97 protein-coding genes (1 of these 97 running past the window's edge) are annotated in these 115,094 nt (G+C 66.8%); 34 read left to right on the top strand and 63 right to left on the bottom strand.

Annotation, left to right across the window (positions count from 1 at the left end; genetic code table 11):
* Both CR919_RS07470 and ttcA read right to left on the bottom strand, forming a co-directional pair.
* Nucleotides 1-548: the 5' portion of a recombination-associated protein RdgC gene (locus CR919_RS07470; protein ID WP_089241793.1), read on the bottom strand. The gene continues 358 nt to the left of window position 1, outside the view; the window shows 548 of its 906 coding nt (coding positions 1-548); the start codon lies at nt 546-548; its stop codon lies off the left edge, out of view.
* A 36-nt stretch (nt 549-584) separates the two neighbouring features.
* Nucleotides 585-1,481, bottom strand: a complete 897-nt coding sequence (gene ttcA / locus CR919_RS07465) for a tRNA 2-thiocytidine(32) synthetase TtcA (protein ID WP_099819473.1) — start codon at nt 1,479-1,481, stop codon at nt 585-587.
* Between the two features lie 90 nt (nt 1,482-1,571).
* Between ttcA and CR919_RS07460 the strand changes: the two genes are divergently transcribed.
* Nucleotides 1,572-1,775, top strand: coding sequence for a YdcH family protein (locus tag CR919_RS07460; protein ID WP_032978412.1), 204 nt, complete (start codon nt 1,572-1,574; stop codon nt 1,773-1,775).
* A 293-nt stretch (nt 1,776-2,068) separates the two neighbouring features.
* Here CR919_RS07460 and CR919_RS07455 read toward each other — a convergent pair whose 3' ends face one another.
* The 6 genes from CR919_RS07455 to CR919_RS07430 form a co-directional block, all read right to left on the bottom strand.
* Nucleotides 2,069-2,428, bottom strand: coding sequence for a hypothetical protein (locus tag CR919_RS07455; RefSeq protein ID WP_099819472.1), 360 nt, complete (start codon nt 2,426-2,428; stop codon nt 2,069-2,071).
* Nucleotides 2,425-5,061: a glycerol-3-phosphate 1-O-acyltransferase PlsB gene (gene plsB / locus CR919_RS07450; protein WP_099819471.1), complete on the bottom strand. Its 2,637-nt coding sequence runs from the start codon at nt 5,059-5,061 to the stop codon at nt 2,425-2,427. The genes CR919_RS07455 and plsB overlap by 4 nt, the downstream gene beginning before the upstream one ends.
* Entirely contained in the window at nt 5,061-6,014 is a 954-nt protein-coding gene (locus tag CR919_RS07445) for a hypothetical protein (RefSeq protein ID WP_099819470.1), read from the bottom strand. Before CR919_RS07445 ends, plsB begins: the two co-directional genes overlap by 1 nt.
* 317 nt (nt 6,015-6,331) lie before the next feature.
* The gene (locus CR919_RS07440; RefSeq protein WP_099819469.1) at nt 6,332-7,156 is read right to left on the bottom strand and encodes a serine protease; all 825 of its coding nucleotides are present in this window, start codon (nt 7,154-7,156) and stop codon (nt 6,332-6,334) included.
* Between the two features lie 219 nt (nt 7,157-7,375).
* On the bottom strand, nt 7,376-8,101 hold the full coding sequence (gene pyrF, locus CR919_RS07435; RefSeq protein WP_099819468.1) for an orotidine-5'-phosphate decarboxylase: 726 nt from the start codon (nt 8,099-8,101) through the stop codon (nt 7,376-7,378).
* Nucleotides 8,098-9,018 carry a 5'-nucleotidase, lipoprotein e(P4) family gene (locus CR919_RS07430; RefSeq protein ID WP_089241807.1) on the bottom strand — a complete coding sequence of 307 codons (921 nt, stop codon included), beginning with the start codon at nt 9,016-9,018 and terminating at the stop codon, nt 8,098-8,100. The genes pyrF and CR919_RS07430 overlap by 4 nt, the downstream gene beginning before the upstream one ends.
* Nucleotides 9,019-9,118: 100 nt before the next feature.
* Between CR919_RS07430 and CR919_RS07425 the strand changes: the two genes are divergently transcribed.
* On the top strand, nt 9,119-9,772 hold the full coding sequence (locus tag CR919_RS07425) for a DUF480 domain-containing protein (protein WP_099819467.1): 654 nt from the start codon (nt 9,119-9,121) through the stop codon (nt 9,770-9,772).
* A gap of 73 nt (nt 9,773-9,845) precedes the next feature.
* On the opposite strand, the gene CR919_RS07420 is transcribed toward CR919_RS07425, so the two are convergent.
* Together CR919_RS07420 and CR919_RS07415 are read right to left on the bottom strand one after the other, a co-directional pair.
* Entirely contained in the window at nt 9,846-10,370 is a 525-nt protein-coding gene (locus CR919_RS07420; RefSeq protein WP_099819466.1) for a GNAT family N-acetyltransferase, read from the bottom strand.
* Nucleotides 10,371-10,632: 262 nt separating this feature from the next.
* On the bottom strand, nt 10,633-12,609 hold the full coding sequence (locus CR919_RS07415; RefSeq protein ID WP_099819465.1) for a UvrD-helicase domain-containing protein: 1,977 nt from the start codon (nt 12,607-12,609) through the stop codon (nt 10,633-10,635).
* A 102-nt stretch (nt 12,610-12,711) separates the two neighbouring features.
* Between CR919_RS07415 and CR919_RS07410 the strand changes: the two genes are divergently transcribed.
* On the top strand, nt 12,712-13,332 hold the full coding sequence (locus CR919_RS07410; protein WP_099819678.1) for a thymidine kinase: 621 nt from the start codon (nt 12,712-12,714) through the stop codon (nt 13,330-13,332).
* A gap of 3 nt (nt 13,333-13,335) precedes the next feature.
* Nucleotides 13,336-14,133: a sel1 repeat family protein gene (locus tag CR919_RS07405; RefSeq protein WP_243379974.1), complete on the top strand. Its 798-nt coding sequence runs from the start codon at nt 13,336-13,338 to the stop codon at nt 14,131-14,133.
* Between the two features lie 39 nt (nt 14,134-14,172).
* Here CR919_RS07405 and CR919_RS07400 read toward each other — a convergent pair whose 3' ends face one another.
* The 6 genes from CR919_RS07400 to CR919_RS07375 form a co-directional block, all read right to left on the bottom strand.
* Entirely contained in the window at nt 14,173-15,777 is a 1,605-nt protein-coding gene (locus CR919_RS07400) for a glucan biosynthesis protein D (RefSeq protein WP_099819463.1), read from the bottom strand.
* A gap of 48 nt (nt 15,778-15,825) precedes the next feature.
* On the bottom strand, nt 15,826-18,291 hold the full coding sequence (locus CR919_RS07395; RefSeq protein WP_099819462.1) for a serine/threonine-protein kinase: 2,466 nt from the start codon (nt 18,289-18,291) through the stop codon (nt 15,826-15,828).
* An 18-nt stretch (nt 18,292-18,309) separates the two neighbouring features.
* Nucleotides 18,310-18,876 carry an ECF-type sigma factor gene (locus tag CR919_RS07390; protein ID WP_099819461.1) on the bottom strand — a complete coding sequence of 189 codons (567 nt, stop codon included), beginning with the start codon at nt 18,874-18,876 and terminating at the stop codon, nt 18,310-18,312.
* A gap of 69 nt (nt 18,877-18,945) precedes the next feature.
* Nucleotides 18,946-19,758 carry a bifunctional DNA-formamidopyrimidine glycosylase/DNA-(apurinic or apyrimidinic site) lyase gene (gene mutM / locus CR919_RS07385; RefSeq protein WP_099819460.1) on the bottom strand — a complete coding sequence of 271 codons (813 nt, stop codon included), beginning with the start codon at nt 19,756-19,758 and terminating at the stop codon, nt 18,946-18,948.
* A gap of 19 nt (nt 19,759-19,777) precedes the next feature.
* Nucleotides 19,778-20,113 (bottom strand): EF-hand domain-containing protein, encoded by a 336-nt coding sequence (locus CR919_RS07380; protein ID WP_099819459.1) that lies wholly within the window; start codon nt 20,111-20,113, stop codon nt 19,778-19,780.
* Nucleotides 20,110-21,312 carry a fatty acid desaturase gene (locus tag CR919_RS07375; RefSeq protein WP_099819458.1) on the bottom strand — a complete coding sequence of 401 codons (1,203 nt, stop codon included), beginning with the start codon at nt 21,310-21,312 and terminating at the stop codon, nt 20,110-20,112. Before CR919_RS07375 ends, CR919_RS07380 begins: the two co-directional genes overlap by 4 nt.
* Nucleotides 21,313-21,527: 215 nt before the next feature.
* Here CR919_RS07375 and CR919_RS07370 point away from each other — a divergent pair, with 215 nt between their 5' ends.
* Nucleotides 21,528-22,286, top strand: coding sequence for an ATP-binding cassette domain-containing protein (locus CR919_RS07370; protein WP_243379997.1), 759 nt, complete (start codon nt 21,528-21,530; stop codon nt 22,284-22,286).
* A gap of 129 nt (nt 22,287-22,415) precedes the next feature.
* On the opposite strand, the gene CR919_RS07365 is transcribed toward CR919_RS07370, so the two are convergent.
* Nucleotides 22,416-23,615: a DUF4785 domain-containing protein gene (locus CR919_RS07365; RefSeq protein ID WP_099819677.1), complete on the bottom strand. Its 1,200-nt coding sequence runs from the start codon at nt 23,613-23,615 to the stop codon at nt 22,416-22,418.
* A gap of 11 nt (nt 23,616-23,626) precedes the next feature.
* Nucleotides 23,627-24,505: a hypothetical protein gene (locus CR919_RS07360; protein WP_099819456.1), complete on the bottom strand. Its 879-nt coding sequence runs from the start codon at nt 24,503-24,505 to the stop codon at nt 23,627-23,629.
* Nucleotides 24,506-24,738: 233 nt separating this feature from the next.
* On the opposite strand from CR919_RS07360, the gene CR919_RS07355 reads away from it, so the two are divergent.
* Nucleotides 24,739-25,578, top strand: coding sequence for a phosphatase PAP2 family protein (locus tag CR919_RS07355; RefSeq protein ID WP_099819455.1), 840 nt, complete (start codon nt 24,739-24,741; stop codon nt 25,576-25,578).
* A gap of 132 nt (nt 25,579-25,710) precedes the next feature.
* Here CR919_RS07355 and CR919_RS07350 read toward each other — a convergent pair whose 3' ends face one another.
* Nucleotides 25,711-27,981, bottom strand: a complete 2,271-nt coding sequence (locus CR919_RS07350) for a TonB-dependent receptor (RefSeq protein ID WP_099819454.1) — start codon at nt 27,979-27,981, stop codon at nt 25,711-25,713.
* Between the two features lie 159 nt (nt 27,982-28,140).
* Here CR919_RS07350 and CR919_RS07345 point away from each other — a divergent pair, with 159 nt between their 5' ends.
* Both CR919_RS07345 and CR919_RS07340 read left to right on the top strand, forming a co-directional pair.
* A complete protein-coding gene (locus CR919_RS07345; RefSeq protein WP_099819453.1) occupies nt 28,141-29,145 on the top strand; it encodes a TIGR00266 family protein in 1,005 nt (334 codons plus the stop codon).
* Nucleotides 29,146-29,356: 211 nt separating this feature from the next.
* Nucleotides 29,357-30,349 (top strand): patatin-like phospholipase family protein, encoded by a 993-nt coding sequence (locus tag CR919_RS07340; RefSeq protein ID WP_099819676.1) that lies wholly within the window; start codon nt 29,357-29,359, stop codon nt 30,347-30,349.
* 27 nt (nt 30,350-30,376) lie between these two features.
* On the opposite strand, the gene CR919_RS07335 is transcribed toward CR919_RS07340, so the two are convergent.
* Nucleotides 30,377-32,380 (bottom strand): hypothetical protein, encoded by a 2,004-nt coding sequence (locus tag CR919_RS07335; protein ID WP_099819452.1) that lies wholly within the window; start codon nt 32,378-32,380, stop codon nt 30,377-30,379.
* A 103-nt stretch (nt 32,381-32,483) separates the two neighbouring features.
* Entirely contained in the window at nt 32,484-32,966 is a 483-nt protein-coding gene (locus CR919_RS07330; protein WP_025875473.1) for an Lrp/AsnC family transcriptional regulator, read from the bottom strand.
* A gap of 125 nt (nt 32,967-33,091) precedes the next feature.
* Here CR919_RS07330 and phhA point away from each other — a divergent pair, with 125 nt between their 5' ends.
* Entirely contained in the window at nt 33,092-33,985 is an 894-nt protein-coding gene (phhA, locus tag CR919_RS07325) for a phenylalanine 4-monooxygenase (RefSeq protein ID WP_059063088.1), read from the top strand.
* Between the two features lie 12 nt (nt 33,986-33,997).
* Here the strand turns inward: phhA and CR919_RS07320 are convergent, their stop codons facing one another.
* Nucleotides 33,998-35,173 carry a Fic/DOC family N-terminal domain-containing protein gene (locus CR919_RS07320; RefSeq protein WP_165787248.1) on the bottom strand — a complete coding sequence of 392 codons (1,176 nt, stop codon included), beginning with the start codon at nt 35,171-35,173 and terminating at the stop codon, nt 33,998-34,000.
* A 163-nt stretch (nt 35,174-35,336) separates the two neighbouring features.
* Here CR919_RS07320 and CR919_RS07315 point away from each other — a divergent pair, with 163 nt between their 5' ends.
* Nucleotides 35,337-35,987 carry a DUF4375 domain-containing protein gene (locus CR919_RS07315; RefSeq protein WP_099819450.1) on the top strand — a complete coding sequence of 217 codons (651 nt, stop codon included), beginning with the start codon at nt 35,337-35,339 and terminating at the stop codon, nt 35,985-35,987.
* Nucleotides 35,988-36,118: 131 nt separating this feature from the next.
* On the opposite strand, the gene CR919_RS07310 is transcribed toward CR919_RS07315, so the two are convergent.
* The 9 genes from CR919_RS07310 to CR919_RS07270 all read right to left on the bottom strand — a co-directional run bounded on the left by CR919_RS07310 (nt 36,119) and on the right by CR919_RS07270 (nt 45,613).
* On the bottom strand, nt 36,119-37,216 hold the full coding sequence (locus tag CR919_RS07310) for a GDSL-type esterase/lipase family protein (protein ID WP_099819449.1): 1,098 nt from the start codon (nt 37,214-37,216) through the stop codon (nt 36,119-36,121).
* Nucleotides 37,217-37,309: 93 nt separating this feature from the next.
* Nucleotides 37,310-38,065, bottom strand: coding sequence for a 2-dehydro-3-deoxy-D-gluconate 5-dehydrogenase KduD (gene kduD / locus CR919_RS07305; RefSeq protein WP_099819448.1), 756 nt, complete (start codon nt 38,063-38,065; stop codon nt 37,310-37,312).
* Between the two features lie 80 nt (nt 38,066-38,145).
* Nucleotides 38,146-38,994, bottom strand: a complete 849-nt coding sequence (gene kduI / locus CR919_RS07300) for a 5-dehydro-4-deoxy-D-glucuronate isomerase (RefSeq protein WP_089241851.1) — start codon at nt 38,992-38,994, stop codon at nt 38,146-38,148.
* Between the two features lie 230 nt (nt 38,995-39,224).
* Nucleotides 39,225-40,283, bottom strand: coding sequence for a LacI family DNA-binding transcriptional regulator (locus CR919_RS07295; protein WP_025875485.1), 1,059 nt, complete (start codon nt 40,281-40,283; stop codon nt 39,225-39,227).
* 38 nt (nt 40,284-40,321) lie between these two features.
* The gene (locus CR919_RS07290) at nt 40,322-41,911 is read right to left on the bottom strand and encodes a family 43 glycosylhydrolase (RefSeq protein ID WP_099819447.1); all 1,590 of its coding nucleotides are present in this window, start codon (nt 41,909-41,911) and stop codon (nt 40,322-40,324) included.
* A 17-nt stretch (nt 41,912-41,928) separates the two neighbouring features.
* Nucleotides 41,929-43,212 (bottom strand): TRAP transporter large permease, encoded by a 1,284-nt coding sequence (locus CR919_RS07285; RefSeq protein WP_099819446.1) that lies wholly within the window; start codon nt 43,210-43,212, stop codon nt 41,929-41,931.
* 3 nt (nt 43,213-43,215) lie between these two features.
* A complete protein-coding gene (locus CR919_RS07280; protein ID WP_099819445.1) occupies nt 43,216-43,749 on the bottom strand; it encodes a TRAP transporter small permease in 534 nt (177 codons plus the stop codon).
* 10 nt (nt 43,750-43,759) lie between these two features.
* A complete protein-coding gene (locus CR919_RS07275) occupies nt 43,760-44,764 on the bottom strand; it encodes a TRAP transporter substrate-binding protein (RefSeq protein WP_099819444.1) in 1,005 nt (334 codons plus the stop codon).
* Nucleotides 44,765-44,803: 39 nt separating this feature from the next.
* Complete coding sequence (locus CR919_RS07270) at nt 44,804-45,613, bottom strand: 2-keto-4-pentenoate hydratase (protein WP_207761025.1); 810 nt, start codon at nt 45,611-45,613, stop codon at nt 44,804-44,806.
* Between the two features lie 175 nt (nt 45,614-45,788).
* Between CR919_RS07270 and CR919_RS07265 the strand changes: the two genes are divergently transcribed.
* Genes CR919_RS07265 through CR919_RS07255 form a run of 3 tightly spaced genes read left to right on the top strand, consistent with a single transcriptional unit; the run spans nt 45,789 to nt 49,030 of the window.
* Complete coding sequence (locus CR919_RS07265) at nt 45,789-46,772, top strand: alpha/beta hydrolase (protein ID WP_099819442.1); 984 nt, start codon at nt 45,789-45,791, stop codon at nt 46,770-46,772.
* Nucleotides 46,769-48,391 carry a carboxylesterase family protein gene (locus tag CR919_RS07260; RefSeq protein WP_099819441.1) on the top strand — a complete coding sequence of 541 codons (1,623 nt, stop codon included), beginning with the start codon at nt 46,769-46,771 and terminating at the stop codon, nt 48,389-48,391. Before CR919_RS07265 ends, CR919_RS07260 begins: the two co-directional genes overlap by 4 nt.
* A gap of 51 nt (nt 48,392-48,442) precedes the next feature.
* Entirely contained in the window at nt 48,443-49,030 is a 588-nt protein-coding gene (locus tag CR919_RS07255; RefSeq protein ID WP_099819440.1) for a cysteine dioxygenase family protein, read from the top strand.
* Between the two features lie 92 nt (nt 49,031-49,122).
* On the opposite strand, the gene CR919_RS07250 is transcribed toward CR919_RS07255, so the two are convergent.
* Nucleotides 49,123-52,926 (bottom strand): LamG-like jellyroll fold domain-containing protein, encoded by a 3,804-nt coding sequence (locus tag CR919_RS07250; protein WP_099819439.1) that lies wholly within the window; start codon nt 52,924-52,926, stop codon nt 49,123-49,125.
* Nucleotides 52,927-53,062: 136 nt separating this feature from the next.
* Entirely contained in the window at nt 53,063-55,825 is a 2,763-nt protein-coding gene (locus tag CR919_RS07245) for a TonB-dependent receptor (protein ID WP_099819438.1), read from the bottom strand.
* Nucleotides 55,826-56,110: 285 nt separating this feature from the next.
* On the opposite strand from CR919_RS07245, the gene CR919_RS07240 reads away from it, so the two are divergent.
* Both CR919_RS07240 and eda read left to right on the top strand, forming a co-directional pair.
* The gene (locus tag CR919_RS07240) at nt 56,111-57,130 is read left to right on the top strand and encodes a sugar kinase (RefSeq protein ID WP_099819437.1); all 1,020 of its coding nucleotides are present in this window, start codon (nt 56,111-56,113) and stop codon (nt 57,128-57,130) included.
* On the top strand, nt 57,117-57,755 hold the full coding sequence (gene eda / locus CR919_RS07235) for a bifunctional 4-hydroxy-2-oxoglutarate aldolase/2-dehydro-3-deoxy-phosphogluconate aldolase (RefSeq protein WP_099819436.1): 639 nt from the start codon (nt 57,117-57,119) through the stop codon (nt 57,753-57,755). Before CR919_RS07240 ends, eda begins: the two co-directional genes overlap by 14 nt.
* Before the next feature lie 51 nt (nt 57,756-57,806).
* On the opposite strand, the gene CR919_RS07230 is transcribed toward eda, so the two are convergent.
* Entirely contained in the window at nt 57,807-59,657 is a 1,851-nt protein-coding gene (locus CR919_RS07230; RefSeq protein ID WP_243379971.1) for a sigma-54-dependent Fis family transcriptional regulator, read from the bottom strand.
* 222 nt (nt 59,658-59,879) lie between these two features.
* Between CR919_RS07230 and adh the strand changes: the two genes are divergently transcribed.
* From adh to CR919_RS07215, 3 genes are all read left to right on the top strand, one after another.
* A complete protein-coding gene (gene adh, locus CR919_RS07225) occupies nt 59,880-61,409 on the top strand; it encodes an aldehyde dehydrogenase (RefSeq protein WP_099819434.1) in 1,530 nt (509 codons plus the stop codon).
* 80 nt (nt 61,410-61,489) lie between these two features.
* Nucleotides 61,490-62,518 (top strand): alcohol dehydrogenase AdhP, encoded by a 1,029-nt coding sequence (gene adhP, locus CR919_RS07220; RefSeq protein WP_099819433.1) that lies wholly within the window; start codon nt 61,490-61,492, stop codon nt 62,516-62,518.
* Between the two features lie 104 nt (nt 62,519-62,622).
* The gene (locus CR919_RS07215; protein ID WP_099819675.1) at nt 62,623-63,012 is read left to right on the top strand and encodes a hypothetical protein; all 390 of its coding nucleotides are present in this window, start codon (nt 62,623-62,625) and stop codon (nt 63,010-63,012) included.
* A gap of 71 nt (nt 63,013-63,083) precedes the next feature.
* Here the strand turns inward: CR919_RS07215 and ligD are convergent, their stop codons facing one another.
* The 3 genes from ligD to CR919_RS07200 all read right to left on the bottom strand — a co-directional run bounded on the left by ligD (nt 63,084) and on the right by CR919_RS07200 (nt 67,035).
* Nucleotides 63,084-65,561 carry a DNA ligase D gene (gene ligD, locus CR919_RS07210; protein ID WP_099819432.1) on the bottom strand — a complete coding sequence of 826 codons (2,478 nt, stop codon included), beginning with the start codon at nt 65,559-65,561 and terminating at the stop codon, nt 63,084-63,086.
* A 3-nt stretch (nt 65,562-65,564) separates the two neighbouring features.
* Complete coding sequence (locus CR919_RS07205; RefSeq protein ID WP_099819674.1) at nt 65,565-66,494, bottom strand: Ku protein; 930 nt, start codon at nt 66,492-66,494, stop codon at nt 65,565-65,567.
* A gap of 142 nt (nt 66,495-66,636) precedes the next feature.
* On the bottom strand, nt 66,637-67,035 hold the full coding sequence (locus tag CR919_RS07200) for a hypothetical protein (protein WP_025875521.1): 399 nt from the start codon (nt 67,033-67,035) through the stop codon (nt 66,637-66,639).
* 141 nt (nt 67,036-67,176) lie between these two features.
* Here CR919_RS07200 and CR919_RS07195 point away from each other — a divergent pair, with 141 nt between their 5' ends.
* Nucleotides 67,177-67,503 (top strand): hypothetical protein, encoded by a 327-nt coding sequence (locus tag CR919_RS07195; protein WP_025875523.1) that lies wholly within the window; start codon nt 67,177-67,179, stop codon nt 67,501-67,503.
* Nucleotides 67,504-67,581: 78 nt separating this feature from the next.
* Here CR919_RS07195 and CR919_RS07190 read toward each other — a convergent pair whose 3' ends face one another.
* Complete coding sequence (locus CR919_RS07190; RefSeq protein WP_099819431.1) at nt 67,582-69,696, bottom strand: TonB-dependent receptor; 2,115 nt, start codon at nt 69,694-69,696, stop codon at nt 67,582-67,584.
* Between the two features lie 170 nt (nt 69,697-69,866).
* Between CR919_RS07190 and CR919_RS07185 the strand changes: the two genes are divergently transcribed.
* The 3 genes from CR919_RS07185 to CR919_RS07175 all read left to right on the top strand — a co-directional run bounded on the left by CR919_RS07185 (nt 69,867) and on the right by CR919_RS07175 (nt 73,181).
* A complete protein-coding gene (locus tag CR919_RS07185) occupies nt 69,867-71,069 on the top strand; it encodes an amino acid aminotransferase (RefSeq protein WP_099819430.1) in 1,203 nt (400 codons plus the stop codon).
* Nucleotides 71,070-71,345: 276 nt separating this feature from the next.
* Entirely contained in the window at nt 71,346-72,362 is a 1,017-nt protein-coding gene (locus tag CR919_RS07180; RefSeq protein WP_099819429.1) for a class 1 fructose-bisphosphatase, read from the top strand.
* A 108-nt stretch (nt 72,363-72,470) separates the two neighbouring features.
* The gene (locus tag CR919_RS07175; RefSeq protein ID WP_099819428.1) at nt 72,471-73,181 is read left to right on the top strand and encodes a 2OG-Fe(II) oxygenase; all 711 of its coding nucleotides are present in this window, start codon (nt 72,471-72,473) and stop codon (nt 73,179-73,181) included.
* Between the two features lie 30 nt (nt 73,182-73,211).
* Here CR919_RS07175 and CR919_RS07170 read toward each other — a convergent pair whose 3' ends face one another.
* The 15 genes from CR919_RS07170 to dnaA all read right to left on the bottom strand — a co-directional run bounded on the left by CR919_RS07170 (nt 73,212) and on the right by dnaA (nt 90,346).
* Nucleotides 73,212-74,324: a PA0069 family radical SAM protein gene (locus CR919_RS07170; protein WP_099819427.1), complete on the bottom strand. Its 1,113-nt coding sequence runs from the start codon at nt 74,322-74,324 to the stop codon at nt 73,212-73,214.
* A 302-nt stretch (nt 74,325-74,626) separates the two neighbouring features.
* On the bottom strand, nt 74,627-75,370 hold the full coding sequence (locus CR919_RS07165) for a pyridoxine 5'-phosphate synthase (RefSeq protein ID WP_099819426.1): 744 nt from the start codon (nt 75,368-75,370) through the stop codon (nt 74,627-74,629).
* A 9-nt stretch (nt 75,371-75,379) separates the two neighbouring features.
* A complete protein-coding gene (locus CR919_RS07160; protein ID WP_099819425.1) occupies nt 75,380-75,640 on the bottom strand; it encodes a hypothetical protein in 261 nt (86 codons plus the stop codon).
* 40 nt (nt 75,641-75,680) lie between these two features.
* Complete coding sequence (gene cls, locus CR919_RS07155; RefSeq protein WP_099819424.1) at nt 75,681-77,141, bottom strand: cardiolipin synthase; 1,461 nt, start codon at nt 77,139-77,141, stop codon at nt 75,681-75,683.
* Nucleotides 77,142-77,369: 228 nt separating this feature from the next.
* A complete protein-coding gene (locus CR919_RS07150; protein ID WP_004132666.1) occupies nt 77,370-77,783 on the bottom strand; it encodes a biopolymer transporter ExbD in 414 nt (137 codons plus the stop codon).
* A gap of 3 nt (nt 77,784-77,786) precedes the next feature.
* Nucleotides 77,787-78,212 (bottom strand): biopolymer transporter ExbD, encoded by a 426-nt coding sequence (locus CR919_RS07145; protein WP_012509603.1) that lies wholly within the window; start codon nt 78,210-78,212, stop codon nt 77,787-77,789.
* Nucleotides 78,213-78,268: 56 nt separating this feature from the next.
* Nucleotides 78,269-79,030, bottom strand: a complete 762-nt coding sequence (gene exbB / locus CR919_RS07140; RefSeq protein WP_025875552.1) for a TonB-system energizer ExbB — start codon at nt 79,028-79,030, stop codon at nt 78,269-78,271.
* A 94-nt stretch (nt 79,031-79,124) separates the two neighbouring features.
* Nucleotides 79,125-79,682 carry an energy transducer TonB gene (locus CR919_RS07135; protein WP_207761024.1) on the bottom strand — a complete coding sequence of 186 codons (558 nt, stop codon included), beginning with the start codon at nt 79,680-79,682 and terminating at the stop codon, nt 79,125-79,127.
* A gap of 254 nt (nt 79,683-79,936) precedes the next feature.
* Nucleotides 79,937-81,124, bottom strand: a complete 1,188-nt coding sequence (locus CR919_RS07130) for a tetratricopeptide repeat protein (protein WP_099819422.1) — start codon at nt 81,122-81,124, stop codon at nt 79,937-79,939.
* Between the two features lie 131 nt (nt 81,125-81,255).
* On the bottom strand, nt 81,256-82,062 hold the full coding sequence (locus CR919_RS07125) for a M48 family metallopeptidase (RefSeq protein WP_025875555.1): 807 nt from the start codon (nt 82,060-82,062) through the stop codon (nt 81,256-81,258).
* 71 nt (nt 82,063-82,133) lie between these two features.
* Nucleotides 82,134-82,979, bottom strand: coding sequence for a CPBP family intramembrane glutamic endopeptidase (locus tag CR919_RS07120; RefSeq protein WP_099819421.1), 846 nt, complete (start codon nt 82,977-82,979; stop codon nt 82,134-82,136).
* Nucleotides 82,980-83,046: 67 nt separating this feature from the next.
* Nucleotides 83,047-85,506: a DNA topoisomerase (ATP-hydrolyzing) subunit B gene (gene gyrB / locus CR919_RS07115; RefSeq protein WP_099819420.1), complete on the bottom strand. Its 2,460-nt coding sequence runs from the start codon at nt 85,504-85,506 to the stop codon at nt 83,047-83,049.
* 112 nt (nt 85,507-85,618) lie between these two features.
* Entirely contained in the window at nt 85,619-86,713 is a 1,095-nt protein-coding gene (gene recF / locus CR919_RS07110) for a DNA replication/repair protein RecF (RefSeq protein WP_099819419.1), read from the bottom strand.
* A gap of 924 nt (nt 86,714-87,637) precedes the next feature.
* Entirely contained in the window at nt 87,638-88,738 is a 1,101-nt protein-coding gene (gene dnaN, locus CR919_RS07105; protein ID WP_005411731.1) for a DNA polymerase III subunit beta, read from the bottom strand.
* Nucleotides 88,739-89,014: 276 nt separating this feature from the next.
* Nucleotides 89,015-90,346, bottom strand: coding sequence for a chromosomal replication initiator protein DnaA (dnaA, locus tag CR919_RS07100; protein WP_089241915.1), 1,332 nt, complete (start codon nt 90,344-90,346; stop codon nt 89,015-89,017).
* Nucleotides 90,347-90,599: 253 nt separating this feature from the next.
* Here dnaA and rpmH point away from each other — a divergent pair, with 253 nt between their 5' ends.
* The 6 genes from rpmH to CR919_RS07070 all read left to right on the top strand — a co-directional run bounded on the left by rpmH (nt 90,600) and on the right by CR919_RS07070 (nt 98,502).
* A complete protein-coding gene (gene rpmH, locus CR919_RS07095; RefSeq protein WP_006404565.1) occupies nt 90,600-90,740 on the top strand; it encodes a 50S ribosomal protein L34 in 141 nt (46 codons plus the stop codon).
* Nucleotides 90,741-90,745: 5 nt separating this feature from the next.
* The gene (gene rnpA, locus CR919_RS07090) at nt 90,746-91,240 is read left to right on the top strand and encodes a ribonuclease P protein component (protein ID WP_025875580.1); all 495 of its coding nucleotides are present in this window, start codon (nt 90,746-90,748) and stop codon (nt 91,238-91,240) included.
* The gene (gene yidC, locus CR919_RS07085; protein ID WP_099819418.1) at nt 91,240-92,955 is read left to right on the top strand and encodes a membrane protein insertase YidC; all 1,716 of its coding nucleotides are present in this window, start codon (nt 91,240-91,242) and stop codon (nt 92,953-92,955) included. The genes rnpA and yidC overlap by 1 nt, the downstream gene beginning before the upstream one ends.
* Nucleotides 92,956-93,085: 130 nt before the next feature.
* Complete coding sequence (locus CR919_RS07080; RefSeq protein ID WP_099819673.1) at nt 93,086-95,755, top strand: polysaccharide deacetylase family protein; 2,670 nt, start codon at nt 93,086-93,088, stop codon at nt 95,753-95,755.
* Nucleotides 95,756-95,758: 3 nt separating this feature from the next.
* Nucleotides 95,759-97,108 (top strand): tRNA uridine-5-carboxymethylaminomethyl(34) synthesis GTPase MnmE, encoded by a 1,350-nt coding sequence (mnmE, locus tag CR919_RS07075; RefSeq protein ID WP_099819417.1) that lies wholly within the window; start codon nt 95,759-95,761, stop codon nt 97,106-97,108.
* 278 nt (nt 97,109-97,386) lie between these two features.
* On the top strand, nt 97,387-98,502 hold the full coding sequence (locus tag CR919_RS07070) for a glycerophosphodiester phosphodiesterase (RefSeq protein ID WP_099819416.1): 1,116 nt from the start codon (nt 97,387-97,389) through the stop codon (nt 98,500-98,502).
* A 163-nt stretch (nt 98,503-98,665) separates the two neighbouring features.
* On the opposite strand, the gene CR919_RS07065 is transcribed toward CR919_RS07070, so the two are convergent.
* Nucleotides 98,666-99,436 (bottom strand): rhomboid family intramembrane serine protease, encoded by a 771-nt coding sequence (locus CR919_RS07065; protein WP_099819415.1) that lies wholly within the window; start codon nt 99,434-99,436, stop codon nt 98,666-98,668.
* 106 nt (nt 99,437-99,542) lie between these two features.
* Entirely contained in the window at nt 99,543-100,499 is a 957-nt protein-coding gene (locus CR919_RS07060; RefSeq protein ID WP_025875596.1) for a TerC family protein, read from the bottom strand.
* A gap of 350 nt (nt 100,500-100,849) precedes the next feature.
* Between CR919_RS07060 and CR919_RS07055 the strand changes: the two genes are divergently transcribed.
* A complete protein-coding gene (locus CR919_RS07055; protein ID WP_089241927.1) occupies nt 100,850-102,019 on the top strand; it encodes a class I SAM-dependent rRNA methyltransferase in 1,170 nt (389 codons plus the stop codon).
* A 72-nt stretch (nt 102,020-102,091) separates the two neighbouring features.
* Here the strand turns inward: CR919_RS07055 and CR919_RS07050 are convergent, their stop codons facing one another.
* Complete coding sequence (locus tag CR919_RS07050; RefSeq protein ID WP_099819414.1) at nt 102,092-102,958, bottom strand: hypothetical protein; 867 nt, start codon at nt 102,956-102,958, stop codon at nt 102,092-102,094.
* Nucleotides 102,955-103,773 (bottom strand): protein klaA, encoded by an 819-nt coding sequence (locus CR919_RS07045; protein ID WP_099819413.1) that lies wholly within the window; start codon nt 103,771-103,773, stop codon nt 102,955-102,957. Before CR919_RS07045 ends, CR919_RS07050 begins: the two co-directional genes overlap by 4 nt.
* A gap of 157 nt (nt 103,774-103,930) precedes the next feature.
* On the opposite strand from CR919_RS07045, the gene CR919_RS07040 reads away from it, so the two are divergent.
* Nucleotides 103,931-105,172 (top strand): dipeptidase, encoded by a 1,242-nt coding sequence (locus tag CR919_RS07040; protein WP_099819412.1) that lies wholly within the window; start codon nt 103,931-103,933, stop codon nt 105,170-105,172.
* Between the two features lie 70 nt (nt 105,173-105,242).
* Here the strand turns inward: CR919_RS07040 and CR919_RS07035 are convergent, their stop codons facing one another.
* The 3 genes from CR919_RS07035 to CR919_RS07025 form a co-directional block, all read right to left on the bottom strand.
* Nucleotides 105,243-106,670: an amino acid permease gene (locus tag CR919_RS07035; RefSeq protein ID WP_099819411.1), complete on the bottom strand. Its 1,428-nt coding sequence runs from the start codon at nt 106,668-106,670 to the stop codon at nt 105,243-105,245.
* 154 nt (nt 106,671-106,824) lie between these two features.
* Entirely contained in the window at nt 106,825-107,238 is a 414-nt protein-coding gene (locus tag CR919_RS07030) for a hypothetical protein (RefSeq protein ID WP_099819410.1), read from the bottom strand.
* Nucleotides 107,239-107,284: 46 nt separating this feature from the next.
* Nucleotides 107,285-108,373, bottom strand: a complete 1,089-nt coding sequence (locus CR919_RS07025; RefSeq protein ID WP_207761017.1) for an aldo/keto reductase — start codon at nt 108,371-108,373, stop codon at nt 107,285-107,287.
* Between the two features lie 99 nt (nt 108,374-108,472).
* On the opposite strand from CR919_RS07025, the gene CR919_RS07020 reads away from it, so the two are divergent.
* Nucleotides 108,473-109,441 (top strand): LysR family transcriptional regulator, encoded by a 969-nt coding sequence (locus CR919_RS07020; RefSeq protein ID WP_099819408.1) that lies wholly within the window; start codon nt 108,473-108,475, stop codon nt 109,439-109,441.
* On the opposite strand, the gene leuE is transcribed toward CR919_RS07020, so the two are convergent.
* The gene (leuE, locus tag CR919_RS07015) at nt 109,379-110,008 is read right to left on the bottom strand and encodes a leucine efflux protein LeuE (protein WP_099819407.1); all 630 of its coding nucleotides are present in this window, start codon (nt 110,006-110,008) and stop codon (nt 109,379-109,381) included. The two genes, CR919_RS07020 and leuE, sit on opposite strands and share 63 nt — an antisense overlap.
* Before the next feature lie 12 nt (nt 110,009-110,020).
* On the bottom strand, nt 110,021-110,995 hold the full coding sequence (locus tag CR919_RS07010) for a LysR family transcriptional regulator (protein WP_099819406.1): 975 nt from the start codon (nt 110,993-110,995) through the stop codon (nt 110,021-110,023).
* Between the two features lie 90 nt (nt 110,996-111,085).
* On the opposite strand from CR919_RS07010, the gene CR919_RS07005 reads away from it, so the two are divergent.
* The gene (locus CR919_RS07005) at nt 111,086-112,093 is read left to right on the top strand and encodes a zinc-binding alcohol dehydrogenase family protein (protein ID WP_099819405.1); all 1,008 of its coding nucleotides are present in this window, start codon (nt 111,086-111,088) and stop codon (nt 112,091-112,093) included.
* A 145-nt stretch (nt 112,094-112,238) separates the two neighbouring features.
* Here the strand turns inward: CR919_RS07005 and CR919_RS07000 are convergent, their stop codons facing one another.
* Nucleotides 112,239-112,844 (bottom strand): glutathione S-transferase N-terminal domain-containing protein, encoded by a 606-nt coding sequence (locus CR919_RS07000; RefSeq protein WP_099819404.1) that lies wholly within the window; start codon nt 112,842-112,844, stop codon nt 112,239-112,241.
* Between the two features lie 45 nt (nt 112,845-112,889).
* Here CR919_RS07000 and rmuC point away from each other — a divergent pair, with 45 nt between their 5' ends.
* Both rmuC and CR919_RS06990 read left to right on the top strand, forming a co-directional pair.
* Nucleotides 112,890-114,440: a DNA recombination protein RmuC gene (gene rmuC, locus CR919_RS06995; protein ID WP_099819403.1), complete on the top strand. Its 1,551-nt coding sequence runs from the start codon at nt 112,890-112,892 to the stop codon at nt 114,438-114,440.
* A 70-nt stretch (nt 114,441-114,510) separates the two neighbouring features.
* A complete protein-coding gene (locus CR919_RS06990; protein ID WP_099819402.1) occupies nt 114,511-114,912 on the top strand; it encodes a hypothetical protein in 402 nt (133 codons plus the stop codon).
* The last annotated feature ends 182 nt before the right edge of the window (nt 114,913-115,094 follow it).

Below are 115,094 nucleotides of genomic sequence, written 5' to 3'. Positions count from 1 at the left end.
AGGGGCTCGCCGGCGATCCAGCCGGTCAGGATCGAGCGCGGCGCGACTTCGGCGTTCAGCGGCATTGCCGGGAAGCTGCCGAGCAGGCCACGAATGTCGGACATGAAGTACTCGCCGGTCTTGCGGCTGGAGGTGTCCACCACCACGTAGCCGTGCAACTGGTCGATGAAGGCGTCGTTGCGCGAGGACTTCACGAAGGCGCGCGGCAGCAGTTCATGCAGCAGGTCGTCCTTCATGCGCTTGCGCTCGCGGCCACCGGGGCGGCGGCCTTCCTTCTCCTCGATCTCTTCCAGCTTGCGCTCGAGCAGGTCGTTGACCACCGCGCCGGGCAGGATCTTGTCCTCGCCACCGACGGTCAGCCACAGGTGTTCGGCAATGCGGTGCGAGAGCGCTTCCTTCTCTTCGCGGCCGAACGGCGAGATGAAACCACGCGAGTTCATTTCCAGCGCGCCGACCGGCTTCAGCAGGGCGTGCGGCAGCAGGGTATCGACTTCGGAAAAATCAGTGGAGGTCGGGAAGCGGAAGAACGTCAGGTTGCGAAAGAACATGGAATTCCGGTGTCTGAAGAAGAAGGGCGCCCGACCTTAAACGGCAGGCGTCTCGGGAACTGCGTCGGCCAGCCAGGCATCGGCATGTGCCGCATCGCCACGGCGGCCCAGGGCCATGAAATCAAACAGGGCGGCATCGGCCAGCTGCGCAGGTCGCACGTCGGCCATCGCGCGTGCGATCTGTTCGATGCGCCCGGGATGGTCCTGGTCCCACTGCTTGAGCATCAGGCCGACCTGCCGGCGCTGCAGGTTTTCCTGGCTGCCGCACAGGGTGCAGGGAATGATCGGAAAACGGCGGGCCTGCGCGTACTGCGCGATGTCGTGCTCGCGCACGTACGCCAGCGGGCGGATCACCACGTGCTGGCCATCGTCGCTGAGCAGCTTCGGTGGCATGGCGGCCAGCTTGGCATGGTGGAACAGATTCAGGAAAAACGTCGCCACCACGTCATCGCAATGATGGCCCAGCGCGATCTTGCTGAAGCCATGCACCTTGGCGTGGTTGTACAGCGCGCCACGGCGCAGGCGCGAGCACAGCGAACACATCGTCCGGCCTTCCGGGATGACCCGGCTGACCACCGAATACGTGTCCTGTTCGATGATCTGGTACGGCACGCCCAGCCCGGCCAGGTACTCCGGCAGGACATGCTCGGGGAAACCGGGCTGTTTCTGGTCCAGGTTCACCGCTACCAGTTCGAACGGCACCGGCGCCTTTTTCTGCAGCTGCAGCAGCAGGTCCAGCAGGGTGTAGCTGTCCTTGCCGCCGGACAGGCAGACCATGACCTTGTCGCCCGCTTCGATCATGCCGAAGTCGGCGATGGCCTGGCCGACCTGGCGGCGCAGGTGCTTGCCCAGCTTGTCCGCCCGGTGCCCGGCCACGCGCGGATCGCGCGAAGCGCGCTGCGGGGGATCGGGCAGGGAGATCACGGCGGACATGGCGCCATTCTACCGGCTTGCGGCAGCCTGGACCCGGGGTCGGGATTCCCCTCTCCCGGCAGTCATCGTCGCTGTGTATGCTCGGAGACCGTGGACACCTACAACCCCGCCGAAATCGTCGAACACCTCGTCGCCCTGCGTGCCGAGCACCGGTCGCTGGATGAACAGATCGCGCGCATGGCCGCCAACGGCGAGGATGAGCTGGAGTTCAAGCGCCTGAAGCGGCGCAAGCTGCAATTGAAGGACTGCATCACCAAGCTGGAAAGCCTGCAGATTCCGGACGAGCCGGCGTAACCGGTGGCCCATCCACGCATGGCGTGGATCTACTGCAGGCCCACGCCGCCCCGAAAGCAGATGGCCCGGCCCTGCCCGGCCCGGCAATCCATGGATCCACACCATGCCGGGACATCCCAGTAGATCCACGCCATGCGTGGATGACGCGATCCGGCAATCCATGGATCCACGCCATGCCGGGACATCCCGGTAGATCCACGCCATGCGTGGATGACGCGACCCGGCAACACCTGGATCCACGCCACGCCGGGACATCCCGGTAGATCCACGCCATGCGTGGATGGGGCCGTGCATCAACGCGGCAGCACCAGCTCCGCATTCCAGGCCGCTTCGCCGTCCACGGTCAGGTCGCAGCGACGCACGTTGCTAGCACCGGTACAGCGCAGCCCCAGCGGATGGCCGTACCAGTCCCCGGCAAGACCCTGCCGAGCAGCCGGTTCATCACCGCTGATACGCACCTCGCCAGCCAGCCACAGACGGTAGCGCGCCGGTTGCCCGGCCTTTGCCTCGACACACAGCCGCACCGGCGCATCGGCTAGTCGCCCCGGCAGGGTATCGTCCACACAGGCCTCTGCAGCCTGCACTGAAGCAACAACCGCAAGGCCTCCGACCGCGATCAACGCGGCCAGGCCCGACAGGCGCCGCAGGTTCAATCCTGCGGTGCCGGTTCGTCCGGGCGCGCCGCTTCCGGGCTGACCCGTTCGATGGTGTGGCGCAGTTCGCGGCCGAGGATGAACTTGGCATCCTTGGCCCAGGCATCCAGGCGCTCGTCGAACAGCAGCTTGCTGTTCTCGTCCGGCCACACCAGGCGCAGCTCGCGCAGCTTCTGGATGAAGCCGCGGAACAGCGACTTGTCGAAGAACTCCGGCGCGGCCGGCGCGTAGAGCAGGCTCAGGCGCTGCGCGGCCTGCTGGCACAGGCTTTCCAGCTCGGCGGCGCCGAGCGTGCCCGGGCCATTCTTCACCAGCACCGAAATGGCGATGTAATACCGCTCGAACGCCTGCTGCAGCGAATGCCCGATCGCCCGCAGGCGGAACACTTCGTCGGTCTGCCCGGTGTTGCGCGCGAGGATGCCGCCGTCGTCTTCGTTGACGTTCTGCAGCAGGCCCTCACGCACGAACACGTCGATGGTCTGGTCGATGCGCTGGGCGAACTCGTCCTCGGTCCACGGCAGGAACAGTTCGGCCTGCAGGAACGGGTACACCGTGCGGCCGAGCTGGACCAGGCCGGTGCGGCTCATGCGGCGGTTGTTCTGGAAGCAGCAGGCCACCCACGACGACGCGGTGAACAGGTGCACCACGTTGTTGCGGAAGTAGCTCAGCAGCACCGCGGTATCGCCGCTGACGCTGAGCACGTCGCCCAGCGGGTGCTTGATGCGGGTGAGGACGTTGATCTCTTCGGCGTGGGCGATGATCCGCTCCGGCGAGTGCGGGGTCACCGTCACCCGGCCCGAATACGGCATCTCCACCAGCAAGGTCTTGCACAGCTCGATCTGCGCGATCAGGTCGGCCTCGCCCATCGCATGCTTGGGCGTGGACAGCAGGGCCAGCGCCAGCAGGTTGATCGGATTGACGTCGGCGGCACCGTTGATGCGCACCTGGATGCGCTCGGCCAGGGTGTCGACGGTGGTCGACAGCCACGAGGGCTTCTCGTCCTCGGACACCGCCTCGCCACCCCACTCCGGGGCCTTCTCGGCCAGCACGTCGTTCAACGCGATCGGTTCGCCGAAGTTCACCACCACCTGGCCGTAATTCTGCTTGAGCACCTTGGGGATGCCCCACAGCAGCTGCCAGATCGATTCCTTTTCCTTCGGCCGCCCGGACAGTTCATCCAGGTAGCTGCCACCTTCCATCAGCTTCTCGTAGCCGATGTAGATGGGCTGGAACAGCACCGGCTTGCGCGGCTGGCGCAGGAACGCGCGCAGGGTCATCGAGATCATGCCGCCCTTGGGCTGCAGCAGACGGCCGGTACGCGAGCGCCCGCCCTCGACGAAGTACTCGATGGAATAGCCGCCTGCGACCAGCTGCGCGACGTACTCGCTGAGCACCGCCGAGTACAGCGCGTTGCCACGGATCGAGCGGCGGATGAAGAACGCACCGCCCTTGCGCAGCAGGGTGCCGACCACCGGCAGGTTCAGGTTGATGCCGGCCACGATGTGCGGCGGCACGATGCCGCGGTCGTACAGCAGGTAGGACAGCAGCAGGTAGTCCATGTGGCTGCGGTGGCTGGGCACGTAGACCACTTCGTGGCCCGGCGCGGCGGCCTTGAACTTGTCCAGGTGGTGCACCAGCACGCCGGCGTAGATGCGGTTCCACACGTGGCTGAGCATGAAGCTGGCCGAGCGCACCACCGGGCTGGAATAGTCTGCGGCGATTTCCCAGGCGTAGGCGTGCGCCTTCTTCCAGGCATCGCTGGTTTTGCTGTTGTCGCGCTTGGCCTGGGAGGCGATCGCCTCACGCACCGTCTCGGCGGCCAGCACCTGGTCCACCAGCAGGCGCCGGGTCGACAGGTCAGGACCGATCACCGACTCGCGGATGCGGCGGAAATGGGTACGCAGCACGCGCTGCAGCTTGCGCACCGTACGCTCGGGCTCCAGGCCCTCGTCGATGGTCGAGCGCAGCGAGATCGGTGGTGCGAAGCGGACGATGGTGTTGCGGCCGTTCAGCAGCAGGCCGAGCAGGCGGCGGAAACGGCCGACCAGCGCCCAGTTTTCCGAGAACAGCACGGCGAACCAGCCGCTCTGCTTGTCCGGGGCGCGACCGACGAAGATCGATACCGGCACCAGGTGCACGTCCAGATCGTCGCGCACGCGATGGGCCTGCAGGACCTTGGCCAGCGAATCGGAATGGGTCTTGGCGCCGCGCTGCTCGGGAATCAGCGAGTTGCTGGAGCTGCGGCGCGACAGGGCCAGGTAGGCGCGCTTGCGGCCGGTGGGGTCACCGGCCAGCGGCACCAGCGGCGACGGCAGGCCGGCCTGGCGGCAGGCCTTGTCCAGGATCAGCGCGTTGGACAGGCCGTAGTCTTCCAGCACGTACATGACCGGGCGGCCATCGTTGTACTGGCCCGGGTCTTCCGGCTCGATCTTCAGCGACAGCCAGGGCTCCACCAGACGCCCGAGCAGGCGCGCCCACAGCGGGCGGCGGCCGGCAGGACGCGCGTGCACGGGCGTCGCCGCTGGCGGCGTGCCGGCGTCGGTCGAGGGGGACGCCGGCGCCGTGTCGGCGGGCGTCGGCTGGGATTCTTCGCCGGGGAACGGCAGCGGGTTCTGTTTCGACATCGACGTCATTATGGCTTAGCCGATGGCGTTGCCGCTTCCCCATCGGTTGCGGGGGCGGGCACAGGGTCCGGAGCAGCGGCGGCGCGGGCGGCATCGGCCTGGCGCAACAGGGCGTCGGTATCGGCCAGGGTGCGGGTCAGGTACCAGTGGCCCTCGCGCCGGCTCAGCGGCACCTGCACGGTCATCGCGCGGCCGGCAAGCTCGTACTGCAGGCGCACCAGGGCGTTGTCCCCTTCCACCGACAACAGCTCGCCGCGCACGCTGCGCAGCGCCTCGTCCACGCCCAGCCCGTAGCTGGCCAGCACAGCCTTGACCGTGTGGATGAACGGCGCCAGCTGCTGCAGGCTGCCTTCCATCCCCGCGGCCTGCAGGCCTGCGTCGTCCTGGAAGCCGACCTGGGCCGCGGCACCGACGAGCGCGGCGATGCTGCTGCGGGCCCTGGCGCGGTCGCTGATCGGCGCGTCCTGGGCCCACGCCGCCAGGGTCTGCACCAGCTGGATGTAATGCGCCTGCTGGCCAGGCGTGTAGCCCTTCTGGTGCCGCAGGTACTGCACACCGAAGTTGCCCATCGACTGCGCGGCCTGGCGCACGGCGCGGGCCTGTCCGGCCAGCTGGCGGTCGAAACTGCGCTGCAGCTGCACGCTGGCGCCGGGCTCGCGCAGCGCCGCCAGCATCGGCAGCAGCTGGTCGCCGAGCGGCAGTCCGGTCAGTGGCCACTGGCTGTGACCATCGGCCCAGGCCTGCTGCAGGCGCTGGTACTGGCTGGGGGGCACCGACAGTTTTGCGTAGCCGACCAGGTCGTCCTCGGCCAGCCGTTGCGCCATCGCCTGTACCGCGGCGACAGGCTCGGCCGGCGCGGCGGCCGGATCGCTGCCGGATTCACGGCACGCGGCGATGGCCAGCAGCAGCATGGCCGCCAGCCCCCATCCCCGCGCAGACCTTCCTCGCACTACCACGCTCATGCAATCGGACTCCCCGCACCGGTCCGCATCTTGCGGCCTGCGACATGACAGCGGCAAGCCGGGGCGTCACGGTTTCCGCCATGGCCTGCGCTGCGTGGTGGATTCACGACATGCGTCGACGGGTCCTGCCCGCACCGGACGGACAAAAAAAAGAGCCCGGATCACAGGGATCGCAGACTCTTCAAACCGGCGCAAGGCCGGTGGACAGTGTTGTGGCGCATGTCCGGCCCGAAGACCGGATGGCGGCGATCCTACGCTGCCCGCAAAGTTAACGCAACACATGACAAAACATCATTCAACTCATTGATTTCATTGAATCAATCGCGTTGCCAGACCGCTTCTATGAAATCTACGGCATGTTTTTCGGCGATTCGGGCATAAACGCCGGGATACCCGGCCAGCGCGCAGCCTTCGCCCCAGCTGACGACACCGAACTGGGTCCAGCCCTCGCGCAGGCGCAGCAGCAGCGGACCGCCGGAATCGCCCTGGCAGCTGTCGACCCCCTCGCGGCCGGCGCAGATGACCTTGCCGCGTGACAGCTCTCCTGCATACGCCTGCTGGCACTCGGTGAAGGGCACAAACGGGGTCTGCACCGTCTGCAGCTGGGTGGGATAGAGCCGCCCGTCGGTGATATCGGTGTCGCCCCAGCCGATCACCGTGAACTGCCTGCCGGGCTTCAGATAGCTGGCATCGGGCCGCAACCGCAGCGCCACTGGCTGCGCATCGGCCAACGGCGTACCCAGATGGATCAGGGCGACGTCATGCTCCAGCGAATTGCCGCTGTTGAACGCCGGATGCATGTGGATGGCCGTGACGTTGGATGCGCGTGCCGACGGTTCGGTCGACAGCGCAGTGACGCCACCCAGCACAGCCAGATCACCGGGGCGATCGCCGTCCACGCAGTGCGAGGCCGTCAGCACCCATGAGGGGGAAATCAGCGTGCCGCCACACCAGTGGCGACCGTGGTCACTGTCACCGAACGACAGGCGCTGGATGCTGACCATGAACGGGTAGTCGCCGGGCCTGGCAGCCTCGCCGCCGATGATGCGCGGCGCTTCGCGGGGCTGGGGTGCCGCCGCAGCGGGAAAGACGATGGCGGCGGCCAACAGGCTGCCGAACAGCAAAGAGGGGCTGCGATACATATCCGTGTATTCCTCTGTCGATGGTTGGAACCGGCACGGCCGCGGTCCGTGCTGGTGCATCGAGTGATAGAGGCCGCTCCAACCGCGCAGCGCGATGTGGCGCACAGTTTCCCGGGCTGGGGTCGGGTGCGTCAGGGCAACAGGCACAAATGCGAACGCCATCCCGCATTCGGCGGGATGGCGTTCGTGGTACCGGCGTGACCGCCGTCGGAGCGGGGCTCAGCGCGCGGCCAGAGCCGTCGCGATTTCCTGCTGGATCGCCCGTGCTGCGGCCTGCGGATCGGTCGCCAGGCGGATCGGACGACCGACCACGATGGCATCGGCGCCATCGGCAAAGGCCTGCGCCACCCCCACGGTGCGCTTCTGGTCATCGCCGACCGGACCACCGGGGCGGATGCCCGGGCAGACGATCGAGAAACCGGCGCCGGTCGCGGCACGGATCGGACCCGCTTCCTGGCCGGAAGCGATCACGCCGTCGATGCCCGCAGCCTGTGCGGCCAGCGCGCGCTCGACCACGACCTCCACCGGCTCGCGGTCGATGCCCATCTGCGCCAGGTCCGGGCGGCCCATCGAGGTCAGCACGGTCACCGCCAGCAAGCGCATGTCGCCGCTGTTGGCGGCCGCGCAGGCCTCCATCATGGCCGGGTGCCAGCCGTGGATGGTGGCGTAGCTGACCGGCCACTGCGCCAGGCGCTTGATCACCGCCGCGGCGGTGGCGGGGATATCGAAGAACTTCAGGTCGACAAACACGCGCTTGTCGCGGCGTGCCAGTTCGTCCAGTACCTGGAAGTACTCACCGGAGGCGAGCAGTTCCATGCCGATCTTGTAGAACGCCACGCTGTCACCAAGGCGGTCGACCCACTCCAGCGCCTGCACGCGGTCAGGCACGTCCAGCGCGAAGATCAGACGCTCGTCGTCACGCAGCGGCAGTGGGGCGCGGCTCACGGCGCGTAGTCCAGCGCGGCACGCTTGGCGTCATGGCGGGCCTGGCGCGACTGCGCGTAATCGTTGTTGAACTGCGCCGGCTCGAAGCCGCCGTAGGTCGGGTTCGGCAGCATCCACCAGCGCTCGCCGAACCAGTCGTGGTACTGCTGCAGCAGCGCGTCGCGGCCATCATTGGTGTTGGCGGTCACTTCCACGAAGTCACCCAGCTGGTCGCCGAACTGCATCAGCACACGGTACTTCTGGCCGGCCAGGCGGCGGCGGCAGTTCTTCTCGCTGCCGGCCTGCTCGCAGCCTTCGACCACGGTGCCCAGGCCGAGGAACACGCTGTCATCGGCCACCGGCAGGCCCTGCTCGCGCAGGTTGGCCAGGGTCGCGTCCTTCAGGTGCACGGCGCGGTTGGAGATGTACAGCAGGGTCACGCCCTTGGCGTTGGCCGCCTTGGCGAAATCGACCACGCCGGGAATGGCCTTGGCCTTCTTTTCGGCAACCCACTGGTCCCAGCTGAGTTCGTCGTATTCCTTGCCGTCACGCACCAGGCGCGCCTGGTAAGGCGAGTTGTCCAGCACGGTCTCATCCACGTCCAGCACCACGGCCGGCTTCAGGCCCTTGGCCTCGTTGCCGCGCTCTTCCGGCACCAGCGCATCCCAGTGGGCTTCCTTCAGCGCGACGTCCAGGTGGTCGGCGGCCGCGCGGTAGGTCTGCTCGGTGATCGCCTTGTATTCCTGCGCGCGCTGCATCCACAGCACGGCATTGAGGTTGTCGTTGGCGGTCGCGTCAAGCGCGCCGTCGGCCTTGGCGGCAGCGGCCGGCGCTTGCGGGGTGGCGGCTTCGGCAGGCGCTTCCACGCGCTTGCAGGCGGACAGGCCCAGCGCCGCGGTGGCGAGCAGGGTCAAAGACAGGGACACAGGACGACGCATGGATTCACCGGCAATCAGATATACCGGCCCATTTTACCGGCAAAGGCGCCGCCGGGACGGCTATGCTTGGTGGTTGACCTGTTGTCTTCCGGAAGCCGCCATGACCGATCCTGCCCAGACCCCCGACGTTCCGCTGCTGGATGCCGTACAGGCCCGCCTGCTGGGCTGCCTGGTGGAGAAGGAAGCCACCACCCCGGACACCTACCCACTGACGGTCAACGCCGCGCAATCGGCCGCCAACCAGAAGACCGCCCGCGAGCCGGTGATGAACGTGAGCGCCGGCAGCGTGGAGCATGCGCTGCGCCAGCTGGAGACCCTGGGCCTGGCCCGCCAGCACTTCTCCTCGCGCGCCGACCGCTACGAGCACCGCCTGCAGAGCGCGCTGGACCTGACCCGGCAGCAGACCGTGCTGCTGGCCCTGCTGCTGCTGCGCGGGCCGCAGACCCTGGGCGAACTGGTCACCCGTGCCGAGCGCCTGCATCGCTTCGCCGATACCGACGAAGCCCGCCACGCGATCGAACGCCTGCAGCAGCGTGCCCTGCTGGTGGTGCTGCCGCGCGTCAGCGGCCAGCGCGAGGACCGCTACATGCACCTGCTGTGCGGTGAAGTGGACGGCGCGGCGTTGGCAGCGAAGTACGCCAGCAGTGGCGGCAGTGCCGAGTCGGCCGAGCCCGGCCTGGCCGAACGCGTGGCCCAGCTGGAAGCGGCCGTGGCCGAGCTGCAGGCCCAGCTGGCGGAACTGCGCGGCGGCTGAGGCGGTGGGTGCCGACCGTTGGTCGGCACGGTGGCACTCTGTCGTGCCGAACAACGGTCGGCACCCACCACGATCAAACCTCGGCCGCGCCGAGCGTGGCGTATAGGCGGCTGGGGCTGTCGATGCCCGGCAGCTGGATGACCCCGCGCTCGTGCATGCCCAGGCCCAGCAGCACCTTTGCCGAGGCGACGTTGTCCAGATCGGTGATGCCGTAGAGATCCTGCAGGCCCAGCACCGTGCGCGCGTGATTGAACACCGCCCGCGCCGCCTCGCTGGCATAGCCCTGCCCGACGAATTCCGACAGCACCGCGTAGCCGATATCCGGCGCCGGCAACCCATCCCGCCGCACCAGCCCGGCGTTGCCCAGCCACGCACCATCGGACAGCCGCTCGATCGCATACATGCCGAAGCCATTCAACGCATAGCTGTGCAGCACCCGCAGGGCGATGTACTCGCGCGCCTGCGCTTCGTCGCGCACATTGCGGTCACCGATGAACCGCACGAAGCCCGGATCATTGAGCAGGGCCAGCATCGGTGCCGCATCACGGTCCGGTTCAATGGCCCGCAGACGCAGGCGCTCGCTTTCAATCGGGTGCACGGACAAACCTCCAGCCAGAAGCTCCGATTGTGCCTCAGCCCCCGGCTGTTGCCGTGGCCTTTGATCTTCTTTTTCTTTTCCGTGGCTGACGCGCACGGAACCTGTCCAAGGCCGGGTAGATGGGTTGCGCAGGGGCGTGAGCCGCATGGATGCGGCGACCGAGCTTACAGGGACGTACTTGCAGCGTCCCCTGCGCAGCCCATCTACCCGGCCAAGCACACATGCACCGCGAACGGCCACGAGGGGCTGCGCCGTTCGCCGGTCAATCGAACAACGCCTCGATCGCCGCCAACCCCGCCGTCGCCCGTTCCTTCTTCCGCGCCGCATCCGCCACCGGATCCGCGCCATCGCGCTGGATCTCCTCGGCCGGAATCTCGTCGAAGAAGCGGCTCGGCTTCAACCGCACGTGCTCGCCGAACTTGCGGGTCAGCTTGCTGTAGCTCATCCACAGCTGGATCTTGGCGCGGGTGATGCCCACGTACAGCAGGCGCCGCTCTTCCTGCAGATTGCCCTCGTCCAGGCTGACCTGGTGCGGCAGCACGCCATCCTCGCAGCCGACGATGAACACGTACGGGAATTCAAGGCCCTTGGAGGCGTGCATGGTCATCATCCGCACCTGGTTGCCACCCTCGTCCTTGTCACTGCGCGACAACAGCGCCAGCTGGCCGGCCAGATCGGCAGCAGTGGCGCCACGCGGGCCACCCTCGAACCACTGCGCCAGCTCTTCGATGTTGTTGGCACGACGCTGGTAGCTGGCTTCTTCCTTGGCCTGCTGGCGCAGCTCGCTGAGCAGGCCCGATTCCTTGGCCACCTTGCGGATCATGTCGCCGGAGCTGATCTGTCGCGTCTGCGCACGCAGGTCACGCAGGATGTCGGTGAAGCGCGCCAGGCTGTTGGCCGCGCGCGGTGGCAGCTGCTGCAGCGCGCCGATCGCTTCGGCGGCCTGCGCCATCGGCATGTCCTTTTCCGAGGCCAGTTCGGCCAGCTTGGCCAGGGTGCCGGCGCCGACCTCGCGCTTGGGCGACTGCACCGCACGCAGGAAGGCGGTGTCATCGTCCGGGTTCACCAGCAGCCGCAGCCACGCCAGCGTGTCCTTCACTTCCTGGCGCTCCAGGAACATCGTGCCGCCGGTCAGGTGGTAGGGGATACGCAGCAGCTGCATCGCCTTTTCCAGCGGACGCGACTGGAAGTTGCCGCGGAACAGGATGCAGAAATCGCTCCACGGCACGTTGCGCGTCTGCGCCACGAACGCAATCTCGGCGGCGACTTTCTCGGCCTCGTGTTCGCTGTTGCGGCACTCCCACACGCGGATGCGCTCGCCATCGGCCTGGTCGCTCCACAGCTTCTTCAGGTGTTCGTGCGGATTGTTGGCGATCAGCGCATTGGCCGCGCGCAGGACGCGGTTGGAACACCGGTAGTTCTGCTCCAGCTTGATGATTTCCAGGGCCGGGTAATCGCGCCCCATCTGCTGCAGGTTTTCCGGGTTGGCGCCACGCCAGGCGTAGATCGACTGGTCGTCATCGCCCACGCAGGTGAAGTTGCCCTTGTCACCGGCCAGCTGCTTGAGCAGGCGGTACTGGGCATCGTTGGTGTCCTGGCATTCGTCGACCAGCAGGTAGCCGATGCGTTCGCGCCAGGCCAGCGCGATGTCCGGGTTCTCTTCCAGGATCTGCACCGGCAGCCGGATCAGGTCATCGAAATCGACGGCGTTGAACGCGCTCAGGCGCAACTGGTAGCGCTCGTAGATGCCGGCCGCTTCCTTTTCACGATTGCTGCGCGCAGCGGCCATCGCCTGCTCCGGCGACAGTCCGGCGTTCTTGGCGCGCGACACCAGGTTCTTCATGTCCTCGATGTCGTCGGGCTTGGCGCCGTACATCAGGTCCTTGATCTGCGCGGCCGCGTCATCGGCATCGAAGATCGAGAAACCGCGCTTGAGCCCGACCGCGGCATGCTCGATCTGCAGGAATTTCAGGCCCAGCGCATGGAAGGTGCAGATGGTCACTTCATCGGCATCCTGCTCGCGCAGGCGTTTGGCCACGCGCTCGCGCATTTCCTTGGCCGACTTGTTGGTGAAGGTGATCGCGGCGATGCGCTTGGCCGGGTAGCGGCCACAGCCGATCAGGTGGGCGATCTTCTCCACGATCACGCGCGTCTTGCCACTGCCGGCGCCGGCGAGCACCAGCAGCGGTCCTTCGATGTGGAGGACGGCGGCAGCTTGGGGGGGATTGAGACCGTGCATTGGGTGGGGATTGTAGCGGGCGTTGATGGCAGCCACAGCCGCCGGCCGGTGGGCTTGCTGAACGGCTTCGGCCGGTGCCGGGTGGCGTCGTACAATCGGCCGATGGCCAAGCTCTATTTCTACTATTCGGCGATGAACGCCGGCAAGACCACCACCCTGCTGCAGAGCGCGCACAACTACCGCGAGCGCGGCATGCGCGTGGCGATCCTGACCCCGCGCCTGGACGACCGTGCCGGCGCGGGCGTGGTCGCCTCGCGGATCGGCCTGCGCGCCGACGGCATGGCCTTCGAACGCGACACCGACCTGCAGCAGTGGGTCACGCAGGATCTGCAGGCCAACGGGCCGCTGGGCTGCGTGCTGGTGGACGAGGCACAGTTCCTCAGCCGCAGTCAGGTCTGGCAGCTCAGCGAGGTGGTCGACCAGTTGCGCATCCCGGTGCTGTGCTATGGCCTGCGCACCGATTTCCGCGGCGAGTTGTTCGAGGGCAGCCAGTACCTGCTGGCCTGGGCCGACGAGATGCAGGAGATCAAGACGATCTGCCACAGCGGCAAGAAGGCGACCATGACCGTGCGCGTGGACGAGCACGGCCATGCCGTGCAGGACGGCCCGCAGGTGGAGATCGGCGGCAACGAGCGCTACGTCTCGGTCAGCCGCGCCGAGTTCAAGAAGATCACCCGGGGCGAGGGCCGTATCGATCCGGCGCAGGCACCGCTGCCGCTGTAGGGCGTGACGTCCAGCCGTTTACAAGTAGACGGCTACGTGCCTAGGCTGCGGCAACGTCTGCTGCCGAACTGGATGTCCGCCATGCGTTCCGCCCTGCTGTTGATGCCGCTGTTGTTGCTGCCTGTACTTGCCGTCGCCTCCGGCCAGGCGCCCGCCGCTCCGCTGGATGATGCCGCACTGCTGGGCGCCGGATTTCTGGACGGACATCCAGACATGAAATTCCGGCAGTGGGGCATGGATGCGCTGCACCGCGGCGATGCCGAAGCGGCGATGGACAACTTCCGCAAGGCGGCCCGCTATGCCGACAAGCCTGCGCAGGGCCTGCTGGGCGAGATGTACTGGTACGGTGTCAAACGTGCTGCCGACCCGGTCATGGCCTTTGCGTGGATGGATGTCGCAGCCGAGCGCGGATACCCGTTGATGCTCGAGCTGCGCGACAAGTACTGGGCAGCGCTGCCGTTGGAGCAGCACGATATCGCGCGTGCGCAGGCGCTGCGGCTGCGCGATGAGTACGGCGATGCGGCGGCTCGCCCACGCCTGGCCGCGGAACTGCAGCGGGGCAAGCGTGCGATGACGGGGAGCCGGACCGGCTCGTTGTCCAACAACGTGGACATCGTCTACATGGATGGAGGCGTAAGCCGAACCATCAAAGCCGATCGCCTCTACGATCCCACGTACTGGGATCCAGACCGGTATCAGCGGTGGCAAGACGAGAACTGGATGAAGATCCGTCGCGGCACCGTGGAAGTCGGCCTGCCGACCCAGACGCCACCTCCAGCGCCCATCGACGGCAAGCCGTGACCCAGCGGTGCCGGCGGCCAGCCGGCACCCTGCATCCACTCAGTACAGCGTGCGCTCCGGCGCACCGGCCGGCGGCGGGGTGTACTGGTACAGCCAGGTTTCGGTGAGGGTCTTGCCGCCACTGCGCAGGTACAGGCGGATGTCGATCTGATCGGTGCTGCCCTCCGGCGGCACCAGGTCGAACATCGCGCGGTAGCCCTTGATCTCGCGCAACGGCCGCGCCGAGACGATCTCCACCCGGCCACGGCTGGTTTCGACAACCGCTTCGACGTCGGCCTTGTCGATCAGGCCGGCCAGTTCGCCGCCTTCGAAGTCCACCGCGAAACGCCACGAGAAATACTCCCGCTTCTTGCCGATCACTCCGCCCAGACCGGTTCGGCTGGCCACGCAGTGGGCCAGCGGCGTATGCGCCGGCGGCTGTGCGCCCCAGTACAGCCGGTAGCCGACCAGCAGTTCCTGGCCCGGCTGCGGCTTTTCCTTCGGGTTCCAGAAGGCCACGATGTTGTCGAAGGTTTCATCGACAGTGGGAATCTCCACCAGCTGCACCGAGCCCTCGCCCCAGTCGCCCTTCGGCTCCACCCACAGGCACGGGCGCTTCTCGTAGAACACGCCGTCGTCCTGGTAGTGATCGAAGTTGCGGTCACGCTGCAGCAGGCCGAAGCCACGCGGATTGCGGTCGACGAACATGTTGAAGCGCAGGTTGCGCGGGTTCAGCAGCGGCCGCCAGATCCATTCGCCAGCGCCGGTCCACAACGACAGGCCGTCGGTATCGTGGATCTCCGGGCGCCAGTCCCAGCCCATGCGGCGGTCGTTCTCGCCTACCTGGTACATGCTGGTGCAGGGCGCGATGCCGAGGCGTTCGATCGCCTTGCGCGGGTACAGCGCGCTGTCGATGTCCATCAGCAGCACGTCGCCGTTGGTGACGGCGAAGCGGTAGGCACCGGCCACGCTGGGCGAATCCAGCAGCGCGTAGACGATGATGGTGTCCGAGTCGGCCGCAGGTTGTTCCAGGTAATAGGCGATGAAGTCCGGGAATTCCTCCGGCTTGCCCATGCCGGTGTCGATGGCCAGGCCGCGCGCGGACTGGCCGTACTGGCCTTCCTTGCCCACGGCGCGGAAGTAGCTGGCCCCCAGGAACGCGGCGAAATCTCGGTCGGTGTCCTTGCGCGTGTTCAGTCGGAACCCGGCAAAGCCGAGGTCGGCCGGCAGCTCGCCGTTCTTCAACCCGCTCTTGCCGTAGTTGAACGCGGCGCCGTCATAGGCCAGTTCCTGCGCCTTGCCGTCGACCACGTCGTACATGCGCACGGGCGAATGGAAGTACAGGCCCAGATGGAAGAACTTGGCCTGGAATTTTCCCGGCTGGTCGGCCCACAGGGCATGGTCCTGGCGGTAGCCGATCGACTGGTACTGATCCCAGTCCAGCGCCTCCAGCTTGCCCGGCAGCACCCGCTTGTGGCTCTGGTACGGCGCCTGTGCCAGCGCGCGCGCCTGCCCCTTCAGGGCGGCGAAATCGAACGGCTGCGGCTGGCCAAGCCGGCGCAGCCCAAGCTGGCCACTCCTGCTGGCCGCGCAGGCCGGCAGTGACGGCAGGCCGAAGGCGGCCAGGGCCAGGGAGGCATTGCGGATGAAGTCGCGTCGTTGCATGCAGGCGCGGGAGCAAAGGGAAGGTCGGCCATCATAGGCAGACAAACGTTAACGGGCAGCGGTGGAATCGATGCGCTGTTCAGCCTGTGCCAATGCCGCGATGCGCGCATCGAGCTCCTGCAGGGCCGGCGCCTGTGGCCCGCGCTGGGCCAGCAGCAGCTGTCGTGCCTCGGCCAGCACGCTGCGGGCCTGTGCGGTCTGGCCGGCCTCCTGCAGGGCCTGCCCCTGCGCCAGCAGTGCCTGCGGCAGCAAGGCGACGTGGTCCGGCTGGCGCCAGATCGCCACCGCGCGGGCGTAGTGCGCCGCCGCTGCCGAGGGGTCGTCGCTGGCGCTGGCCCACTTGCCGAGGGCGAACTCGCCGTAGCCGATCTCACGATGATCCGGGCCCAGGGCGCCGAGCAGCTGTGCCTGCACCTGCCGCAGTTCCTGGCCGGCCAGCGTGCGCTGGCCGCGCTGCAGGGCCAGCAGCGCGCGTGCGCGGCGTACCACCAGCGCCTCCGGGTGGCGCGGTCCCCATGCATCCTGCGCTGCCTGCCAGGCCAGCTCCAGCTCGGCCGCTGCCGCCTTGGTGTCGCCCTGGCGGGCCAGCACATCGCCCAGTTGCCGGTGCAGGCTGATCACCTGCGGGCTGCTGGCGTCGGCGCGCTGGCCGAGCAGGGCCAGCGCCTGCCGGTACCCGGCCAGCGCAGCCGGCAGGCGCCCGGCGGTGGCGTCCAGCGCGGCCAGATCGGCCAGTGATTCAGCACGCCCGAAGCGCTCGACCATCCCCTGGTGGCGCAGCGCCAGCGCCTGCTGGAACGAGCGGCGCGCCGCCTCGGCGTCACCCAGCTGGGCCTGGCACCGCCCCAGCTGGCTGTGGAATTCGGCCACGGCCGCCGGCAAGGCCGCCGCCTCGCTGGCCGCCAGCGGTTGCAGCGGCTGCAGGTGCGCCAGGCACTCGCGCGCGCGGCCGAGCATGCGCAACGCGCGCCCGCGCTGGGTCACCGCCTCGATCTGCAGCGCTGGCGGCACCTCGCCCACCGCCTGCAGCAGCCGGCGCTGCTGGTCCAGCGTCTGCAGCGCCAGCTGGTAATCGCCCAGGCCGATGCGCAGGCGGCCGATCACCCCCTGCAGCTCGGCCAGCGCCAGCGGCTGGTCGGCGAGTTCGGCTTCGCCCCGTTGCTGGCCGGTGGCCAGCAGCTGCGGCACGTCGAAATGGCCGTGGCGCTGGCTGGCCGCCTTGTCGAACAGGCCGACGGTGAAATCCTGCATGGCCTGCGCACGCGCCATTTCCACCCGCGCCTGGCGCGCCTGCCACAGGGCGATGGACGTGGTCAGCAGCAGCGCCAACACCGACAGCGTCGCCAAGGCCACGCCCCAGCGATGGCGGCCAATGTACTTGCGTACCCGGTACCCCACGCCCGGCGGTCGCGCCTGGATCGGCTGCCCCTGCAGGTAGCGGCGCAGGTCGCCGGCCAGCGCTTCGGCCGAGCTGTAGCGCTGCTGCGGATCCTTCTGCAGGGCCTTTTCCAACAGCACGTCCAGATCACCCCGCAATCGCTTCGCCTGCCGCTGCAGGGCGCGTTTCGGCGCTCCGGGCTCGGCGGCCAGCCGTTGCAGCAGCGCCGAGGCACGTGGCGCCTGCACATCCAGGATCGAGCGCTCCCATTCCGCGTCGCTGTGCCGGCGCAGGCGATAGGGCTTGTGCCCGGTGACCACCTCGAACAGCACCACGCCCAGCGAATAGACGTCGGTCAGGGTCGTCACCGCCTCGCCCCGCACCTGTTCCGGCGCGGCGTAGTGCAGGGTGAAAGCGCGGATTTCGGTGGCCGGATGGGCCGCGTTCGGATCGTCGTGGTCGAGCAGCTTGGCGATGCCGAAGTCGAGCAGTTTCACCGTGCCATCGGCGCGTACCAGGATGTTGGAGGGCTTCAGGTCGCGGTGCACCACCAGGTTCGCATGCGCATGGCTGACCACCGCGCAGACCTGCAGCATCAGCTGCAGACGCGCTTCCAGCGGCGGTTGCAGGCGCCGGCAGTAGTCACTGATCGGCTCGCCTTCCACGTAATCCAGCGCCAGGTAGGGCTGCCCGTGCTGGTCCACCCCGGCGTCCAGCAGTTGTGCCAGATGCGGGTGCTGCAGGCGGGCCAGGATCTGCCGCTCGCGGCCGAAGCGTTGACGCAGGCCGGGATCGGCGACGCCACTGCGCAGCAGCTTCAGTGCGACCTGGCGCTGGTACAGGCCATCGCAGCGCTCGGCCAGCCAGACCTCGCCCATGCCACCTTCACCGAGCGGGTGCAGCAGCCGATAGGGCCCGACCTCGCTGCCGGCACGGCCCGGCGGTGGCGCGGTCCATAACGGCTGGGCCATGAACTCGTGGCTGTCGGCTTCCTGCTGCAGCAGGTGTTCCAGCTCGCGTCCCAGCGTCGGGTCCTGCGCGCTCAAGCGCTGCAGGCGCAGCTGGCGGGCGGCGGGTGCCAGCTCCAGCAGCTGGTCCAGCCAGGACGACAATTGCTGCCAGCGGGCGGTATCCATGATGTGGGTGGCGGCGACTCAGTCGCTGCGCATCGCGGCCAGCAGGAACAGCCGTGCTTTCTGCCAGTCACGGCGGATGCTGCGTTCCGAGCGCTGGCTAAGCTCGGCGATCTCCAGCTCCGACAGCCCGGCGAAATAGCGCAGTTCCACCACCTTGGCCAGGTGCGCATCGACGGCCTGCAGGCGTTCCAACGCCACGTCCAGGGCCAGCAGATCCTCGTCCAGGCGTATGCCGCTGCTGCTGTTCTCGGGAATCTCGGCCACCCGCTTGAGGTCGCCACCGCGCTTGCGCGCCAAGCGGTTGCGCGCGTAATCGACGACCACGCTGCGCATTGACGATGCGGCGTAGGCGAAGAAGTGCGAACGGTCCTCGAAACGCGCCGCACCGCGGCTGCCCAACAGCTTCAGGTAAGACTCGTGGACCAGCGAGGTCGCATCCAGGGTGCGCCCCTGCTGCCCGGCCAACTGCCGCCGGGCCATGCTGTGCAGCTCCTGGTACAGGGTGGTCAGCACGCGGTCGAGCGCGGCACGGTCGCCGCCGCGCGCAGCATCCAGCCAGACAGTGATATCCGGGCCCTCGTCCATCGCCAACGCTCCCCCGCAGCGGATGTCGGCTGGACTATAGCGCTGCGCGTGTGCAGCGCATGAAGACGTTCAGCGCTGGCAGCGGCTGCACCACACGCTTGCGCGCTGGCCGATCATCGCGTGCTTGAGCGGGCGGCCGCAGCTGGGGCACGGCAGGCCATCGCGGCCATACACCAGCAGCTCCTGCTCGAAGTAGCCGGGGGCGCCGTCGGGGCTGATGAAATCGCGCAGGGTGGTGCCGCCACGGGTGATGGCGTAGCCCAGCGTTTCCTTCACTGCCGTGGCCAGCCGCCGGTAGCGCTCGCGGGTGACCTTGCCGGCCTCGCGCAGCGGGCTGATGCCGGCCTTGAACAGGCTTTCGGCCGCGTAGATGTTGCCCACGCCGACCACCACCGCCTGGTCCATCAGGAAGGTCTTCACCGGCGCGCTGCGGCCCCGGCTGCGGGCGAACAGGTAGTCGCCGTCGAAGGCTTCATCCAGCGGTTCCGGGCCCAGCCCCTGCAGCAACGGATGGATCTCGCCGGCCGGCTGCCAGAGCAGGCTGCCGAAACGGCGCGGGTCGTTGAAACGCAGTAGGCGGCCGTTGTCCAGGCTGATGTCCACATGGTCGTGGGCGCGCAGCGGGGTGTCGCCGGGCAGCACGCGCAGGCTGCCGGACATGCCCAGGTGCAGCACGGCGCTGCCGATGGCGGTGTCCAGCAGCAGGTACTTGGCGCGGCGGCGCACGTCTTCGATGCGCTGGCCGGGCAGCAGCTCGGCCACTTCCGGCGGGATCGGCCAGCGCAGGTCGGCGCGGCGCAGGATCACCCCATGCACGCGGCGGCCCTGCAGGTGCGGCGCCAGGCCGCGGCGGGTGGTTTCTACTTCGGGCAGTTCGGGCATGGCACGATTCTATGCCCGCTCAGCGTGGTGGTGCAGCCAGTTCGCGCGCATCCAGGAACCCATCGCCGTTGGCGTCCTGCTTGTGGAAGCGCTGCACGATCGTCTGCCGCTGCTGTTCGCGGGTGATGGCCCTGCCCTTGCCGCCGGGCAGCTCGTCGCCACTCAGCACGCCATCGCCGTTGCGATCCATGCGATCGAAGGCGTACAGCATCCACTGCAGGTACTCGGCTTCACTGACCTTGCCGTCGCCGTCGCTGTCCATGCGCTGCAGGTAGCTGGTGGTGTCGCTGACCTGGGCCTGCACGGCAGGCGCCCACACTGCGACCAGCAGCAACACCGTCAGCGCAGCCCTCATCCGCCCACCAGGGTGTAACCCTTCAGTCGCGCGGCATAGGCCTGCAGCGCGGCAATGCCGCTTTCCTCGGCCTCGCGGCACCAGGCCTGCAGTTGACGCAGGCGCTCGGCGGCATCGTGGCCACGTGCTTCCAGCAGCGTTGCCAGGCGCGCGCGGTATTCCACCAGGGTACGGATGCGCGGGCGCTGGGCGACCCATTCGCTGAGCTGCGCGCGGCTGTCCGGCTTCAACCAGCGGCCGTCGTTGACCAGGCCACGGCGCAGCCGGCGCGGCAGCAACCGGCGCAGCTTGGCACCGGCGTACCGTGCTTCCTCGCGCAATGCCGGCATGAACACGTTGCGCTGGTAGTCGGTCATCGCCTGGAAGCGATGCGACAACAGGGCTTTCAGGGTGTCGGCGTCGGGCACGGCGATGTTGGGGCGCACGTCCATCGCCGGCGCCACCCGCAATACCTTGGCCAGGCGCAGGGCTTGCAGCAGGCGGATCGCGCTCCAGCCGATGTCGAACTCCCAGCGCCGCATCGCAAAGCGCGCCGAGCTGGGGAACGCATGGTGGTTGTTGTGCAGTTCCTCGCCGCCAATCCAGAACGCCCACGGCGTCAGGTTGGTGGAGGTGTCGGCCGACTCGTAGTTGCGATAGCCCCACCAGTGGCCCAGGCCATTGACCACGCCGGCGGCCCAGAACGGAATCCACGCCATCTGGATCGCCCACAGGGCGATGCCCGGCAGGCCGAACAGCACCGTGTTGATCGCAAACAGCAGCACCGGGCCGAAGGTGGCATAGGGGGTGTACAGGCGGCGCTCGATGGCGTCGTCCGGCGTGCCGCGCCCGTACTGTTCGATGTCCTCGCGCATGCCGCGTGCTTCGCGGTAGAGCTCCACGCCGCGCCAGAACACCTGGCCGATGCCCCGGGTGACCGGGCTGTGCGGGTCGTCCTCGGTTTCCACCTTGGCGTGGTGCTTGCGATGGATCGCCACCCATTCCTTGGTGATCATCGAGGTGGTCAGCCAGGTCCAGAAGCGGAAGAAGTGCGCGACCACCGGGTGGAAGTCCACGCCCCGATGCGCCTGGCTGCGGTGCAGGTAGAGGGTGACCGAGAAGATCGTGAGCTGGGTGAAGACCAGCAGCACCAGGGCCAGCTGCCACCAGCCCAGGCCAAGCACGCCACCAGTCAGCAGGGACATCAGGGCATCAGGCATGGCGGCTCTCCAGAGCGACACAGGTATGGAAGACATCATGGGCGCTTGCGTTGCAAACTGCACCTTGCACCGCTGGATTGGCAGCGCCATTCCGTGGCTTCGTTCACAGTTGGGGACCCGTGTTGTCGAGCCTTGATCCGCGCATCCGCGCCGTAGACCCTGCCCCATCCGCCGGGGACCTGCCGCCCTTGATCGAACTGGACCGCGCCAGCGTGATGCGCGGCCAGGTGAAGGTCCTGCACGGGCTGAGCCTGCGCATCGCGCAGGGCCAGCACACCGCCCTGCTCGGCCCCAATGGCTGTGGCAAGTCCACCTTCATCAAGCTGATCACCCGCGAGCTGTACCCGCTGGCGCAGGCCGACGGCACGGTGGCGGTGAAGGTGCTGGGGCAGAACCGCTGGCAGGTCGACCGCCTGCGTTCGCAGCTGGGCATCGTCACTGGCGACCTCAGCAGCAACCTGGCCGACATGCCGGGGCTGACGGTGGAGCAGGCGGTGCTGTCGGGGTTCTTCGCCAGCTACATGGTGCCGGCCTTCCGCGAGGTCACCGCCGACATGCGCGGGCGGGTCGGCGAGACCCTGGCGATGACCGGTGCGTCGGGCCTGCGTGAGCGTGCCTACGCCGAATTGTCGGCCGGCGAGACCCGCCGCGTGCTGATCGCCCGTGCGCTGGTCAACCGGCCGCAGGCGCTGCTGCTGGATGAACCCTCCACCGGGCTGGACCTGGTGGCCCGCCAGCAGTTGATCGCCACCATGCGCGTGCTGGCCCAGCAGGGCATCACCCTGGTGCTGGTCACCCATCACATCGAGGAAGTGATTCCCGAGATCGAGCGTGTGGTGCTGCTGCGCGACGGCCGCGTGGTGGCCGATGGCGCGCGCGCCGAGCTGCTGCGCGACGAACCGCTGTCGGCCGTGTTCGGCGGCGCGATCACGGTGGTGGAACAGGAAGGACGGCTGACCGCGTACGCGGGGTGATCGACATGCCACTGTAGAGCCGAGCCTATGCTCGGCTGCTCTTGGCCGCGGGAACGGCAGCCGAGCATAGGCTCGGCTCTACAGAAGACGGTGCAGCGGGCCGGATGTTCCGGCCCGCTGCACCCTTGCTCAGAACCGCAACGCCAGCGCGCGCGACTCGATCGGTGCCATCCGGCTCTGGTCCTGCAGCTGCAGGTCGCGCAGTTCATACGGCGCACCGAAGCCGGCAGGCAACGCGGCCTGGTCGAACGGCAGCACCAGCGCGCCACGGCCCGGGCCATCGAACCACGCTGCAGCATGGGCCTGCGCCACCGGCTGCAACTGGCCGTTGGCCGCGGTGGCATACAGCGTGCCGCGCGCCTCGTAGCGGCCGGCGGCGGCCACCTGCAGCGGCAGGCTGACCTGGCGGCTGGCCGCATCGGGCATGGCCTGGCCGACGAAGCGGGCGGTCGGCCTGGCCACCGCGAAGGCAACCTTGCCATCGCGCAGCACGCCGTCGGCCTGGGCAAACACCTGCAGCTCCCACAGGCCCTGGGTGTTGCTGGCCTCGGCCGGAATCCTTACCTGTGCGCGCAGGCTGCCATCGGTGGTGCGCAGCAGCCGCTGCGGCCAGCTGCGGCCATCGGGTGCGACCAGCAGCGCTTCACCGCCGAGGCTGCCGCGTCGTGCACGCAGCGTCGCCGCGCTGGCCCCGTCTTCCAGCAGACGCGCCTGCAGCTGCACGTTGCCACCGGCCAGCACCTGCGCCTGGCTGGCCTGCACTTCCAACCGCAGCGGGCTGTTGGGCTCCAGCACCTGCACCACGTAGCGGCCCTGCGCCTGCGCGCTCTGCAGCCGGTAAGCGCCAGCTGCGCTGGTGCTACCGGTGCGCAGCATGCTGCTGCCATCGCTGACCGGCATGCCCGCATCCTGCAGCTGGCGTGCATCGACACTGCGCGCAACGCTGCTGCGCCCCGCCGGATCACGCACCTGCAGCGCGCTGGCCGGCAGCGCGCGGGCGCCCGGCGCCGGGCTGAGCTGGATCACCGCATCGGGCGCGCTCAGCGGCAGTTCCAGGCCGCGCTGCAGCTCGGCACCGTCGACCTGCTGCCAGTAGCTGCGGCTGATCGCGGCCTGGGGGCCGGGGGCCTGCAGTGGCTGCGCCGGGTCCAGCGCCCAGGCGAAGGCCAGCGGCGCGTGCTCGCTTTCATCGGCCGGCAGCGGCGCGGCAACCAGGCCGGCGGGAATCTGGTCGCCGGCGGCGACGCGCAGCGGCTGCGCGGCCTGCGCCGATGCGGTGGAAAGGACCGCCAGCACGGCGGTAGCCAGCAGGGTGGAATGGATCGTCATGGTCATCTCCCTCACTGGGTCAGGTCGTTGCGCAGGATGCTGCCGAGGCCGAAGCACTCGCGGCGGCTCTGGTTGTGGCTGAGCGGCTCGGCGCCCTGGGTGCGCGCCTTGTCGGTGAACCACAGGGTGCCGGCCGCCTTCTGGCTGCTGCATTCCAGGAAGCCGTCCGAGCACGATGACAGCCAGTTCTGGGTGAACTCCAGGCCGACATTGGCGGCGTAGCCACCGCAGTAGCTGTTGCTGTCCCACACCGCCGATTCGACATCGCTGCCAACCACTGCGCGGAACGGCTTGGGCAGGGCCGGGCGGCCGGCGGTGCCATACAGGTTCTGCGCGTTGTAGGTGGCCATGTGTCCCACCTGCTGCATGCGCACGGCATCGTTCTTGTAGCCCAGCAGCCAGCCCAGCGAGGTTTCGAAGGTGTTGCCGTTGAGCACCGCGTCGGCCAGCGGCGTACCTGCCGACGAGGGCGCCAGCGCAGTGACCTTGCGCACCCGGTTGATGATCTTCGGGTAGCGGCTGTCGTAGGTGGGGTTGGACAGGATCCAGCGCATCACGTTGCCGCCGTTGGAGTGGGTGATCACCACCAGCTGGGTGATGCCACGGCTGTCGATGAAGCCGGTGAGCTGGTTGGCCAGGCAGCCGGCCGCTTCCGGCTTCCACATGTACTGGGTGAAGTCGCAGTTGATGACCACGTAGTTGCTGCTGTTCGGCATGCCCTGGCGGACGGTGTCGATGATCGCCGGCTGCCAGTAGTCCTGCGTGGCATTGGTCTGCGCGCCGGTGCCATGCACGAAGGCCACGCCGTAGACATCGGCGGCCTGCGCCGGGGCGGTCGCCAACCCCAGAACCAGGGCCAGGACGGTACTTCCTGTTGCGGTGCTGCGCATCGCTTCTCTCCCTTTCAGCGGATCCCCCCGGCCCGGCTGTGACCTGATGCTCATGGCGGCAGCACGTGAAAGTCCGTGCGCTGCGCCCGGATTCAGGAGATTGCCGACACTTGATGACGGTTTTCACCACCCAGCGGCGGACCATGCCGGGTCTGGCCGTATGACCGATGGCCACTGCGGCCGGTGATCGAGGCTGCGATCATGGCCGGCGAGTTTCCTTCCCGAGTCTGCCCATGTCGTCGATCCTCTCCCCTGCCCGTCCACTGCTCGGCCTGGCCATCGCGCTGTCGCTGGCCGGCTGTGCCGCCACCGCCAGCAAGCCGACCGCCGTCGAAGCCAACATCACCACCAAGGCCGTGGGCTACCTGGACAAGACCGCGGTGCCGGCCAGCATCGACCTGGTACCAGCACCACCGGCGGCCGGCTCGGCCGCCTTCGCGCTGGACGAACAGGTCAGCCGTGAAGCCCGTGCGCTGCGCGGCAGCCCGCGCTTCACCCAGGCCGGCGTCGATGCGGAGCTGGGTTTCCCGGAAGGCGCCAACCACTTCTCCTGCGCCGCCGACATTGATGTCGACGCAGTGAAGACCCCGGCCCTGTACCGTCTGCTGGAGCGCAGCCGCATCGACGCCAGCGCTGCCACCAAGGCCGCCAAGAACACCTACAAGCGCCCCCGTCCGTTCATGGTCAACGGCGAGCCGACCTGCTCGCCGAAGGATGAGGAGGGGCTGCGCAGCAACGGTTCCTATCCGTCCGGCCACACCTCGATCGGCTGGGCATGGGCATTGATCCTGTCGGAGATCGCACCGGACCGCGCCGATGCCATCCAGGCACGCGGTCGCAACTACGGCGAGAGCCGCCTGGTGTGCAACGTGCACTGGCAGAGCGACATCCTCGAAGGCCGCTTCATGGGCGCGGCTGCCGTCGCCCGTCTGCATGACAACGCCGCGTTCAACAAGGACCTGCTGGCTGCGCGCAAGGAAATCGCTGCCGCGCGCAAGGCCGGCCTGCATTCCAGCCGTGACTGCGCCACCGAGAACGCGGTGCTGAAGGTGCGCCCGCAGAGCGCGCTGTAAGCCATGCCTCTGTAGAGCCAAGCCATGCTCGGCTCAGAGCAGCCGAGCGCAGGCTCGGCTCTACAGGAAGCAGAAAACAGAAGGGCCGGCATTGCGCCGGCCCTTCTTCATTGCATCACTGCTGCAACCGCATCAGAACTTCGCGGTGAACTCCACGCCCCAGGTACGCGGCTCGTTGAGGAAGCCGGTCAGGTTGTTGAAGTCGATCGCGCCGACCACGCGGGTCTGGTTGGTCAGGTTGCGGCCGAACACGGCCACGTCGTACTGGCCGTAATCCCAGTTGTAGCCCAGGCGCAGGCCACCTTCCAGCGAGCTGCGGCCACGGAACTCCGGCGACTCGTAGATGAAGAAGTTGACCGCACTGCGGTAGGCCCAGTCGGTGTAGGCATACAGCTCGCTGCCATCGCTGAGCGGGAAGCCCACGCGCAGGGTCGCGTTGTGGATCCACTTCGGCGCCTGCGGCAGCGGATTGCCGTTGACCAGGGCGTAGGTGCCGCCATTGATGATGGTGGTCGGGTCGGTGATGGTGCAGCCGCCGCCACAGACCGCCACCGCCAGGTTCTTGTCCTTGATCTCGGTGTCGTTGTAGCTGCTGCCGAAGGTCAGCAGAACGTTGTCGGCCAGGTAGGCTTCCAGGTCCAGCTCGACGCCCTGGCCGATGGTCTTGTCGGCGTTGAGCAGGGTGGCGGTGTTGTTGGTGCCACCCACGGCGATCAGCTGCTGGCCGTCCACGTCGTAGCGGAACACGCTGAAGCCCAGGCGTGCGCGACGCTCGAACAGGTCGGCCTTGATGCCGGCTTCGTACGAGATCACCTTCTCCGAATCGGCCTGCGACAGGCCCGGCGCGAACGCCAGGCGACCCTGGATCGACGGTGCACGGAAGCCCTTGGCCACGCGCGCATAGGCATTGACGTTGTCGGTCAGCTTGTACACGCCGCTGACATCCCAGCTGACGTCGTTGACGTCGGTGTTGGCCAGGTACGGGCCACTGACCGGGGTACCGAACGGCACGGCCTGCAGCACGCTGGCGCTGAAGTCCTTCTTGTCCTGCGTGTAGCGCACGCCGGCACGCAGCTTGAAGCGGTCGGTGACATCGAAGTCGCCCGACGCGAACACCGCCCACGCCTTGTTGCGCTGCTGCTGCACCACGTGGCCGGTCTGCGGATTGCCCGGGGTCAGCGAGTCGTAGTTGAAGTTGTTGATGGTGACGTCTTCATCGAAGTAGAAGACGCCGGCCTGCCAGTCGAAGCGGCCCCATTCGTTGGATTCCACGCGGAATTCCTGGGTCCACTGGCGGTGGTGCGGCAGGCCGTCGGCCGACTCGGACGAGAACGGAATCAGGCCCGGGCCGGAGTTGCCCGCGCCGAGGAACGCTGCGCCGTAGCCACCGTCGATGTCGCCACGGTTGAGCGATTCGGCGGTCTCATAGCCGGTGATCGAATGCAGGGTCACCGAACCGAGGTTCCACTGCAGGCGCGCGCTGCCGCCCCAGGTTTCCAGGTCGGAGAAGTTGACGCCGTCATTGGCGACCTTGTCGCGGTCGAAGTTCTCGACCAGCGCGTTGCCGCCCTTCTCGATGATGTTGGCGCGGAACAGGCGGGCGGTGCCGTTGAGCTTGCGCTTGTGCAGGTTGAACAGCGCTTCGAAATCCTCGCCTTCGTACAGGAACTGCACGCGGCCGGCGGCTTCGTCATAGCCTTCGAAGCCGCTGTTGGGCGCACCGGCACGGGTGTTGTCGACCCAGTCGTCGCGACGCTGGTAGATGGCCGACACGCGTGCGGACCAGCGGTCGGTCAGCGGGCCGCCGTAGGCGCCCTGCACGTTCCAGCTGTTGTAGGTGCCATAGCCCACGCGCACGTAGCCATCGGCATCCTGCGACGGACGCGCCGAATCGAACTTGACCACGCCGGCCGGGGTGTTGCGCCCGAACAGGGTGCCCTGCGGACCGCGCAGCACTTCCACACCGGCCAGGTCGAACAGCGGGAAGCCCTTCAGCAGCGGGCTTTCCTGCACCACATCGTCGTACACCAGCGAGACCGGCTGCGAAGCATTGAGATCGAAATCGGTGTTGCCCAGGCCGCGGATGTAGAAACGCGGGAAGGCACGGCCGTAGGAGGACTCGATGTTGAGGCTCGGCACGCGCGCAGCAAGGAAGCGGATGTCATCGCCCGCCGAACCGAGCACGTCGAGCTTTTCGCCCTGGATCGCGCTGATCGCAACCGGTACGTCCTTGGCGTTCTCGACGCGACGCTGTGCAGTCACCTGCAGCGCATCGAGGGCGACCGGATCCTTGGCGGCGGGGGTTTCCTGAGCGGCTGCTGCCAGCGGCAGCAGGGCGGAAAGAGCGACAACGAGCGGGCGCGCGACCGGAGAGCGGCCACGGGAAGTACGGGTCGGAGACATGGCGGTAGGCTGTGTTTGGAGGGGTGGTAAAACGGCGCTACCAGATAATTGTTGCAATACAGCACCTCCCTCGCAAATGCCGATCGTTCATGGCCGCCTCGCGCGCCGCCGGAAGCTGCCGCTAGACTCGGCGTTTTCCCCCGCAACGGACCTGCTGCGATGACCCAGTGGTACTTCCATGCTCCCGGCCAGGCCGACCGTGTCGGTCCGTTCGACGAGGAGGCCGCGCGCCGCTTCGCCCAGGCCAATCCGCGCGCGCTGGCCTGGTGCCAGGGCATGACAGGGTGGACACCGGTGTCCGAAATCGTCGCCCTGCAGCAGGCCGGCGCCGCCACGGCAGCGCCGCCGCCGATGCCCCCAGCCACGCCCGCAACCGCAACTGCGTCCACCGGCAGCCGTGCCGACCGCATCGACTTCCGCATCGTCGGCCATGAAATGCAGTTCGTGGAAATCGAACTGGACCCCGGCGAGGGTGCGGTGGCCGAGGCCGGCGCGTTGATGTTCAAGGACGCTTCGGTGCAGATGGATACCGTCTTCGGCGGCGGTGCACGCGGTGGCCAAGGCAGCGGTTTCATGGACAAGGTGATGGCCGCCGGCAAGCGCGTGCTGACCGGTGAGAGCCTGTTTGCCACTGTCTACACGCAGACCGGCCAGGGCCGCGGCAAGGTCGCCTTCGCTGCGCCCTATCCCGGTACCGTGCTGGCGATGAAGCTGGACCAGCACGGCGGGCGCCTGATCTGCCAGAAGGACAGCTTCCTGGCCGGCGCGCGCGGCGTGCAGATCGGCGTGCAGTTCCAGCGCAAGATCATGACCGGCCTGTTCGGTGGCGAGGGCTTCATCATGCAGAAGCTGGAGGGCGACGGCTGGGTGTTCATCCATGCCGGCGGCTGCGTGGTCGAGCGTGAGCTGGCCGCCGGCGAACGCCTGGATGTCGATACCGGCTGCATCGTCGCCTACCACCCGACCGTGGACATGGACGTGCGCCGGGTCAAAGGCATCCGAAGCGTGCTGTTCGGTGGCGAGGGCGTGTTCCTGGCCACCCTGACCGGGCCGGGCAAGGTCTGGCTGCAGTCGCTGCCGTTCTCGCGCCTGGCCGGCCGCATGTGGATGGCGGCGCCGCAGGGCGGCGGCAAGAGCCGCGGCGAGAGTTCGCTGCTGGGCTGAGTGGGCCGACGGCCGGACGGCGCGCCGGTTCTGACCGCAGGATATCGGTAGGTGCCGACCTTGGCCGGCACTGGATTGTGCAAGCGCCGGCCAAGGTCGGCATCTACCGCCCGCATTTCATGAATGGGGAGCCGCCCCACCCTGCCCGCCCTGCCACGCCTTCGGTATGCTGGCGCCCTTTCCTGAATCCGGCGCCGCGAGCGCACTGCCGATGAGCCTGTTCCGCCCCCGTGTGCTGCTGTCCGTCGCCCTGCTCGGCCTGCTGGCCGGCTGCGGTGGCGAAGAGGTCCGCCCCACCCCGCCCGCGCAGCCCACCCTGGTGCCGCAGGCCAAGCCGGTGAAGATCGGCATCGCCCTCGGCGGCGGCGCGGCCAAGGGCTTTGCGCATATCGGCGTGATCAAGATGCTCGAGGCCAACGGCTTCGAACCGGTGGTGGTGTCCGGCACCAGTGCCGGCAGCGTGGTCGGCGCGCTGTATGCCAGCGGCATGGACGCCTTCCAGATGCAGAGCAAGGCGGTGGCGCTGGATGAAGCCAGCATCCGCGACGTACGCCTGTTCTCCGGTGGCCTGGTGCAGGGCCAGAAGCTGCAGGACTACGTCAACGAACAGGTGGCCAACCGCCCGGCCGAGCGCCTGAAGAAGCCGTTCGCTGCCGTCGCCACCCAGCTGGAAACCGGCGAGCGCTCGATCTTCGTGCGCGGCAATGTCGGTCAGGCGGTGCGCGCGTCGAGCAGCATCCCCGGCGTGTTCGAACCGGTGAAGATCGGTGGCCGCAACTACATCGACGGCGGCGTGGTCAGCCCTGTGCCGGTGGACGCCGCGCGCCAGCTCGGCGCCGAGTTCGTGATCGCCGTGGACATCTCCAGCAAGGCCAGCGGCAAGGCGCCGACCGGCATGCTCGGCATCGTCAACCAGTCGATCTCGATCATGGGCCAGCGCCTGGGCGAGCAGGAACTGGCACGCGCGGACATCGTGATCCGGCCGAAGGTGCTGGACATCGGCGCGGCCGACTTCAGCCAGCGCGGCACCGCCATCCTGGAAGGCGAGAAGGCCGCGATGGCGGCGATGCCGCAGATCCGCGCCAAGATCCAGCAGATGCAGAAGGCCCGCGCCGCCGCATTGGCACCGGCACCGGTGGCTGCGCCGAAGTGCGACGAGCCTTCGCGCCTGGGCAAGCTGATGGGCCGCAAGGAAAAGTGCTGAAGCGCACTGCCTGAACGACCCAGGCGGTCAGCGCCGCGGCGGTGGATAGCCACTGGCCAGGCGTCGCTGACGGCGCCGCTCGTCGACCGCCCGGTCATGCCGCTGTGCGCTCAGCTGCAACTGCTCCATCGCGTCCCCCGGCAGCCACAGCTGCTGCTGCGCACGGGTGATCGCGACGTAGGCTGCGCGCACCGGGCTGTGCAGCGCGCGCGCATCATGGCCGCTGTCGAAGCAGCACGGCGCCATGGACACCGTGGCGAACTGCAGGTTCTTGGCATGCTGGGCCAGGCACAGCACGATGCTGGCCTCGCCCGCATCGACCAGCTGCCCGAGCAGACGCTGCAGCGCCGCAGCATCGAAGCCACCGGCAAACAGCGCGGGAATGTCCGCCTGTCCACGCTTGGCGCAGACCTGCACGAAGCTTTCCCAGCGTTGTCCGGGGCCGCCAGCGGCGGCGCTGCGCCATGCATCGATCGGACCGTCCACCTCTTTCAACAGCGCCTGCCGCGACGCCGGATGCAGATGCACGCGCGCACCACGCGCAACCAGCGCGTTGGCTTCCAGCAGCATCCGCCACAGGCTGCCGTACAGTCGGGCGCCAGTGCTGGGCACCACCGACCAGTCGTCATAACGGCGCAGGCCGGTGGCGCGGTCGCTGGCCCCCATGAACGGTGCCGGCTCGCCGAGATCGTCCAGTGCCAGCGACTGGTTGACCAGCGCATCGACCTGGCGCCCCTGGCGCACCGACTGGTGCATCTCCAGCGTTTTCGCCGATGACCAGCGCTGTACGCGTCCGCTCAACCGCTGATGCGGATCGCCAAGGCTGACCACGCCGGGCGCGTGGGTGGCCAGCAGCTGTTTCCACGCCGGGCTGAGATCGTGCGCCTCATCGACCAGCACCATGCCCAGCGACACCGGCAGCGGCACGCCACGCAGCGCCAGCCATTTGCCGATATGGCCCGCATCCAACCGCAGGCAGCCGCCCTTCTGCACCACTGCATCGAACATGCAGCGCCAGACGAACTCCGCCGCCGCGATGAACGGCGTGGCTTCCAGCTGCGCTGCGCCCAGCGAGCGCTGGAAGTGCCAGGCCTGCAGGTTCGGCGCTGACGACGCGCACCAGCGGTTGATGGCGTCCAGGGCGATCATCAAGACCTGGTCCGGCCGGCGCGCGCCGATGGCCGGCAGGCCGAGCCGTGCGGCCGCCTCGCGCAAGGTCAGCGTGCTCTGCCGGTAGGTGGGTACGAAGCCGCCGGTCAGGCCGTTGGCGGCGGCATGGCGGGCGATCGTGTTGGCGAACTCGATCTGGGTCAGCAGGCGGGTGCCAGCGTCGGCCGGCAGCCGCGCGCGGAATGCCTCGACCTGGCCACGCGTGGGCGCCACGTAGGTGTAGCGGCCCGGGCGCGCCTGCAGCAGCGCCAGCACCAGATGGCCCTTGCCGGTGCCGGCGTAGGCCTGCAGGTCGATCAGTTCATCGGGATTGGCGGCGATCGCGCGCAGCACGCGTGCCTGTTCGGAGGTGAACAGGCCGTTGTGCTGGGTCGCGTGCGTTGTCTGTCCGTCATCGCCGGCGTCTTCGTCATCGCCTTCGGCCAGTGATGTCGCCGGGAAATGGATGGTGTGCTCTTCCAGGGTGATCCTGCAGGCCGCCTGGAAGTCCGCGCCGGGATACGCGTGCGGCGACGCTGCCAGCACTGTCTCCATCACTTCGTCCGGTGCCAGCAGCACGTCCTGCGCAGCCAGCACACCCAGCCACGCTTCCAGCGCCCGCGCATCCTGTCCAGCGCTGGCCGCCAGCTGCGCCTGCGCAGCAGGGCCATCATCCGCGGCGAACAACGCACAGGCATCGTGCAGCAACCGCTGCAGCTGGGCGGCCGGTTGCTTCTGCCGGCGGCACAGCATGGCCACCAGCAGGCCGGCCTGCTCCAGCGGCGTGTCCGGCTGCGTGCCGTCGGTCAGGTGCCGCAGCAGGCTTTGCTCGCGCAGCGGAAGGAACACCAGGGAAGACGTCGAGGATGGGGTATCAGACATGCCGGAGCCAGAAGGAATCACTGCGCTGCCTGCGTGTTGACGGCCGCCGCGGGGCACGATGCTCGACCAGTGCGCGCGCGCCGTCAAACATCACGGCGCCCGCTCATTCAAGCTGCGACAACGGCAATGCCTGGAAACCCTTGACCGTGCGCAGCACGAAGCTGGAATTGGCGTCGGCCACGCCGCCGGCGTTGAGCAGCCTGTCGAGCAGGAAGCGTGAAAAATGTTCCAGGTCGCGCACATAGACATGCAGCAGGTAGTCCATGTCGCCGGTCAGGGCGTGGCAGGCCACCACTTCATCCCAGGCCTGCACGCTGTCGACGAAGTGCCCGATCGCGGCCTGGTCATGCTTTTCCAGCTGCACGCGCACGAAGGCCTGCAGCCCCAGGCCGAGCCGGCGCGGCTCCAGGCGCGCGCCATAGCCGACGATCACCCCTTCGCTTTCCAGCCGCTGCAGGCGACGCAGGCAGGCCGACGGCGACAGGTTCACCCGTGTCGCCAGCTCGGCGTTGGTGGCGCGACCATCACGCTGGATTTCGGCCAGCAGACGTATATCCGTGCGATCGAACTGGACTTCTCCGGCCATTGTTGCCCCGCAACATGGTGAGTACGCAATGATATTGCGCCAAGGCGGCTGATCCGCGCAACTTTTGCAACCCTGTTGCGCGCCCCCTGCCCTAGCATCAACGGTATCCCGTCAAGGAGTCTTCCATGGACCTCGCCCAGCCCCGCCGCGTCGAACACCAGCAGACCGACAAGGGCTACGTGCCGGTGTACACCACCGCGCTCGTCGAGCAGCCGTGGGACACCTATACCGCCGACGACCACGCTACCTGGAGCACGCTGTACCAGCGCCAGCGCGAGCTGCTGGTCGGCCGCGCCTGCCAGGAATTCCTGGATGCACAGGACGAGATGGGCATGAGCGCGCACATGATTCCGCGCTTCGACCAGCTCAACGAAGTGCTCGGTGCGGCCACCGGCTGGACCCTGGTGGGCGTGGAAGGCCTGCTGCCGGAACTGGATTTCTTCGATCACCTCGCCAACCGCCGTTTCCCGGTCACCTGGTGGATCCGCCGTCCCGACCAGATCGACTACATCGCCGAACCGGATCTGTTCCACGACCTGTTCGGCCACGTGCCGCTGCTGATGAACCCGGTGTTCGCCAACTACATGGAGGCCTACGGCCGTGGTGGCGTCAAAGCGCACGCGATCGGCCCGGAGGCGCTGCAGAACCTGACCCGCCTGTACTGGTACACGGTGGAGTTCGGCCTGATCGATACGCCCGAAGGCATGCGCATCTACGGTGCCGGCATCGTCTCGTCGAAGGGCGAATCGCTGTACTCGCTGGAGTCGGCCGCACCGAACCGCATCGGTTTCGACCTGCAGCGGATCATGCGCACGCGCTACCGCATCGACACGTTCCAGAAGACCTACTTCGTCATCGACAGCTTCGAACAGCTGATGCAGGCGACGTCACCGGACTTCACCCCGATCTATGCCGCGTTGGCCGACCAGGCGCACCTGCCGGCCGGCGATGTGCAGGCTGAGGACCGCGTGTTCCAGGCCGGTACGGGTGAGGGCTGGGCTGATGGTGGGGATGTGTGAGGGTCCACCGGTTCAACGCAGGCGGTCAGGAATCGTCGCTGGCAGTTGATTGAGCCGCTGCAGCACCGCGTGCGCGTGATAGGTCCGTCCCCAGCGACGATCGTTGCCGGGGACAAGGACTCCTTCAGACTCAAGCGCGTAGATGCCCGTCAGGGCAGATCTATCGGAAACGTCCAATAACGCAGCCACTTTGGCTGCGGTCACCACCGGGTGGCCGATCAGCAGTGGCGGAAGCCTGCGTGCCACCGAGTCGCGTCGATATCCTCGAAGTTGAATCTCCCACGCTGCCATCAGCCGGGACATGTCATCGGCGATGGAGATCGCGTCATGGGAAGACTCCACTACGGCCTGGCACAGCATATCCATCCACGGGCCCCATTCACCGCGAAGCTGCACTTGGTTGAGAGCGTCGTAGTAGGCGCTCCTGTTGCGCAGCAAGGCGCCTGACAGGTAAAGCGGTGGGTGGTGTTCGGCGGCCAGGATCAACGGCAACAGCAGCCTTCCCGTGCGTCCGTTGCCATCCTTGTAAGGATGGATGGTTTCAAACTGGGCGTGGGCTATTGCCAGTTGCGCAATGATGTTGAGTTCAAACGGCTCGTCCTCAACGGGCTCGTACTTCAGCATGGCGCGCTCGAGTTCACGCATCCCCTCGTCAATGCGATCGGGCGGCGAAGGAACGAAACGGGCATCCTCCGGTCGTCCACCCAGCGGGCCGATGATGGCCTGCTCCTGGCGGTAGCATCCCTTTGGAAAGTCGTCCGCAGCGTCCTGCATCAGCACTGCATGGAGCTGGTTCACCAGCGTGAGATCGAGCGCCTCACGTCCGCGGGCACGCACGGCGTCAAGGCCCAGTTGCAATGCCTGTACGTAGCGCTCGGTCACCACGACATCGGCAGGCAAACCATCCAGGCCGAGTGTGGCTTCAAACACCAGCAGTTCGTCCAGGTTGGTCTGGGTACCCTCGATCTGGGAGCTCTGAACGGCTTCGCGCCGCGCGAGCGTCCGGGTCACCATGTCGGGGGCAGGCCATTGCCTCATCGCCTGATCCAGACGATCCAGTGAGGCATTTGCAGCGATGAGGCGCTGCCGCGAGCCCGCATGCCCTTCCGGCAGCCGGCGAGGCGTCGGTGGAGGGACCATCGCCAGCAGATTGGGCCGCCCTTCCACGGGAACGAGGTAGGTCTGCAAGGGCCCTGCAATGTCTGCCCGGCGCATCGGAAATCTCCGCGGAAGTCACTCTATCCTTCAAAAGGCTCCCATGCTTTTGAAGTTTAGGCAAGTAACCTTCAAATTCACCCAGGGCTTTTGAAGCTTTTGGGGATGGATCGCCCGTCCCGGTACCCTGCAGGCCATGACCGATGTGTTTACCGACCTGCGGGTTACCGACGTCGATTTCGACGACGACTTCATCCTGCTGATCCTGGCCGACGGCCGCCGCACCCGGCAGCCGTTGCGCTGGGCGCCTGCGCTGCATGAAGCTGACGCCACGCAGCGAGCGCAGTGGGTGCTCACTGCCGACGGGCTGGGCGTGAACTGGCCGGCGCTGCTGCCGGCGCAGGAACGCGGCGTGGTCGACGTTCCAAACCAGGTGTGGGATGACCGCTATGAAGCCGCCCTCGCCCGCCTGCAATCGCATGCCTGGAAGTTGGATGCGCTGTCTGACGAAGACCAGCAGCTGGTCGCGCTGTGGCGGATGGAAGCAGACATCAACAACGGCGGCTTCATGCAGTTCCTGTGCAACTGGGGCGACCCCACCTGCCAGCTGGCGCTGCGCGCATTGCAGGCGATGGGCGCAACACAGACCCACGCGATCCTGGCGGGCATGCGCGGGCTGCTGGATCGTCTGGAAGACGACCCGGCGATCGAGGAACTGACCGACCTGTACGGCGCGATGAGCGAAGACGAGCAGCAGGCGCTGGAGGCGTTCGAGGACGACTACTACGCCCGCCCGGAAGATCTTGCGCGATTGGGCCTGAAGCATTTCGGCGCGGAGCCGTTGTAGAGCCAAGCCGAGCATGGGCTCGGCTCTACAGATAAGCGCAGACCCGTGTAGAGCCAAGCCGAGCATGGGCTCGGCTCTACAGATAAGCGCAGACCCGTGTAGAGCCGAGCCCACGCTCGGCTGCTTTTCAGCTACCGCGGATACGCCAGCAGCACCACCAGATCCTCATCACCTACCTGCTGCAGCGCATGGCTGCTGCCCTTGCGCGTCAGCAGCGCATGCCCAGCACGCACGTCGTACTGCTTCCCATCCAGCACATAGCTGCCCTGCCCGCTGACGATGTAGTAGATCTCATCCTTGTGCTGCGGGTGCAGGCCGATGCCCGCGCCCTTGTGCAGCACACGCTTGCGCAGCACGAACGGCAGGCCCTGCGCATCGGCGAAGAACGGATACGCCGTGGTCGGCCCGGCGCCGCCGTGCGGGCCCGGTTGCGCGCGCGCCAGCGTGTCCTCATGCACCACCTGCGAGGGTCGCGCAGGATCGTCACCCTGCCCTGCACCCGTCACATCGCAGTCGATATCACGCACCAGTGCGGGCTTCAGCGTCGGCAACACCTGCACCGCTTCGCGCAGCACCAGGCACGCCACTGCAGTGGCACCGGCCGCGCTGAAGTGCGTGCCATCGGCCTTGTGCTGTTCCGGCACGAACAGGAAGTACGGACGCGCGCCCTGCTCGCCCAGTGCGCGGATCCAGCGCATGCTGCGGTCGTTGAGGTCGATCAGCGCGACGTGTTCGCGTGCGGCCAGCTGCTGCATGGCCAGCGTGTAACGCGCATGCGTATCCAGCAGCGAACCGAAGTCGTACAGCAGCCGCGCCACCGGCGTGACCAGCACCGGTGTGGCGCCCTTGTCACGCGCCACCTGCACGTAACGCATCAGCAGTTGTGGATAGTCGCTGTCCGGGTCGGTGTAGCGCGTGGGATCTTCAAACTTCGCGTCGTTGTGGCCGAACTGGATCAGCAGCACATCGCCACGACGTAGTTCGGCGGCAATCGCATCCAGGCGCCCTTCGTCGATGAAGCTGCGCGTGCTGCGCCCGCCCTTGGCGTGGTTGTGCACTTCGAAACGCGCCGGGTCCAGATAGCTCTGCAGCATCTGCCCCCAGCCGGCCTGTGGCGCGCGTTCGGGGCCGTATTCGGCAGCGGTGGAATCGCCGGCAATGAACAGCCGCACCGGCGCCGCATGCGCGGCGGTGCTCGACAGCAACAGCAGCAACAACAGCCTTCGCATCGCCAGCCCCCTGTAGAGCCGAGCCACGCTCGGCTGTTTTTTGATCAGAGCGCGACAGCCGAGCATTGGCTCGGCTCTACAGACCGGTGTACTTCAGCGCGCCAGCCAGCCACCATCGACCGGCAGCACTGCGCCGTTGATGTAATCCGACGCCGACGAAGCCAGGAACACCGCCGCTCCCGCCAGATCTTCCGGGTTGCCCCAGCGGCCGGCCGGAATGCGCTCGAGGATCGCCTTGTTGCGGTCTGCATCGGCGCGCAGCGCGGCGGTGTTGTCGGTAGCCATGTAGCCCGGCGCGATGGCGTTGATGTTCACGCCCTTGCCGGCCCATTCGTTGGCCAGCAAGCGGGTGATGCCGGCGATGCCGCTCTTGCTGGCGGTGTACGACGGCACGCGGACGCCGCCCTGGAACGACAGCATCGAGGCGATGTTGATGATCTTGCCGCTGCCCTGGGCGATGAAATGGCGGCCGGCAGCCTGCGAGATGAAGAAGGCCGACTTGATGTTGACGTTCATCACGTCGTCCCAGTCCTGCTCGCTGAAGTCCACCGCATCGGCGCGACGGATCAGGCCGGCGTTGTTGACCAGGATGTCCAGCCTGCCGAGGCCCTCGATGGTTTCGCGCACCACGCGCTCGACCGGTTCGATGCTGATCAGGTTGGCTTCGATGGCCAGGCAGCGGCGGCCCAGCGCCGTGATCTTCTCGATGGTTTCGGTGGGCGGGGCGATGCCGGCCACCGCGACATCGGCGCCAGCGGCAGCCAGTGCCACCGCGATGCCCTGGCCCAGGCCGGTGTTGCCACCGGTTACCAGAGCGACTTTTCCTTCCAGGCTGAAGGGATTGGTCATTGCGTATGCGTTCCTTGGTAGAGGCGTGCGTGATGCAGGCAAGCGGCCACCGCACAACGTGCGCGGCGGCCTGTCAGTGCTTACTTGAGCTGGCAGATGTCCAGCACGTGCATGTCGGTGTAGTCCAGGTTCTCGCCACCCATCGCCCAGATGAAGGCGTAGTTGCTGGTGCCGGCACCCATGTGGATCGACCACGGCGGCGACACCACCGCTTCGTTGTTCTGGATGACGATGTGGCGCTGTGCGTCCGGCTCGCCCATGAAGTGGTAGACGCGGTCGCTGTCGCCCAGGTCGAAGTAGAAGTAGACCTCGCTGCGGCGGTCGTGCAGGTGCGGCGGCATGGTGTTCCACACGCTGCCCGGCTTGAGCACGGTCAGGCCCAGCAGCAGCTGCGAGGACTGGCAGGTGGCCGGCACGATGTACTGGTAGATGGTGCGTTCGTTGCTGGTTTCCAGCGCGCCGCGATCGAGTGCAACCGCGTCCTTGATCGACAGCTGCTTGGTTTCAAAGCGCGCATGGGCCGGGGTCGAGGCCAGGTAGAACTGCGCCGGGTTGGCGGCATCCTGCGAAGCGAAGACGACGTCCTTGCTGCCCATCGCCACGTACAGGCCATCCTTCGGCCCCAGCGTGTACACGGTGCCATCGACGGTGACCGTACCGGTGCCGCTGCCGACGTTGATGATGCCCAGCTCTCGGCGCTCCAGGAACGGATGGCCGGCGGCCGAGGCCGGTTCGGTCTGCGCAGGCAGGGCCAGCGGGCCGTTGACCGGCGCGGCGCCACCCAGCACGAAGCGTTCGTAATGGGTGTACTTCAGGGTCACCGCATCGGCGTTGAACAGGCCATCGAGCAGGTACAGCTCGCGCAGCTGATCGTTGCTGGCGCCCTTGATGGCATCGGGATGGGTGGCGTAATGGGTCTTGCAGTACATGGCTTCTCCAGAGCAGGGGGCGGGCCGATGGTTCGGCCCCGGCACGGTTCACGGTCGATTCTAGCCAGACAGGAAACCGGTGTCATTTTGCGCCGCACGATAGCGGTCAGACGGCATCGGCGGGGTGGGGCGGGTGGAGTGTCACGACCAACGGTCGTGACCTACCGGATTGAGGCCTTCTGGACGCGTCGCAAGCAAGCTGGCGACCTACAGGACTGATTCCTTTGGAATCAGTCCTCCGGCGGTTGGCAGGAATCGCGCACGATCAGGTGCGGACGCACGCTGGCGATCTGCAGCGCAGGCTGCCCTTCGGGCTGGATCAGCATCGCCGCGGCGGTGCGGCCGGTGTCGCGGGTATGCCGGCGCACCGAGGTCAGCGACGGCCACAGGCGCGAGGCCAGCGGGCTGTCGTCGTAGCCGACGATGGACAGCTGGCGCGGAATGTTGATGCCGGCGCGCAGCGCGACCTTGTAGATACCGGCGGCCATTTCATCGTTGCCGGTGAAGATCGCGGTCGGCCGGCGCTTGCCCAGCAGCAGTTTCTCGGCGGCGGCCACACCGGATTCGAAGGTGTAGCCGGCCTCGATGATGCGGTCCTTCGGCAGCTCGATGCCACGCTGCGACAGCGCCTCGATGAAGCCGGCGGTGCGTTCGTGCGCCGAGCGGTAGGCACTCGGGCCGGTTACCAGGGCGATATCGCGGTGGCCCAGCGAAAGCAGGTAATCAGCCGCTTCGGCGGCACCATCGCGGTCGTGGGTGACCACCATCTGCGAGGTTTCATCCAGCGGCAGCGCCGCCACGCGGGTGAAGCGGCAGCCGATCTCGTCCAGCATGTCCGCCAGCGCCTGGTCTTCGGACGCACGCGGCACCAGGATCACCCCATGCAGCTTCTGCTGCTGGGCGAAGCGGCGCACGCCGTCGATGTAACCCGGGCTGCGGCTGTCGCAGGGGTGCACCACCAGCTCGAAGCTGGAGCCGCGCAGCGCATCCAGCGCGCCGTACTGCATGTCCACGATGTACTGCGCGGTGGGGTTGTCGTAGACCATGCCGATCAGGAACGAGCGGCGGAAGGCCAGGCCACGGGCCAGCGGGTCGGGGGTGTAACCGACCTCGCGCATCAACGCTTCCACCTTGTCGCGCGTGTCCTTGCGCACCAGCGGCGAGTTGTTGATGATCCTTGAAACCGTTTTCTTGGATACACCCGACAGTCGCGCGATGTCATTGATCGTGGCTGCCTTGCCCTTTGCCAATGCCGGCGTAGCGGCATCGTTCTTGTTGCGCACTGACATGTAGTGAACCCGATAAGCCTGGGGATTCCAGCGCGCGCTCAGTCCAGCGCGCGATAGCGGAAGCTGCGGAAGGTTACCGCACCGTTGCCGGCCGCATACAGCGCCGGTTTCAGTGCCAGGAACTTGCCGGCCACATTGTGATGGTAACCGGACACTTCCATCTGAACCGGATACTTCTGCCAGGTCTGGCCATCGGCGCTGGAGTGGATGGTGACGATGTGGCGGTTGTTGGTCACCCGCAGCCAGAGCCGGCCGCCCTTGGCACTGGCCGCCAGCCGGGTGGGGCGCTCCTCGCCGTAGCGGTGCATGACGAACTGCTCGCCATTGCTGCCCACGCCCACGTACAGGCGGTCGCTGTAGAACAGCAGGGCACCACCGACCGCGCCGGGAGCGATCTCCATCTGCACCTCGAACTGATAGGCCGGGTCGCCGGCGATGGTGGTCAGCGGCGAGGCATCGCGCGGCGTGCTGCCCTTGCCCTGCAGCACCAGGCCGTCGCCGCTGAAGCGCAGGCGCCGGTATTCATCCACCGCCGGGTTGAAGAACGCCCACTGCGGGCCGAGCGTGCGGCCGTTGAAATCATCGGACAGGGCCATCCCGTGCGGCGTCAGCGCGCTGCCCGATGGCTTGCGCAGCGGCTGCCCGAGGTCCCCGCCCTTGGCCACGAACCAGCCATCGGCGGTCCACTCGATAGGTTCCAGCAGGGCCTGCCGGCCCAGCGTCCAGAAGCCGTTCTCGTAGCCGTGGTACATCATCCACCAGCGTCCATCGGTGCCTTCGATCACCGTGGCATGACCCCGCGACCACCACGGTTCGGCGGCCGACTGCGTGCGCATGATCGGGTTGTTCGGTGCATTCACCCACGGGCCGTGGATCGAGCGCGAGCGCGCGGTGATCACCATGTGCCCGGTCGGTGGGCCGGCGGTGCCGCCCACCGCAGTGGTCATGTAGTACCAGCCATCGCGGAAATGGATCTTCGGGCCTTCCTGGGCGTAGGCCTCCACGTCCCAGCTTTCCGGGTAGCGCCAGCCGTCATACACGTGCTTCGGCGTACCCACCACGCTCAGGCCATCATCGGCCAGCTGCACATAGTCGCCGCCGCTGAGGAACAGGTAACGCTTGCCGTCTTCACCCACCGCATGGCCGGGGTCGATGTAGCCGCCCAGGCCGATGTCGATCGGTGCACTCCACGGGCCCTTGATGTCATCGGCCCAGACCACGAAGTTGCTGCGGCGCTCACCGGTGCGCGCCGGGAAGTAGATGAAGTAGCGGCCCTGGTGCTTGACGATGTCCGGCGCCCAGATCGCGCCCACGTTCTGCGTGATCGCATGACCGAGCGGCTGCCAGTTGACCAGGTCGCGCGAGTGCCAGATCGGCAGGCCGGGGTAGGCGTCGAACGAAGACAGGGTGAGGTAGTAGTCCTCGCCGTCCTTCAGCACCGACGGATCGGGCCTGTCACCAGCCAGCACCGGATTCAGGAAGGTGCCGTTGCCAAGGTCAGCCTGGCGCTGCTGCTCGATGCCGCGCTTCCACTGCGCGGGCGCGGGATCGGCAGCCAGTGCAGGCAGCGCAGCCAGCAGCAGGCCGAGCACGGCAGTTGCAGCAGCGCGGTGCAGGGTGTGTGTCATGGGAGCGCCTCCGCTCATCAGGCGCGCAGCGCGGCGGGCAGCCACAGCGACAGCGACGGGAAGAAGGTGACGATGAGCAGCACGCCCAGCGCGGCGAACCAGAACGGCCAGATCGTGCGCATGCTCTGGCCGACGCTGATCTTGCCGATGGCGGTGCCGATGAACAGCACCGAGCCTACCGGCGGGGTGACCAGGCCGAGGCCGCCGGTCAGCACCAGCACCAGGCCGAAGTGGATCGGATCGATCCCATAGGCCTTGGCCACCGGCAGGAAGATCGGCGTGCAGATCAGGATCATCGGTGCCAGGTCCATGAAGGTGCCCAGCAGCAGCAGCATCACCACGATCATCAGCAGCACCATGAACTGGCTGTGCGCGAACGACTGCAGGAAGTCCACCGCCGCCGCAGGCACCTGCAGGTAGGCCAGCAGCCAGCCGAACACCGCCGCGGTGGCGATCACGAACAGGATCACGCCGGTGCTGCGCGCGGCATGGATGACGGTGTCGAAGAACTCACGCCAGCGCAGTTGCCGGTACAGCACGGTGGTGACCAGCAGGGCGTAGACCACGGCGATGGCCGCGCTTTCCACCGCGGTGAAGATGCCGGCGCGGATACCCACGAAGATCAGCGCCACCAGGCCCAGGCCGGGCAGGGCGGAGACGATGCGCAGCAGTACCGCGCGCCAGCCCGGGAACACTTCCACGCCATAACCACGGCGACGCGCGACCACATAGCCGGTGATCATCAATGCCAGCGTCATCAGCAGCGCCGGCACAATGCCTGCGGCGAACAGATCGGCGATCGACAGGCCACCACCGGCAGCGGCCGAGAACAGGATCAGGTTGTGCGATGGCGGCACCAGCAGCGCCACCAGCGCGGCGGTGATGCTGACGTTCACCGCGAAGTCGCGGTCGTAGCCGCGCTTGACCATCTGCGGAATCATCGTGCCACCCACGGCCGAAACATCGGCGATGGCCGAGCCGGACACGCCGCCGAAGAACAGCGAGGACAGGATCGACACCTGGCCCAGCCCGCCACGCATGCGCCCCACCAGCGATGACGCCAGGGCGATCAGGCGTTCGGAGATGCCGCCGCGCATCATGATCTCGCCAGCGAAGATGAACAGTGGAATGGCGATCAGCGAGGCCGAACCGGTGCCGGCGGAGATCTGCTGGACCAGCACGATGCTGGGGATGTCCAGGTAGAGCAGGGTAGCCAGCGCGGCGGCGGCCAGCGCGTAGGCCACCGGAACGCCCAGCAGCAGCAGTGCGGCGAAAACAGCGAACAGGATGGTGATGCCCATGGATCAACGATCTCCTTCAGCGTCGGCGTCGGCGTCGGCTGCCGTGGCCTGCAGCGCCTTCCACGCACGGTTCAGTGCGAACAGCAGCATCAGCGCACCGCCCGCTGCCAGCGGCAGGTAGTTGATGCTCTGCGGCAGGTTGGCGCCGGCGGTCTTGATGTCCATGCCATCGAGCAGCAGGTCGGCCGACCAGAACGCGATGAAGCCACCCAGCACGGCCACCACCAGTTGGGTGAACACATCCACCGCCCGGCGCAGGCCGGCACCCATGTAGGCGTGCAGCAGGAAGAAGCCGAAGTGGCGGTTGGTGTGCACGCCGCAGGCCGCGCCCAGGCTCATCGCCGTGGCCAGCAGCAGCAGGGTCACCGGCTCGGTCCAGCTGGGCGAATCGTTGATCACGTAGCGGGCGAACACCTGCCAGCCCTGCACCACCACCAGCCCCAGCAGCGCAGCCACGGCGATGTAGATGGCGATGTCGGCGATGTGGTCCAGCAGGCGCTGGCCGGGGCCGGCGGCGGGAATCGTCGTCTCGGTCATGGCAGTGTCCTCAGGCGGCAGCGCGGATGCGGGCGACCAGCGCGGCCAGCTCGGGTTGCTGCAGGTACTGCTGCAGCAGCGGCTGGGCGGCGGCGCGGAACGCGGGAAGGTCCACCTCGTTGGCTTTCACGCCAGAGGCCAGCACCGCGCGACGCGCGGCGTCTTCGGACGCATCCCACTGCGCGCGCATCACCTTCACCGAGGCGCGTGCGGTCTCCAGCAGCAGCTGGCGGTCAGCCGGCTGCAGGCGCTCGAAGCTGGCGCGCGACATCAGCAGCACGTCCGGCGCATACGAGTGATCGCTCTGCGACCAGTAGTGCGCGGCCTCGAAGTGGCGGCTGGAATGAAAGCTGCGCATGTTGTTCTCGGCACCGTCGATCATGTGCGTCTCCATGCCGGAGAACGTATCGCCCAGCGACATCGGCGTCGGGTTGGCGCCGAGCAGGCGCATCAGCTGGATGAAGATGTCCGAGGACGCCACGCGCAGTTTCAGCCCGTGCAGATCGCTGGGCTGCACGATGGGATGCTTGGTGTTGTAGAAGCAGCGCGCGCCGGAATCGTAGATCGCCAGGCCGACCAGGTCGCGGCTCTCGAACCCGCGCAGCACCGCCTCGGCGATGCCGCCATCGAGTGCGGCGCGCTGGTGCGCCACCGACTCGAACACATACGGCAGGCACAGTGCCTGGGTCAGCGGGAATGCGTTGTTCAGCGCACCGGCATACACGCGGGTGATGTCGATGGCACCGAAACGGGCCATGTCGATCGCTTCCGATTCGCGACCGAGCTGGCCGGAATGGTATTGCCGCAGGCGCAGGCGACCGTTGCTTTCGCGCTGCAGCGTTTCGCCGATCCACTTCACCGCGGTCACGGTGGGGTAGTCGGCCACGTGCACGTCGGTAGCGGTCAGCAGCTGGCCACCGTCGATGGCATCGGCGAGCCCGCGGCCACAGGCCGCGAGCATCGGGGTGGCCAGCGCAGCAGCGCCACCGGCCAGGAAGTGTCGTCGTGTGATCATCTGCGCCCTCCCGCGCGTGTTCACCGGATCGTGCGGCGGTTACCCGGCCGGTACGGCCCTGCAGGCAATCTCGCCGAAGCCGGCAAACCGCACCAGCGCCGTCTGTCCTGCGGTGATGTCATGGATGCCGGTGGCGTTGCCGGTGGCGATCAGGTCGCCGCGCCGCAACGGCCGGCCGCGCAGCGCCGAACGGGACAGCGCGAACGCATACGCCGCACGCAGGCCGCCGGGCAGACGGGTTGCTCCGCCGGTGCCGACCACCTCGCCCTCGATCAGGGTTTCGGCGCGCAGGTCGGTCTCGTCGCGGGCGGTCCAGTCGGCGATCTCCGGCCCCAGCACCAGGCCATTGTTGTTGCCGAAGTCGGACACCACCACGCGCGGGCCGAGCTCGTTGATCGTCGCCAGCGGGCTGCTGGCCACTTCCACGCCGATGTACAGGCGCGCCGGCAGCGCTTCGGCCTGCTCGGGCGACCAGTGCAGCTGTGCGGCCGGAGCGTCCTCCAACAGCTCCAGCACGTACTCGGCCTCGACCGCGCCGAAGCCTCCGACGAACACCGGAATGTCCACTGTTCCACCGGTAGCATTTTTCAGTTGACGCGAGAAAACCGGGCCCAGCAGGCGGTCGTCGCCGGATGCGTCGCGGCGCTCGGCAGCGATGTAGCCAACCTTCCAGCCCACCACCTGGTCATCCCAGTTGGCGATGGCCAGATCCTGCACCTGGTAGGCAGCCACCAGATCAGGCGGAACAAGGCCCGGGAAGCCGGGCAGGGCCTGGCCGGCGCGGCGCGCGGTGGTGAAGGCGTGGGCGATCGCGGCCGCATCGTCCGGCGGCGGCGTCTGCCCATGTATGCCGTGTTCGTTGCTCAAGAACGGTCTCCCTCTGGCGTTGTTGCACTGCCCATCGACAGCGTCTGCAGGAGGTGTATATGGTAAACCGGTGTCATCGTGCAAGCCGCAGCGCATCACGAGCGCTTGCCGGTGACCTCGGCCACTCTGTTGCCTCCCCGTTGGAGCCCTGCCCACCATGCGTTTTTCCCGTGTGCTGCTGTTGCTGTCCGGTCTGCTGCTGGCCATCCCTGCGTCCGCCGCCGATGCGCCGCTGCGCGCGGGCGAGCGGCTGGGCAAGGAGCTGGCTGGTGAACAGATACCCCTGTGGCCAGCCGGCCAGGTGCCCGGTGAAACCGGCACTGCGCGACCGCCGCGCGTGGTCGAGCGCAGCGATGATCCGGCCCACCCTGATCGCTTCATCGACCAGGTCGATGCGCCCTACCTGCTGGTGCATACACCCGCCCACGGCAACGGCCGCGCGCTGCTGGTGATTCCCGGTGGCGGCTACCAGCGCGTGGTGATCGACAAGGAAGACAGCGCGCTGGTGCCGGCGTGGGTGGAGCGTGCCGGCTATACCCTGTTCGTGCTGCGCTACCGCCTGCCGCAGGCCGACCGCGACCGCCAGGCGGCGCTGGCAGACGCGCAGCGCGCACTGCGCGTGGTGCGCGACCAGGCCGCACGGCGCAGGCTGGATGCCGACAGCGTGTCGGTGATGGGCTTCTCCGCCGGTGGCCACGTCGCCGCACGGCTGGCCACCGGCTTCGATGCACCGGTCTACCCGCCGCGCGATGCCATCGACCGCCTCAGCGCGCGTCCCGCCCGCGCGGTGCTGGTGTATCCGGTAATCGACATGGGCCCGCATGCACACAGCGGCTCACGCGGACGCCTGCTGGGCGAGCGGGCCGATGCGGCGCTGGCTGCGCAGTATTCGATGCAGCAGCACGTACGCGCGGACATGCCGCCGACGCTGCTGATCCACGCCAACGACGACCGCGTGGTCAGCGTGCACAACAGCGAGGTGATGGCGCAGGCGCTGGCCAAGGCGGGCGTCGAGCACGAACTGCATCTGTTCGCCCACGGCGGCCATGGCTTCGGCATGCGCATGCCGCCTGATTCAACGCTGGCCGTGTGGCCGCTGCTGGCACAACGCTGGCTGCAGACGACGGAGGCCGCACCTTGAACGCAGGGACGACCGACCTGCAGCGCCGTCGTTTCCTGCGCGACAGTGCACGCTGGGCGCTGGCCACGGCCACCCTCGCAGCGCTTCCTGCATCCGCACTGCCTGGACCACGTGCTGACACACAGGTGGTGGCACGCCTGCGTGGCGGCCGCGTGCGTGGCCAGCGCGAGCACGGCGTGCACATGTTCCGTGGCCTGCGCTATGGCGCCGACACCTCCGCCTACCGTTTCCAGCCACCACGCCGCGAGACAGGTTGGCGAGGCATCGCCGACGCCCTGGAATACGCCGCCTCTGCACCCCAGACGGGGGCGGATGGTCCGGGCAGCGAAGATTGCCTGTTCCTCAACGTATGGACGCCAGCGCTCGGCGACGGCGGCAAGCGGCCGATCCTGGTGTACCTGCATGGCGGCGGCTTCAACAACGGTTCGGGCAGCGACCCGCTGTACGACGGCAGCGCGGTGTGCCGGCGCGGTGACGTGGTGATGGTCACCGTCAATCACCGCCTGAACACCTTCGGCTACCTGTACCTGGGCGCGCTGGGCGACCCGCTTTATGCGGCCTCCGGCAACGTCGGCCAGCTCGACCTGGTGCAGGCGCTGCAGTGGGTGCGGGAGCACGCCGCGGTGTTCGGTGGCGATGCCGGCAACATCACCGTGTTCGGGCAGTCCGGTGGCGGCGCCAAGATCGCCACGCTGATGGCGATGCCCGCAGCGAAGGGCCTGTTCCAGCGCGCGTGGACGATGAGCGGGCAGCAGGTCACCGCGGCCGGTCCACGTGCCGCAGCGCAACGCACAGCCATCGCAATGGAGGCGATAGGCGCGCGCGACCTGCAGGCACTGCTGCGCCTGCCGACGGCCGACCTGCTGGCCGCCACCCGCGCACGCGATCCTTCGCGGGTGGAAAGCAGCGCGCTGTATTTCGGCCCGGTGCTGGATGAGGTGGTGCTGCCGGTGCATCCGTTCTGGCCACAGGCACCGGCGCAGTCCGCGTCGATTCCGATGGTGATCGGCAACACCCACGATGAGACGCGCGCGTTTCTAGGCAACGACCCGGCCAACTTCACGCTGACCTGGGAGAGCCTGCCGGCGCAACTGGAGAAGCAGCAGTTCGTCGATCTTTTACCTTCGGTGGTGATCGCAGAATATCGACGCCTGTATCCGCACTACACGCCGTCAGAGGTGTTCTTCGCCGCCACTACGGCCGGTCGTTCCTGGCGTGGTGCAGTGGAAGAACTGGAGGCGCGCGCCCGGCAGACATCGGGTGCCGCACCGACCTGGGCCTACCAGCTCGATTGGCCGTCACCGGTGGAAGAGGGACGTCTGCGCGCGTTCCACACGCTCGATATCCCGCTGGTGTTCGACAACGCCGGCCTGCCCGGTGCCCGCACCGGCGGTGGTGACGCCGCCATTGCACTGGCGGCGACGATGAGCGATGCCCTGATTGCGTTTGCGCGTTCTGGTGATCCGAATCACGCAGGACTGTCGCAATGGGCCCCGTATTCACTGCCACAACGGCAGACGATGTTGTTCGATCGGCACAGCCGCGTGGTTGACGATCCACGCGCGGGAGAGCGTGCGCTCTATGCAAAAGTGCCCTTCGTTCAGCGCGGCACGCAGTGATGACACCGCGATGCAAACATTCTGTTAACCCGCCTCGGCTAGAGTCGGTTCATGGAAGCGATGTTCACGCCACCGCCGTTTACCGGCCGCGAGCGCTTGATTGCAGGGATCGACGGCGCTGTCTGCCTGGTCGATCCGAAGGCGATCACCGATGCGCTGCAGCGGGTGCTGCGTGAGGCCATCATCGATCCGCTGATCGAGCTGCCGCCCTGTGTACGCCGTCCGGTGGATGGCCATTACGCGCGCCGTGAACTGCACCGCAGTCCTACGCTGGGCTACAGCGTCATTGCGATGTGCTGGGGCCCGGGGCAGGGCACGCCACTGCACGACCACGATGCGATGTGGTGCGTGGAGGGGGTCTGGCAGGGCGAGTTGATCGTGACCCCGTATGCGCTGCTGGAACAGCGTGGCGAACGTCACCGCTTCGCCGCGCAGGACACGCTGTACGGTCACCGCGGCAGCGCCGGCAGCCTGATCCCACCGCACGAGTACCACACGCTGCGCAACGCCAGCGACGAGGACATAGCCGTATCCGTCCACGTCTACCAGGGCGTGATGGAGCGCAGCGCGGTGTTCGATCCGCTCGACGACGGCTGGTACCAGCGCCGGGTGAAGGTGATGGAGACCGAAGCGTCCTGATCGCGTTCCGCCGGGCATGGCCCGGCGCTACCAGGGCTTGTGGGCAACCGATTCATCGGTAGCGCCGGGCCATGCCCGGCGGAACGCGGAGTTCACCGCGGCACATCCACCACATTGTTGAGCCGCGTGACTTCCTCTCCGCCGTCGGCCAGTGCAACACGCACGCGCAGGCCACTTCGATCACCGGCCGGCAACGGCAACGACACCACTGCGGTCTTCGGCAACAGGTCAGTCGGTGCAGCCATCGCCGGCACTTCGGTGCGTGCGATCTCGCGGCCCCGCGCATCTTCCAGCACCGCCACGCCCACGCCGCTGGCCACATGCCCAAGGCCATGTACCGTCACGTGTACCTGGCGCCCGTCCATCCGCACATCACCACGGCCCACGCCCAGATCCGGACGCGTATCCACCGGCGTCCCCGCAGACACGCGCTCGAACTCGAATACCTCGGTGCGGCCAGGTTGGAACTGCATCGGTACCGAAGCACTCGTTTCCAGCTGCACCACGCGCTCGCGCGGCGTACCGTCGATGCGGCCATCGCCGTCGCCATCCACGCCACTGCGCACGCGCCAGGTACCGCTGGCCACGTTCCAACCGGTCATGTCAGCGGCGATCACGCGCGAACCGAGGTTATGGCTGGTGACCGTGAAACGCTCGCGCGAGGGCGCATGCACCAGCAGCGCCACCTGTTCGGCGGCACCCTCGCGATCGAAGCGCCAGCTGACGGTGTGCCCGGGCCAGCTCTGGTTGCGCTTCAGGGCGATGCCACCCAGCCGTGCACGCTGCAGGAACTCGCTCGGCGCTTCCACCCGGTCGGACCACCAGTGGCCTTCGGTGTTCATGTACGCACGTTGCGCCTTGGCCTGCAGACCATCGGCATGCAGTGCGTCGATGTACTTGCGGTCGCCGCTGGCCTGCCAGGCCATCAGGCTGGCGAAGCCGGTCTTCCCGGCATCGGCCTCGGCGGTCAGCAGCGGGTACCAGTCCTGCTGCCGGCCGAGCGCCTCCACGTAGTTCTCGCCGAGGTTGGCCAGCGCGCCGGGCCCGCCGCGCTGCACGCGGTAGTCCAGCGCCTGCAGGTACTTCGCATCGCCGGTCCAGCGCCATGCCGCCCAGAACGTATGCATGGTATCGCCGCTGCCGGAGCCGCTGTTGAGTTCGCCGCCGCGGGTCTCACCGGTCGCCCAGTTGATTTCGTTGGGCAGGGTGAAGCGGCCCTTGTCGTCGCTGCCGGCGTGGGCCAGATAGCCATCGGCCAGGCCGATCACCAGCCGGCGTCCGGTCGCGTCGGCGTTGTACTGGCCCAGCAGGAAGGCCGGATGCAGCACCGGGAACGAGTACGGCTTCTGCCACTGCCAGTTCGGTTCGCGGTAGACCTTGTTGCCACCGAACCAGTTGCTGGAGAACAGCAGATGACCCTGCGGGTTGCGCAGGATGATGCGCTCGTCGAACGCCTTCACCGTTTCCATCAATCGTTCCAGGGTCAGTGGATCACCCCAGTTGAGGTAGAGCATCGCGCTGTTGGTGTTGATGCCTTCCTCGTAGGCATGCAGCTCGTCGGTCTCGATGGTGCTCAGGCCATTGCTGAACATGCCATTGCGGTACACCGCGTCTGACAATGCGGTCAGCGAGGCATTCAGGCGGTCCGGCTGCACGCCCATCAGGGCCAGCCCCGGCCATTGCTGGGTCAGGTCGGAATCGTCGGAGATGCCGCCACCGAAATCGCCGTAGGCCACCTGCCGCTGATCGATCCACCAGTCGACGAACTGCCGCACCTGGGCCAGGTCCTGCACCTGGTGGAACGCCCACGCCGGTACGCCCTTGGGCACGTCCGGCGCGGTGTACGGTGGTCGCCCCTGGCTGTTGTAGCTGATGTAGTTCCAGTACAACCGGCCCAGTTCGTGGTCCGGGTCCACCCGCAGCAGGTCGCTCAGGTCCGCGTATACGCGCGCATACAGGCGCTGGCGCTTGGAGGTGGTGTGTTCCTCCACCAGGAAGCCCCAGTTGTCGCGCACCTGGTTGAAGCGGTCGGCCACATGCTCCTTGATCGCCTCGGCGCGTGGCTTGAACACCAGCCGCACCTGCGCACCGTCCAGTGCCTTGGCGTCGAAGCCGGGAGCAGCCGAGGCGATGCTCAACCACAGGCTGTCGGGCGTCAGGATGCGGTCGCGCAGGTCCAGCCACAGCGTGCGCTTCTGCCCGGGCTGCACCGAGACCGAAACATCGATCATGTCGCGCGCCGGCCAGATCGGATCCTTGATGCGGATGTTCAGCGGGATCAGCCCATCGTGCGTGGCCGGCAGGTCCAGTGCGGGGATGTCGATGGCCACGCCGTCCAGGCCGTCATGCATGTTTTCCCAGCTGTAGGCCCAGCTGCGGATCAACGGCTGGTTGGCCGGCGCATCACCCACGCCGGAGGGAATCAGCACGTGCACGATCGGCTTCGGCTCGGCCGGCAGCGTGTCGGCGCTGCGGCGCCGCGAGCCTGCGCCCTTCGGCAGCGCCATCACCGTGCTGCGTTCGGCCAGCGGATAGCGGCCGTCGATGTAACGGCGCAGCGTGTCCAGGTTGGTGTAGTCGGGCAGCGCCTGGCTGTCGATGACATAGTTCTGCTTGACCGTGCCATCGGGCTCGGCGCCTTCGCTCACGTCATACGCCCAGATCTCTTGGATCGGCGTCTCCTGTTCAACGTTGCTGAAACGCAGCACGCCCCCGGTCTGTGCCGGAATGTCGTCGACGCTGCGCACCACGCCTTGGGGACGCGTTGCCAGCACCTGCGTGGCGTGCGCCGCATCGCGGCCGTGGGCCAGCGTGCCGAACGCCGCACCGCGGATCTCCACGCGGTTGACGGTCTCGCCGGCCGGGAGGGTGAGGTCCAGGTGCTGGCCGCTTTCCACATAGGTGTTCCAGTCCGGCAACTGGAAGTAGTCGTTGCGGCCGGGCAGGCGCGAGCGGTTGTAGACACCGGGCCAGGTGGTTTCGGCGATACCGTCGGTGGCCTTCCACATCCACGCTTTCATATCGCGGGTATCGGCGAACTCGATCTTGCGGATGCGCGTGCTGGCTGCGGTCAATGCCGGTGGCGCTGCGCCGTCCCAGCCGAAGCGATGGCGCCAGGCGCGGTCATCGCTGGCGCTGGCAACGACGCTGGTGACGGCCTTGCCACGCGCGAGCGCACTGACGGCCGCAGCATCAAGCATGCGGTCGTACACGCGGATGTGCTGGAAATCGCTGCCGCGCAGGAAGTTGTAGCGGCTCTGCACCTGGTAGGGCGCCATCACCCGTCCGGCCAGGCCGAGCTGGTCCAGGGCCGCATCGTAGTCACCGCTGGCCTGCACACGCGCCACCTCGCGACCATCGACGAACAGGCGTACGCCCTGGTCTTCATCCCAGGCGAAGGCCAGGTGCAGCCACTGGTCCGCGCGTGGCGGCGTGTCCATGCGGAACGACACACGCGTGCGGGCAAGGTTGGCATCGGTGACGAACGCATCGAAGCCATGCCCGTTCCAGTCGATGCGCAGCCAGGCCATGTCCCAGCTGCTGTGGTCGGCGTAGCCGACGCGGAAGATCACGAACGGAGCTTCGCCCACCGCATACCGCGCGCGCCAGTCGAAGGCGAGGGTGCCGCGCTGGGCAAGGATGTTGCCAGGCGCATCCCAGGCAAGCACGCCGTCGTCCTGCCACTGGATCGCCTTGCCGCGCGCTCCGTCGTCGACGATGTCGACCTTGTCGCGGAAGTTCGGCACCGCCTCACCCTGCGCCACCACGGCCTCAAGACCCTTGCCGGCATCGACGTGGAACAGCAGCGTGGGTGCATCGGTAGCGGCCATCGCGGGGCCGGCAGCCAAGGCCACCGCCAGCAACAGGCAGCGGGACAGGGTCGAGCGGTGCGGCATCAGGCGTTTCCTTTCAACGGGCGACGGCCGGCAAGGGCCGCCGGACCGTAGCAAGGCCACGCCGCGACGGCACCTTGCGGCGCAGCAGCGGTCGTGGCGAACGACGGCGTGCCGGGTGGCACGCCGCCGGCGTTGCTCAGAACTTGTAGCGCAGCCCCAGCAGGTACTGGCGGCCGGTCTCGGTGTACTGCAGCGGCAGGCGACCGGTCAGCGGCGAGTACACCCACTCGTCGGACGCCTCGTTGGTCAGGTTGATGCCTTCCAGGCTCAGTTCCAGCTGGTCGCTGATCTTGTAGCGGATGGACGCATCGAACACCGTGGTACCGGTCATGCCGTGGTAGCCATCGAGGTTGAAGCCGGTTTCCTGGCCCGGTGCCTGGGTCAGGTAGTCATCGCGGTTGGTGGCCGAGATGCGCCCGGCGAACTTCTCGCCTTCATAGAACAGCGTGGCGTTCCACGACGACTTCGACAGGCCGGTCAGGTCGGTCTTCATCACCGGCTGCCCGGCCGCGTTGATGTACTGGATCTTCGATTCCACCCAGGTGTAGTTCAACTGCACGCCCAGGTTCGCCCACTTGCCCGGCAGGAAGGTGAAGGGCTGGGTGTAGTTGGCCTCCACGCCGTGCAGTTCGCCGCCGGGGGTGTTGACCGGCTTGCTGTAGGTGAAGTCATCGGTGGCCGAGGCGCCGGTGCCGACCAGCAGCGAAGCCGGCAGGCCGCTGTCGCTGTACGGGCGCACTTCGCGGGTGGTCTGCACGAAGCTCTCGATGTCCTTGTAGAACAGGCCGATGCCGGCCATCGCGCCTTCGGCGAAGTACCACTCGAAGCCGAGGTCGACATTGGTCGCACGGATCGGATCCAGTACCGGGTTGCCACTGGAAATGGTGCGTGCGCCACCGGCCACCGCCACCGTCGCGCCCGGCGTCAGGCTGCCCAGCCCCGGACGGCTCATCACCTTGGCCGCACCCAGCCGGATCAGGAAGTCCGGGGTGACTTCAGCCACCAGGTTGAACGAGGGCAGGGTGTCGTCGTAGGTGCGGCTGACCGTGGTTTCGACGGTGCCGTTGGCCAGCGTCGACTGCCCGGTGGACGACTGCTTGGTGCGCACGTAGCGCACGCCGAAGTTGCCCGACAGCGGCAGCGACCCCAGTTCGGTGGAGAACTCACCCATCAGGTAGGCGCCACGGTCCTTCTCTTCCACGCTGCGCACGTTGTTGGCGCGCGGGGCAACGGCGAAGGTGCCGCTGTTGCTGTAGATGTCCAGCTGTTCGGCGATCGCATCCAGGTCCGGCACGACCCAGTTCGACGGACTGCCGCTGATGCCCTTCAGTCCGGCCTGCTCGGTCAGGTTCACCGGCACGATCTTGCTGCCACCGGCGAAGTTGGGCACCGCCAGTTCGCTGGCGCGGCGCAGTTCGACGGTCTTGAACGTGTAGTCCTTGGCCAGCACGCCGCCCTTCAGGCGGAAGCCCGGGCTGATGTTCCAGTTGAAGTCGATCTGGCCGGTGTCGAAGTCGTTGTCCACATACTGCGGACGCAGGCGGATCTCGGCCAGTTCCCAGCCGTTGGGATTGGTCGGATCGATGCCGTAGTTGAGCACGGGCGCACGGCTGTTGCCGCGGTAGTCGTAGCTGTAACCCTTGACGTCGTACTTGTCCATGATGACGGTGGTCTGCACCGGGTTCTCGTGCTTGGAGCGCGAGATGCCGAGCTTGCCGGACAGGGTGAAGTCATCGCCGAAGCGGTGCTGGCCGTTCAGCGCGATCTGCTTGAACTCGGTGCTCCACTCGTCGTGGCGGTTCTCGGTGCGGATGTCGACGTTGTCGAATTCACCGTAGAGCAATGCGTTGTCGCGGATCTCGCCGTTCTTGACGATGGTGGTCGGCTTGCCCGACAGGCGTGCGCTCGCGTTGGCGCCGCGGCTGAAGGAGATCGCTTCGATGTAGTGCTCGTCGCGCGTCGCATCGATCTTCGAGTACAGCGCATCCAGCGAGATCTCGGTGGCGTCGTTCGGCTTCCACTGCAGCGAACCGGTTACGCCCAGCCGCTTCTGTTCGTGTTCCATCTGCACGTAGCGCGGGAAGCGCGGATGGAACACGTTGGCGCCACGCGCGGCGGCGAACGGCGAGGACGCGGCGAAGTTGCCGTTGCTCGGGCCGTTGGCCCAGCGGCCGGTGTTGGAACCTTCCTCCAGTGCCTGGCGCTCGGAATAGGCCACCGACAGCAAGGCGCCGAAGGTGCCATCGGCGAAGGTGTTGGAGACCAGCGCGGCGATGCGCGGGTCGGCCTTCTCGGCCATCGCGTTGTAGCTGGCCTGGCCACTGGCGGCGAAGGTGAAGCCGTCGTAGTCGAACGGACGCGCGGTGCGCAGATCGACGGTAGCGCCCAGCGAGCCTTCCTCGACGTCGGCCGAGGCGGTCTTGCGCACCAGCAGCTGCGAGAACAGGTCCGAGGCGAACACGTTGAAGTCGAAGCCACGGCCGCGGTTGGTGCCGCCGCTCTGGTCACCGGCACCGACCGTGGTCAGCGCTTCCATGCCGTTGATGCGCACGCGGGTGAATTCCGGGCCGAGGCCACGCACCGAGATGTTGCGGCCTTCGCCGGCCTCGCGGGTGATGACCACGCCGGGGATGCGCTGCAGCGACTCGGCCAGGTTCAGGTCGGGGAACTTGCCGATGTCTTCGGCAACGATGGCATCGACCACGCCGGCTTCGCCGCGCTTGATGTCCAGCGCCTTCTCCACGCTGGCGCGGTAGCCGGTGACGGTGACCGTATCCAGGTCGGTGGCGTTCGGGTTGGCGCTCTGCTGCTGCGCGCCGGCGTTGCCTGCCAGGGCCAGTGCGACGGCCATCGCGAGCAAGGTAACCGGTGACTTTTTTTCATGGTTCCGAGAATGCATGCCTTTCCCCTCTCCCAAAGGTCTGGTATCGCGGCTGTTTCAGCGTGATGACACCGCTGGTCAGTCCGGACGTTAACAGCACGTTCCCGATCCGGCATCTTGCACCGCAACAGATCTGAAATGTCTCCAAGACGCTTGCAGGACAATGCTTCCAACAGTTTGGTAGGCTTAGGGCAAGGCTGGGCGGGATTGAAATGACACCGCTAGCCAAATCCACGCCCCACGCGTGGTCCACAACCACGCCGCCCAGTGTCACATGCGGGCGGCACGCGTGAAGGAGCAGAAATGGGTCGTATCGTGTGTTTCGGGGAATTGCTGCTGCGCCTGGGTGCACCCGGTCGCGAACTGCTGCTGCAGTCGCCGCAGCTGCAGGTGCACGTCGGCGGCGCCGAGGCGAACGTGGCTGTCTCGCTGTCCCGCTTTGGACATGACGTGGCCATGGTCAGCACCGTCGCCGGCAACGCGCTCGGCGCGCATGCGCTGGCCGAACTGCGCCGGCATGGCGTCGATACGCGCAGCGTGCGCGAGGATGCCGACGGTCGCATGGGCCTGTATTTCCTGACCACCGGCGCGGTGCAACGGGCCAGTGAAGTGGTCTATGACCGTGCCGATTCCGCATTCGCCAACAGCACCGCCGCCGACTACGACTGGCCGGCGCTGCTGCAGGGCGCGCAGTGGCTGCACCTGTCCGGGGTCAGTCCGGCGCTGGGCCCGGACGTGGCCCAGGCCACGCTGGCTGCAGCGCGCGCCGCCCGTGCGCTGGGGGTGCGCGTGTCCTTCGATGGCAACTTCCGGCCGAAGCTGTGGCAGCGCTGGGGCGGTGATGCGCAGGCGATCCTGCACGAACTGTTCGCGCAGGCCGACATCGTGTTTGCCGACTACCGCGATATCGAAGTCATCCTCGGCCAGCGGTTCGAACAGGCCGACGTGGTCGCGCGCGTGGAAGCGGCAGCTGAAGCGGCATTCGACGCATTCCCGCAGCTGCAGTGGCTGGCCTGCACCCAGCGGCAGACGCTGAGCGTGGAGCACCATGCGCTGGGCGCGCTGCTGCTGGGCCGCGATGGCACCCGTGCACAGGCGCCGGTACGCCAGCTGCAGGGCATCGTCGACCGCATCGGCGGCGGTGATGCCTTCGCGGCAGGCATCCTGCATGGCATCCTGTCCGCCTTCGATGCCGACGCCACCGTGCGCTTCGGCCTGGCCGCCGGGGGCCTGAAGCACTCCATTCCCGGCGATTTCAATCCCGTCAGCGAAGCTGATGTGTTGGCCCTGATGGGCGAGGAGCGATTCGATGTCCGGCGCTGATCCACGCGTTCGTGCGGTACTGAAACTGGCACCGGTGATTCCGGTGTTCACCCCCGATGACATCGACGATGCGGTGCAGGTCGCGCAGGCACTGTTCCGTGGTGGCCTGCCGGTGATCGAGGTGACCCTGCGTACGCCACGCGCGCTGGAGGCCATCAAGGCCATGGTCGAAGCGGTGCCGGATGCGGTGATCGGTGCCGGCACTGTGCTCGATGCTGCACAGATGCAGGCCGTGAAGGAAGCCGGCGGCCGCTTCGCGGTCTCGCCCGGGGCGACGCCACGGCTGTACGCCGCCGCACGCGATGCCGATCTGCCCTACCTACCGGGTGTGGCTACCGGCTCGGAGCTGATCGTCGGCCTGGAACATGGCCTGGATACCTTCAAGTTCTTCCCCGCCGTGCAGGCCGGGGGGGCCGCGATGCTGTCGGCATGGCACGGCCCGTTTGCTGATGTGCGCTTCTGCCCGACCGGCGGCATCAGCGCGCAGACCGCCAGCCAGTTCCTGCACCTGCCCAACGTGCTGTGCGTGGGCGGCTCCTGGCTGACCACCGCCGCGCTGATGCAGACCCGCGACTGGGACAGCGTCGAGCGCCTGGCGCGCGAGGCCGCGGTGCTGGCCAGCTGATTCCTTGGCCCCTGCTGGAGCTGGGCACAGGCCCGGCGCCAGCGCATCCGCTCAGCCGCGTGGCGTACCCAGCCGCCGGTACAGAGTGCTGCGGTTGATCCCCAGCCGCTTGGCGGCCGCGCTGACGTTGCCCTGGCAATCAGCCAGCGCCTGGCGCATGGCCGCCTCGGCGATTTCTTCCAGCGCACCGCTGGCAGGCAGTGCTGGCGCGGCCGTCGTGCCTGCACGCACCTCCACCGGCAGCAGCTGCGGATCCACCGCTTGACCCGGCTCAGCTAGGGCGGCCAGCGTGCGCAGGCAGGCGCTCAGCTGGCGCAGGTTGCCGGGCCAGGCATGGGCCAGCAGTGCCGCGCGCGCCTGCGCAGACAACACGTGGCCCTGTCCCAGCCGCTGCCACAGGGCATCCACCACGGCACCGCGATCAGGATGCCGCCGCAGCGGTGCCAGGGTCACCACGTGGTCGGCGATGCGGTAATACAGATCCGCACGGAAGCGACCGGCGTCCACCGCCTGCAGCAACTCGCAGTGGCTGGCGCAGACCAGCGCAAAATCCAGTTTCACCGGCTTGCCACCGCCCAGCGGTGACAGCTCGCGCTCCTGCAGCACGCGCAGCAGACGCGGTTGCAGCGCCAGCGGCATGTCGCCGATCTCATCGAGGAACAACGTGCCGCCCTCTGCCTGCCGCAGCAGGCCCGGGCTGCCCTGGCGGCGCGCACCGGTAAAGGCACCGTCCTCGTAGCCGAACAGTTCTGCTTCGATCAGGCCTTCCGGCAACGCCGCGCAGTTCACCGCGACGAAGGGCTTACCGGCACGCGTGCTGCGTGCGTGCAGTTCGCGCGCGAAGACTTCCTTGCCGGTGCCGGTCTCGCCCTGCAGCAGCACCGGCAACCCGGCCTGCAGCACACGCCCGGCGGTGGCCAGCTGCTGTTGCTGTGCGGTATCGAACAGCGGCCCCTGCGCGCGCGCCGGCAACGGCGCGGTCGCCGCCGGCGTGGCCACACTGCGTCGCGACGCGCGTGCTTCGCGCACGCCGTACAGACGACGACCCTGGCGATCAAGCAGCACGCCGTCATCGGCCAGCCGTGACAGCGGTTGTTCGAACAGTGCTTCGTACGGCGTGCGGCCGATGTCCTGCCGATCGAGCCCGAACAGGGACAGGCCGGCACGATTGGCTGCGACCAGGCGACCGCCGCGGAAGCCGAGCACACCCTCGCGCGCACTGCCGAGCAGCGCGGGTTGATGATGCAGGCGCAGCAGCTCGCAGTCGGCCAGGCCGTCGGCGAAACCGCGGTGCTCGATCTGCGCTACCGCCTGCCGCACCAGCGCCAGCGCGTGCACGTGTGGCAGCCGCGCGTCGCCCGAAACATCGAGCACACCCAGGCACTGTCCGTAGGGATCGAGGATCGGCACCGCCGAACAGGTGAGGATGCCGTGCGGGGCGAAGTAGTGCTCGCCGCCACGCACCTGCAGCGCGCGCCCGTCGACCAGCGCGGTGCCGATCGCGTTGGTGCCGACCGTGCCCTCGTCCCAGCGCATGCCCGGCATCAGCGCGACACGACCCGCCTTGTCGAGAAAACCGGCACTGCCTTCGGCGTCGAGAATCCAGCCGTCTTCATCGGTCAGCAGCACGATGCTGCCGCTGTGGGTCATTTCCGCCGCCAACCCATCCAGCTCAGGGCGCGCCTGTCGCCACAGGCGCTCGCGGCGCTGGCGCAGTTCGCGCAGGCGGTGGTCGGTCAGTGGTTCGGCGGCCGGCTGCGCATCCACCAGCAGGCCGTGCCGCTGGCAGCGTTGCCAGGAATGCAGGATCGCCTCCGGCACCGCGCCGACCGGGGCAGCGCCGCGCTCGAAGAAACTGCGCCGGGCACTGCCCAGGCGGGGATCGGGAGCAAGCGGGGACACCGACAGCCTCCTGTGTCGCACATTGCGACAGTTGTTGCGGGACCTGTCCCGATTAACAGCACACCCTGCGCCGGCCTGCAACGGCCGCGCTTGCTGCGCCGCCGCAGGGCGCGCGACAGGATGACCGACGGCCGGGCGATGAAGGCGTGATGCAGCGCAGCAGGCCAGGGTTGGCATCGTCCTTGCGCCTGTGGAGGTACCACGCCCATCGCAGGAACCGCCATGAACGCCATACCGTCCACCCGCCCGCATGCCACCGATCCGCGCTCCCTGTTCAAGCCGCGCTATGGCAACTACATCGGTGGCGAATGGGTCGCCCCGCGCAGCGGCCAGTACTTCGACAACCTCTCGCCGGTGAACGGCCAGGTGTTCACTGAAGTGGCCCGCTCCAACGCCGAGGACGTCGACGCCGCACTCGATGCCGCGCACGCCGCCAAGGACGCCTGGGGCCGCACATCGGCCGCACACCGCGCGCTGCTGCTCAACCGCATCGCCGATCGCATCGAACAGAACCTGGAACTGCTGGCCCATGCCGAGACCTGGGACAACGGCAAGCCGATCCGCGAGACGCTCAACGCCGACGTGCCGCTGATGGCCGACCACTTCCGCTACTTCGCCGGTTGCCTGCGTGCGCAGGAAGGCAGCCTGTCGCAGATCGACGACGACACCGTGGCCTACCATTTCCACGAACCGCTGGGCGTGGTCGGGCAGATCATCCCGTGGAACTTCCCGCTGCTGATGGCGGCCTGGAAGCTGGCGCCGGCACTGGCCGCGGGCAACTGCGTGGTGCTCAAGCCGGCCGAGCAGACGCCGGCGTCGATCCTGGTGCTGATGGAAGTGATCGGCGACCTGCTGCCGCCGGGCGTGCTCAACGTGGTCAACGGCTTCGGCCTGGAGGCGGGCAAGCCGTTGGCCAGCAGCCCGCGCATCGCCAAGATCGCCTTCACCGGCGAGACTTCCACCGGCCGCCTGATCATGCAGTACGCCAGCCAGAACCTGATTCCGGTGACGCTGGAGCTGGGTGGCAAATCGCCGAACCTGTTCTTCGCCGACGTGATGGCCGAGGACGATGATTTCCTCGACAAGGCGGTGGAAGGTTTCGTCATGTTCGCCTTCAACCAGGGCGAGGTCTGCACCTGCCCGTCGCGCGCGCTGGTGCAGGAATCGATCTACGAACGCTTCATGGAACGCGTGCTGGAACGCGTGGCAGCGATCCGGCAGGGCAATCCGCTGGACCCGAACACCATGGTGGGTGCGCAGGCGTCGGCCGAACAGCTGGAGAAGATCCTGTCCTACATCGCCATCGGCCGCGAGGAAGGCGCCGAAGTGCTGATTGGTGGCGACAAGGCCGCGCTTGGCGGCGACCTGGCCGGCGGCTTCTATGTGCAGCCGACCGTGTTCAAGGGCCACAACGGCATGCGCGTGTTCCAGGAGGAGATCTTCGGGCCGGTGGTGTCGGTGACCACCTTCAAGACCGAAGAAGAAGCGCTGCAGATCGCCAACGACACGCTGTACGGGCTGGGTGCCGGCGTCTGGAGCCGCGATGCCGCGCGCCTGTACCGGGTGGGCCGTGCGATCCAGGCCGGGCGGGTATGGACCAACTGCTATCACGCCTACCCGGCACACGCCGCATTCGGCGGCTACAAACAGTCCGGCATCGGCCGCGAGAACCACCGGATGATGCTCGACCACTACCAGCAGACCAAGAACCTGCTGGTCAGCTACGCACCGAAGAAGCTCGGCTTCTTCTGATTCTGAGGATTGATCGGGATCAAGGCGCGGGCATGGGGCCGGCGCCATCCTGTCTGCAAGCGCACTACGGAGAAGCACGCATGAACAGAACCATGAAGGCCGCCGTCGTCCGTGAGTTCGGCAAGCCGCTGGTCATCGAAGAAGTCGTGGTACCGCGCCCGGGGGCGGGCGAGGTGCTGGTCAAGATCGAGGCCTGTGGCGTCTGCCACACCGACCTGCACGCCGCCGAGGGCGACTGGCCGGTGAAACCGAACCCGCCGTTCATCCCCGGCCACGAGGGCGTGGGGCACGTCGTGGCCGTGGGAGGCGGGGTAGGGCACATCAAGGAAGGTGACAGGGTCGGCATCCCCTGGTTGTACTCGGCGTGTGGCCATTGTGAACACTGCCTGGGAGGCTGGGAAACGCTGTGCGAAACGCAGCGCAATACCGGCTACTCGGTCAACGGCGGCTTCGCCGAGTACGCACTGGCCGATGCCAACTATGTCGGCCTGCTTCCGAAGGAAGTGGGCTTTATCGAGATCGCGCCGGTGCTGTGCGCGGGCGTCACCGTGTACAAGGGCCTGAAGGTCACCGACACCAAGCCCGGTGATTGGGTGGCCATTTCCGGCATCGGCGGCCTCGGCCACATGGCCGTGCAGTACGCCCGCGCGATGGGCCTGAACGTTGCTGCGGTGGACGTGGACGACGCCAAGCTGGCCCTGGCCAGGCGCCTGGGCGCGCAGGTCACCGTCAACGCGCGCACCACCGATCCGGCCGCATTCCTGAAGAAGGAGATCGGCGGCGCGCATGGTGCACTGGTCACCGCGGTGTCGCCCAAGGCGTTCGAACAGGCGCTGGGGATGGTCCGTCGCGGCGGCACGGTCTCGCTCAACGGCCTGCCACCGGGCAATTTCCCGCTGGACATCTTCGGCATGGTGCTCAACGGCGTCACCGTGCGCGGATCGATCGTCGGCACCCGCCTGGACCTGCAGGAGTCGCTGCGGTTCGCCGCAGAAGGCAAGGTTGCGGCAACGGTCAGCACCGATCGCCTGGAGAACGTCAACGATGTGTTCGCGCGCATGCACGCCGGCACCATCGAAGGCCGCGTGGTGATCGACTTCGCTGCCTGACCCCCTGTGCATGGCCGCCGTGCCCGTTCCCCTCTCCCACGGGCACGGCGGCCATGCCGATCCACCGGCAGCGCCGGGCAGCCTGGCGGCCGTACAATGCGCGCATGCCCGCCACGCTCAAGACCATCTTTCTCTCCCTGCTCGCCCTGATCGGCGCGCTGCTCGCGCTGGCCCTGGTCAGCAGTGCCGCCGGCTGGCTGCCGTCGCTGCTGGGCATGACGCCGGGAAGCGAGGCGCAGCTCGGCTGGGACCTGGCATTCACCGTGCTCGGCGGCATCGCCGCCATTGCCTTTGCCACCTACTACGCACCGTGCTGGCCGCGCGCGCATGGCACTTCGATCTGGTCGTTGCTGGTGCTTGGCGCGGGCTATGGCCTGTGGGTGATGGGGGGCGATTTCCCACAGTGGTTCGTCATCGGCCTGCTGGTTTCGCTGCCGGTGCAGTTGCTGGTTGGCTGGTGGTTCGGTCGTCGCGCATCGCGCGATCCGCGCTGAGCGGATACCGGTAGTGCCGGCCGCTGGCCGGCCACCTCGATGATCCTGCAGTTGCCGGCCAGCGGCCGGCACTACCGCTTCAGCGTCGGCAGCGTCTGCTTCAGCGTGTCGATACCCTGCCACGGATCCGCCTTCAAACGCTTCGCCCGTGCCAACGCCTTGTCCATCGGAAACGCATCGGCAGCGCCGACCCGCGCCAGTTCTTCCCAGCGCAGCGGTACCGCCACGCCCGCGCTCTCGCGCGCACGCAGCGACCACGAACATACGCTGGTCGCGCCGCGTGTATTGCGCAGCCAGTCGATGAAGATCACCCCGCTGCGCTTGGCCTTGCTCATCGTCGCCACGTAGCGGTCCGGCGCCTGTTCGGCCATCGCCTGCGCGAACGCCTCGCAGAACGCTTTCGCGTCCTCCCAGTCCGCCTTTGGCTGCAACGGCACCACCACATGCACGCCCTTGCCACCCGACAACCGCACGAAGCTCTGCAGCCCGGTCTCCTGCAGCCGATCGCGCACATCACGCGCGCCGCGCTTGACGTCGGCCCAGCTCACGCCCTCACCTGGATCAAGATCGAACACCAGCCTGTCGGGATGCTCGGGATCGGCCACCGTCGCCCCCCAGGGGTGCAGCTCCAGGGTGTTCATCTGCACCAGCTGCAGCAGCCCGCGTTCGTCATCGATGTAGACGTAGTCCTCGCGCCCGCTCTTCTGCTGCAGCGGCACCGCATGCACGGCGTCGCCCAGACCCTGGCCGTGGTGCTTCTGGAAGAAACAGGCCTTGCCTACGCCATCGGGACAGCGCAGCAGCGACAGCGGTCGTCCACTGATTTCCGGCAGGATCCAGCGTGCCATCTGCCGGTAGTAGTCGGCGACGTCACCCTTGCTGAGCTTCTTCTTCGCAAACACCACACGCTCGGGATGGGTGATGGCCACGTCGTCGCCGTCATCGGCCGGTGCTGCACTCATCGCCAGGTCCTCCTTCTGCTTGTCACTGCGCAGTCGCTTGAAACTGGCCTGGCGCAGCAATCCTTCCTTGCCCCAGCCGCGGAACGCGATCTCGGCCACCGTCACCGGCTTCACCCAGCGCACGCTGGCCCCACGGAGGGGCACGTGCAACGGCAGCTCCAGCACCGCTGCCTTCACCGCCAGCGGCGCCAGCGTGGCCGACAGCGCGCGCAGGCTCTCGTCGTCGAAGCCGGTACCGACCCGGCCGACATAGCGCAGGCCGCCCTTGTCCGGCGTGGCCAGCAGCAGCGAACCGAATCCCACCCGCGAGCCCTTTGGCGCGGTGTAGCCGATGATCAGGAATTCATCGGTGTCCTCGTGCTTCACCTTCACCCAGCTTCGTGCGCGGGCGTTCACATAGGGCGCATCGATCTGCTTGCTGACGATGCCTTCGAAGCCCGCCTTGCCGCTGGCCTCGAACACCGCCGGGCCGTGATCGATGACGTGCTCGCTGAAGGCCAGCGTGCCAACTGCATCGCCGATCAGTTCCTTCAGCAGTGCCTTGCGTTGCAGCAGCGGCGCGCGGCTGATGTCGACCCCAGCCACGCCCGGCAGATCGAACACGATGTAGCGCAGCGGTTGTTTCGAGCTGCCGTCGATCACCCGCTGCAGCGCGGCGAAGTCGCTGCGGCCGTTGTCATCCAGTACCACCAGTTCCCCATCCAGGCGTGCATCGCGTACCGGCAGCGCCTGTACGGCCTGCACCACTTCGGGAAAATCCGCGGTCCAGTCCAGGCCATTGCGCGAGCGCAGTTTTACCTCGCCCTCGTGCAGGTCGGCCAGCATCCGGTAGCCATCCCACTTGATCTCGTGCAGCCAGCGCTCGCCGTCCGGTGCGCTGTCGCGATGATCGGTGAGCTGTGGTTTGAACTGACGCGGGTAGCTCTTGTCACGCGCCCCATCCAGCGTCAGCGCACGCGCATGCCAGCGTGCATCGGCCTTGCGTGGATGTGCGGTACGCGGCGCGGGCGCCGCCTTCTTCGCAGAGGCGCGGGGCGCCTTCGCAGATCTGGGTGCTGGCGCGTGCAGCAGATCGTCCGCTTCGGCATCCCGTGCCTGCTCATCATCGCGCTTGATCAGCAGCCACTGCACCTGGCGCCCCTTCATCGCCGTGCGCACCAGCTTCCAGCCACCCGCCAGACGCTGCCCATGCAGCACGAAGTCGATCTTGCCGGCCGCCAGCGCTTGCAGCGGATCGCCTTCGCAGGCCCAGCTGCCGTGATCGAATACGTCGACGTGACCCGCGCCGTAGTGCCCTTCCGGAATATCGCCTTCGAAGCCGGCATAGGACAGCGGGTGGTCTTCCACCTCCACCGCCAGACGCTTCTCACCCACCCGCAGCGACGGCCCCTTCGGCACCGCCCAGCTCTTCAGCACGCCATCCATTTCCAGGCGGAAATCGTAGTGGCGGCTGCTGGCGTGGTGCAGTTGAACCACGAAGATCGGCCGTCGCTTCGGGTTGCCCCGTGCAGGCGTTTCATCCGGCTCGGGGGTCTGCCCGCTGCCTCCGCCCAGCCGACGCTTGCGCCGGTACTGATGCAACGACATGGCTCAACCCGCCTTGCGTCGCGCGACGGTTTTCTTTGCAGCCTTCTTCGCCGGGACCTTCTTTGCCGGTGTCTTCTTCGCCGCTGTCTTCCTTGCCGGAGCCTTGCCCGCTGCCACCTTCTTCGCCGGCGTGCGCTTGTTGGCATCCAGGCTCTTCTGCAGCAGCGACATGAAGTCCACCACGTTGGTGGTGGCATCTTCGCGCGGTGCCGGCTCGTCTTCTACCTTGGTCGTGCCGCCCTTGGACTTGATGCGCTTGTTCAGCACCTGCTGCAGGCGTTCGCGGAATTCATCGTGATACTGCGACGGATCCCAGTCGCCGGCCATCGACTCGATCAGCTGCTCAGCCATCGCCGTTTCCTTGCTGGTGATGCGGTAATCGGCGAGCTTTCCACTGGGCAGCGTGTAGTCGTCAGGCTCGACCAGTTCCTGTGGGTAACGCAGGATCATCAGCACCAGTGCGTCACCGTTGGGCATCACCGCGCACAGGTACTCGCGCGTTCGCACCACCACCCGCGCGATACCGACCTTGCCAGTGCTGCGCAGCGTTTCCCGCAGCAGCACGTAGCCTTTCTCGGCCTTTTTACCCGGCACCAGCAGATAGGGCTTCTCGTAGTAGCGCGGATCGATCTGGCTGGCGTCGACGAAGGTTTCCACCTCCACCGTTTCATGGCTTTCCGGCGCCGCCGAACGGATATCGTCTTCCTCCAGCACAACGTAGCTGCCCTTGTCGTACTCGAAGGCTTTGACGATGTCCTTCCACGGCACTTCTTCGCCGGTATCGGCGTTGACCCGTTCGAAGCGGATCGGTTTGCGGTCGCGCGAATCCAGCATGCGGAAGTGCAGGTCGACCTTGCGCTCACCGGACATCAGCGAGACCGGTACGTTGAGCAGGCCGAAGGAAAGCGTACCGGTCCAGATCGGGCGGGCCATGATGCGCACCTGGGTTTCAGCAGGGGTAGCCAGCTTCGGCCGGCTACCGTGAAACAACCGTGTCGACAACGTGCACGCCGTGCGGGTAGGGCCTCTGGCCGGCATCCCCAGGCTTCAAGGCGCTGCCGGCGAGCGGCCGGCACTACTGCAGCAATGGCCTCACCGCAGCGGCAGGGATGTGGTCCAGCGCGCGCCAGGCATCTTCCACCACCGGCTGCGCCTGTGCCCAGTTCAGGCGCGACTGTCCACGCATCTGGTCCCAGTGCTCGGCCAGTTCGCCACTGGTATCGGCCTCACCGCCACGCGGCCAGTCAGCGGCATGGGTGGTCAGTGCGAAGGCATACACCGGGCAAAGATCGCGCCAGTTGCGATGCCCCTGTCCGCGGCGTTCCTCGTAGTCGCTCAGCATGTACTGCAGGTAATCCTGCGCCACCGCCTGCGGATCCTCCAGGCGGCGCGTCCGGCGCTGCGTGCTGCGCTGGCCAAGCGGATCCAGCAGGGCGTTGAACACGGACGGGGCGGGGCGTTCAAGACGGGGCATGGCCGGCTCCTGCAGCGGGGCGGGTGGGCAGGAATACGCGCGCCGCCGTTATCCAGTCGTGACAAAGATGTTCATGACGCCAGGTTCGCAGTGGCTTTACTTCGTCCGCGCTCTAGTGGAGGCCTACCGGAGGAATGCCCCATGACCACCACCCGTGACCCCCTGCGTGAGAACCACACCCCCGAGCCGGGCGAGCAGCGCGGCAAACACGATCTGGCCGACGCCGAGGACCGTGGCGCCGGCATGTCGACACCGGACGAGGGCGTACTGCCCGTCGTGCGCCGACCTGAACAGGCCGCACAGGACCGCAAGGACTGTGGCGATCGCAACCGCGGTGGCCAGGAAAGCCCGTTGAAGCGGCGCGAGCGCAAGCAGCACGCCAGCGACAACCAGGACGAGGCGCTGGAAGAGACCTTCCCGGCCAGCGACCCGACCTCGCCGTTCGTGCCGGCCAAGGCGCCGGATTGACGGGGCGTGCCGGCTGCTGGCCGGCAACGTTGACTCCTGCACGGAGCAATGCCGGCCAGCGGCCGGGGCACTACCGCTTCAGCGCCATGACCACTGCAGGCCGACGCTGGCGCGGCGGTCCGGCCCCGGCTCGAAGAACCGGCCGTTGCCGTCATTGACGATCACCGAGCCGATGTAGCGCTGGTCCAGCACGTTGTCGATACGCGCGAATGCGCGCAGGTCACCGGACTGCAGCGTCCAGCTGCGGCCGGCTTCCAGGTTCAGCAGCGCGTATCCCGGCGCACGCTCGGTGGCGATGTCGTTCACCACCACGTCGCTGCTGGCGGCAGCTTCCAGCGCCCACTGCCAGTCCCCCGGCGACCACTGCAGGCGGGCATGCGCCTGCTGCCGGGGCACGCCGGGCAGGCGGCTGCCGGCGGCAACCACGGTGTCGGGCACGGCGCAGTTGCTGGCCGCACAGGCCAGGTAGGGCGAGCGCACCTGCGCCTGCAGCCAGGTCCAGGCCAGCTGCAGCTCCAGCTGCTCGGCCAGCGGCTGCCGGTACTGCAGCTCCACACCCTGGCGGCGGGTGCGGCCGATGTTGCGGTACGTGCTGCGACCGTTGGTGTTGCTGGCAACGGCCAGCTCATCGTCGGTATCTGCGCGGAACACGCTGACATCGAGCTGCCTTCCATCCTGCGCATGCCACTTGCTGCCCACTTCCAGGCTGCGGCTGCGGGCAGCCGCCAGATCCAGCGCCAGCCCGGCCTGGCCATCGGCGCGGTAGCCCAGTTCATTGAACGTCGGGGTTTCAAATCCACGGCCCACGGCCGCGTGCAGACGCCACTGCGGGCTTGCCTCGAAGCTGACACCCGCCACCGGCGTGGTGGCCTGGTAGCGGCGGCGGCCGCTGTCGTCCGGGTTGCGCCCGACGATGTAGCGATCATCCGATTCGAAGCGCACCGTGCTGTGGCGGACTCCGGCGAGCAGCGACCAGCGCGGGCTCCATTGCCACCACGCCTGCGCGAACTGGTCCACGTTCTGCACGATGTCGATCTGGTCGCGGCGCAGGCGCCCGCGTACCCCCACGGTGCTGCCGATGAAGTTCTCGTAGCCAGTGCGGTGCTGGCGTTGGCGATCGGCATTCACGCCCACCACCAGATCCAGCGGGCGCCCCCACAGATCGCCGTTCCAGCCCCAGCGCGCGTCCAGCCCGCCGTAGCCGCCATCCAGGTCGATCACACCACCGGCGTGCAATGGGTTGGCCTGCGGTCCCGGCGGAATCGGCAGGTACTGGGTCACCGCGCGCTGCCCGGCGTAGCCCATCAGCTGCCAGCGTTGCGCGCCGGCTTCCCGGGTCCAGCGCAGGCCGGCCTGCTGCTGGCGAACCGATTTGCGGGTGTTGTACTGGTGGGCCACCGCCGTGGCTTGGCGCGGGTCGGCCGCCACCTGCGCGCGGGTCAGCCCCAGCGGGTCCTGCGCGTTCGGCGCGTGCAGCGCGTTGAGCAGCAGTTCCAGGCGGCCGCCAGCGAGCTCGGTGCCCAGCCGCGCGTTCAACGATTCGCGGCGCGCACGGCTATGGTCACGCCAGCCATCGGTACTGAAATGGTTGGCGGCCACGTTGTAATCGATGCCCTTGCCTGCCCCACGCAGCTGCGCGCCGACGCTGAGCGTGTTGTCGGCACCGGCATTCACCCGCAGCCGCCACGGGTCACCGGCCTGGCCCTGCGCGCTCCACACCTGCAGCACGCCCCCGGACGAGTTGCCGTACAGCGCGGAGAACGGCCCACGCAGCACCTCGATGCGCTCGGCACCGAGCAGGCTGGCGTGCGACAGCTGGCCCTGGCCGTCGGGCATGGTCGCCGGCACCCCATCAATCAGCACCCGCACCCCGCGCACGCCAAAGGTCGAACGGGCGCCGAAGCCACGGATCGACAGCTGGGTGTCCTGCGCGAAGTTCTGCCGGTCGCGGGCCAGCAGGCCCGGCACCCCGCCCAGCGCCTCGGACAGCTGCGTATTGGGGCCGCTACGGTCGGCATCGATCCACACCGTATCCAGGCTGGCGGGCAGGGCGAAGGGATCCACGCCCGGCACCCGCACGGCCTGCACCTGCACCGCCGGCAGTGCGGTGGGCGAGGGCGCGGCCGCCACCGAAAAAGGCGACAGCAGCAGGGCGGACAGCGGCAGGCAATGACGTCGTGCAGCGGAATTCATGATTCAGGTTATGGCTCGAGCGGCAACGCACGCCATGGTACGGGCAGGCGGATGACGATGGCGGCGGCCAGCCCCGGCAGGCTTTGTTACGATGGGCTGTTTCCGGCCGAAAAGCCGCAAGCCGCGTGGCGCAATTCCTCCCCCTTTCCGTCTACCGAACGAGTACCGCCGTGTCCTTCTTTGCAAACGTGGAACTGGTCCCAGGCGACCCGATCCTAGGCCTGACCGAGGCGTACAACGCCGACAGCCGCCCGACCAAGGTCAACCTGGGTGTGGGCATCTACTACGACGAGAGCGGCCGCATTCCGCTGCTGCGCGCCGTCAAGCAGATCGAGCAGCAGCTCGCCAACGAAGCCAAACCGCGCGGCTACCTGCCGATCGATGGCCTGCCGGCATACACCCAGGCTACCCGTGAGCTGGTGTTCGGGAAGGATTCGCCGCTGCTGGCCGCCGGCCGCGTCACCACCGCACAGACCGTCGGTGGCAGCGGTGCGCTGCGCGTCGGCGCCGACGTGCTGAAGAAGCTGCTGCCGCACGCCACCGTCGCGCTGAGCAACCCGAGCTGGGAAAACCACCGCGCCGTGTTCAGCGCCGCTGGTTTCGAGGTGGTCGATTACACCTACTTCGACCCGACCACCCATGGCGTGAACTTCGACGGCCTGCTGACCGACCTGGGCAAGCTGGAAGCGGGCACCGTGGTGCTGCTGCACGCCTGCTGCCACAACCCCACCGGCGCCGACCTCACCGTCAGCCAGTGGAAGCAGGTCGCGCAGCTGCTGAAGGATCGCCAGCTGTTCCCCTTCATCGACATGGCCTACCAGGGCTTCGACAAGGGCATCGAGCAGGACGGCGCCGCCGTGCGCATCATCGCCGAGGCCGGCATCGACAGCTTCATCGTCGCCAACTCGTACTCCAAGTCGTTCTCGCTGTATGGCGAGCGCGTGGGTGCGCTGTCGATGGTGGCGCCGACCGCCGCTGACGCCAAGGCCGTGCAGTCGCAGGTCAAGCGCGTGATCCGCACGATCTACTCCAGCCCGTCCACGCACGGTGCTGCACTGGTTGCCGGTGTGCTGACCAACCCGGAACTGCGCGCGATGTGGGAGCAGGAACTGACCGAGATGCGCGAGCGCATCCACGCCCTGCGCCAGGGCCTGGTCGAGAAGCTGGCCGCCGCCGGTGCCCCGCAGTTCGGCTTCATCAACGAACAGGCGGGCATGTTCTCGTACTCCGGCCTGAGCCGCGAACAGGTCGAGCGCCTGCGCGACGAGTTCGGCATCTACGCCGTGGGCACCGGCCGCATCTGCGTGGCCGCGCTGAACCAGAACAACCTGGAATACGTCGCCAAGGCCGTGGCCACCGTCGCCAAGGGCTGAAGCACCCCTCCAGTGGTTTGAAAACAAAGGCGCCGCAAGGCGCCTTTGTTTTTGGGTCCTGGTTTCGCCAAGGGTTGCTGTAGAGCCGAGCCTGCGCTCGGCTTGCGCGGCGTGACGGACGAAGAGCAGCCGAGCGCGGGCTCGGCTCTACAGAAGCAGAGCGCCCCGCTTCTGCAGCGCAACGCATCTGGAAACGATTACGCCTTCCCCGCTCACCCACGCGCAAGTCAGACCAGCGACAATAGGTGTTTTCCCGTTGCCGAGACCTGCCCGCCCATGTCCCGTACCTCGTTGACCCGCTTCCTGATCCAGCAGCAGCACGCCGGCCGCATCAACGCCGACCTGCGCCAGCTGATCGCGGTCGTCGCCCGCGCCTGCACCAGCATCTCCATCGCCGTCAGCAAGGGCGCCCTCGGTGGCGTGCTCGGCGAGGCCGGCACCGGCAACGTGCAGGGCGAAGCGCAGAAGAAGCTGGATGTCATCAGCAACGAGATCCTGCTGGAAGCCAACGCCTGGGGCGGTCACCTTGCTGCCTGCGCATCGGAGGAAATGGACCACAGCCAGCCGGTGCCTGACATCTACCCGCGCGGCGATTTCCTGCTGCTGTTCGATCCCCTCGATGGCAGCTCCAACATCGACGTCAACGTCTCCGTCGGCACCATCTTCTCGGTGCTGCGTTGCCCGACCAACGTCGAACTGCCTGGCGATGACGCCTTCCTGCAGCCGGGCAGCAAGCAGATCGCCGCCGGCTACTGCATCTACGGGCCCAGCACGCAGCTGGTGCTGACCGTCGGCCACGGTACCCACGCCTTCACCCTCGACCGCGAAACCGGCGAGTTCCTGCTGACCACCGAGAACATGCAGATTCCGGCGGCCACCCAGGAGTTCGCCATCAACATGTCCAACCAGCGCCACTGGGAAGCGCCGATGCAGGCCTATGTGGAAGATCTGCTGGCCGGCAAGGAAGGCCCGCGCGGCAAGAACTTCAACATGCGCTGGATCGCCAGCATGGTCGCCGACGTGCATCGCATCCTGACCCGCGGCGGCATCTTCATCTACCCGTGGGACAAGAAGGAACCGGGCAAGGCCGGCAAGCTGCGCCTGATGTACGAAGCCAACCCGATGGGCCTGCTGGTGGAGCAGGCGGGCGGTGCGGCCTGGACCGGTCGCGAGCGCATCACCGACCTGCAACCCGACCAGCTGCACCAGCGCGTGCCGGTGTTCCTCGGTTCGCGCGAAGAGGTTGCCGAGGCCGTGCGTTATCACCAGGAGCATGACGCGAAAAGCGTCTGACCGCGGCCATCCCTACAGCGGTCATGGCAGATTGATGACATGACCGCAGGGTGACAGCAGCAGTGGCAAACGGCACCATCAAGCCCTTGCCGTCGAAGGAATGCACGCATGCACGAGCCGCGCCCTGTCGATTTCATCGAGGTCATCCACAACGCCGTCCCCAACGACGTATGCGGTGCGATCGTCGCCCGCATGCGTGCAAGCCAGGGCCTGAAACCCGGTGCGGTGGGCAGCGGTGTGTTCCCGGAACTCAAGCACAGCAAGGATCTGCGGATCAGCGGCGTGGAGGGCTGGCAGGATGTGGACCAGCAGCTGCAACAGGCGGTTTTTGCCGGTCTGCAGACTTATCTACGCCGTTATCCACAGGCATTGATCGCGCCGCTGATGTTGCAGATCCAGGACAGCAACGGCCAGCCGCGACGCCTGTCGGCCGAGGATTTTCCCGACATGGCGCCGGAGCAGCTGGCGGATCTGGCGCGCACCTGCCTGCGCCCGGGTGCGATCAACCTGCAGTGGTACGCAGCGGGCGAGGGCGGTTACCCGTACTGGCACTGCGAGCTGTACCCGAAGGACGCGCAGGCCGAGACCCTGCACCGGCATGTGCTGTGGACGCTGTACCTCAACGACGACTTCGACGAAGGCGAAACCGAGTTCCTGTTCCAGGGGCGGAAGATCGCACCGCGCACCGGCAGTCTGTTGATTGCGCCGACCGCGTTCACCCATACCCATCGCGGGAATCGGCCACAGGGTGGCGACAAGTTCATCGCCACCAGCTGGATCCTGTTCCAGAGTGCGCAGAAGTTGTTCGGTGGCGGCTGACCAGTTGCACCGCGCTGTGACCGCCGCTGCCTAGAACAGACTGCCCTGCGGCGTATCCACCTTCGGCGGCAACGGTTTCTCGAACCGGCTGCAATCCAGCTTCGGCCAGTGACTGTTCTGCGCATTGAACCCGAGACGCTTGCGCGCCAGCTTGAAGCGGTTGTTCAACAGCTCCGCATACACGCCCTGGCCGCGCATACGCGTGCCGAACTGGCTGTCGTAGTCCTTGCCGCCACGCAGCTGCTGGATGGTGCTCATCACGTGCGCGGCACGATCCGGATGATGGGTATCGAGCCAATCGCGGAACAGCGGTGCCACTTCCAGCGGCAGGCGCAGCAGCACGTAACCGGCGGTACTGGCGCCGGCATCATGCGCAGCCTCCAGCACGGCTTCCAGTTCGCTGTCGTTGATCCACGGAATCACCGGCGCCACCATCACACCGACCGGAATGCCCGCCTCGTGCAGGCGCTTCATCGCACGCAGGCGCGCATGGGGTGCCGAGGCACGCGGCTCCAGTTTTGCCGACAGGTGCGGATCCAACGATGTCACCGAGAAATGCACGCTGACCAGGTTCTCCGCTGCCAGCGGTGCGAGCAGATCGATGTCGCGCTCGACCAGTGCGTTCTTGGTGATCAGCGAGAACGGATGCTTGGTCTCCAGCATCACTTCGATCAGCTGCCGCGTCAGCTTGAACTTGCGCTCGATCGGTTGGTACGCGTCGGTGTTGATCCCCAACGCGATCGGCTGCGGCACGTAGCCCGGCTTCGACAGTTCCTTGCGCAGCAGTTGCGGCGCGTTGGTCTTGGCAAACAGCTTGGTCTCGAAGTCGAGCCCGGGCGACAGGTTCAGGTAGGCATGCGAGGGGCGCGCGAAGCAGTACGAGCAACCATGCTCGCAGCCGCGATACGGATTCACCGATTGGCTGAAGCCGACGTCCGGGGAGTTGTTGCGGCTGATGATGCTGCGAGCGGTCTCCGCGCGTACTTCGGTGCGCAGGCGCGGGGCGAGGAACTCCTCGCTTTCGTCCACTGCCCAGCCATCGTCCACCGCTTCGCTGACGGTGCTTTCAAAACGCCCCGCAAGATGGGACGTGGAACCCCGGCCCTTGATGGCGGCCTGGGCGTTGCGAGGGGGATGCTGCATGTTGCCCTCCGGCCGTTACGGGGTATTAGTATTATTGCTAACCACAGGCGGCGCAAGCAGCCAGGATTCACGTAGCTGTAGGCGCGGAGGCGCATGGGACCGCACGTTGACCCCAGACTTGTCCACAGGGTTGCGTGGCTTGAGAACGGGCGCGCGCCATCGCCGCGGCAGGCCAGCATGGGCCACGGGTGTCTCAACAGCTGCGATGGGAAGATCGGCTACAGGGACGCATGCCAGGCCGGAATTCGGCGACCTGCCGCGCGTCCTCCGGCTTCAATCTGCAGGGGAAGTCCCATGCACTGCTACAGAAGTGCCAGGTAGCCCTTCACCGTGGCATCCAGGCCGTCGTACAGCGCCTCGCCGATCAGGGCGTGGCCGATCGACACTTCCAGCACCTCCGGCACATCGGACAGGAAGTCACGCAGGTTGTCCTGCGACAGGTCGTGTCCGGCATTCACCCCCAGGCCGACGGCCTGTGCACGGCGCGCGGCCGTCGCGAACAGTTCCAGCATGGCCCGGGCGTCGCCGGCAGCATGGGCCTCGGCATACGGGCCGGTGTACAGCTCGATGCGGTCGGCACCGACCTCGGCCGCCTGTTCCAGCAGCGGGTTGCCGGCATCCACGAACAGGCTCACCCGGCAGCCCATCGCCTTCAGCTCGGCCACCAGCGGGCGCAGTCGCTGCGCGTCGCGCTCGAAGTCGAAACCATGGTCGGAGGTGATCTGGCCATCGCCATCGGGAACCAGCGTGGCCTGTGCCGGGCGCGTCTGCGCGCACAGCGGCAGCAGCCCGGGGTAACCCTCGCGCGGCGGCGCGAACGGGTTGCCTTCGATGTTGAATTCGACGCCGCGCGCGCGGGTCAGCGCCGACAGTGCCAGCACGTCCTCGGCGGTGATATGGCGGCGGTCCGGTCGCGGGTGCACGGTGATGCCATGCGCGCCTGCATCCAGGCAGGCCTGGGCGGCACGCACCACGTCGGGTTCGGCACCGCCACGCGAGTTGCGCAGGACGGCGATCTTGTTGACGTTGACGCTGAGCTGGGTCATGGAACGGGACTACGGGGAGTGGGAGGGAGGGTCGCTGCCATCGGTCGGAGTCACCTTGGCCGGTTCGCGCAGCCGCCGCAGTTCATCGCTGTCCACCAGTGTCGCCGGATCACGCTGAAGGTCGCCAAAGCGTGCCACGTAGCGACCGCGCACCCACGCCAGCAGGAAGGCGAGGGCGGCCAGCAGGGCCAGTGACATCAGCCCCATGTTCGGTGTCTTCAGGGCAAAGGCGAAGCAGCCCAGCGCCAGCAGCAGGTACAGCCAATACATTGTCAGTCTCCCCGGGCCACCGCCGCAGTGTAGCGCTGCCTCACAGCAGCGGCGAGGCCAATCGCGCGAAGGCCTCGGGCAACCGATGCAGCCACAGCGAGCGCCCTGCCTGGTCGTGTACGCGGGTGGCGCGCTCGAACTCGGACTGCAGCAACGTGGACAGTTCCGCTACCCGGCCACGATCGCTGATCATCATCGACAGCTCGAAATTCAGGCGGAAGCTGCGGTGATCGAAGTTGGCGCTGCCGACGATGCAGACATCGTCGTCGGCGATGAACGCCTTGGTATGCAACATGCGCGGACCGTACTCGTAGATCTTCACTCCCGCATGCAGCAGTTCGTCGAAGTACGAGCGGGCGGCCTGGGTGACGAACCAGGAGTCACTCATCTTCGGCACCAGCAGGCGCACGTCCAGGCCGCCGAGCGCTGCCGACGTCAGCGCCATCCGCGCCGCCTCGCCGGGTACGAAGTAAGGAGTCACCAGCCAGACCCGCTCACGTGCTTCCTGGATGGCGGCCACATGCAGGCGGTGGATGGTCTCCCATCCCGAATCCGGGCCAGAGACCAGCACCTGCGCGTCGATCGCGCCGTCGCCGCGCAGGGCCATGTCGCTCGGCCACAGCCGGGCGATGTCGAACCGCGAGTGGTCCTGGCCACTGGCGTACAACCAGTCCTCGGCAAACACCAGCTGCAGGCTGCGCACCACGTGCCCGCGCAGGCGCATGTGCAGATCGCGATAGGCATTCGGGTTGCGGCTTTCGTCTTCGTCGTCGGTAATGTTGATGCCGCCGGTGAACGCCAGCCGGCCATCGACGATCACCAGCTTGCGGTGCGTGCGCAGGTTCAACCAGGGTCGTTTGAAAGGCTTCAGCAGCTGCCGCGGATGGAACCAGACCACTTCCGCGCCGGCATCCAGCAGCGGCTGCAGGAAGCGCTGGCGCACGGCGGAAGAACCTACCGCGTCGAGCAGCAGCCGTACCTGCACACCGGCACGGGCCCGTTCCAGCAAGGCATCGCGCAACGCGGTGCCGGCGTGGTCGGGATTGAAGATGTAGTACTCCAGATGCACGTGGTCACGTGCCTGCGCCACCGCTTCCAGCAGCGCAGCGTAGGTAGCCGCACCGTCGACCAGCCAGGTCACTTCGGTGGCGGTGCTTGGCGCCAGACCCGTCGTCGCCTGCGCGATCTTGGCCAGTTCGGTGCAGTCGGCATCGGGCGGACAGACATCGCTGTAGTGCTCCATGCCCGAGCGCGCGCGGCCGCGCCGCAGTCGCTGCCGCTTCACCTTCTGCGGCCCCAGCAGGTAGTAGATGAAGAGGCCGAGGTAGGGCAGCAGCGCCAGCGACAGGATCCAGCTCAGCGTGGCCACCGGCTCGCGCTTCTGCAGCATGATCCAGCCGGTCAGGGCGAGCAGGTACAGCAGGTAGGCCACTGCCAGGATCGTTCCCAGGTGGGCGATGCCATCAAGCCAATGGCGCACGGAATCGAAGAGGGCGAGCATCCGCCGATCATAGCGGGGACACGCACCGCTCAGAGGCATTTGTTTCCCAAGCGCGTTCCCAGCAAGACGCATCCGCGCGTGGCGTGGATCCACGTGTCGACCAAGGTCGACACCTACCAACAGCGGCGACGTAGGGTCGGCAGACCACCACCGCGGACAAAAAAAGACGCCCCTGTTTCCAGGGGCGTCTGCAGTCGCGTCATGACTGATGTATTGCGGTGTAGCGATTTACTGCTGCACGAAGCCGATCTTCTTCATCTGAGCATTCTTCGCGGCGGCCAGAACCTTGGCCATCACGTCGTACTCCGAATCCGGGCTGGCATCGATCCGCAGTTCCGGCTGGTTGGTCGGGTCACGCTGGACCTCCTGCTCCATCCGCTGCTGCAGTTCGCTTGCGTTGATCGGGCTGTTGTTCCACGAGACCTGGTTGCTGGCGTCGATCTTCAACTCGATCGGCGGCGGCGGTTCGACCAACTGCGGCGGTGGGTTGAGCACGCGCTGCGGCAGGTCCACGGCGATCGGATACGTCATGATCGGCGCGGTGACGATGAAGATGATCAGCAGCACCAGCATCACGTCCACGAGGGGCGTGACGTTGATGTCTGCCATGGGGCCTTTGCCACCACCACTACTGAATGCCATGGCTTATTGCCCCTTCTCTTTGGTCGCCACGAAGCCGACGTCCAGCATGCCCTGTTCCTGCGCGATCTTGGTCATCTCGTTGATGACACGCATCTTGGTGGTGCGGTCACCACGCAGGTTCAACGGCGGCTGCGGGGTCTGCTGGGCGGCGGTCGCCAAGCGCGACTCGAGGGTCTGCTTGTTGATCTCTTCGTCGTTCCAGTAGATCGAACCGTCTTCCTTGACTGCCAGGGTGATGGGACCCTTGCGGTCGTTGGTGTCGTCCGGCTTCTGGACCAGGTTGGCCTCCGGCAGATCCACCTTGACCTTGTGGGACATCAGCGGCGCCGTGATGATGAAGATGATCAGCAGCACCAGCATCACGTCCACGAGGGGCGTAACGTTGATGTCGGCCATGGGGCCGCCGCTGTTACCACTACTGAAAGCCATAACGGGCTCCGTCTAGATCTTGGTGACTACGTTCTCGCGGGTACAGCGCGTCGCAATTAGCGGACGCGCGAACCGGTGGCGAAGAAGTCGTGCAGGTCGTGCGCGAAGGTATCGAACTTGCTGATGGTCGCGCTGTTGATCTTGCTGAAGAAGTTGAAGGCGAACACGGCCGGGATCGCGACGAACAGACCGATGGCGGTCATGATCAGTGCTTCACCCACCGGGCCGGCAACGGCGTCGATCGAAGCGGAGCCGGTGGCACCGATCTTGATCAGCGCGCCGTAGATGCCCCACACGGTACCCAGCAGACCGACGAACGGAGCGGTTGCACCGACGGTAGCCAGCAGGGTCATGCCCGACTGCAGCTTGTTGCTTTCGCGGGTCACGGCCTGGCGCAGAGCGCGGTCGACGAACTCCGAACGGCTCAGGTTCTCACCCACGCCGCCGACAGCGCCGCCTTCAGCACGCTGGTGGTGCGCAGCAGCCTGGGCAGCGTCCAGCGCGATCTTCGAGAACGGCTCCGAAGCCGGCTGCTCTTCCATTGCACGGATGGCGTCCTGCGCGTTCGGGGTATCCCAGAACAGGCTGACGACGCGATCAGCGGCGCTCTTCAGGCGGGTAGCACGGAAGATGTTGATGACGGTCCAGTACCAGGACATGGCGGACATGACGACCAGGGTCAGCAGCACGACCCAGGAAACCGCGAAATCACCCGGCTTGGTGGTCATTTCGTGGATCAGATGCTCGAAGCCCATCTGCGACAGGGCGTTGGACGGATTGCCCCCGGCAGCAGCGGCGATGAAAATTTCCTGCAGCATGACGCTTACCTTTGTTGTGTGTGGTGATAAAGGGTGTAGCTAAGCTAAACAATCGAACTGGAGGCGAGGGTGGCCAGGCGGCCACCCGGGCGCATCAGTTCAGCGCAAAGTTGACCGGGACGCGGACGCGGCCAGCAGCCTTCTTACCGCCAGCTTCGGCGGCGTTGAAACGCCACTTGCGGGCAGCTTCCATCGCAGCACGGTCCAGATCGCGGTTACGGCTGGACTTTTCCACCGTGACATTGGTGACGTTGCCGTTGGCATCGACATCAATGATCAGGATCACTTCGCCCTGGATACCAGCGCGGAAGGCGGCCGGCGGGTAGCGCGGCGGATTCATGGCCTTCGACGAGATGTCCACGCTGGCCTCGATCGAGGTCGGCGGTGCCGGCGGTGCGGGCGGCGACGGCGGGGTGACGATATCGTTCGCGCGCGGTTCCGGCACGTCGACGACCGGCGCCTGCGGCGGCGGCGGGACGGGCGACGGCTTCGGCGGCGACAGATTCTTCACCGGCGGCGGCGGGGTGTCCTGCGGCGGCGGCGGCGGCGGCGGCGGCGGCGGCGGCGGCGGCGCGTCGACGATGGTCACCATGACGTTGCGCTCCTTCTCCGCCACGGCCTTGGGAGCCACGGCAGGAATCAGGAGCATCATGAAGGCGGCCAGATGCAGGGCGATTACAAACGCGATACCGACGATGCGAGGCCAGCTCAGCCCCTTGTCATCGGGTTGTTCGTACCGGTGAACGACTAGTTGTTCCGTCATGCGCCAAGAGCTCAATAGTGGGGCCGGAATCCCGGGGGCGGGATCCCTGATCAGCGGTGCATGACACCGCAGGAACCTCCAAGCTTATACCAATCCTGAGCGCTTGCGCATCAACTGGGCAGGCGTTCAGGCGTTATTCCTACTTACTTCAGGTTGATGATTTTCTTGGCATCCGCCTGGTTCTTCACGCCCTTCGCCAGCGCCTGCTGGGCGGCCTGCTTGGCCTCCGGGACACGACCTTCACTGTGCAAAACGCGTGCCAGATTCAGGTAGGTCTCACCGTCCTTGGAGAGCGGGGCGGCCTTCTGCCACGCGTCGATCGCCTGCGGCACCTGGTCGGAGTAGTAGTAGGACTGGGCCAGTGCCAGGTAGACCTGGTAATCCGGCTTCAGGATGCCCTTCTGCAACCCTTCGTTGATGACCGCGATGACGTCCTTTTCCTTGTTCTCGGTGTTGGCATAGATCGAGTACAGCTGCTTGTACTCGCGCTCTTCGGTGAGCTGACCGCTGCTGCGCAGCTTGTCCATCACCGCGGCGGCCTTCGGCATCTGGTCGGCCTGCATGTACATGTTGGCCAGGTTCAGCTGCGCTTTCTTGTCATTCGGGTTCTTGGCGGCCAGTGCTTCGGCAGCCTGCACGGCCTCACCGGTCTGGCCGGCTTCGGCCAGCGCGGCCATCAGCAGCTGGTTCCAGTTGTCCTTCGGCTCGGCAGCGCCGGCGATGGCCTGCTTCAGCACCGGGATCGCTTCCTGGTAGCGCTCCAGCTGGTACAGCGCCTGGCCCTTGATGATCAGCTCTTCCGGCTTGGTCGACTTGCTCTCGGCGAAGTACTTGTCCAGGGTCGCCAGGCCTTCAGCGGTCTTGTCTTCCTGGATCTGCAGCTGGCCGAGCATCAGCATGGACTGGAAGTGGCCGTTGTTGTCCAGGCCGTTGAACTGCAGCACCTGCTTCAGGTAGGCGATGGCGGCTGCGGTGTCGTCGGTCTGGTAGGCCGCCTGGGAGGCGAGCTGCGCGGCCAGCGACTTGTCGTACTCGTTGGCGCCTTCGTTGGCCAGGATCTCGTCGGCCAGCGTGCGGGTCTCCGGGAACTTTTCCTTGTTGTAGCTGTCAATCATCTTCTGCAGCTTGCTGCCCAGCTTGGCCGACGACTTCGCTGCCGGTTCCTGGCGGGTCGCGTTCGGGAACAGCACTTCGGCCTTGGCCTGCTTGCCGCCACGGTTGCCACGCTCGGACGAACGCGAGGACTGCGCGAACGCATCGGTGACCACGGCGCCGGTCAGGGCAGTGGCGATGAGGACGGAAAGCACAGCTTTGTGGTTACGGAAAATCATCGTTCACCTCGATCGAACCGCCGGTAGCGGCAAAGTCGGACTGTCAGAAAAATCTGAGCCGCCAAACGTATCAGAAACAGATGGCGTGAGAAATCGTTTTATGTGCTGCAATACAGCATGAATCTGCGCACTCAGCCACACTTTGGACGGCGTCCGGCCGCCTGGGCCTGCTGGTAGACGGGGCCGAGCGCCGGTACATCACGCTGCAACTCCCTGATCCGATTGGCTGGATCGGGATGGGTGGACAACCATTGCGGGCTGCGACCGCCACTGGCGGCCATCATGTTCTGCCACAGATCGACCGCCTGGGCAGGGTTGAATCCGGCCTCGGCCATCAATCGCTGACCGATTACGTCAGCCTCGCTCTCCTGGGTGCGTGAGCCGGGCAACAGGAACGCGGTCTGCGCCCCCATCCCGCCGAGCTGGTTGACCGTGCTGGCCGCGCCTTCGCCGCCATACGCGCCGGCCAACGCCCCCAGCACCGCCAATCCGGTCTGCGCACCCATCTGCCGGGTGATGCGCTCTTCGTGGTGGCGGGCGATCACGTGGCCGATTTCATGGCCGATCACCGCGGCCAGCTGATCCTGGTTCTTGGCGACGCTGAAGATGCCGGTGTTGACCCCGACCTTGCCGCCGGGCAGGGCGAAAGCGTTGGGTTCCTTGTCGACGAATACGGCCGTTTCCCACCGTACGCCACGGTACTGTGGTGGCAGCTGTGCAACCAGCGCGTTGACCACGCATTGCACGTAGCCGTTCTGGCGGCCGTCGCTGCTGATCTTCTCTTTCTGCTTGGTTTCGGCGAACGCCTGCGCACCCAGCTGGTCCAGCTGAGCCTGCGACACACCGCCCACCATCTGCCGACGGCCGGTGGGTGAAGTGGTGGTCGCGCAGGCGCTGACCAGAGTGGTGATGACGATGGCCAGCAGCAGTTGTTTCATGGACCCACCCCCGTGTTCAGAAGCCCAGTGTGTAACGGGTCTGCTTAATCTTTCGTCAAGCGGACAGCGCCTTACGTTGCCCCGAAAAACACCAGGGCTGCAAGCGCCACGGCATTGTTCAGTGCATGTGCGGCGATCGCCGCCCACAAGGTGCCGGTGCGGCGGTACAGCCAGCAGAATGCAGCGCCCATGCCGCCATAGACCAGCCACAGCTGTGCGATCTCGGCCGGGCCATTGGCGCTGGTACCGGGAATTTCATGGATGAGCGCGAACGCCAGGCTGCTCAGGATCATCCCCAGCCACGGCCGTCCGGCCTGCCACAGACGCCCGAACAGGACACGGCGGAACAGCAGTTCTTCGTAGGCGGGTGCAAGCACCACGGCAAACAACGTCAGAAACAGCGGAAAGCGGGCAACCGCGTTCTGCATCAGTTCGAGGTTTGTCGGCACCGGCTCGATGCCCATCTGCTTGGCCACGAAGGCGATACCGTTGCTGCCGATCACGATCGCGCTGGCAACCAGCAGGGTCCACCCCCAGGTGGAGGGGCGACGGAGTGCGTCTCGCGAACGCTGCCGTTCGGCAGCGTTGGCCGGTCGGCGCCAGAAGTACACCAGCAGCGCTGCGCCACCGGTGGCGACCAGTGCCATCAGGATCTGCCCGAGCGCACCGGGTTGGCCGAGCTGCTGGGCGACCGCTGCCGTATCAGGCGTGCCGCCGCCGGATTTGGCGCTGGCATAACCCACCACGATGCCGCGGTAGAGCCCCCAGACCAGACCACTCACCAGGCTCAACCCGAACAGGGTGACGGCGGCGATGCCCAGATCAATGAAAAAACCTGCCAGCGGCGAGGAGGCGCGGGCGGTGGCAGTTGCCGGTGGGACCGGCGGCGGAGCGGAAACCGGGGCGGAAGCGGACATCGATTACCTGCGATCAAGGGACAAAAGCCGGCGCACCTCCCCGCGCGCCGGCCATGATCCGATTGTGTCAGATATCCAGGTTGGCGACCTTCAACGCGTTGTCTTCGATGAAGTCACGACGCGGTTCGACCACATCACCCATCAGGGTACTGAAGATCTGGTCTGCGGCGACCGCATCTTCGATACGTACCTGCAGCAGGCGACGGGTATCGGGATTCACGGTGGTATCCCACAGCTGTTCCGGATTCATTTCACCCAGACCCTTGAATCGCTGGATCTGACGGCCGCGCTTGGCTTCGTCCAGCAGCCAGTTGCGGGCCTGCGCGAACGAGTCGATCTCGATCGACTTGGCGCCACGGGTGATGACCGCGCCTTCGCGGACCAGACCGTGCAGCAGCTGCGCTGCCTGGTGGATGCCGCGCAGTTCGCCGCTTTCCAGCGCGGACAGCGGCAGCACCTGGATGTGCTGTTCGCCCATGTGGCTGCGGGTCACCAGTACGGCAGCCGGACGCTGCTCGTTGGGTTCCTGCAGTTCCAGGGTGAAGCGGGCGCTGCCGAGGTTGCCCTGGTTGAGGTGCTTGGCCAGCGCGTCCAGGCCTTCGCCAGGACCTGCAGTGCGCAGGTTTTCCAGCTCCAGCGGCATGAAGTCGACCAGCGCTTCGAGCAGGTTGCGATCGTAGCGGTGGGTATTGCGGTTGATCGTGTCCTGCGCGGCGGCGTAGGCAAGCAGCAGCTTTTCCAGTGCCACGCCGTCGATCGGCGGTTCGCCGCTGGCCGGCACCAGCCCGGCATTTTCCACCGCGCTGCTGGCCAGATAGCTGTCCAGTGCCGGATCGTCCTTCAGGTACAGCTCCTGCTTGCCCTGCTTGATCTTGTACAGCGGCGGCAGGCCGATATAGACATAACCGCGCTCGATCAGCTCCGGCATCTGACGGTAGAAGAACGTCAGCAGCAGGGTGCGGATGTGCGCGCCGTCGACGTCGGCGTCGGTCATGATGATGATCTTGTGGTACCGCAGCTTGTCCGGGTTGTACTCGTCGCGACCGATGCCGGTGCCCAGCGCGGTGATCAGCGTACCCACCTGGTCGGACGCCAGCATGCGGTCGAAGCGTGCACGTTCCACGTTGAGGATCTTGCCGCGCAACGGCAGCACCGCCTGGTTCTTGCGGTTGCGGCCCTGCTTGGCCGAACCACCTGCCGAGTCACCCTCGACGATGAACAGTTCGGACAGCGCCGGATCCTTTTCCTGGCAGTCGGCCAGCTTGCCCGGCAGGCCGGCGATATCCAGCGCACCCTTGCGGCGGGTCAGGTCGCGCGCCTTGCGCGCGGCTTCGCGGGCACGGGCTGCGTCGACGATCTTGCCGGCGATGGCCTTGGCTTCGTTCGGGTTTTCCTGCAGGAACTCTTCCAGGCGCTGGCCGAACGCGCTTTCCACGGCCGGGCGCACATCCGAGCTGACCAGCTTTTCCTTGGTCTGGCTGGAGAAGCTGGGATCGGGCACCTTCACCGACAGCACCGCGATCATGCCTTCGCGCATGTCATCGCCGGTCAGGTTGATCTTGGCCTGCTTGGCGATGCCGTTCTGCTCGATGTAGTTGTTGAGCACGCGGGTCAACGCGCCACGGAAGCCGGCCAGGTGGGTACCGCCGTCCTTCTGCGGAATGTTGTTGGTGAAGCAGTACATCGTCTCTTGGTAGGAGTCGGTCCACTGCAGCGCCACTTCCACGGTGATACCGTTGGATTCGCCGGTCACCGAGATCACGTTCGGGTGCAACGGCGTCTTCAACTGCGCCAGATGCTCCACGAAGCTGCGGATGCCGCCCTCGTAATGGAAGTCGTCGCGGCGGCCATCACCACGCTCATCCACCAGCACGATCTTGACACCGGAATTGAGGAAGGACAGTTCGCGCAGGCGACGGGCCAGGATGTCGTAGTGGAATTCCACGTTGTCGTGGAAAGCCTTTACCGAGGGCCAGAAGCGCAGGGTGGTGCCGCGCTTGGTGCTGGGGCCGACCTGCTTGAGCGGATGCAGTGCTGCGCCGTCGGCGTATTCCTGCTGGTAGTGGAAACCGCCCTGGTAGATATCCAGGACCAGCTTCTGCGACAGCGCGTTGACCACGCTGACACCCACGCCGTGCAGGCCGCCGGAAACCTTGTAGCTGTTGTCGTCGAACTTGCCGCCTGCGTGCAGGACCGTCATCACGACTTCGGCTGCAGACACGTCGCGGTCGAGCTTCTTGCTCATCTGCTCGTGCTTGCCCGTCGGGATGCCACGACCGTTGTCGGACACGCCTACCGAGCCATCGGCATGGATCGTCACCGAGACGTGGTCGGCATGGCCGGCGAGGGCTTCGTCGATCGAGTTGTCGACGACCTCGAACACCATGTGATGCAGGCCGGTGCCGTCATGGACATCGCCGATGTACATGCCTGGGCGCTTGCGGACAGCCTCCAGGCCTTCCAGGGCCGTAATGCTGTTGGCGTCGTAGTTGCCGTTGTTTGCCGGGGTGTTCTGTTCGTCGGTCATTGCGCTTGCCGTAGGCTCCGCAGGTCGGACACCGCTTTGAGCGATGTGCCGAGAATGAAGGGATAGCAGCCTGAATTATACCAGCCGGGGCTGAGCGGCCTTGCCGTGCCCACTATGGCACAGCCACGATCTGTGCATGTTCCACGTGGAACCGGGTGACGTCGCTCAGGGTCTCCAGTGCCGCAGGCGTTTCAGTTGCGGTGATGAAGATCTGCGCCGGCGCAGCCAACAATCGGTGCAGGACCCGGGCCTGGTGGGTGCGATCCAGCTCCGAGGCCAGATCGTCGAGCGCGATAACGGGCCACTCGCCACGCTGCTCGGCGTAATCCTCTGCCTGGGCCAGCAGACAGGCGAGGGCGGTGAGCTTGGCCTGGCCGCGTGAGAGCGCATCGCGACCTGGAATGCTGTGGAAGGCCACGCTCCAGTCCGCCCGGTGCGGGCCCAGCGAGGTATAACCCGCCTGACGGTCGCGTTCACGTGCCAGCAGCAGTGCATCTGCCAGTGGAACCTCGCTTCGGCGCCAGCCCGGGCTTAGATTCAGGCCCACAATTCCCAGCTGAGGAGCCAATGCCTCGGCCAATGCGATCGTCCGGGACTGCAACCGCTCCAGATAGTGCTGCCGACGACTGGTCAGCGGCTCTCCCGCCTCGGCCAGCTCGTGATCCCAGGTATCGAGCATCCGCGACGGCCCGCCCTGCTTGAGCAGGGCGTTGCGCTGCTTCAACGCCCGCGAATAGCGCCGCCACAGGGAAAGGAAGTCTGGTTCCACGTGGAACAGGCCCCAATCGAGGAAACGCCGGCGCGGTTCACCACCACCACTCACCAAGGCATGGCTGCCTGGTTCAAAGGTGACCACCGCCAGAGCGGCACACAGGTTTCCGAGCTGAGCGACGTCTTCGCCATCCAGACGCCCCTTCCACTCCTGCCCACTATGGCGCAGGCCCGCCTTTCGCCGCTGAGCGGGCAGATCACCGCGTTGTTCGTCCCATTCCACGAAGACTTCCAGCGCTTCATGGCCCTGACGCACCAGGCCGTCGCGTACCCGCCCGCGGAAACTCCGCCCATAGGCCATCAGATGCAGCGCTTCAAGGACGCTGGTCTTGCCAGCACCATTGTCACCGGTCAGCAGATTCACCCCTGGCTGGGGCGACAGCTCCACCGCATCGAATCGACGCAACTGATGGAGGGCAAGACGACGAATCTGCATGGGATGCGACAGACCATCCGCACATGGCGGTAGAGGGGCGGGGAATCACCCAGCTTACTGCATTGGTCAAGCCAGCCGTCATGGCTGGACGCGGTCCGCGATCAGTGAGCCCTGGCGGTGCCGGAGAACACATGTTTCACGTGATCGGGAGTGTGACTGCCAGCGAAAGACGATGGGACAGCGGCCGAAATCGTTCAAATCCAGCGGCCCGCCCAGGCTCAGGGAGCCCAGATTTCAACAATCCGGCGGCGGTTGTACGCCCACCCGGCCTGAAGGTGCGCCACGGTAACCGTCAGTACTCCGAAAATTCTTTGAAATCTGCTGACAACGGCCCTGCCAGGTTCCACAGATTTCAAGAAATTCGAAGCACCCGTTCCACGCCATCCACAGCGGGACTGTATGACTTATACACAAGGTGTGGGCGAACTGTGGATAAAAAAGGCACTTTTCCCTCGCGTCAAAACTATCCACAGGTTTCACCCCAGGCTTGATGGGCTATATACAGGGGGTTTCAGACCTATAAAGTTCTTTCAATTCAAAAACATAGCCTACTTTTACATGAAATCTGGCCCTACCATCACCACCAAGCTTTTGATTTATACCCAGATTTAGAAGCTAGGGAGGCCCCGACTTTCCGCGAACGAGGCCTGTGGACAGAGAGGTCAGCACGCAGGGCAGGTCGCTTGATCCAGGACCGCGCCCTGATCGCATCCAAGCGGACTCAGCATTCCTGAAGGACTGGAACTCCTCGCTGGATCCACCACAGCGCGGATCCCACGCAAGAGCGGGGAAGCCTGGAACCTCCCATCAACCGCAAGCCCGAAGGTGCCAGAAAGATCTGGCACCGATGCTCCACGTGGAACAAAAAAAAGACGCTCGGGAAATCCCGAGCGTCCATGTGTTCCACGTGGAACTGCGCGAAGGTCAGAGACGCAACGGCATCACCACGTGACGCGACTTCTCGCTGCTCGATTCACGTACCAGCGCCGACGAGTTGGAGTCGCGCAGCTGGATGATCACTTCTTCGTCGCGCAGCGCGGAGAGGGCATCCAGCAGATAGTTCACATTGAAGCCGATAGCCAGATCGCTGACCGTGGTGTCGGCTTCAATTTCTTCCTGGGCTTCTTCCTGCTCCGGGTTGTGCGCGCTGATCTTCAGGTTGCCCGGCGAGACTTCCACGCGGATGCCGCGGTACTTCTCGTTGGACAGGATCGCGGCACGCTGCAGCGAGGCACGCAGTGCTTCGCGGTCGACCTTCACTTCACGGTCGGCACCGATCGGAATCACTGCCTCGTAATCCGGGAAGCGACCATCGATCAGCTTCGAGGTGAAGGTGACATCGTCGCGCTTGACGCGGACGTGGCTGCGGCCGACTTCCAGCTCGATCTCGCGATCGCCGCTTTCCAGCAGGCGCTGCAGTTCGGTCACGCCCTTGCGCGGCACGATGATCTGGCGCTTGGAACCGCTGGGCTTGGCCAGATCGGTTTCGCACAGTGCCAGGCGATGACCGTCGGTCGCGACGGTGCGCAGGGCATCGCCGCGCAGATCGAACAGCAGGCCGTTGAGGTAGTAGCGCACGTCCTGCTGGGCCATTGCGAACGCGGTGCGCTCGATCAGCTCCTTCAGGGTGGCTTCGCCGATCGCAACACGCTCGGTGGCTTCCACCTCGTCCACCGACGGGAAGTCGTTGGAGGGCAGGGTGGCCAGGGTGAAGCGGCTGCGTCCTGCCTGCACGGTGATCTTGTCACCGGTCTGCGAGACGGTGATCCGGCTGCCATCGGGCAGGGCGCGGATGATCTCGAACAGCTTGCGGGCGGGAATGGTGGTTTCGCCGTCCTGGGCATCTTCAACCGCGATCCGCGACACCATCTCCACTTCCAGGTCGGTACCGGTCAGCGACAGCTGGCCGTTCTGCACCTGCACCAGGAAATTGGCCAGAACCGGAAGGGTCTGGCGGCGTTCGACCACGTTGACGACCTGTGCCAACGGCTTGAGAAAGGCTTCGCGCTGCAGTGTGAAACGCATGTGGTTCCGTGCCCCTATGCTTTAAAAAAATGTGGAATAAATCAAAAGCTTGGTGGTGCTGGTAGAGCCAGAATCGCTGGAAAACACAGCTAAGTCTTTGTAAACAAAGGGGTTTCAGGCTTCGAAACCCTCTGCATTACCAGCCCCCAAGGGGTGGGGAAAGCTGTGGATAAATCTTCCGCGAAATCCAACGGCATTTTTATCCACACCCTGTCCCGCGCTTGCTACCGGATTCTGCACCGTTTTATGCGGTGACGCCTCATCGGCGTACGTGCATCATTCGCTCAGCTTCCGGATCAGCTTGTCCCAGTCCTCGCGGAGCTTGCCGTCGGCTTCCATCAGGGTGCGGATCTGCCGGCAGGCATGCAGCACCGTGGTGTGATCGCGACCGGCAAAGGCGTCGCCGATTTCGGGCAGGCTGTGTTCGGTCAGTTCCTTGGTCAGCGCCATGGCAACCTGGCGCGGACGGGCCAGCGACCGGGTCCGACGCTTGGACAGCAGATCCTTGATCTGCAGCCCGTAGTAGTCGGCAACGGTTTTCTGGATGTTGGGAATGCTGATCGCCTGCTGCTGGGCGCGCAGCAGATCGCGCAGGGTTTCCTGGGCGAATTCGGTGGTGATCGCGCGGCCAGTGAAATTGGCGCGGGCGGTCAGGGTATTCAGCGCGCCCTCGAGGTCGCGCACATTGGAGCGCATCTTCTTGGCAATCAGGAACGCAACGTCATCTGGAATCTCGGCACCACGCTCGCGGGCTTTGGCCAGCACGATCGCAGCGCGGGTCTCGAAGTCCGGCGGCTCGATCGCGACCGACAGGCCCCAGGCAAGACGCGACTTCAGGCGCGCTTCCAGGCCTTCGACTTCGCGCGGATAGCGGTCGCAGGTCAGGATGATCTGCTGCTTGCCATCGAACAGCGCGTTGAAGGTGTGGAAGAACTCTTCCTGGGTGCGGTCCTTGCCTGCGAAGAACTGGATGTCATCGATCAGCAGCGCGTCGACCTGCTGGAACTGGCGCTTGAACTGATCCATGGTCTTTTCCTGCAAGGCCCGGATCATGGCGCTGAAGAACTGTTCCGAACGCAGGTACAGCACCTTGGCGCCCGGATTGGCCTGACGCATCGCGTTGCCGGCGGCGAACATCAGGTGGGTCTTGCCCAGGCCGGTGCCTCCGTACAACAGCAGCGGATTGTGCGCGCGGTCGCCCGGCTTCTGTGCCGCCTGGAATGCTGCGGCCAGGCCCAGCTGGTTGCTGCGGCCTTCGACGAAGTTGGCGAAGGTGTAGTGGTTGTCCAGGTTGCCGGCGAACGGGACCTGCGGCTGCACCGGCGCCTGCGCCGAATGGCTGGAAACCGGCGCGATCTGCGCGTCCACGGGCCGCGGGCGCGAGCCGATTTCAAGAAAAACGTCGCCGAAACCGGCAAAGTGGGTGACCAGCTCGCGGATCCGCGGCAGGTACAGTTCGCGCACCTGATCGACAATGAAGGCATTCGGTGCATACAGCACCAGGCTGTCAGCGCGCAGATCGGCCTGCAGCGGCTTCAACCAGGTGTGAACATCCTCGGGCGGGAACTCCGCCTCGAGTCGCTCGAGACTACGTGACCAGGCATCCATCAGCAATAATTGTCCGGTGGCCGATGCATAGGCGCGAAAAGGCGCCCAAACACAGGCCTGAAAGGGGGAAATGGATGGCTCAGCCTACCACCGAGCGCCCGCCTTCGGAATGCTTGTCCCCTACTTATTCACAAAAAGATCCACAGCTATTGCACAGCCCGGTGAATTGGCGTAGCAGACAGGGGTTGACGGGAGGGGGGACACCTCTCTAAAATTTCCGGTTCTTTCCGTCCCATTCATACGAGAGGCCCACATGGCCACCAAGCGCACCTTCCAGCCCAGCAACCTCAAGCGTAAGCGCGACCACGGCTTCCGTGCCCGTATGAAGACCGCTGACGGCCGCAAGATCCTGTCGCGTCGCCGCGCCAAGGGCCGCAAAGTCCTGAGCGCCTGATTGCCATGCCGCATCCAGCGGCAGACGCAATCCATTCGACAGTGAATACTGCAGACCCGCGCAAGCGATTCCCTCGCTCTGCGCGGGTTCGCACGCGTGCCGAATATTCAACGGTCTTCAACGGCGCCCGCCGTGTGTCCGATCCGCTGATGACCCTGCACTGGCTACCGGCTGACCGGCCGGCCAGGCTGGGTCTGGCGGTTTCCCGCAAGGTCGATCCTCACGCCGTTGGGCGTAACCGGATCAAGCGCGTCCTGCGCGACGCCTTGCGTCAGACACGAACCGACATACAGCCAGGCGACTTCGTCGTCGTGGCTCGTACTGCTGCGCGTCATGCCAGCAACGAAGATATCCGCCAGGCCTTCCTGCGCCTGTTGCGGCGCCTGCGCGCATTGCCCGCGCCGGGCGTGGACGGCACAATGCCGCCGCCTGATGGCATTGCCATTTCCTCCGTCACCGAGCCGGCACCGCGTCCCGGCCCCGCTGAGCCTGCCTGCTGATGAACCAGACCCGTGTTTTCCTGATCTTTGCCTGGCTGATGGTGGCCGTGCTGCTGTGGATGGAGTGGAGCCGTGAGAAGTCCGCCCCGACCCCGGCGCCGACGACCAGCTCGGCCCCGGCCGCCGCACAGAGCGTCCCCGGTGCAGCCCCGGGCAGCATCCCCAGCGCGCAGGTTCCCGGTGCCCCGGACCAGCCCGCTGTACAGGCCCAGGCCAGCGCCACCCCGTCCGCACAGCGCGTGACCATCACCACCGACGTGCTGCGCCTGGTGCTCGATGGTGGCCGCGTGCTCGATGCCGAACTGCTGCAGTTCCCGCAGAGCAAGGACGAAGGCAGCCCCCCGGTACGCCTGCTGACCGAAGATCCCGCGCATCCGTACAGCGCGATCAGTGGTTGGGCCAGCGAAGACAAGAACACCCCGGTGCCGGGCGTTGACGGCTTCAAACTGGTCGGTGATACCCGCGACTTCGTGCTGGCCAAGGGCCAGGACGAACTGCAGGTCCCGTTCGTGTGGACCGCCGACAACGGCGTGACCATCAAGCGCACCCTGATCGTGGGCCGCAACGAGTATGCGATCCGCTTCAAGGACGAAGTCAGCAACGCTGGCGCCGCGCCGTGGAACGGCTACGTCTACCGCACCCTGGACCGCACCCCGACCATCCTGTCGCGGAGCATGACCAACCCGGACTCGTTCAGCTTCAACGGTGCCACCTGGTACGACAACGACAAGAAGTACCAGCGTCGTGCGTTCAAGGATTACCTGGACGATGGCGCGCTCAACCAGAACATCACCGGTGGCTGGCTGGCGATGCTGCAGCACCACTTCTTCACCGCCTGGATCCCGCAGAAGGACCAGACCGCACACTACGTGCTGTCGCAGGTGGCCGGTCGTGACCTGATCGAAGCGCGCGGCCCGGCCTTCACCGTGGCCCCGGGCCAGTCCACCAGCACCGAGGCCCGCCTGTGGGTCGGCCCGAAGCTGGTCAACCTGATCGCCAAGGAAGACGTGCCGGGTCTGGACCGTGTGGTCGACTACAGCCGCTTCTCGATGATGGCGGTGATCGGCCAGGGCCTGTTCTGGGTGCTCAACCAGGTGCACAAGCTGGTGGGCAACTGGGGCTGGGCCATCGTCGGCCTGGTGGTGCTGCTGAAGATCGTGCTGTATCCGCTGTCGGCGACGCAGTACAAGAGTGGCGCCAAGATGCGTCGCTTCCAGCCGCGCATCGCACAGCTGAAGGAACGCTATGGCGATGACCGCCAGAAGTTCCAGACCGCGATGATGGAGCTGTACAAGAAGGAAAAGATCAATCCGATGGGCGGCTGTCTGCCGATCCTCATCCAGATGCCGATCTTCTTCGCCCTGTACTGGGTGCTGGTGGAATCGGTCGAACTGCGCCAGGCGCCCTGGTTCGGCTGGATCCAGGACCTGACCGCACGCGATCCGTACTTCATCCTGCCGGTGATCAACGTGGCGGTGATGTGGTTCACCCAGAAGCTGACGCCGGCGCCGGGCATGGACCCGATGCAGCAGAAGATGATGCAGTTCATGCCGCTGGTGTTCGGCGTCATGATGGCCTTCATGCCGTCCGGTCTGGTCCTGTACTGGGTGGTCAACGGTGGCCTGGGCCTGCTGCAGCAGTGGTGGATGACCAAGCGCCACGGCAGCGATCCGGTGCCGGCCACGGCGGCCACCGCCCCGGTCAAGAAGAAGTAAGAGGTAGACGTCGACCTTGGTCGACTGCTCCCCAGGGTCGATCGACCCAGCAAAGGCCCGCCGCAAGGCGGGCTTTTCGCATGCGGCGTTAGAATCGCCGGCACACCATTCCCCATTGTTCGAGTCCGCCATGCCGCGTGCGCCGTCGTTCCGCCTGTTCCTGCCCAGCCTGCTGCTGACCCTGCTCGTGGCCGGCTGCGGCGACAAGGACGCGCAGGCACCGGCGGCGGTCACCCAGCCGAGCGCACAGGCTGCCGCTGCCGCCGACCCGGCCGCAGCACCGCTGCTGGGCGCATTGCAGAAGCAGCTCGACGGCTATCGCCGGGTCATCGTGCTGCTGGCCGATGAGGAACAGCAGTCCGCGGCCGATCGCACCACCTCCACCCGCATCGGCCAGCAGCTGTTCCACGACGGCCTGGAACAGCGCAGCGCCATTGCCGCGCAGTTCGACACGCTGCTGCGTGGTAGCAGCCCGCAGCGCTTCGCTACCCTGGGCACGGTGCTGGATTACATCGAGTCGGCACCGGAACTGTTCGATGCCGATCGCCTTGCATTCCGCGAAGTGCTGCGTGACCTGCACGAACGCATCGGCGCCGATTCCTCGTTGCCGGCGGTGAAGCTGCACCAGCGCATCGGCGAAGACCTGGAGGCGCTGGACGAGATCGAGCGCAACTACAACCAGGAACTGACCCGCATCTTCAGCCGCTTCGAGCGCACCCGTGCCATCGAACTGAAGCGCGAGAAGTGGGACGACTACATCGTGCACCTGCACAAGGACTACAGCCGCGAAGCGATCCTGCGCGACTACGGCGTGATCAAGCCGTACCCGATGTCGATGAAGGACAGCGACCGCGAGATCTTCGGCCGCGACCTGCCGCCGAAGACGGTGGTACTGACCTTCGACGATGGCCCGCACAAGGCCTATACCGATGAAGTGGTGGCCATCCTCAAGCGCTACGACGTACCGGGTGTGTTCTTCGAGGTCGGCCGCAACCTCGGCAAGGTCGAGACCGACGGCAAGGTCAGCCTTGGGCCGATGGCGAAGATCAGCCGCAACCTGATGGAAGAGGGCTACGCCGTCGGCAACCACAGCCTGACCCATGCGCAGCTGTCGCGTACCACCGGCGATGCGCTGCGCCAGCAGGTGCTGGACACCGACACCCTGCTGAAGGACGTCGACAGCAAGCGCGCGCCGCTGTTCCGCTTCCCGTACGGCGCGCGCAATGCTGAAGGCCTGCAGCTGCTGAACGAAGCGGGCCTGAAGTCGATCATGTGGAACATCGATTCGATGGACTGGGCCGACCCGGTGCCGGAATCGATCGTGCAGCGCGTGCTCGACCAGGTGAACAAGGAACAGCGCGGCATCATCCTGTTCCACGATATCCACGACCGTGCGGTGAAGGCACTGCCGCAGATCCTGGATCGGCTGATCGCCGACGGCTACCAGTTCGCCGGCTGGAATGGCCGCGACTTCAGCGTCGCTCGACCGCGCAAGGGCAGCGACCGCGATGCCACCGTCACCACCGGTTACGAAAAATCGTGGGCGATCGTGGTCGGCATCGACAACTATGCCAAGTGGCCGAAGCTGGAGTACGCCAGCCACGACGCGCAGGCGGTGGCCGATACGCTGACCGGGCAGTTCGGCTTCCCGTCCTCGCAGGTGATCGTGCTGAAGAACGAACAGGCCACCCGCAACAACATCCTGGCCGCCTTCCACGACCGGTTGTCCGATGACCGCACCGGCAGGAATGATCGCGTGTTCGTGTTCTTCGCCGGCCATGGCGCGACGCGCCAGCTCGCCTCTGGTCGTGACCTGGGCTACATCATTCCGGTCGATTCGGACCCGAAGGAATTCGCCACCGACGCCATCGCGATGACCGACATCCAGAATATCGCCGAGAGCATGCAGGCCAAGCATGTGATGTTCGTGATGGATGCCTGCTACAGCGGCCTCGGCCTGACCCGCGGCGGCCCGTCGTCGTCGTCGTTCCTGCGCGAGAACGCGCGCCGCAGCGCGCGACAGATGCTGACCGCCGGCGGCGCCGACCAGCAGGTGGCCGACGCCGGCCCCAATGGCCATTCGGTGTTCACCTGGGTGCTGCTGCAGGCATTGGCCGGCAAGGGCGATCTCAATGGCGATGGCCTGATCACCGGTACCGAGCTGGCCGCCTATGTGGCGCCGGCGGTGTCGGCGGTCTCGCAGCAGACGCCGGCGTTCGGCAGCCTGCCCGGTTCGCAGGGCGGCGAGTTCGTGTTCCAGGTGCCGGACAGCCAGGAATACCTCAACGCCGATACCCGGCAGCTGACGCCCGATGCGATCGCACTGAACAACAAGGTTGATGCCGCGCAGGATGCCAAGGGCGCCCAGGCGCCGGTGACCGTGGCCGACCTGCAGGGCGGCAAGGCCAAGCTGGTGGTGCCGACCGCCGGCCCGGCCTCCGACCGCCAGCGCGCGCAGCAGGCCAATGACCGTGGCCTGCAGCTGTACCGCGAGAAGCAGTACGACGAAGCCGCCCTCCAGTTCACCGAGGCGCTGAAGCTGCGCCCGGACTTCGCCCAGGCGGCCAACAACCTCGGCTTCGTCTACTACCGCCAGCAACGCTACGCCGAAGCGGCGCGCTGGCTGGAGAACACCTTGAAGATCGATCCGTCGCGCGCGGTGGCCCATCTCAACCTGGGCGATGCGTACTTCCACGCGGGCGACAAGGCCAAGGCGAAGCAGGCCTACACCACCTACCTGGCACTGCAGCCGCAAGGCAGTGGTGCGGCTCAGGCGCGCGCGCAGCTGGAGAAGCTCTGAGCGATGAACGAGATGACCCGCACCGAGACCATCGTGGCCATTGCCAGCGCACCCGGTGCAGGTGGTGTCGGCCTGCTGCGCCTGTCAGGCCCGCGTGCAGCCGCCATTGCCAACGCATTGGGTGCGCCTGCACTGCGGCCGCGCCATGCACATTACGCGCGCCTGCGCGATGCCGATGGCGAGGTCATCGACGATGGCATCGTGCTGTGGTTCCCGGCGCCCAACAGCTTCACCGGCGAAGAGGTGGTGGAGCTGCAGGGGCATGGCAGCCCAGTGCTGCTGCAGCAACTGGTCGCGCGCTGCATCACGCTGGGCGCACGCCAGGCGCGGCCAGGTGAGTTCAGCGAGCGCGCGTTTCTCAACGGCAAGCTCGACCTGGCCCAGGCCGAGGCCATCGCCGATCTGATCGCCGCCGGTGACAACCGCGCTGCACGTGCGGCACGCCGTTCGCTGGACGGCGTGTTCTCGCGCCGCATCGATGCAGTGGTCGAACAGCTGGTGCTGCTGCGCATCCACGTGGAAGCGGCGATCGATTTCGCCGATGAACCGCTGGATACGCTGGGCGGTGCACAGGTGCGGCGCGGGCTCGAGCAGGCCCGCAGCGACCTGGCCCTGCTGCGTCGTGATGCCGAGCGCGGCCGTCGCCTGCGCGATGGCCTGCATGCCGTGCTGATCGGTCCACCGAATGCCGGCAAGAGTTCGCTGTTGAACGCGTTGGCCGGCAGCGAGCGCGCCATCGTTACCGACATCGCCGGCACCACCCGCGACACGCTGCGCGAGACCATCCGCCTGGATGGCCTGGAGCTGACCCTGGTCGATACCGCCGGCCTGCGCGAGGGTGGCGATGCCATCGAACGCGAAGGCATGCGTCGCGCGCATGTGGAAATCGAGCGCACCGACCTGGCGCTGATCGTACTGGACGCGCGTGACCCGGTGGCGGGTGAAGCGGCGCTGGGCGATGCCGTGGCCGGCGTGCCACACAAGGTCTACATCCACAACAAGTCGGATCTGCTGTTGGGAACGCCCGAGCAGGACGATCCGGATCGTGTGTTCGTCTCGGCCGCTACCGGCGCGGGACTGGACGACCTGCATGCGCGTCTGCGTTCGATCGCCTCGGCCGGTGCGGGCGAGCAGGTGGACGGTGAGTTCTCCGCGCGTACGCGCCACGTGGATGCCATCGAGCGCGCACAGGAACATGCGCAGCGTGCCGATGCAGAGCTGGTGCACGAGCACCTGGAGCTGGCGGCCGAAGAGCTGCGGCTGGCGCACGATGCACTGGGCGAGATTACCGGGCAGATGAGTGCGGATGATCTGCTGGGAAGGATTTTCTCCAGCTTCTGCATTGGCAAGTAGTGCCGGGTCAGATCCCCGAAGGGGCTCTGACCCCCGACATCGATCAATCGCACGGCTCATGCTGTGGTAGATGCCAACCTTGGTTGGCACCGGGCATCCGGGGCCATGGAACCCCAATAGCAGAGCGCCGACCAAGGTCGGCGACTACCGCATCTTGGAGATCCGTATCTGTCAGAGTGGGGTCGGAGCCCCTTCGGGGATCCGGCCCCAGCTCCCCCAACCTGTCACATTCCCGCCGCATACTGACGCCCATCACAAACCGCTTTGGGGAAGTCGCAGTGAAGTCGTGGGGTCGTGCGTTGCTGTTGTCGCTGGCCGTGGCACCATCGGTGGCCATGAGTGCTGAATCCTCCCCTCCGGCCGCGCCCAAGGTGTCGGTCTACGGTCATCGCGGTGCAAGCGCGCTGCTGCCCGAGCACACCTTGGCGGCCTACGCGCAGGCGATCGCCGACGGCGCCGATTACATCGAACCGGACCTGGTGATGACCAAGGACGGGGTGATGGTGGCCCGCCACGAGAACGAGATCGGCGGCACCACCGATGTGGCCGAGCACAAGGAATTCGCCAAGCGCAAGACCCGCAAGGTCATCGATGGGCAGACGGTCGAAGGCTGGTTCACCGAAGACTTCACCCTCGCCGAGCTGAAGACCCTCTACGCCCGCGAGCGACTGCCGGAGTTCCGCAGCACCGCCTATGACGGCCAGTTCCGCATCGCCAGCCTGGACGAGATCCTGGCGTTCCTGGTCCAGCAGGCCGGTCGTGCCAACCGTGGCATCGGCCTGGTGCCGGAGATCAAGCACCCGACTTATTTCCAGTCGATCGGCCTGCCGATGGAAGACAAGGTGCTGGCTGCGCTGCGTGGCAACGCCTATACCAACGTCGGCCCGGTCACCATCCAGTCGTTCGAGACCGCCAACCTGCGTTACCTGCGCGGCAAGATCCCGCGTGGCAGCAACATCCGCCTGCTGCAGCTGCTGTGGAAGGGCGATACCCAGCCGGCCGACATCGCCAAGGCCGGCGGTGCGCTGACCTATGCGCAGATGATGACGCCAGCAGGTCTGAAGGACATCGCGACCTATGCCGATGGCATCGGCCCGGAGCTGCGCTCGATCATCCCGCTGGATGCCAACGGTGCGTTGGGTACGCCGACGTCGCTGGTGCGCGATGCGCACGCCGTGGGCCTGATGGTGATCCCGTACACCTTCCGCCCGGAGAACCATTTCCAGGCCAGCAACCTGCGCAAGGGCGCGGACAATGCGCGCAATGCGGAAGGGTCGATCGCCGAGATGCGCGCCTACCTGGCGACCGGCATCGATGCGTTCTTCACCGATGACCCGGCGCTGGGCCGGCAGGCGGTGGATGGAATGGGCGCGGCGGGAAACGCGGCGGATTGATGCGCCGGTGGTAGGTGCCAACCTTGGTTGGCACACGTTGGTTGGCACATGGTCGCTGCGGGGGCATGAACGCCGGAGGCAGGAGCGCCGACCAAGGTCGGCGGCTACCGGGTCATCGGTGCTCGGGGTCAGAGCCCCTTCCGGGATCCGACCCCGCCACCGCTCAACCGCGCGGGTCTTCGGGCCGGCGGAACGGGACAACCACATAGTCCTGCCCTTCGCGCGGCTGCCACAGTACCGGCACGCGCTGCGGCGACGGCGGCTCGAGTTCGTCGTCGGCCAGCGGCTCGATCTCTTCTTCCTCGTCTTCCCAGCTGTAACGCGGGCGCGGCGGCAAGGGATCGGCGTTGCGGAACAGCAGCGCAGCGATGATGCCGGCGAAGGCACCGCCCATGTGCGACTGCCAGGACACGCCGTCGGCGTGCGGCAGCACGGTCATCAGCATGCCGCCGTAGAACAGCATGCCGATCAGCCCGGTGGCGATGGCCGCGCGGTCGCGGCGCAGCAGGCCGAGGCTGGCCAGCAGGAACATCAGGCCGTGGGTGACGCCACTGGCGCCGAGATGGAAGCTGCCGGGGTTGCCCAGCATCCACGCACCGATGCCCGAACCGACCCACAGCAGGGGCAGGGCACGTAGCGTGGCCTTCGGATAAACGCTGCCGGCGAGGGTGCCGAGGATCAGGATCGCAGCGCTGTTGGCGGCGATGTGTTCGACCGAGGCATGCAGCAGCGGCCCGCCGATCAGGCCGAGCAGGCCCTTGGCTTCCAGCGGTGCCACGGCCCAGGGTCGCCAGTCGAAATGGTCCTGCAGGGCGAACACGGCCACCAGCACCAGCACGGCAGCCAGGCTGGCGTTGAAGGCGCGCAGGATGCGCGTGCGGTCGTTGCGATCGGCCGGCGCGTCGCCGGCGGGCAGGGGCGCGTTCGTGTTCATACCCTCAGCAATGGCGGTGGCCGGCGCGAAACCAAGGCCACCGCTGCGGGAGAGTGGGTGCGGCCGGCGGGACAATCCACCAGCCGCACCCTTCAAGACGCCTGGATCAGGCGCCGCCTTCCTTCGGCGGGTTCTTCAGGCTCAGCACCACCGTGGCGGCGATGATCACCGCGACCACGCCCAGCGAGATCGGGGTCGGGATCTTGAACAGGTCGATGATCATCATCTTGATGCCGATGAAGGCCAGCACCAGGGCCAGGCCGTACGGCAGCAGGTGGAAGCGGTCAGCCATGCCGGCCAGCAGGAAGAACATCGCACGCAGGCCGAGCACCGCGAACACGTTGGAGGTCAGCACGATGAACGGGTCGGTGGTGATCGCGAAGATCGCCGGGATGCTGTCCACCGCGAAGATCACGTCGGTGACTGCAATCAGGATCAGCACCGCGAACAGCGGGGTGAACCAGCGCACGCCGTCGCGCTTGACGCTCATCGCGTTGCCTTCGTAATCCGGCAGCAGGCGCAGGTGCTTGCGCATCCAGCGCAGGGCCGGGTTGGCTTCCAGGTCAGGCTCCTGGCCCGCGGCGAACCACATCTTCCAGCCGGTGAACAGCAGGAAGGCGCCGAACACGTAGAGCAGCCAATGGAACTGGGTGATCAGCACGCTGCCGGCGAAGATCATGATCGTACGCAGCACGATCGCACCCAGGATGCCGATGATAAGCACCTTCTGGCGCTGTTCCTCCGGCACCGCGAAGTAGCTCATGATCATCAGGAAGACAAAGATGTTGTCCACCGCCAGCGCCTTCTCGACCAGGTAGCCGGTCAGGAACTCCAGGCCGACCTTGTTGGCCACGACCTGGCCGGCGGTCTCGTTCAGGTAGAACCAGAGGCCGCCGTTGAAGGCCAGCGCCAGCGCGACCCAGCCGATGGACCACCACAGGGCCTCCTTGAAGGTGACCTTGTGCGGGCCACCATGGCGCATCAATACGAGGTCGACCAGCAGGGCGATGACCACCACCGCTGCGAAGCCGCCCCACAACCACAAATTACCGATCGTCTGCATGGGTTTGTCCGTTGGGAAATGAAAAATGCCTCAAGCCGGACGGCGAGGATCTGCAACGGAGGATCGGGAGGGGATCCAGGGACAGAGCTTCGCCAGTACGGCGAAGGTCTCGCTCGCAGTTCCGATGGGCCGGAACTGCCGTTGCACCGGAGCCTGCGGGCTCGAATTGACGGCGACAACGTCTGGGAGCTACTCCCCTTCTGCCGCCGATTCTGCGGCCTGGCCGGGCCGGCGTCAAATGCACTGGGGCGGAGCCAGCTCTGGTAGGTGCCAACCTTGGTTGGCACACCGGCCCGGGGGTCAGAGCCCCTGTGGGGATCTGACCCCGGCGCCCGGTTTACAATAGGTGGATGAATACCCCCCTTCCCGTTGTCCGCCTCAAGAACGCGTGGCGTTCCAGCCACCCGTGGATTTTCCAGAAACTGGTCGAGAAGCCGACCGTCCGGCCCAAGCCCGGCTCCCTCGTCGACGTCGTCGGCGTGGATGGCGAGTTCATCGGCCGTGGCTTCTACAACGGGCATTCGCGTATTGCCGTACGCATCCTCGAAACCGACCCGCAGATCCCGGTGGATGCCGGCTGGTTCTCGCGCAAGATCGCCCAGGCGGTGTCGCTGCGTCGCGAGGTGCTGAAGCTTGATGCGGTGTCCGACGCCTGGCGCGTGGTGCACAGCGAAGGCGACGGCCTGTCCGGCCTGGTGGTGGACCGTTACAACGATCTGGTGGTGGTGGAGTTCTTCGCCGCCGGCATGTTCCGCCACCGCGAGTGGATCTACGACGCGCTGCGCGAACAGTTCCCGGGCTGCCGTTTCCACAGCTTCGCCGACGAACACGTGCAGAAGCAGGAAAGTTTCGACTTCCACGGCAACACCACCACCGAAGCGTCGGTGATCACCGAGTACGGCATCAAGTTCCGCGCCGACCCGGCCGGTGCGCACAAGACCGGTTTCTTCGCCGACCAGCGCGAGAACCGTGAGTGGCTGAGCCAGCAGGTGGAAGGCAAGAGCGTGCTCGACCTGTGCTGCAACACCGGCGGTTTCGCGGTGTATGCGGCCGCGCGCGGTGCATCGGAAGTGGTTGGCATCGACATCGATGAAGACGTCATCCAGATCGCCAAGGGCAATTCGCGCCTGAACAACGTGCGCCCGAAGTTCGTCCAGTCCGACATCTTCCCGTGGCTGCGTGACGCGGCCAACCGCGGCGAGAAGTACGACGTGGTGATCCTGGACCCGGCGAAGATGACCCGCGACCGTGAGCAGGTGATCACCGCGCTGAAGAAGTACCTGGACATGAACAAGCTGGCGCTGGGCGTGGTCAAGCCCGGTGGCCTGTTCGCCACGTTCTCCTGCACCGGCCTGGTGGCCGAGGACCAGTTCCTCGACATGCTGCGTCGTGCAGCGTACTTCTCCGGCCGCACCATCCAGATCCTGAAGGTGGCCGGCGCAGGTCCGGATCATCCGTTCATGGCCCACGTGCAGGAATCGCGTTACCTGAAGGCCGTGTTCTGCCGCGTGGTGGACTGACCCACGGCGCGTGGAGCCGAGTGCTGCTCGGCTCCCGCACACAGCACGGAAGACTGCCCCCGTGCGCCAGCCTCAGGGCTGTGCGCGCGGCGGCGCAGGAACCGGCTGCAGCTGCTGCAGCAACCCGTTGATCACCTCGGACCTGCGGCGCAGGTGTCCACCGAGCACGATCGCCACCGTACCCAGCGCCAGCAGCGCCGGTACCGCAAGCAGCGCCAGCACCCAGCCGACGTCGAACAGAAGCCAGCTCAGCAGACGCTGGTCATGCCATCGCTGTGACCGTTCGGAGCGGGGCAGACCGGCTGCCTTCTCGAAGCGGGACTGCATCGCCGGCGATACCGGAACGCCGATGTCCTCGCCATTGGCCAGCGCGCGTGCGGTGGCAACCACGGCCGGCGAGGCCACGCCGTAGGGCAGCTCCTGCTGTGCACGCAGATAGGCCTGCCACTGCGGGCTGAAGCTGCTGAAGTCCGGACTGGCGATGAGCGCGTCCAGCTGCCGATGGTCGAGCCGATCGCCCTGGCCCATGGCGGGTGCGGTGATGCCCATGCTTCCCCATGCACCGCACAGCAGCATCGAACCCAGCGCGAACGACCAGGCGAAGCGGCGAACGCGATGGCGGCCGAGCAGGTCGCGCACACCGAAGTACATCCACACCAGCAGCAAGGGCGTCATGACCAGCAGGATGAGCAGCTGCTTTCCTGTGTCCTTCGCCCCATAGCCGGCCGGCACGTGCGCCCACGAAGGCGGACCGAGTTCGGTGCCGGTGAAGGCCAGCGCCATGTAGGCCAGCGCTGTGGCCGCCAGCGGAATGCAGGCCAGGCCGAAGACCCGCAGCAGCGAGGCCCGCCGGTAGAACGCGCGCAGGCCCGGAACGGCTTCCGCCCGCGCCTGCAGGTCCGGTGGGATCTGCAGCGGATCGCGTACCGGCGCGCTCATGCCGGCACCCCCGACGTGCGCAGCAACTGCTGCAGCGCCTGCTTCAGCTGGTCCTGCGCCTGCGCAGCACTGGCGATCATCTGCGGGCTGGCGTTGTCGCTGTTGTGCAGCGCCTGGAGGGTCTGGCGCCAGATCGGCAGCAGGATCTGCACCGTCTCGCTGTAGCGGTCCAGCAGGTCGATGGCATTGCTGCGTGCCAGCTGCACCTGCATCCGGCTCATCGAATGGCTGGCCAGCAGGGCGGTCAGGTTGGCCACCCGGCGCTGCAGCCGCTCAACCGGGCGGTCGAGCACCGGCGCATCATCGGTGCTGTCGACGGTCGCTGGCAGTTCCTGCAGGAACTGCACGCCGGCATCGATGTACACCTGCAGCCGCACACCCTGCACGTCATGCTCGAGCAGCTGCGCATCCAGTCGATCGACGCTGGCGCGCACGGCGATGGCCTCGCGCTCGATCCTGGCCAGTACATCGCCGTTGCTGCCCATGGCGATGCGTCGGCGCAGGCGTTCTTCGATATCGGCACCGGTGAACCGCTGCCACCACCCCGCGCGCTGCAGCAGGGCATTGGGATCGTGTTCGGACAGCCGGCTGACCAGCTCAGCAAGCGCCTGCGCCAGCGCGTTGGCGCTGCCATCCTGCCAGGCCGGCTCGGCGCTGGCACTGGCCAGGTCGGCCGGGCCATAGCGGCCGATGTCGGTGCGCCCGGCAAACAACGGTGGCAGCACATCACGCTTGAGCTGCTCGACGGTGACCACGCTGGCGGGAACAGGCGCTTCGCCCTGCACGGGCAGCGCCGGAGGCTTGGACTTCGACATCGGTGTTTCCATTCCATGGTCGACGCAGCACGCGGTGCTGCACGCTGCCCTTATCGGCTGCGGGCGAGTGTAATGGAGCCGGCTGGCCAATGCGGCACTACCCGCGTTGGCCGTCCCGGCGCTATGGTCGTGTCCTTCCCATTGCCGGTGGATGCCCATGCCGTCGTTGCGTCGTCTCTCCCTGCTGCTCGCGCTGGCGCTGAGTGCGCCGCTGTCCGCCCATGCCATCGACTTCAGCGCGCAGGAACTGGCCCGGGCCAAGGCACTGCAGCAGCGCCTGCTGACCCTGGACAGCCATCTGGATACGCCGGCCAACTTCGGCCGCGACGGCTTCGACATCGAGCAGCGGCACGACCGCAATGCGCTCTCGCAGGTGGATTACCCGCGCATGGTCGAAGGCGCGCTGGATGGCGGCTTCTTTGCGATCTACACCGACCAGGGCGATCGCACTGCCGCTGCGCATCTGGCCGAGCGCGATCACGGCCTGCAGCGTCTGCTGGAGATCCGCGAAATGCTGGCCGCCAACCCCGAGCGCTTCGCGCTGGCGCTGAGTGCCGATGACGCGGCGCGCATCAAGGCCGCCGGCAAGCGCGTGGTCTACATCAGCATGGAGAACGCCAGCCCGCTGGTGGCCGACCCGAGCCTGCTCTCGTTCTATCACCGTGCCGGGCTGCGCCTGCTCAGCACCGTGCACTTCGCCAACAACGAGTTCGCCGATTCGGCCACCGACCCCAAGGGCGCTGAGTGGAAAGGCCTGAGCCCGGCCGGCAAGGACCTGGTACGGCAGGCGGTGAAGCTGGGCATCGTCATCGACCAGTCGCACGCCTCCGATGCCGTGTTCGACGATCTGCTGGCGATGATGCCGGTGCCGTTCGTGTTGTCGCACAGCTCCGCCAAGGCGATCTACGACCACCCACGCAACCTCGATGACGCGCGCCTGCGCAGGCTGGCCAAGGCCGGCGGCGTGATCCAGGTGAACGCGTATGGCGGCTACCTGATCGACACCGCCAAGTCGCCCGAGCGCAAGCAGGCCGAAGAGGCCCTGAGCAAGCAGCTGGGTGGTTGGGAAGGCATGACCATCGAACAGGGCGTTGCCCTGCAGAAGGCCGAGCAGGCACTGGACCACGAACATCCGGTGCGCCATGCCAGCCTGGACGACTTCTTCGCCCACTTCGAGCACATCCTCAAGGTCGTCGGCCCCGAGCACGTCGGCATCGGCCTGGACTGGGATGGCGGCGGTGGCCTGAGCGACCTGCCCGATGTCAGCCAGTTGCCGAAGATCACCGCGTGGCTGTTGCGCAAGGGCTACACCGAGCAGCAGATCGCCGCCATCTGGGGCGGCAACCTGCTGCGGGTGATGCGCCAGGCGCAGGACTACGCGGCAAAGCAGGGCGGCTAGCCGCCCTGCGCTAGGGCCGGCCGCTGGCCGGCAATCCCCAAAGACCGCCGGGCATGGCCCGGCGCTACCTTTACCGGCCGATCAGCGCGTTGCGACGGCTGTAGGCGAAGTACAGCACCAGGCCGACCACGTTCCACGCCAGGAAGTACAGCTGGGTGGTGTGCGGCAGGCTGATGAAGAGGTAGATGCAGCCCAGTGCCGCCAGCGGGCCGACGATGAAGGCCAACGGTGTGCGGAAGGTGCGCTCGCGGTTCGGCTCACGCACGCGCAGCACCACCAGGCAGATGCCAACGGCAGTGAACGCGGCCAGGGTGCCGGCATTGGCCAGCGCGGCGATCTCGTCCAGGCGCGCCACACCGGCCAGCGCCGACACCACCACGGCGGTGAACAGCGTGGTCGCCACCGGCGTGCCGGTGCGCGCGTTGACCTTGGACAGGCCACGCGGCAGCAGGCCATCGCGGCTCATCACGAAGAAGATGCGGCTCTGGCCATACAGGAACGCGAGCAGCACGGTCGGCAGGGCGATGATCGCGATCACGCCGATCAGCATCGCCGCGGTCGGCTGGCCCAGCTGGCGCATGATCAGTGCCAGCGGCTCGGCACTCTGGCCGAACACGGTGTAGCTCATCGCACCGATCGCGGCCAGCGCCACCAGCACGTACACGATGGTGCAGCCGACCATCGAGCCGATGATGCCGATGGACAGGTCGCGGCCGGGGTTCTTGGTTTCTTCGGCGGCGGTGGAGATCGCATCGAAGCCGTAGAACGCGAAGAAGATGATCGCCGCTGCCGCCATCACGCCGCGCTCGACGCCATCCGGTCCCAGCGTCTTGGCGAACCCGTAGGGCATGAACGGCTGCAGGTTGTTGGCGTCGAACGCCGGCAGGGCCACCGCCACGAAGATGGCCAGCGCGATCAGCTTGAACACGACCAGGATCGCGTTGAGGGTGGCGCTCTCCTTGGTACCGGCCATCAGCATCAGTGCCACCAGCCAGGTGATGACGATGGCGGGCAGGTTGATCATGCCGCCGTCGACGTGCGGGCCCGCCGCGAGCATGGCCGGCAGGCGCAGGTCCCAGCCGAACTGGGTATGCACCCATTCCAGGAAGCCGACGAAATAGCCCGACCAGCCGACCGCCACGGTACTCACCACCAGCGAGTACTCCAGGATCAGGCTCCAGCCCACCACCCAGGCAAAGACTTCGCCCAGGGCACTGTAGCTGTAGGTGTAGGCGCTGCCGGCGGCCGGCATCATCGTGGACAGTTCGGCGTAGGCCAATGCCGCGCAGGCACACACCGCGCCGGCGATGGCGAAGGAGATCAGCACGGCGGGGCCGGCGCGGTCGGCACCGACGCCGATCAGGGTATAGATGCCGGTGCCGACGATGGCACCGATGCCCAGCGCGATCAGGTGCGGCCAGCTGAGGGTCGGGACCAGGCGCCGGCCGGCTTCATGGACGGTGACGGAATCTAGGGACTTGCGCCGGAGCAGGGACATGCAGGCCTCGGAAGGGGTGACTGAGAACGACAAGTCCCCGAGTGTGACCGAACGCAGCGCAGCATTGCCACTGACGGGGGTCATGGCCGGCACAGCGCGCGCTGGACTGTGGGCACGCTGCCGGAATCGGCACAAACGGCCTCAGTCCAGGCGGCTACCAGTGACAGCCGTCGTCCTGGAAGGCGTTGAAGTCTTCTTCGAAATCCGTGCGGCGACCGTCTCGGGCCCGCACGTAGCTGAAGCTGTAGATCCGTGCGCCCTGCGTGCTCAGCGTGTAGTGACCGTTGATACGGCCCTCCACGCGCTCTTCCCAGACGGTATCGAACTGGTAGGGGCGGTCTTCGTCCAGCACCGTGCTCTCTTCGGAAACCCGGTGCAGCGGCAGGCGCTCGCGGTGCCCGGCGTAGCGCACATCGGCGCGGCCATCGTCCAGCCAGCGCCATTCCAAGTGGATCGTGCCGTTGGCACCGCCGGTGAGGCAGCGGTGATCCGGTGCGGCCGTGGCCGGTGCACTGGCAAGCAGCAACACCAGGGCTGCAGCGACCGCGAGTGTTGGTGTTGCGGCCATGGCGCCTCCTTCCAGCATGGGGCGCCAGCATAGCGCGCCCCCGGTATTACCTGCCCGGTGCGCGTGGCTGCAGACGCGTACCACCGCTCATCAGCATGCGCGGCAGCGGCATCTGCAGGAAGTCGTGCGGAAAGGCCGGCGCGACCGCGCTGATCGCATCCAGCCGTGCCAACGCCTCAGCCGGCAGCGCCAGATCCAGCGCCGCCAGGTTGTGTTCCAACTGGTCCAGGGTGCGTGCACCGACGATCGGCATGGCCCCGGCCGCGGGTCGTTGCAGCAACCAGGCCAGAGCGACCTGCGCAGCCGAGTACGACAGCTCTGCCGCGATCGCAGCGACTTCCCCGGCGATGTTCAACGAACGCGGCGTCAACGCGCCATTGATGAGCGCGACATTGCGCCTGGAACCACCCGGCGCGGCCTCGGCGGTCTCGGCTGCGGCCAGGTCCGCCGCGCTGTATTTGCCGGTCAGCACGCCGCTGCCCAGCGGCGACCACGCCACCACGCCCAACCCGAGCGCATCGGCCATCGGCAGCAGTTCGTGTTCGACGCTGCGCTGGATCAGGCTGTATTCGATCTGCAGCGCCACCAGTGGCGACCAGCCGCGTAGATCGGCCAGGGTCTGCATGCGCGCGATCTGCCAGGCTGGCGTGTCCGAGATGCCGGCGTACAGCACCTTGCCGCTGCGCACGAGGTCGTCGAAACCGCGCATCACCTCGTCCACCCCGGTGGTGTCGTCCCAGGCGTGCAGGTACAGCAGATCCAGGTAGTCGGTGCCGAGCCGGCGCAGGCTGTCCTCCACCGAGCGCATCATGCTCTTGCGATGGTTGCCGGCGTTGTTCGGATCGCCCGGCACGGTCGCCAGGGTGTACTTGCTGGCGATCACCAGCCGTTCGCGGCGGCCTTGGGCGAACCGCCCGAGCAGGGTCTCTGCGCTGCCATTGGTGTAGTTGTTTGCGGTATCGACGAAGTTGCCGCCACGTTCGACGTAGGCATCGAAGATGCGGCGGGCCTCGGCTTCGTCCGCGCCCCAACCCCAGTCGGCACCGAAGGTCATCGTGCCCAGCGCCATCGGGCTGACACGCAGGCCGGAGCGGCCGAGCAGGCGGTAGTGATCAAGTGACATGTGGCATTCCATCGGAGGAGGCGGGTGTTCCGCCGGGAGGCCAAGCATCCGTCCGATGATCTTGTGGATAAACTGGATGCAGTCGAACTGACAATGAAGGAAGGCTTCACAATGGATCCCTCCGCACCGCTGTCTGCGGTGGTTGCCTTTGTCCACGTGGCCGACCACGCCAGCTTTACCCGTGCCGCCGATGCCTTGGGCGTCTCGACCTCGGCGCTGTCACAGAGCGTGCGTGCGCTGGAGGCGCGGATGGGCGTGCGCCTGTTGCAACGGACCACGCGCCGGGTGGGTCTGACCGAGCACGGCGCACGCTTCCTGCAGCGCGTGCGTGGCGGGTTGGCACAGATCGAATCGGCCTTCGACGACCTGGACAGCGCGCGGACGGTGCCGGCCGGTCGGCTGCGCATCACCCTGCCACGCATCGTTGCCGAACGCCGGGTTCTGCCGGCGCTGCCGTCCTTCCTGGCCCGGTATCCGCAGGTAGAGGTGGAATTGTGCGTGGAGCCGGCGCTGACCGATCTGGTCGCCGAGGGGTTCGACGCCGGCATCCGCCTGGGTGAATCGTTGGCGCAGGGCATGATCGCGGTGCCGATCGGGCCGCCCGAGCGCCAGGTGGTGGTGGCCACGCCGGGCTACTTCGCGCGCCACGGGGTGCCGCTGAGCCCGCAGGAGCTGCAGGGCCACGACTGCATCGTCCATCGCCGCGCCAATGGCCGGCTCATGCCCTGGGAATTCAGCCGTGAGGGGCGTGACCTGGACGTAGCCGTCGCGGGGCGGCTGGTGTTCAACGATGCCGAACTGGCCTATGCGGCGGTGCTGGCTGGGCTCGGCATGGCGCAGGGCTTTGCTTCGCTGGTCGCCGACGACCTGGCCGCCGGCCGCCTGCGCAGCGTGCTGGAGGACTGGCAGCCGCCGTTCCCCGGCTTTCATCTGTACTACCCGGCGCGCGAGCATATGGCGCCCAAGCTGCGGGTGTTCATCGACCACCTGCGCGCGGCCCTCCGCGCCGACGGGCTCTCAGCCGTTCAGGCCCAGGCGGATGCCAAAGCCGACCAGGAACAGGCCGGCCACACGCCGTAGCGCATCGCTGACCCGCGGGTGCTGGATCAACCGACGGCGGGCCAGGTTGCCGACCCAGATCAGCAGCGAGCAGTAGGCGATGCTGACCACGAAGATGATGCCGGCCAGTGCCGCGAAGGTGGCCATGCCCTGGTGGGCTTTGGGGTCGATGAACAGCGGCAGGAACGCCATGTAGAACAGGATCGCCTTCGGATTGAGCAGGCTGACCAGGATCGCCTGGTGGAAGTAGCGTCCCGGCTGCATGCGCACCGGGCCAACTTCGGCACCGTCACCCTTGGGCGTGCGCAGCAGGCTGATGCCGACCCACACCAGGTACGCCGCGCCGAGATACTGCACGGCATGGAACACCGTCGGATTGGCCTTCAGCAGCGCGGCCACGCCGGCCAGCGCCAGCCACATCAGGATCTGGTCGCCGACCAGCAGGCCGGCCAGCGCCGTGTAGCCGCCGCGCACACCGCCACGACCGGTGGCGGTCAGCAGGGTGAAGGTGCCCGGCCCGGGCAGGGCCAGAAACACCAGCACGGCGACCAGAAATGTCCACAGGTCCTGGATGCCCATCCACGGCATGGCGCGATTCTCTTACAACAGGGGAGCGCCATTGTCGGCCAGTGACGTTGCAGGCGACAGGGGCACGTCGCCATGGCCGGGCATCGCGGACAGCAGCGGTTGCAGGTACTGGCGCAGCTGCGCGTGCAGTTGCCGCACGGCCGGTGAGAACTGCTTGCGGTGCGGGCACACCAGCTGAAGCGGGATGTGGCTGCCGATGCCATCCAGCAGCACCTGCAGGCGTCCACCCAGCACATCGTCGCGCACATCCAGCCAGGATTTGTAGGTGATGCCTTCGCCGGCGACCGCCCAGCGCCGCACCACGTCGGCGTCGTCGCAGACCAGTGGCCCGCGCACCGGGATCACCACGCGGCGCCCCTCAAGCTCGAACGACCAGCGATCGTAGGCGCGCCCGCCGAGCTGGTAGACAAGGCAATCGTGTTCGCGCAGATCCTCCAGCCGCGAGGGCACACCACGCCGCCGCAGGTACTCGGGGGATGCGGCCAGCACGCGTCGGTTGCCCTCCAGCAACGGCAGGGCGACATAGCTGGCGTCGTCGAAGTGCCCGATGCGGATGGCCACGTCGACCGGGTCGCGGAACACGTCGGCCACTTCGTCGGACAGGCGCAGGTGCAGGCGCAGCCGTGGATGCGCGGCACGGAACGCAGTCAGCCACGGCAGCAGCAGGTTGCGGCCGAAGTCCGAGGGCGCCGACAACTGCAGGGTGCCGTGCAGCTCCGCATCCTCGCCCTGCACCCGCGCCTGGCCTTCGCGCAGGGTGGTCAGAACGTCCTGCGCGTACGGCAGGTACAGCGCACCTTCGGCGGTCAGCCGCAGGCTGCGGGTGGTGCGTACGAACAGGCGCAGGTCCAGTTCGCGTTCCAGCCGTGCCACCGCCGCGGCCACCTGGCCCGGCAGCAGGTCGGCCTCGCGCGCGGCCTGCGAGAAGCTGCCCAGCGCAGCGGTGCGGACGAACAGCTGCAGATCATCGAAGCGGACCATTTTCATTGCTGCAGTGAAAGTGTTGACCGATTCTGCGCCTTTCTGCCCCCCCTGCGCACGGCGCACGCTGTGGCCTCTCCTCACTGGATCTCCCCCATGCGCGCCATTGCCTACACCCATGCCGGCCTGCCGATCGACGACCCGCAGGCCCTGATCGACCTCGACCTGCCCCTGCCGCAGCCGGGCCCACGCGACCTGCGGGTGGCGGTGCGCGCGGTGGCGGTGAACCCGGTCGACACCAAGGTGCGACGCGGCGCTGCCACCGACGGCCCACGCGTGCTCGGGTGGGATGCGGTCGGCGTGGTCGATGCGGTTGGCAGCGAGGTGACCCTGTTCCAGCCCGGCGACGCGGTGTACTACGCCGGTGTGATTGATCGCCCGGGCAGCAATGCCGAATACCAGTTGGTGGACGAGCGCAGCGTTGGCCGCAAGCCGGCCAGCCTGGACGATGCCGCGGCGGCGGCGCTGCCGCTGACCGCGATCACCGCATGGGAACTGTTGTTCGACCGCCTGCGCATCGCCGAAGGCGGTGGCGACGGCCAGACCCTGCTGGTGATCGGTGCAGCGGGCGGCGTCGGTTCGATCCTGGTGCAGTTGGCGCGTCGGCTGACCAAGCTGACGGTGATCGGTACCGCCTCGCGACCGGAGACCCAGGACTGGGTGCAGGCGATGGGCGCGCACCATGTGATCGACCACACCCGGCCGCTGGCCGAGGGCCTGGCCCGGCTGGGCATCACCGAGGTGGACCACGTGGCCAGCCTGACCCACACCGACCAGCACTACGCACAGATCGTCGAGCTGCTGGCGCCGCAGGGGCAGCTGGGACTGATCGATGACCCGGGCCAGATCGATGTGATGGCGCTGAAGCGCAAGGCGCTGTCGCTGCACTGGGAATCGATGTTCACCCGGCCGCTGTACCGCACGGCGGACATGCAGCGCCAGCATGACCTGCTGAACCGGGTCGCCGAACTGGTCGATGCCGGTGTGCTGCAGACCACGCTGGGTGAGCACTTCGGGCGCATCGACGCGGCCAACCTGCGCCGTGCGCACGCGCTGCTGGAAAGCCATCGGGCCAAGGGCAAGATCGTGCTGGAAGGCTGGTAAGGCCACGCCCTTCCTGTAGAGCCGAGCCCACGCTCGGCTGCTGTTGGCGCATGCCGTTCAGCCGAGCATAGGCTCGGCTCTACACACGTACCCTCCGACGTGTCGACCAAGGTCGACACCTGCCAACGGCGGCGAGAACCTCTCCTCAGGCCACTCCGTTGTCCACGTAGGCGGTGAAACCCGGCTGCTGTCGCAGGCGCTCGAACCAGGCGTCCACATGCGGCAGCACCGGCTTGTTGCCGGGGGTGCTGCGCCAGCGCTGCGCCGACAGGCCGAGGACGATGTCGGCGAGGGTGAAGGTGGTGCCCGCCACGTAGGCGTTGCTGGCCGCCAGTTGCGCGTCCAGCGTGCCCATCAGCTGGTTCCAGTGCGCCAGGCTGGCCTCCGCGCGTGCGTCGTCCGCGAAATCGGGGTGCTGGCGGACGCGGGCCATGAACACGTGGCGCCAGGCGCTGTTGAGGTCGGTGGCCTGCCAGTCCATCCACTGCTCGACCCTGGCGCGGTCCTGCGCCACGGTGGGTAGCAGGTCATCGCGGCCCTGGCGTGCGGCCAGGTAGCGGCAGATGCTGTTGGACTCCCACAGCACCAAGTCGCCGTCGCGCAGCACCGGCACCTGCCGGTTCGGGTTGAGCGTGGCCAGCAGGTCCGGCGCGGGTGCCGGGTCATGCGTGAACGCGAGATCGAGTTCGGCGCACAGCCACAGCACTTTGCGCACGTTGATCGAGGTGGGCTTTCCGTAGAGAACAAGCATGGGCGTGTTTCAGCACTTGAGACTGGGCCAGCCTACACTTGCCACATGCAAACCGAATTCCTCCTCGTCGCCGGCCTGTTGCTGGTCGTGCTCGTCCTGCAACTGGTGGCGCTGCTGCGCCGCCCGCCCCACGACCGCCTGGAACAGGCCGTGCGTGATGAAGCGCGCGTCGGCCGCAGCGAGCTGCGCGAGCAGCTCGATGGGTTCGCGCGCGCGCTGACCGATCTGTCCACCCGCACCGATCAGCGCCTGGATCTGCTGCGTGAAGCGCTGGGCGAAGATGCGCGCAAGGCCCGCGCCGAGGCGGCCGACAGTCAGCAACGCAGTGCCGTCTCGCTGGGCGAACGCCTGCAGGAACTGCGCGTGCAGCTGGATGTGTTCGGCCAGCAGCAGGAGGCGCGCATCCATGCGTTCGGAAAGCAGCTGCAGGAACTGACCGCGCGTACCGATACCCAGTTCGGTGCGCTGCGGCAGGCCCTGGTGGAGGATGCCCGCAAGGGCCGCGAAGAAGGCGCGCAGTCGCAGCAGCGCCTGACCGAGAGCCTGGGCCTGCGCCTGCAGGAGCTGACCCAGCGCAACGAACAGCGCATCTCGGAAATGCGCACCACCCTGGAAGAACAGCTGCGCGCGCTGCAGGCCGACAACGCGCAGAAGCTCGAACAGATGCGCCACACCGTGGACGAAAAGCTGCAGTCCACGCTGGAAACGCGGCTGGGCAATTCGTTCAAGCTGGTGTCCGAACGCCTGGAACAGGTGCAGCGCGGGCTGGGTGAAATGCAGCAGCTGGCGACCGGCGTGGGCGACCTGAAGCGGGTACTTACCAACGTCAAGAACCGCGGCAGCTGGGGGGAAGTGCAGCTGGAGAACATCCTCGAGCAGACCCTCACCCAGGAACAGTACGCGCGCGGGGTCAAGGTGCGTCCGGATGGCAACGAGATGGTCGACATCGCCGTGCGCCTGCCGGGCCGTCGCGACGACGACACGCCGGTCTGGCTGCCGATCGATTCCAAGTTCCCGCGCGAAGACTATGAGCGCCTGCTCGATGCGCAGGAACAGGGTGATGCCGAGGGCGTGCGCCTGCAGGGCATCCAGCTGGAACGCGCGATCCGCGTGCAGGCCAAGTCGATCAGCGAAAAGTACATCGTGCCGCCGCACACCACCGATTTCGCGGTGATGTTCGTGCCCACCGAAGGGCTGTATGCCGAGGTGATCCGGCGCCCGGGCCTGGTCGACCTGCTGCAGCGCGAGCACCGCGTGGTGGTGGCTGGCCCAACCACCGTCACCGCGTTGCTCAACAGCCTGCAGATGGGCTTCCGTACCCTGGCGATCGAGCAGCGATCGAGCGAAGTGTGGGGGCTGCTGGGCGCAGTGAAGAGCGAGTTCGGCAAGTTCGCCGGGATCCTCGAGAAGGCCGAGAAGCAGATCACCACCGTGGGCCGCAGCATCGGCGAGGCCAGCCGCAAGACCCGCACCATCGAACGCCGACTGCGTGGTGTGGAATCACTGGCGACCGAACAGGCGCAGGGCCTGCTGGGCGATCTGAGCGAAGCACCCAGCGACGAAGAGGCGGCAGAAGGCGAGGGTGAGGACGCCTGACGCCGGCTGACACGCCATCTGCATCGTCGGGTGCGTATGCTGGCGCCGTCCACACCGATCAGGTACTGCCATGCGCCTCCGATTCCTTGCCAGCCTTGCGCTGAGCGCGCTGCTTGCCGGCTGCAGCAGCACCCCACCGGCCAGTGAAGATGCCGGCGCGGCAGCACCAGCGGCCGACAGCCCTGAAGCCGCTGCAGCCCTGCAAGAAGCGCGCGATGTGGACTGTCGCGCGGCGGGCGGTACGCTGCAGCCGTTGGGCCGCCTGCAACGCGTGCAGTGCGTGATTCCCTATGCCGATGCGGGCAAGACCTGCAGCAGCAAGAGCGACTGCAGCGGCCAGTGCCTGGCGACGGGCGAGGTCGCTGCCGGCGCGGTGGCGACCGGCACCTGCCAGCGTGATGTCAGCCAGAACTTTGGTTGCCGCCAGCGCATCGACGGTGGCAAGGCACAAGGCACCATCTGCGTTGATTGAGGATGTCCTGTAGAGCCGAGCCCAAGCTCGGCTACCGTGGCATCAGCCGAGCATGGGCTTGTATGTTCCTCCCGTCTCCTACGAGGTATGTAGGAGCCAGGGTGGAGGGACCGTCAACATGATATCTGCGGGTAGCAGCCGACAGACGAGCCGAGCGATCCCCATCCCGCACCTTAACGTCG

This window comes from Stenotrophomonas sp. LMG 10879 (assembly GCF_002750935.1).
GTDB classification, from domain to species: Bacteria; Pseudomonadota; Gammaproteobacteria; order Xanthomonadales; family Xanthomonadaceae; genus Stenotrophomonas; species Stenotrophomonas lactitubi_B.
Note: the sequence above shows the minus strand (reverse complement) of the source record. Positions and strands in the feature narration are given on the sequence as shown.

Excerpts from the sequence above, each read along its gene's own strand:
- ttcA (WP_099819473.1), bottom strand. The coding sequence starts at position 1,481 with ATGTCCGCCGTGATCTCCCTGCCCGATCCCCCGCAGCGCGCTTCGCGC.
- plsB (WP_099819471.1), bottom strand. The coding sequence starts at position 5,061 with ATGACGTCGATGTCGAAACAGAACCCGCTGCCGTTCCCCGGCGAAGAA.
- CR919_RS07445 (WP_099819470.1), bottom strand. The coding sequence starts at position 6,014 with ATGAGCGTGGTAGTGCGAGGAAGGTCTGCGCGGGGATGGGGGCTGGCG.
- CR919_RS07440 (WP_099819469.1), bottom strand. The coding sequence starts at position 7,156 with ATGTATCGCAGCCCCTCTTTGCTGTTCGGCAGCCTGTTGGCCGCCGCC.
- CR919_RS07430 (WP_089241807.1), bottom strand. The coding sequence starts at position 9,018 with ATGCGTCGTCCTGTGTCCCTGTCTTTGACCCTGCTCGCCACCGCGGCG.
- CR919_RS07425 (WP_099819467.1), top strand. The coding sequence starts at position 9,119 with ATGACCGATCCTGCCCAGACCCCCGACGTTCCGCTGCTGGATGCCGTA.
- CR919_RS07415 (WP_099819465.1), bottom strand. The coding sequence starts at position 12,609 with ATGCACGGTCTCAATCCCCCCCAAGCTGCCGCCGTCCTCCACATCGAA.
- CR919_RS07410 (WP_099819678.1), top strand. The coding sequence starts at position 12,712 with ATGGCCAAGCTCTATTTCTACTATTCGGCGATGAACGCCGGCAAGACC.
- CR919_RS07400 (WP_099819463.1), bottom strand. The coding sequence starts at position 15,777 with ATGCAACGACGCGACTTCATCCGCAATGCCTCCCTGGCCCTGGCCGCC.
- CR919_RS07395 (WP_099819462.1), bottom strand. The coding sequence starts at position 18,291 with ATGGATACCGCCCGCTGGCAGCAATTGTCGTCCTGGCTGGACCAGCTG.
- CR919_RS07390 (WP_099819461.1), bottom strand. The coding sequence starts at position 18,876 with ATGGACGAGGGCCCGGATATCACTGTCTGGCTGGATGCTGCGCGCGGC.
- mutM (WP_099819460.1), bottom strand. The coding sequence starts at position 19,758 with ATGCCCGAACTGCCCGAAGTAGAAACCACCCGCCGCGGCCTGGCGCCG.
- CR919_RS07380 (WP_099819459.1), bottom strand. The coding sequence starts at position 20,113 with ATGAGGGCTGCGCTGACGGTGTTGCTGCTGGTCGCAGTGTGGGCGCCT.
- CR919_RS07375 (WP_099819458.1), bottom strand. The coding sequence starts at position 21,312 with ATGCCTGATGCCCTGATGTCCCTGCTGACTGGTGGCGTGCTTGGCCTG.
- CR919_RS07370 (WP_243379997.1), top strand. The coding sequence starts at position 21,528 with ATGCGCGGCCAGGTGAAGGTCCTGCACGGGCTGAGCCTGCGCATCGCG.
- CR919_RS07365 (WP_099819677.1), bottom strand. The coding sequence starts at position 23,615 with ATGACGATCCATTCCACCCTGCTGGCTACCGCCGTGCTGGCGGTCCTT.
- CR919_RS07360 (WP_099819456.1), bottom strand. The coding sequence starts at position 24,505 with ATGCGCAGCACCGCAACAGGAAGTACCGTCCTGGCCCTGGTTCTGGGG.
- CR919_RS07355 (WP_099819455.1), top strand. The coding sequence starts at position 24,739 with ATGTCGTCGATCCTCTCCCCTGCCCGTCCACTGCTCGGCCTGGCCATC.
- CR919_RS07350 (WP_099819454.1), bottom strand. The coding sequence starts at position 27,981 with ATGTCTCCGACCCGTACTTCCCGTGGCCGCTCTCCGGTCGCGCGCCCG.
- CR919_RS07345 (WP_099819453.1), top strand. The coding sequence starts at position 28,141 with ATGACCCAGTGGTACTTCCATGCTCCCGGCCAGGCCGACCGTGTCGGT.
- CR919_RS07340 (WP_099819676.1), top strand. The coding sequence starts at position 29,357 with ATGAGCCTGTTCCGCCCCCGTGTGCTGCTGTCCGTCGCCCTGCTCGGC.
- CR919_RS07335 (WP_099819452.1), bottom strand. The coding sequence starts at position 32,380 with ATGTCTGATACCCCATCCTCGACGTCTTCCCTGGTGTTCCTTCCGCTG.
- CR919_RS07330 (WP_025875473.1), bottom strand. The coding sequence starts at position 32,966 with ATGGCCGGAGAAGTCCAGTTCGATCGCACGGATATACGTCTGCTGGCC.
- phhA (WP_059063088.1), top strand. The coding sequence starts at position 33,092 with ATGGACCTCGCCCAGCCCCGCCGCGTCGAACACCAGCAGACCGACAAG.
- CR919_RS07315 (WP_099819450.1), top strand. The coding sequence starts at position 35,337 with ATGACCGATGTGTTTACCGACCTGCGGGTTACCGACGTCGATTTCGAC.
- CR919_RS07310 (WP_099819449.1), bottom strand. The coding sequence starts at position 37,216 with ATGCGAAGGCTGTTGTTGCTGCTGTTGCTGTCGAGCACCGCCGCGCAT.
- kduD (WP_099819448.1), bottom strand. The coding sequence starts at position 38,065 with ATGACCAATCCCTTCAGCCTGGAAGGAAAAGTCGCTCTGGTAACCGGT.
- kduI (WP_089241851.1), bottom strand. The coding sequence starts at position 38,994 with ATGTACTGCAAGACCCATTACGCCACCCATCCCGATGCCATCAAGGGC.
- CR919_RS07295 (WP_025875485.1), bottom strand. The coding sequence starts at position 40,283 with ATGTCAGTGCGCAACAAGAACGATGCCGCTACGCCGGCATTGGCAAAG.
- CR919_RS07290 (WP_099819447.1), bottom strand. The coding sequence starts at position 41,911 with ATGACACACACCCTGCACCGCGCTGCTGCAACTGCCGTGCTCGGCCTG.
- CR919_RS07285 (WP_099819446.1), bottom strand. The coding sequence starts at position 43,212 with ATGGGCATCACCATCCTGTTCGCTGTTTTCGCCGCACTGCTGCTGCTG.
- CR919_RS07280 (WP_099819445.1), bottom strand. The coding sequence starts at position 43,749 with ATGACCGAGACGACGATTCCCGCCGCCGGCCCCGGCCAGCGCCTGCTG.
- CR919_RS07275 (WP_099819444.1), bottom strand. The coding sequence starts at position 44,764 with ATGATCACACGACGACACTTCCTGGCCGGTGGCGCTGCTGCGCTGGCC.
- CR919_RS07265 (WP_099819442.1), top strand. The coding sequence starts at position 45,789 with ATGCGTTTTTCCCGTGTGCTGCTGTTGCTGTCCGGTCTGCTGCTGGCC.
- CR919_RS07255 (WP_099819440.1), top strand. The coding sequence starts at position 48,443 with ATGGAAGCGATGTTCACGCCACCGCCGTTTACCGGCCGCGAGCGCTTG.
- CR919_RS07250 (WP_099819439.1), bottom strand. The coding sequence starts at position 52,926 with ATGCCGCACCGCTCGACCCTGTCCCGCTGCCTGTTGCTGGCGGTGGCC.
- CR919_RS07245 (WP_099819438.1), bottom strand. The coding sequence starts at position 55,825 with ATGCATTCTCGGAACCATGAAAAAAAGTCACCGGTTACCTTGCTCGCG.
- CR919_RS07240 (WP_099819437.1), top strand. The coding sequence starts at position 56,111 with ATGGGTCGTATCGTGTGTTTCGGGGAATTGCTGCTGCGCCTGGGTGCA.
- eda (WP_099819436.1), top strand. The coding sequence starts at position 57,117 with ATGTCCGGCGCTGATCCACGCGTTCGTGCGGTACTGAAACTGGCACCG.
- adh (WP_099819434.1), top strand. The coding sequence starts at position 59,880 with ATGAACGCCATACCGTCCACCCGCCCGCATGCCACCGATCCGCGCTCC.
- adhP (WP_099819433.1), top strand. The coding sequence starts at position 61,490 with ATGAACAGAACCATGAAGGCCGCCGTCGTCCGTGAGTTCGGCAAGCCG.
- CR919_RS07215 (WP_099819675.1), top strand. The coding sequence starts at position 62,623 with ATGCCCGCCACGCTCAAGACCATCTTTCTCTCCCTGCTCGCCCTGATC.
- ligD (WP_099819432.1), bottom strand. The coding sequence starts at position 65,561 with ATGTCGTTGCATCAGTACCGGCGCAAGCGTCGGCTGGGCGGAGGCAGC.
- CR919_RS07205 (WP_099819674.1), bottom strand. The coding sequence starts at position 66,494 with ATGGCCCGCCCGATCTGGACCGGTACGCTTTCCTTCGGCCTGCTCAAC.
- CR919_RS07200 (WP_025875521.1), bottom strand. The coding sequence starts at position 67,035 with ATGCCCCGTCTTGAACGCCCCGCCCCGTCCGTGTTCAACGCCCTGCTG.
- CR919_RS07195 (WP_025875523.1), top strand. The coding sequence starts at position 67,177 with ATGACCACCACCCGTGACCCCCTGCGTGAGAACCACACCCCCGAGCCG.
- CR919_RS07190 (WP_099819431.1), bottom strand. The coding sequence starts at position 69,696 with ATGAATTCCGCTGCACGACGTCATTGCCTGCCGCTGTCCGCCCTGCTG.
- CR919_RS07180 (WP_099819429.1), top strand. The coding sequence starts at position 71,346 with ATGTCCCGTACCTCGTTGACCCGCTTCCTGATCCAGCAGCAGCACGCC.
- CR919_RS07175 (WP_099819428.1), top strand. The coding sequence starts at position 72,471 with ATGCACGAGCCGCGCCCTGTCGATTTCATCGAGGTCATCCACAACGCC.
- CR919_RS07170 (WP_099819427.1), bottom strand. The coding sequence starts at position 74,324 with ATGCAGCATCCCCCTCGCAACGCCCAGGCCGCCATCAAGGGCCGGGGT.
- CR919_RS07165 (WP_099819426.1), bottom strand. The coding sequence starts at position 75,370 with ATGACCCAGCTCAGCGTCAACGTCAACAAGATCGCCGTCCTGCGCAAC.
- CR919_RS07160 (WP_099819425.1), bottom strand. The coding sequence starts at position 75,640 with ATGTATTGGCTGTACCTGCTGCTGGCGCTGGGCTGCTTCGCCTTTGCC.
- cls (WP_099819424.1), bottom strand. The coding sequence starts at position 77,141 with ATGCTCGCCCTCTTCGATTCCGTGCGCCATTGGCTTGATGGCATCGCC.
- CR919_RS07150 (WP_004132666.1), bottom strand. The coding sequence starts at position 77,783 with ATGGCATTCAGTAGTGGTGGTGGCAAAGGCCCCATGGCAGACATCAAC.
- CR919_RS07145 (WP_012509603.1), bottom strand. The coding sequence starts at position 78,212 with ATGGCTTTCAGTAGTGGTAACAGCGGCGGCCCCATGGCCGACATCAAC.
- exbB (WP_025875552.1), bottom strand. The coding sequence starts at position 79,030 with ATGCTGCAGGAAATTTTCATCGCCGCTGCTGCCGGGGGCAATCCGTCC.
- CR919_RS07135 (WP_207761024.1), bottom strand. The coding sequence starts at position 79,682 with ATGATGCTCCTGATTCCTGCCGTGGCTCCCAAGGCCGTGGCGGAGAAG.
- CR919_RS07130 (WP_099819422.1), bottom strand. The coding sequence starts at position 81,124 with ATGATTTTCCGTAACCACAAAGCTGTGCTTTCCGTCCTCATCGCCACT.
- CR919_RS07125 (WP_025875555.1), bottom strand. The coding sequence starts at position 82,062 with ATGAAACAACTGCTGCTGGCCATCGTCATCACCACTCTGGTCAGCGCC.
- CR919_RS07120 (WP_099819421.1), bottom strand. The coding sequence starts at position 82,979 with ATGTCCGCTTCCGCCCCGGTTTCCGCTCCGCCGCCGGTCCCACCGGCA.
- gyrB (WP_099819420.1), bottom strand. The coding sequence starts at position 85,506 with ATGACCGACGAACAGAACACCCCGGCAAACAACGGCAACTACGACGCC.
- recF (WP_099819419.1), bottom strand. The coding sequence starts at position 86,713 with ATGCAGATTCGTCGTCTTGCCCTCCATCAGTTGCGTCGATTCGATGCG.
- dnaN (WP_005411731.1), bottom strand. The coding sequence starts at position 88,738 with ATGCGTTTCACACTGCAGCGCGAAGCCTTTCTCAAGCCGTTGGCACAG.
- dnaA (WP_089241915.1), bottom strand. The coding sequence starts at position 90,346 with ATGGATGCCTGGTCACGTAGTCTCGAGCGACTCGAGGCGGAGTTCCCG.
- rpmH (WP_006404565.1), top strand. The coding sequence starts at position 90,600 with ATGGCCACCAAGCGCACCTTCCAGCCCAGCAACCTCAAGCGTAAGCGC.
- rnpA (WP_025875580.1), top strand. The coding sequence starts at position 90,746 with ATGCCGCATCCAGCGGCAGACGCAATCCATTCGACAGTGAATACTGCA.
- yidC (WP_099819418.1), top strand. The coding sequence starts at position 91,240 with ATGAACCAGACCCGTGTTTTCCTGATCTTTGCCTGGCTGATGGTGGCC.
- CR919_RS07080 (WP_099819673.1), top strand. The coding sequence starts at position 93,086 with ATGCCGCGTGCGCCGTCGTTCCGCCTGTTCCTGCCCAGCCTGCTGCTG.
- mnmE (WP_099819417.1), top strand. The coding sequence starts at position 95,759 with ATGAACGAGATGACCCGCACCGAGACCATCGTGGCCATTGCCAGCGCA.
- CR919_RS07065 (WP_099819415.1), bottom strand. The coding sequence starts at position 99,436 with ATGAACACGAACGCGCCCCTGCCCGCCGGCGACGCGCCGGCCGATCGC.
- CR919_RS07060 (WP_025875596.1), bottom strand. The coding sequence starts at position 100,499 with ATGCAGACGATCGGTAATTTGTGGTTGTGGGGCGGCTTCGCAGCGGTG.
- CR919_RS07055 (WP_089241927.1), top strand. The coding sequence starts at position 100,850 with ATGAATACCCCCCTTCCCGTTGTCCGCCTCAAGAACGCGTGGCGTTCC.
- CR919_RS07050 (WP_099819414.1), bottom strand. The coding sequence starts at position 102,958 with ATGAGCGCGCCGGTACGCGATCCGCTGCAGATCCCACCGGACCTGCAG.
- CR919_RS07045 (WP_099819413.1), bottom strand. The coding sequence starts at position 103,773 with ATGTCGAAGTCCAAGCCTCCGGCGCTGCCCGTGCAGGGCGAAGCGCCT.
- CR919_RS07040 (WP_099819412.1), top strand. The coding sequence starts at position 103,931 with ATGCCGTCGTTGCGTCGTCTCTCCCTGCTGCTCGCGCTGGCGCTGAGT.
- CR919_RS07035 (WP_099819411.1), bottom strand. The coding sequence starts at position 106,670 with ATGTCCCTGCTCCGGCGCAAGTCCCTAGATTCCGTCACCGTCCATGAA.
- CR919_RS07030 (WP_099819410.1), bottom strand. The coding sequence starts at position 107,238 with ATGGCCGCAACACCAACACTCGCGGTCGCTGCAGCCCTGGTGTTGCTG.
- CR919_RS07025 (WP_207761017.1), bottom strand. The coding sequence starts at position 108,373 with ATGGAATGCCACATGTCACTTGATCACTACCGCCTGCTCGGCCGCTCC.
- CR919_RS07020 (WP_099819408.1), top strand. The coding sequence starts at position 108,473 with ATGGATCCCTCCGCACCGCTGTCTGCGGTGGTTGCCTTTGTCCACGTG.
- leuE (WP_099819407.1), bottom strand. The coding sequence starts at position 110,008 with ATGCCGTGGATGGGCATCCAGGACCTGTGGACATTTCTGGTCGCCGTG.
- CR919_RS07010 (WP_099819406.1), bottom strand. The coding sequence starts at position 110,995 with ATGAAAATGGTCCGCTTCGATGATCTGCAGCTGTTCGTCCGCACCGCT.
- CR919_RS07005 (WP_099819405.1), top strand. The coding sequence starts at position 111,086 with ATGCGCGCCATTGCCTACACCCATGCCGGCCTGCCGATCGACGACCCG.
- CR919_RS07000 (WP_099819404.1), bottom strand. The coding sequence starts at position 112,844 with ATGCTTGTTCTCTACGGAAAGCCCACCTCGATCAACGTGCGCAAAGTG.
- rmuC (WP_099819403.1), top strand. The coding sequence starts at position 112,890 with ATGCAAACCGAATTCCTCCTCGTCGCCGGCCTGTTGCTGGTCGTGCTC.
- CR919_RS06990 (WP_099819402.1), top strand. The coding sequence starts at position 114,511 with ATGCGCCTCCGATTCCTTGCCAGCCTTGCGCTGAGCGCGCTGCTTGCC.